Raw genomic sequence first — 115,343 nt, 5'->3', positions numbered from 1 at the left:
AAAAATAATGATAGATCCAGGTATAGGATTTGGTAAAACTTTTGAACAAAATTTAGAGGTATTAAGAAGACTAGGTGAATTAAATGATTTAGGATATCCTATATTGTTAGGAACTTCTAGAAAGTCTGTAATAGGAAATGTTCTAAATGTAGAACCTAAAGAAAGAGTAGAAGGAACTATCGCTACTACGGTTTTAGGAATTAGAGATGGCGTTGATGTTGTAAGGGTACATGATATAAAAGAAAATATCAGAGCTGCTAAAATGGCTGATGCAATATATAGAGGATAGAGGTAAATTATGGACAAAATATTAATGCAAAACCTTGGTTTTTACGGATACCATGGACTTTTAAAAGAAGAAGGTGTGTTAGGACAAAAGTTCTTTTTAGATATAGAATTAAATGTTGATACTAAAGAAGCTGGACGAACTGATGATATGACAAAGTCAGTTAGTTATGCAGATGTTTACGATGTTGTTAAAAATATAGTTGAAACTAAGAGGTTTAATTTATTAGAGGCATTAGCTGAAAGTATAGCAAAAGAAGTACTTAATAAATTTGAGTTAGTAAAAGGCATAATGGTAAGAGTTAAAAAACCAGAAGCTCCAGTAAATGGAATATATGACTATTTTGGAGTTGAAATAAGGAGAGCTAAAGATGAATAAAGTTTATTTAGGTCTTGGAACAAATATGGGAGATAGAATAGAATATCTTTACAGTGCTTGTGAAATTTTGAATAAAAATGAAAGCATAAGTATAACTAAAAAGTCCAAAATATATGAAACAAAGGCCTGGGGATATACTGACCAAGCGGATTTTTTAAATATGTGTATAGAAATTGAAACTGATCTAAATACATATGATTTATTAAGTGTATGCCAAGAAGTGGAAAAAACTTTAAATAGAGAAAGAATAATCAGGTGGGGACCAAGGACTATAGATGTTGATATATTATTTTTTAATGATATAATAATAAACGACGAAAATTTATCTATACCTCACCCAAGGATAAGTGAAAGAGCCTTTGTTCTTGTGCCTCTTATGGATTTAAACTCTAAACTAGAAATAAAAGGAACAACTATAGAGAATTATTTAAATTCTTTAACTTGTGAGGAAAGAGAACAAGTAAAGGAGTATATAAATGATGAAAAAGAACATATTTAACGATACTTTAAAGTTTGAAATAAATGTATCTGAAGATAAAAAACTAATAATAAAAGAAAATACTCTTGTAATGGCAGGTCCATGTGCTATAGAAAGTTATGAGCAATTATTAGAGACAGCGAAGTTTGTAAAAAGTCAAGGTGCAAATATATTAAGAGGTGGAGCGTACAAACCAAGAACATCTCCTAATTCATTTCAAGGCTTAAAAGAAGAAGGCCTAGAAATATTAAAAGCTGTAAAAAAAGAAACAGGATTACCTGTTATAACAGAACTTATGGATGCGAGAGAACTAGACAAGTTATATGAAGTTGCAGATATTATTCAAATAGGATCAAGGAATATGCAAAACTTTACATTATTAACTGAGGTCGGTAAACAAGATAAGCCTGTAATGTTAAAAAGAGGAATATCTGCTAGTATAAGTGAATGGATAGGAGCTGCAGAATATATAGCAGTAGGAGGAAATCAAAATATTATAATGTGTGAAAGAGGTATAAGAACATACAATGATTACACTAGAAATACACTTGATTTAGCTGCTGTACCTATAATACAAAAAGAAACAGGATTACCGGTTATAGTAGATCCATCTCATGCTACTGGTGTTAGATATTTAGTAAAGCCTATGTCTATTGCAGCACTAGCCGCTGGTGCAGATGGTATAATGGTAGAAGTTCATCCAGATCCTGTGAATGCATTATCTGATGGAATGCAATCACTTCATTTTAATGAATTTGAAGATTTAATGAAATCTATAAATATAAAATAAAAAAGAGGTTATTAACCTCTTTTTTTATTTTTAATTTTAATAAGAGTTAATCTAAATTAAATTTTATTATTTGATGAAACTTATAATTAATTTGATTTTTATATAAAAATTAAATTAATTATAAAATTGCTTATAAATTAAATAATTATGAAGTTTAAATTTATTATTATGAATAAATAAAAAAATTATTAAAATATAAAAAAAGAGGGTAATTATAATTAAAATCGGTAAAATTAATAAAAATAAATAAATATCAAGTATTAAAATTTTCCATTTTTATACTTGATATTTAAAAATCTTATATAAAAAAATAATAATTATATAGAAAAGTATTAATTGTTAAAAAATTTGTAAATAATTATATAGAGACAATAAATTAATAAAAAATAATAAAAATTTTAATTTTAAGAAGGATATTAACAAAAAAAGTCGAATTCTGTATAATGACTATTTGACAAATCTTGAATATAATGTAAAATAGAAATGTTAGAAAAAATTACACCAGAAGGTGATAATATGAATGATATAAAAGAAATAATAGATGAAATAAAAAGTAGATGTGACATAGTTAGCACAATATCCCAGTATATAGATGTCAAACAATCTGGGGCGAATTATAAAGGATTATGTCCTTTTCATGGTGAAAAAACACCCTCATTTTACATAAACACCTCTAAACAGATATATAAATGCTTTGGATGTGGAGAAGGTGGAGATGTAATAAATTTTGTCATGAAAATGGAAAATTTAGAGTTTATGGATGCTGTAAAGTTGTTAGCAAAAAGGTATGGAATAGAAATCAATACTAATATGGATAATGAATCTAGAATTAGAATGGAAAAAATAAAAAGATTTCAAGATATACATGTAGAAGCTGCTAGATTTTATTTGGCTAATTTGTTAACTAGTAAAAATTATGGATATGAGTATCTTAGAAAAAGAGGATTAGATGATAAAATCATAAAAAAGTTTGGATTAGGATATTCACTAGATTCATGGAACGCTCTTATGGAACACTTAACTTCAAAAGGTCATACTAAGGAAGAGTTAATAGAGTGCGGGTTAATAAATCATAAACTTGAAAGTAATAAATTTTATGACAAATTTAGAAATAGAGTAATGTTTCCTATATTTGATTATAGGGGTAATGTAATAGGCTTTGGTGGAAGAGTTTTAGATGATTCTATGCCAAAGTATTTAAATTCTCCAGATACTTTAATATTTAATAAGAGACAAAATTTATATGGACTAAATTTTGCTAGAAAAGAAATTAAAGATAGAACTATAGTTTTAGTAGAAGGATACATGGACTTAATATCTATTTATCAATATGGAATAAAAAATGTAGTAGCTACACTAGGAACAGCCCTGACAGAACAACAGGGGATGTTAATTAAACGATATGCGGATACTGCTATTATATCTTATGATTCAGATGAAGCAGGTATAAAAGCAACACTAAGAGCTATAGAAATTCTAAGTAAATTAGGTATTAGTGTTAAAATTTTAAATTTAAAAGATAGCAAGGATCCAGATGAATTTATTAGAAAATATGGATTAAATGAATTTAAAAAAGCTATGGACACTTCTACCCATCAAATAAAATATAAAATAGACAACCTTAAACGCAGTTTTGATATTCATAAAGATGAAGATAGAGTAAAGTTTGCTAAAGAAGCATCTAAAATAATAAAAGAATTAAAAAGTGCTGTTGAGATTGATTATTATACAAAATATTTATCAAATCAAATCGACATAAGTGTAGAATCTATAAAAAGAGAAGTATATGGAAAAAATTACAATAAACTAAATAACAGTTATAAAAAATTTGATAAAAACAAAAAAGAAGAAAAAGTAATTGAAAAACCAAAAACAATTACTAATGGAGAAAAAGTAGTTGAAGAAAATCTTATAAAAATTATATTAGAAGATAAGAAATTAAGAGATTTAATCTTATTAAAAGTTGATGAGAATGATTTTATATTAGAAGAAAGTAAAGAAATTTTAAATTACATAATTAAAAATAAAGAATTGGACAAAATAACTATTGACAAAATAGAAAGTTTAAACATATGCGAAGAATACCTGAAAGATTTAAAAAGTATATCTTTAGACAGTATGAACTTAGATGATGTCAAAAGTATTGATGAAATAATAAAAAATGTAAAGAAAAATACACTTCATGAAAAAATGAATAGATTATTGGAAGAACAAAAGACACTTGAAAATAACAAAAATATTAATGACGCGAAAGAGGTAGATGGTAAGATTATGGAAATTGCTTTAAAAATCGTGGAAATAAGAAGAATGTTACAAAGGTTATAAAGAAGGGAGGTCTAAGTGTGGAAAAGAAAAATAATAAAAAAGAATTAAAAAGAGTTACGGCTAAGAGTTTAATAGAAAAAGGAAAAAAACAAGGATCTCTTACTCTTGGAGAAATAATGGAAGCTTTCTCTGAAACAGAATTAGATAAAGACCAAATAGAAAATTTATATGAAACTTTAGGTAATTTAGGTATCGAAGTAACTGAAACTAAAACAGAAAAAGTTGAAATAGATTTTTCTGCAGATGACGATTTAGATTTAGACTCTTTAGAAGAGGGTGTAGAAGATGAATTATCTAAAGAAGATGCACCTATGGAATTGGAAGCTATAGATTTATCACTTCCAAAAGGAATAAGTATAGATGACCCGGTTAGAATGTATTTAAAAGAAATAGGTAAAATTCCACTACTTAAACCGCATGAAGAAGTAGAATTAGCTAGAAGAATGAATGAAGGCGATGAATTAGCTAAACAAAGATTAGTAGAAGCAAACTTAAGACTTGTTGTAAGTATAGCTAAAAGATATGTAGGAAGAGGGATGCTTTTCTTAGATTTAATTCAAGAAGGTAACTTAGGTCTTATAAAAGCTGTTGAGAAGTTTGATTATGAAAAAGGATTTAAGTTTAGTACTTATGCTACATGGTGGATAAGACAAGCTATAACTCGTGCTATAGCAGACCAGGCTAGAACTATAAGAATACCAGTACACATGGTAGAAACTATAAATAAACTAATTAGAGTTTCTAGACAACTACTTCAAGAGCTAGGAAGAGATCCTAAGCCTGAAGAGATCGCTAAAGAAATGGAAATGACAGAAGATAAAGTAAGAGAAATAATGAAAATTGCTCAAGATCCTGTATCATTAGAAACTCCAATAGGAGAAGAAGAGGATAGCCATTTAGGTGACTTTATACCAGATGACGATGCACCAGCTCCAGCAGAAGCCGCAGCATATTCTTTATTGAAAGAACAAATAGAAGATGTTTTAGGTTCTTTAAATGAAAGAGAGCAAAAAGTATTAAAATTAAGATTTGGACTTGAAGATGGAAGAGCGAGAACTCTTGAAGAAGTAGGTAAAGAGTTTGATGTAACTAGAGAAAGAATAAGACAAATAGAAGCTAAGGCTTTAAGAAAATTAAGACATCCAAGTAGATCTAAAAAGCTTAGAGATTACTTGGATTAATGATAAATAAAAAATTCGCCTTTATATAAGGCGAATTTTTTATAATTTTAAATATAGAATTATAGTAAAATTGAAAATTACGAATGTAAATTCTTATAAATGAGTAATAATATATGTGTGTATTTTAGCAATACACCATAAGTGAAAGGATGAAAAAGTTGAAATTAACAGATAGATTATTAAAGATAGCATCATTAGTAACAAAAGGAAAAAAAGTTGCGGATATAGGTACAGATCATGGATATATACCTGTATATTTGTTAAACAAAGGTGATATAGATTATGCTATACTTGCTGATGTAAATAAAGGACCTTTAGAAAATGCAAAAAAAGAAATAAGACATAATGGATTAATGGATAAGGTTGATTTAAGATTAGGATCAGGTATAGAAGTATTAGAAAAAAATGAAGTAGATGAAATTATAATTGCTGGAATGGGTGGTATTTTAATAAGTGAGTTATTAGAGGCTAAAAAAGAAGTAGCACATAGTCTAGATAAATTAATATTACAACCAATGCAAGCTCAGAATGAACTAAGAAAATATTTATTAAATAATGGATATGAAATACTAGATGAAGTGTTAGTGAAGGAAGATTTTAGATTGTATGAAATAATAATAGCTAAATATACATCTAAGAACACTCAAGTTGAAGACGAAATATTTTATGAAGTTGGTAAAAAGCTAATCGAAAATAAAGACCCTTTATTAAATGAATTTATAGACAAAAAAATATTTATGTATAATTCAATAATCAAAAAAATAGAGGATAAAACAGGCGAAAATATAAATAAGAAAATCAAAGAAAGTAAAATATCAATAGAAAAACTAGAAAAGTTAAAATAATATAATAAAGGGGATGTTATTATGAATTTAAAAAGTTTTATAAAAAAGGTAGAAGAAAAATATCCTTTAGGCTTAGCTTATGATTGGGATAATGTAGGTCTTTTGGTAGGTGACTTTGATATGGATATCAAGAAGGTTTTAGTAGTTCTTGAAGCGAATGAAAAAGTTATAGATGAAGCTATATCAAAAGATGTAGACCTTATAGTAACTCACCACCCATTTATATTTAAAAAAATGAACAAAATAAATACATCAGATTTGAAAGGTAAATTAATTCACAAACTTATAAAAAATGACATAGCATTATATTCAATGCATACTAATTTTGATATAGCATTTGATGGGTTGAATGATTATTTTATGGAAATTATTGGATTAGAAGATTCTAAAGTGCTAGATATAACAAATAGTGAAGTTTTATATAAATTAGCAGTCTATGTACCAATTGACCATGTAGAAAAGATAAAGGAAAGCTTAGCTAAGTCTGGTGCGGGTCATATAGGAAATTACAGCAATTGTAGTTTTAGTACACAAGGAATAGGAAACTTTAAGCCTTTAGAAGGTACTAATCCATATATAGGTAAAATAGGAGAAGTAGAATGTGTAGAAGAAATTAAAATTGAAACAATAGTACCGCAGAGGGTATTAGGGGGAGTTATTAATTCTATGCTAAACGCTCATCCATATGAAGAAGTAGCGTATGATATATATAAGCTTGAAAACAAAGGAAATGCGTTTGGGTTAGGTAGGATTAGCAAATTAGATAATTCTATTAATTTAGAAGAACTGTGTAATCAAATAAAGAAAAAATTAAATATGTCACATATAAGAGTTGTTGGAGATTTAAATTCTTCAATAAAAAAGATTGCTGTAGTAACTGGTTCTGGAGCAGATATGATTAAAAAAGCTCAAAGAAGTGGAGCTGATGTTATAATAACGGGTGATGTGAAATATCATGATGCTCAAGACGCATTAGATATTGGTATGAATGTTATAGACTGTGGTCATTTTGATACAGAGGATATATTTAAAGATGTTATGGAAAGATTTTTATGTAATATAGATGAAATTGAAGTTATAAAAAGTGAAATTTATTTAAATCCATTTACAACTATTTAGATTTTATGAACGATATTTAAATTTTGGCATATAATCTTAATATAAAATTATTGACAATATTAAAAATTTACAATATTATAAAATTAATGAAAAATAAATCCTTTGATGAGGGATAGTAGCTAAATGTAGGTTCAAAATAGAGAGCTGAGGGTGGTGGAATCTTAGCAAGAAAAAGTTTAGTGAATGGGCCTTTGAGGAGCAAATCGAAATTTTTTAAAGTAGACTTTGCCGTGTATCGCACGTTATAGCGAAGAGGGTATGATAGTACCTGAAAATGAGTGATGTATAGCTATTTTGTTATACATAATTTAGGTGGCAACGCGGATAATCTCCGTCCTATTTATATAGGACGGAGTTTTTTTATTTCTAAATTTATTTTAAAGGTGGTGATAGCTATGGTATGAAGTTTAGAATCAGAGAAAGAATCGTTAGAAGATTGGCGTTTAAAAAATAAAAATATCTGGAGGAATTACAATGAAAACAAATACAAGAAAAATGGTTTTAAATTCAATACTTTTAGCTATGGGACTAATTTTACACCAAATTACACCAGCGCTAGGACTACCAATACAACCTGATATAGCATTAACGATGTTATTTACTATAATGATTTTAAATAAAGAGGATTATAAAAGTTGCTTATTTGCAGGTATAATTACAGGAATTTTTACAGCGTTAACAACAAAATTTCCAGCAGGCCAAATACCTAATATAGCAGATAAAATTATAACAGTTAATATAATGTATATATTTATGTTACTTATGCATAAACTTTCTTTTATAAAAAAACAAAATGCAAAGAAACAAAACATTATTGTTATAAGTGCTATGTTGCCAGTAGGAACATTAATAAGCGGATGTACATTTTTAAGTGTAGCTAAAATTTTAGTTGGTCTTCCTGGAACATTTATAACACTATTTATGGTAGCAGTTGCACCAGCTATAGTTATAAATCTTATATTTGGAATATTTCTATTTAAGACAGTAAGCATTTCTATGGCAAGGATAGGATATAAAAGTGTTAATAGTAAGTACTAAAATAATCTATTAAATATAGGGTTAATATGCTGTAAATATCGAGATACTAATATTATAAAGTTTAATATACTAAAAATTTACAAAGGAGCAGTAAATGAGTGATAGAAAAGAAATATTGCTAAATGGAAAAATAGAAAAAATATATTATAAATATTTATTTAATAGTGTATTAGGTATGTTATCAGTATCATTTTGTATATTAGTAGATACTATGTTTATAGGCAGAGGTATAGGCAGTGAAGGGCTTGCAGCTCTTAATATATGTATTCCCATATTTAATATATTTAATGGACTAGGATTGCTATTTGGGATGGGAGGAGCTACAGCACTTAGTATCAGTATTGGGAAAGGTGAGCTTGATGAATCACAAAGGGTTTTTACTCAAACGCTAGTAATCTCACTTTTTACAGGCATAATAATTTCTATAGCAGGTGTATTTAATAAAGACCAAATAGGATATTTATTAGGTGCTGATGAAAAAACTATAATACTAGTTAAAGAATATTTAAGTGGAGTTCTTTTTCTAAGTTTTAGTTATATACTATCTCATACAATATCTTCATTTGTGAGAAATGATCACAATCCAAAATTAGCTATGATAGCTACATCCATTGGCGGGATATTAAATATAATACTAGACTATTTATTTATATTTACACTTGGGATGGGAATGAAGGGAGCTGCATTAGCAACATCAATAGCATCTTTAGTAAATGTATCAATACTATGCACTCATTTTATTTCTAAAAAGTGCAACTTAAAATTTACTAAGTTTAATTTTAGTCTCAAAAGAGTCACAAGAGTTTTAGCTAATGGGGCTCCTAGTTTTATAATTGAATTATCATCTGGTATAGTTATATTTATATTTAACTTATCTCTATTAAAAATGATAGGTGAAATTGGGGTAAGTGCATATAGTATAATAGCTAATGTAGCATTGGTTGTTGCTGCTATATTCACAGGGATTGCTCAAGCTATACAACCAATAATAAGTATAAATTTTGGTGCAGATAAATATGATAGAGTTGAAAAAGTTAAAAAAATGGCTTTAATAACAGCTTTTATAGTTGGATCTATATTTTATATAACAGGAATTGTATTTCCGAAAACCATTGTAAGAATATTTACTAAAGAAAGTGGTGAAATAGTCTTTATAACTATAAATGCAATAAGATACTATTTTATAGCATTTTTAATAATGGGACTAAATATAGTAATGGGAGCATATTATCAGTCTAAAGAATATACAGTAGCATCAAATATTATATCTTTGAGTAGAGGTATTATTTTTCTTATAATAGGGGTTTTAATATTGCCTAGAATATTTGGAGTAAATGGGATTTGGCTAACCGCTGTATTTGCAGAAATGATGACGTTTATATTAACCTATGCTTATATTAAAATTAAGAAAATTAAAACATTAAAATACGAATAAAAATCATAGTTAATACTATGATTTTTTGATTGTAGTGAAATTATATGATTTTTAATTAATTTTTATATATAATAAGATATAAATTAAGAATTAATATATAGAGGTAAAATATGAAAAAGAAAAAAAGAATTTCTATAAGGAATCTTGTAGAGTTTATAATGAAATACGGAAGTATAGATAATACTATTTCAAGCAATATAAAGCCTATAGAAGGAACTAGAGCTCATCAGATGATACAAAAATCATATGATGAAAATTACAGCGCAGAAGTTTCTTTAAAATATGAATTTGAACATAATGATATTAAAATACGAGTAGAAGGAAGAGCAGATGGTATTTTAATAGAAAACGATGAAATTATTATTGATGAGATTAAGACAACATTAAAAGATGTAAATAGCTATAATGATAATATAAATAATTTACATTTAGCTCAAGTTAAATGCTATGGATATATATACTGTTTTGAAAATAAACTAGATTCTATAACATTACAGCTAACATACTACAATATAGAAAATGCAAGTATAAATTATATAAGATATAAGTATAGTAAAGATGAGTTAGAAAAAGATTTTTTATATTTAATAGAAGAATATAAGAAATGGATAGATCTAGAAACACATTATATTGAAAATAGAAATAATTCTATTGAAAATATGGATTTTCCTTATGATAATTATAGACAGGGTCAAAGAGAGTTAGCCGTATACGTATATAAAAGCATTATTGAGGGGAAAAAGTGTTTAGCGCAAGCTCCTACTGGTACTGGAAAAACTATATCTACGTTATTTCCTACAATAAAGGCTATGGGCCAAGGTCATACTTCAAAAATTTTTTATATAACTGCTAAAACAATAACTAGAGAAGTGTGTGAAAATACAATTGATATTATGAAGAATAAAGGATTAAATATAAAATACATTACTATAACTGCAAAAGAAAAAGTATGTAAAATGGATGAAGTAAATTGTAATCCTATATATTGTAAATATGCTAATGGATATTTTGATAGGGTTAATAAGGCACTAAAAGAAATTTTAGTTTCAAACAATGATTATAATAGAAGTACTATTGAATATTTAAGTGAAAAATACTGCTTATGTCCTTTTGAACTAAGTTTAGATTTAACACTGTTCTCTGATATTATAATATGTGATTATAATTATGTGTTTGATCCTAAAGTAAGTTTAAAAAGACTTTTTGATAATCGTAAAAATGATTTTACTGTACTTATAGATGAAGCTCATAATTTAGTTGATAGAGCTAGAAATATGTATTCAGCGAAATTAAGAAAACAAGATTTCATAGAATTAAAAAAACAGATTAAAGGAAAAGATAAAAAAACTGAAAATGCTATAAATAAAATAAATTCTTATTTTATAAAAATAAATAAGGATTTAGATATAAAAATAGAAAAAGATTTAGAAAATTATATAGAGTTGGATAAAGAACAGCTAGAACTATATACCTTATTAAGAAGGTTTGTAGAAAAGATTGATGAATATTTAAGTTTTAATAATGATAAAAATGAAAATTTATTAAACTTATATTTTGATGTATATAGTTTTTTAATGATAGGAGAATTTTATGATGAAAATTTTATAACTTTGTTTAGCAAAAAACAAAATGATGTAGAAGTAGAAATTAATTGCATAGATCCTTCAGTAGTAATACAGAGCATAATGAAAAAAATAAAATCTACAATAATATTTTCAGCAACATTAATCCCTAATAAGTATTTTCAACATATGTTAGGTGTGGATCAAGATGATTATTTTATTAGTTTAAAATCTCCTTTTAGTGTTGATAATAGAAAAATAATTTTTGGGACTAATGTAAATACTACATACAATAAAAGAATTCAGACATCTGATGAAGTGATTGAATATATAAAAGAGTGTGTAGAAGTTAAAATTGGAAATTACATGGTATTTTTTCCATCGTATGCATATATGAAATTAGTATTTGATAAAATGTGCTTAAAATATCCTAATATATTCTGTGTAGTGCAGGAAAATAATATGAGTGAAGATGAAAAAGAAATCTTTTTAAAAGGATTTAACAATCCAAGTGAAAAAACTAGAGTTGGATTTTGTGTACTAGGGGGACATTTTTCTGAGGGAATTGATTTAACTAAAGATAAGCTTATAGGAGTAATAATAATAGGTGTAGGAATGCCTCAAATTGGAATAGAGAGAGATTTAATAAAAAAATATTTTGATAAAAATAATAATGATGGCTTTGACTATGCATATACATATCCTGGATTCATAAAGGTGTTACAAGCAGCAGGAAGATGTATAAGGACAAATGAAGATAAAGGTATAATAATGTTATTAGATAGTAGATATAATAATAAAAAATACCAACAGTTGTTTCCAAGAGAATGGTATCCAAACTCTATTGCAAGAAGTAGTGAAGATGTAAAAAAAATCTGTAGATCATTTTGGGACTTATAGTAACTAATATAAAAAGGTTTGTATATATTTATAAATATATACAAACCTTTTTCGATTAAAAAATAAAATGCAAAACTAAGCATATGTTAAAAATATTAATTAGAAGGAGATAGTAGTTTTTTTATATCATAAACTGCGGCTTCAATTAACACTTCTGCTTGATTTTCTGTTATTTTGTGTTGAGTAAGTTCAAGTAGTTTATTTATAGCTAATTCTTTTTTATCTATACCAGCTAATTGAGGATTAGATTGTTCTATCGCCATAACTATTTGTTTAGCTATTTGATAGAAATTAGAAAGTTTTTCATTTCCTATTTTATGTCTTAGAAAATTAACTAAATACCCGCCTCCAATAGTTATAACTAATGTAACTAAACTTAGCAGTAAATTAAATAATGTTGAATCCATGTTATATTATCTCCTTTCTTATAAAATAGCAAAAAATGTAATTTGAAAATAGTATAATTTTTATTTGAATAATACAAATACTATCAATATAGTATATGACAGTTAAGGAGGAAAAGTACCGTGGTAAAATACTTAATTAAGAAAAAAATGAAAAAAGAAGCAGAAGAAAAAGGGAAAAAAGCGCTGATATACACAGGTGCAGTGTTAACAGGTGTTGGAGCATATTTTTCTTATAGAGCTATAAAAAATCGTAGAATTAATCAAGAATTAGAAGAAGAAAGATTTTTAGAAGACAGTGAATATGAAATATATAATTATGAAAATGAAGACGATCAGTTAGAAGAAAAGGTAAAAGAGTTTAATGCCAGAAGAATAAATTTTGATGATTCTAATCATTCATCTAAAGAAGAATTAGAAAGTTATGTTAAGGAGTCAGAGGAAATTAAAGAAAATGAAAAAGATGAAGTAGCATTAGATGAAGATGTTTATAAGGAAAGTGAATATGACAAATATGACTATTATGAAGAAGATTTATCAAAAGAAGAATAAAAATTAGAATAAAAAAGAACTATATTTATATAAATATAGTTCTTTTTTATTCTGATTTTAAAAAATAAAATTGACAATATTATAAAAAATAAAAATCAAAATAAAGTTAGATATACTAAACTTTCGATAAAATAATATTAACTGAAAGTTAGATATACTAAACAAATTATAAATTAATATAAACTTAAAAAAATAAAAAATAAAAAAACATTAGGAATGCAAGGTTTATAGAAAAAATAAAAAAAATAAAAAATAAAAAAAATGGTTGCAAAAAAGTGAAAGTGAAAATATAATATAAAATGTAAGTTTAATAATAGTAAATTTAATAAATAGTTATAATAACCTTTGGTTTTAAAATAGAGACTGATAGGAGGAGATTTAAATTGCAAGAGTGTATGAAGCAAGCTAATGAAAATATAGAATTTAAACAACCAGATGTTCCGTTATTAAATAGTTTAAAAAACTATTCATTAAGAAATCTATCTTGCTTTGATGTTCCAGGACATGTTAAAGATCAAGGGGTAGATATTCTAAATTATTATTTTGGAAATCATATTATGAGTATGGATATAAATTCGTCTCCAATTATGGATAATGTTTCAAATCCAAATGGGATAATAAAACAATCACAAGAATTATTAGCTAAAGCATATAATTGTGATCAAGCTTTTTTTATAACAAATGGAACAACACAAGCAATACATGCAATGATATTAAGTGTAATCGGTCCAAATGAAAAGATACTATTACCAAGAAATATACATAAGTCAGTTATCAATGCACTAATTTTAAGTGGTGGATGTCCTGTGTTTATACAACCAGAATTTGATACTGAATTAGGTATAAGTTTAAACTTAAATTCTGAAAAGGTAGAAGAAGAAATAAATAAACATAAAGATATTAAAGCGGTGTTTTTATTGAACCCCACATATTATGGAGCTTGTTCAGATTTAAGAAAAATTATAAAGATTTGCAAAAGAAAAAATATTATTGTGTTGGTAGATGAAGCACATGGAGCTCATTTCCCTTTCAATGAAGAACTTCCACCATCTGCGATGAGTTTAGGTGCAGATATGTCTGCTGTAAGCATACATAAAACAGGAGGAGCTTTAACTCAAGCATCTGCATTATTATTGAATAAAAAAAATGTAGATATTGGAAAGGTAAGGCGAAGTATAAATATGCTACAATCTACATCTGCATCATATTTACTAATGTCAAGTATCGACGGTGCTAGATATAATCTTGAAACAAATGGTGAGAATCAATTATCAAATGCTATAAGTCTTTCGAGATATGCAAAACATAAATTAAATAAAATTGAAGGAATAAAGGTTATTTCAACAGAGTTGACTAAAAGTAATGGATGCCGATATATAGATGAAACAAAGCTTTGTATCAATACCAAAGGAATAAATTTAACTGGATTTGAAGTTTACGATTTACTATATAAAGAATTTGATGTGCAAGTTGAATTAGGTGACCTATATAATATATTAGCTTTAGTATCTATTGGAACAACAAAATATGATATAGATAAACTAATAAATGCTATAGATACTATTTCTAAAGTATACAAAAAAAATAAGAGTATAAAATCTATAAAATTAAAAGAAATCATACCGAGTGTAGAGCTTAACCCTAGAGATGCTTTTTATAAAGAAAAGGAAACTGTTGAATTAGAATTAAGCTTAAATAGAGTAAGTGGAGAGTCAATAATGGCATATCCCCCAGGAATACCGATAATTGCACCAGGAGAGATAATAACAAAAGATATTATAGATTATATAAAAATACTTAAAGAGCAAAAGGCTCATTTAACAGATATGAATGATAAAAGTCTAGAAACTATACTAGTAATAAAAGACAGATAATTAAATAAGGAGAGTGGTTATTTTGAAGTTTGAGACATTAGGTAGACACATATTAGTAGAGTATTACAACTGTGATGAGGAGATATTAAGAAATCCAAGACTTATAGAAGAGTATATGAATGATTCAGCTTTAAATGCAAAGGCAACTATAGTTGATTCAGTTTTTCATCATTTTAACCCATGGGGAGTTTCTGGGGCAGTAATAATAGCAGAATCTCATTTAACAATACACACATGGCCAGAATATGGTTATGCAGCAGCGGACTTCTTTACTTGTGGAGATATAGATCCATGGAAAAGTTTTGAATTATTAGAAGAACTTTTAAAAGCAGAAAAGAGTGAATCTACAGAAATACCAAGAGGTTTAACTACAAAAATTAAAAAATTTGCAAAAAAAGATTTAGGTAAAATTACTCATAAGCCAGAAGCTATATAAATAAAATATACCTAAATAAATAAAAAATAAATAAAATAAATTTGGAATAATATTTTATCATATTTAACAAAAATAATCAAATTTATATGATGAGATATAAAAAATATAAATAACAAAAATAAAAATAAATAAAAAAAATAAAAAATTTGGAGGAAAAAACTATGGAATTATGGTATACAGAAGAGTGGACAGAAAATGTACGTTTTTCAATAAAAGTAGATAAACATCTTTTTAGTGATAAATCTCAATTTCAACAAGTAGATGTTTTTGAAAGCAAAGAACTTGGAAAGTTTTTAACGCTAGATGGATTAATGATGGTAAACTATAAAGATGAATTTATATATCATGATATGATAGTTCATGTTCCTATGGCTACAAATATGAATATAAAAAATGTACTAGTTATAGGCGGTGGAGATGGAGGAACAGTAAGAGAGCTTACTAGATATCCTAAAATTGAAAAAATAGATATGGTTGAGATAGATAAAATGGTTGTAGATGTATCAAAACAATATATAGATATATGTGCATGTAAGTTAGATGACAATAGAGTGAACTTATACTATGAAGATGGTGTTGAATTTGTTAAGCATAGTGAAGATAAATCATATGATTTAATAATAGTAGACTCTACAGATCCAATAGGTCCAGGGGAAGGTCTTTTCTCTGTAGATTTCTATAAAGATTGTTATAGAATATTAGGAGATGATGGTATACTTGTAAATCAAAATGAAAGTCCATATTTTGATTTTAATGCAAAAGAAATGAAAAGAGCAAATGAAAAGATAACTAATTTATTCCCAATAACAAAAGTTTACCAAGCTCATATACCAACATATCCATCAGGACATTGGTTATTTGGGTTTGCATCTAAAAAGTTTGATCCTATAAAAGACCAAAACAGAGAAAAATGGGAAAGTTTAAATTTAAAAACTAAGTACTATAATAGTGATTTACACTATGGTGCGTTTATGTTACCTCAATATGTAAAGGATATGTTAAATGAAAAATAATAATTTTTTCAACATGAGTAAATTTATGGGAATGGACAGTTCTTATGATACTGCTGATTTAGTAGTATATGGTGTAGGATTTGATGGAACTACTTCAAATAGACCTGGTACAAGATTTGCAAGTAGTGCAATGAGAAATGAGTTTTATGGTCTTGAAACTTATAGTCCAATTCTTGATTTAGATTTAGAAGATTTCAATATATGTGATATTGGAGACTTAGATTTAAGTATTGGAAATACAGATATAGTTTTAGATGAAATATATACTGCAACTAAAGGTATTGTCAATGATAATAAAATACCATTTATGATAGGCGGGGAACATTTAGTTACTTTACCAGCATTTAAAGCTGTTTATGAAAAATATAATGATATATATGTACTTCACTTTGATGCTCATACAGATTTAAGAGAAAGATATAATAATAATAATAATTCTCATGCTACTGTTATAAAAAGAGTATGGGATATTATAGGAGATAATAAAATATTCCAATTTGGTATTAGGTCAGGAACTAAAGAAGAATTTGATTTTGCATTAAATCAAAAACACACATACATGGAAGTTGGAAGTATTACAACATTTAAAAAAATAATAGAATCTCTAGCAGATAAGAATATTTATTTAACGATAGACTTAGATGTATTAGATCCTTCTATTTTTCCAGGTACAGGAACTCCAGAACCTGGTGGAATAACATATAAAGAACTAGAGAATACATTTAAAATACTAAAGCAATACAATATAAATATAGTTGGATGTGATATAGTTGAATTAAGTCCTGATTATGATAATACAAAAGTATCCACTATAACTGCATGTAAGATACTTCGAGAATTAAGTCTAGTTATATGTAATAATAAAAGTTAATAAATAAGAATATTATTATGTAAATATAGTTAAGATAAACACTTCATAAAATTAATATTAATTAATTTTATGAAGTGTTTTTTTAGATTAATTATAAAATATATGCTACTATTATATTAGACATAAGATAGGAGGATTTATATGGAATCTGTATTAAGTTTTTTAGAAAATTTTTTTAAATACTCAGGACTATGGATGACACTTTGCGTAATTTGTACAATTCTATATTTAGATACTAAAAAAGACAAGAATGAAGGAAAAGAAAAATATGTATTATTAAAAATAATCGGATTTTATATTCTTGGGTGGATTAGTATAAAAATAAACATAAAAACTCCTATAGTAATACCTATTGGATTTATAATTTACTATTTATTTATAAGTAAAAGGATTAATAAAAATTATAATATTAAACATAAAGCATGTATACTAGGTGTGATAGTACTATATTTAGGATGTTTGAATAGCTATATATACAAGGCATTAGAATATAGAGATAAAAGTATAATTGTACAAAATTTAAATTTAAAAGATTTACGAAAACAATGGGAAGATGCTATAGAAAAATTAAATATAGACATAGGAAATGAAATTTTAAATAATATGGAAATTACTAGTGACATAAATGGAAATATAAAAAATATGAGTTGGGAAACTTATGATAGTATAAATAAAAATAAGTATGAAGTAGAATACAATAAGAATAAGAAAAGTATGAATAAACTTAACTTTAAAGTAACAAAAGTAGAAGAGAACTTCGAATATAAAAATTCAAATAATATATATTATGATGAACATAAAATTAGTATGTTTGAAATGATAGATAAAATAAATTCAATAAATTTTAATAATATGGTTAGTTCGAACTGTGCTGAATATAAAATTAAATACAACAATAAGCTTAAATCTGAAGAGTATAATGAAAATAATCAAAATTATTATATAAGTAGTTATGATGAAGATAAATGCTTGTATAATTTAGATCTAGGTCAAAAAATCCACTTTCCAATGAAAGGGAATATAATAACATTACTAGATACAAACAACGAAAATAAGGAACAAATAAATATATTTATAGATAGAAATGAGTATGTTGATAATCAAATAGAAAGTATAGAAAAATTAAATTTGTGTGTAGAAAATAATCAAAATAATAGAAAAAGTAATTCGACTTTACATATAGAAAAAGATAATTATTTACTAACTCAAATAGTAAATGCATTAGATTATTATACTTGGGAAGAAGTAAATAAAGAGGAGTTAAAAGATAAGAATGATTCAAAAAATAGCATAACTATAAGCTCTGAATCAGACGTAAGTTTAAAAATTTATGAAAATTATCAATTTGTATATTATAAATATAATAATGATGAAATAATCTATAAATGCAATAAAGATATATATAGTGATATAAAGTCAATATTAAAAAAATAATTGAAAAAGAAGCTACGTATAATATTAGTTAGCTTCTTTTTCAATGGAAAAATTTATAGATTATATATAAGCAAGGCTATTAAAATTTTATAGAGTATTAAACAAAAAAGCCATGAAGGATATAAAACCTTCATGGCTTAATTAAATAATATACTATATACTTAAAGTATAACAGTTTTCAATAAAAATGCAACAAATATTTATTTTAATGACCAGTTAAATCACTTTCATTAAATTTAGCCTTAAGTCCAGCTGTAGCCTTGTTTATAGGTTCTTTAAGGAATACAGTAAATACAATTGGTATAATCATAAATACAACTAATAGAAGTATATCTTTTATTAGATTAGGTTGATATATACCGGCAATAGCTTCACGTGATGCAGATATCGCATAAGTGAAAGGTAAAAATGGATTAACAATTTGGAAGAATTTTGGAGTAACCTGTATAGGGAATGTACCTCCAGATGCAGCTACTTGTATAACTAGTAATACAACTCCAATTGCTTTTCCAACATTTCCAAACATAGAAACAAATGAGTATACTATGGCCGTAAATACTATACTTGTAAATAAAGATAAAACTATAAATAGCATAGGATGTAGTACTTCAACACCTAATAATAACATATCACCTGTACTAAGTATAAATGCCTGCACTAAGGCGATAGTTAAGAACGTAAGTCCTCTACCAAAATAAATTTCATATGCCTTATAATCATTTCCATGTACATCAGTAGAAAGTAATGACATAAGTAGTAATACACCAACCCATAAAGATAAAACACTATAGAATGGAGTCATTGATGTACCATAGTTTGGCATAGGATATAATTTTTTACTAACTATATCTACTGGTTGCTTTAAGAAATTAGAATGTTTTATAGCATCATTTTTTAATAAAGAAACCAGTTCATTTATATCATCACCATTATTTATTTTGTGCATAGCGTCAACTAATTCGTCAACAACTGATTTTGCAGCAGGTAATTTTTTTTGTATATATTTTAAGTTATCTTGAGCGCTTTTAGATAAAGTTACTGTAGAACTTAAAATATCATTTACTGCGGGAAGTTTTTGCTCAGCTTTTTCAAGTATAGCAATAACATCATTTGCAATTTTGAAACTATTATTAAATAAATTATTTATAGGTAAAGCTATTTGAGAGTCAAAATTATTTAATAATCCACTAGATATTTTGTTAATATCTGTAGTAATTTGTAAAAGCTTATTTAACATATCTAATGATGGTGTTTGGCCATTTGTAATTTGACCTTTAATACTATTTAAAGTATCCATAGAAATATTCAATTTTCCAATTACAGATTCTAATTGATCAATTGGTCCTTGTAAAGGATTATTTGGAGCAATATTATTTAAATTTTTTAAAAATTCTAATACAGTGTTAGCATTATTTGATAATGCAGACAATTTAGCTGAGAGACTATCTATAAGTTCAGGCGTATTTTCAGCACCTTTGTTTATAGCATCTATTATATTAGAAACACTTGAAGATACATTATAAGACAATTGAGATAAAATTTGTAAGTCATTTTTTATAACGGGTGTAATTTTATCTAAAGTTCCCTTACTATCTTGTAAAAATATTTTTAAATCTGATGCTAGTTTTTTAGAATTAGTTATTGTATCTTGTATTAAAGGAACATCCTTTTGTAAAGACTTAACAACATCTTCAACTTTATAAGCTACATCAGAAGCTAATGCTACTGTATTTTCTATATCTTTGAATTTAGATTGAACTTCAACTAAATCATTTTCTAAATTAGCCAATTTAGGTAATTGATTTTCTATTTCTATTCCTAATTCATTAAATACTTCAAATACAACTTCACTTACTGTTTTAACAACAGTTTGATTAACTTCATTTTGAATAGTTGAAGCACCTTTATCTGTTATTTTAGGAGCGATAGCATTAATTTTATCGTTTACAGTGTAAATGATTTTACCTTTTTTTACATCATTACTAATTAAAGATGTTAAATCTTTAGAAAAGTTTTCGGGGATTTCTATTGCAGCATAATATGTACCTTTATTAACTCCATCTAATGCAGTTTGTTCATCTACAAATTTCCATCCTAGATTTTTGTTATCTTTAAGCTTTTCGATAAGCTGATCTCCAATATTTATTTTATTACCTCTAAGCTCAGTACCCTTATCTTTATTTACGACAGCAACAGATATATTACCGGTGTTACCATATGGATCCCATGATGCTTTGATATTAAACCATGCATAAAATGATGGTAAAATAGCAAGACCTCCAATAATAACTAATAATACTTTATTTGATAATATATCTTTCAAATCTCTTTTGTATATTTTGAATATATTTTCCAAGTCTATCCACCTCCGTGATCTCACAAAAGAAATAAAAAAGTTCGAATTTAAACTATTTTATATTATATTTGTTTTTCATCAATTAGTAAAGTGAAAATATTGTAACTTCACTATACTTTATTTATAATAAGTAAAATATAAAAATATTATATGAGTTTAAATTGATATTTATATCAATGTATAAAAATATAAATATAGAATATTATAGCAAAAATTATTATACATAGTATATGGATATATAAAAAAACTACCTCAAAATATATTAAAATTATATTTTTGGTAGTTTTTAATTAAATTATAAAATTTATATTAATTATAATATATTAGATATTATTCCAGTGTGATCATTTAATATATTTAACCCTATCAAAATAAGAAGAACACCACCTAATATTTGAGCATAAGTTTTGAATATACTTCCGATTTTCTTTCCTATTAAAACTCCTAGAAAACACATAGAAAAAGTTATAATTGCTATAGATATGCATATAGGAATAATATTAACATTTAAAAATGCAAAACTTACTCCAATAGCTAAGGCGTCAATACTAGTTGCAATTGATAAAATTAAAAGTTCCTTATTATTTAAATTAAAAGAATTATTTTCTGATTTATCATCCTTAGAATCAAAAATCATTTTTAATCCAATAAAGCTTAAAAGGATAAAAGCAATCCAATGGTCAAATGATTTTATATATGATTCAAATTGTATACCAAGGCACCAACCAATTAAAGGCATAACACCTTGAAAGAAACCAAAAAATATTGCTATTTTACAAGATATTGAGTAATTAATTTTTTTTAAGATCATACCTTTTGTAACGGAAACTGCAAAAGCGTCCATAGAAAGTGCGAAAGCTGTAAGTAATACACTCACTAAATTCATTAAAAATCCTCCTTAGATTAAATAGCTAGCTAATCCTATTTTATTTAGTAGAAATAAAAATATTACTATTAATTTATATAAGAATGATTATAAAAATATATTTAGTAAAAAATATCTATTAGATACAAATAGAATAAATTAAAGTTTTAAAGAAATAATATAAAAGTATAGTTTAAAAAAGCTACATAAAGAATTAAATTAAGTTGGAGGTAAGGACATGAAAAGATTTGTATGTACAGTATGTGGATATATACATGAAGGTGAACAACCACCTTCAAAATGTCCAGTATGTGGAGTAGGACCAGAAAAGTTTGATGAAATGAAAGGCGAATTAACTTGGGCAGATGAACATAGAATAGGAATAGCTCAAGGCCTAGATGAAGAATTAGTAGAAGGCTTAAGAGCAAACTTTGTAGGTGAGTGTACAGAGGTTGGAATGTATTTAGCGATGGCTCGTCAAGCAGATAGAGAAGGATATCCAGAAGTAGCAGAAGCATATATAAGAATTGCTTATGAAGAGGCAGAGCATGCAGCAAAATTTGCTGAATTATTAGGTGAGGTAGTTGCACCTTGCACAAAAACAAACTTAAAGGCGAGAGTAGAAGCAGAGTATGGTGCAGCAGAAGGAAAACTTAAGTTAGGGAAAAAAGCAAAAGAGTTAGGTATAGATGCAGTACATGATACAGTACATGAAATGTGCAAAGATGAAGCAAGACATGGAAAAGCATTTTTAGGATTACTAAACAGATATTTTGAAAAATAAAATATGGAACATTACCAAATAATATATACGCACTAAATATAATAGAACTAATTGGTTAGATAAAAAATAGTATAGTAAAAACTATACTATTTTTTATTTATAATTTAATTAAGATTTAGATATAAAATAAGATTTTATACTTATATAAAATATAAAAGCATCTTTGAAAGTTTTTATATCTAAGCCTAATATTTCTTTGATTTTTTCTAATCTATATATAAGAGTATTGCGATGTAAGAATAAATAGGATGAAGTTTTAGAAATATTTAAGTCATTTTCTATAAAACTTATTCCTGTATGCAATAAATTTTTATCCATAGTTTTTATACTTTGAAAATCGATTAAGCTACAAAATGATTTTTCACTACTTATTAAAGTTATAGCCTTATGTATAGCTAAATCATTTAAATTTATAAATTTATGTACACTTGAGCTGTTATTCAAAAATGGAATAACATCTTTAAAAATAGAAATACGTGTATTAAATATCTCAATAGAATTTATTTTACCTATATAAGTAATTAATGTATTTGTATAAGTTTCAGACTCGATTATTCCAGGTGTTGAAAAGTTAATATCTAATTCGTTAGAAGAATTAAGTAATGCAAATTTTTCATATTCAAATATTTCTATATCATCATATAAATTATCTAGCACTCTTTTTAGATTTTCAAAATCTAAATTTTGCTGATATATAATATAAAAATAACCATTAGGATTATCAAAGATAAATTTCTCTTGTATATCAATAACATATATATCATTATTAAAATTTACAAGTTTTTGATTTGATTTTAGTTTTTGATTTGAGTATTTAAATATATTTATTTTTTTATTTGTTTCATTTTCAAAGAATTCTATCAAATTTTGCATGATATCCCCCTAAGCTTTTAATTTCATTGTAATCGAAGTATTAAAAAAGTAAGATGAATAATCATCTTACTTTTTAATATAACACTAAGTAGTGTTTATTTATACAATATTTAAAAAGAAATTTAATTATCTTATAGCCTCTTGCGTTTCCTTATCGAATACGTGTATTCTGTGCTTATCCATAGCCAACTTTAATTTATCACCAATATTCATTCTATATCTACCATCAAATCTAGCTGTTATGTTGCTCTTTCCAGACTTTAGATAAGCGTATATCTCAGCACCCATAAGTTCACCAAGTTCAACTGTTGCTTCAAATGCACTATCTAAACTATTTTCAACGAAAACATCTTCTATATGTATATCCTCCGGTCTTATACCTAAAACAACCTCTTTACCAATATATCCTTTAGATATTAAAGCGCCACATTCCCCCTTGTTTAAAGCTATATTCATAACCTCATTTTTTGCGTGAATTTCTCCATTTTCTTCAACTAAAGTAGCTTCAATAAAGTTCATTTGAGGAGCGCCTATAAATCCAGCAACAAACATGTTATTAGGCATATCATATACATCTTGAGGTGTAGCTATTTGTTGAACTATACCATCTTTCATTACAACTATTCTATCAGCCATAGTCATAGCTTCAACTTGATCATGTGTTACGTATATAAAAGTAGTTCCAAGAGATTTATGCAATTTAGTTATTTCTGTTCTCATGGCAGTTCTAAGCTTAGCATCTAAGTTAGATAATGGTTCATCCATTAAGAAAACTTTAGGATTTCTAACTATAGCACGTCCAAGAGCAACCCTTTGTCTTTGTCCACCTGATAAAGCTTTTGGTTTTCTATCTAGTAATGGCTCTAAATCTAATATTTTTGCAGCTACTTTAACTTTTTTATCAATTTCATCTTTTGGAAGCTTTCTAAGTTTTAAAGCAAATGCCATGTTATCGTATACAGATAAATGTGGATATAGTGCATAGTTTTGGAAAACCATAGCTATATCTCTATCCTTAGGGTCAACTTCATTTACTACTTTATCACCTATATATAGTTCTCCAGAACTAATTTCTTCAAGTCCAGCTATCATTCTTAAAGTTGTTGACTTTCCGCATCCTGATGGACCAACCAAAACTACGAACTCTTTATCTTGTATATCTATATTTACATCTTTTACTGCATTAAATCCGTTTGAATATGATTTGCATATATTTTTTAAAATTACCTCTGCCATTTTATTTCTCCCCTTATTTTATAAATTTATTTTAATAAAAACTATATAAACTGTACTTTTTATAAATTTGATATTGTTTAATGTTTTATATCAAATATTAAGTTAATAATATCAGAAAAATGTTTTCCTGAAAATGTTTAAACTAACTGAAACTTTTTAGATAAATTATACAACTTAAATATAAATATTAAAGAATAACTATACTAATTTAAAATTTATAAAAATATAAAAATTGTTTATACAAAAAAACGTCGGGTATATACATAGTATCTTAAATAAAAAATAAGTTTCAAATAACTATAGATAACAACAGGAGGAGTAAAAATATGAAAAAGTTTGTATGTAAACCATGTGGATGGGTATATGAAGGAGAAACAGTTCCAGAAATATGTCCAATATGTAAAAAAGGTTCAGATGCATTTGAAGAAGTAAAAGGAGAAATGAATTGGGCAGATGAACATAGTATAGGAGTAGCACAAGGGGTAGAGGAAGATATACTAGAGGGATTAAGAGCAAACTTTGTAGGCGAATGTACAGAGGTAGGAATGTATTTAGCGATGTCTCGTCAAGCAGATAGAGAAGGATATCCAGAAGTAGCAGAAGCATATAAAAGAATAGCATTTGAAGAAGCAGAACATGCAGCAAAATTTGCGGAGTTATTAGGAGAAGTAGTAGTAGCAGATACAAAAGCTAATTTAAAGGCTAGAGTAGAAGCTGAGTACGGAGCAACAGAAGGAAAATTAAAAATAGCTAAGAAAGCTAAGGCGTTAGGATTAGATGCAATACATGATACAGTACATGAAATGTGTAAAGATGAAGCAAGACATGGTAAAGCATTTTTAGGGTTATTAGAAAGATACTTTGGTAAAAATTAGTATAAAAGGATAGCAAATAAACTATTGATATATATTATATTTTAATTAATATCATTTAAAATAAAATTTATAAAAAATATATTAATTTTATGTTTTAACATCAAATAGCAGGGTATTTATTATAGTGTAACAATAAATGATGAATTGAAAATAAAAATTAATTAAATATAAATAAAACAGGAGGAGTTAAATTATGAAAAAATTTGTTTGTACAGTATGTGGATATATACATGAAGGAGATATGGCACCAGAAGTTTGTCCAGTATGTAAAGTAGGAGCTGAAAAGTTCAATGAAATGAGTGGAGAAATGGTTTGGGCAGATGAACATAGAATAGGAGTAGCACAAGGAATAGATGAAGAAATAGTAGAAGGATTAAGAGCAAACTTTGTAGGAGAATGTACAGAAGTAGGGATGTATTTAGCGATGTCTCGTCAAGCCGATAGAGAAGGATATCCAGAAGTAGCAGAAGCTTATCAAAGAATAGCATTTGAAGAAGCAGAACATGCAGCAAAATTTGCAGAGTTATTAGGAGAAGTGGTAGTAGCAGATACAAAGGCTAATTTAAAGGCTAGAGTAGAAGCTGAGTATGGAGCAACAGAAGGAAAATTAAAAATAGCTAAGAGAGCTAAAGAATTAGGATTAGATGCAATACATGATACAGTACATGAAATGTGTAAAGATGAAGCAAGACATGGTAAAGCATTTTTAGGATTATTAGAAAGACACTTTGGTAAAAACTAATATAAATTATAAAAAACTATCTAGTTAAGCTAGATAGTTTTTTATATATAAAAAAACTATGACTATTTTATAATTATGGATAAGTAGCGTAACCTTAATCTTAGTTAAATCGACATATTTATCTTAAATGACAGAGCATGTTTTGAGCAACAGATGAGGTTGTTAATAATGTAAGATAGGTGGAATTTTTATTTTAATTATATTAAGAATCTTATAATTTACAGAAAATAAAATTAAATATAAAAAAACGTTGAAAATGTTTTCAACGTGTGATATATTAAATTTAATGAGATGATATGACTTTAAGTCATATATTTTTTAAACAATTGCGCAAACGATTGCGCAATGGGAGGTAGAAATGAATAAAAAGTGGTGGAAAGAAGCTGTTGCTTATCAAATATATCCTCGTAGCTTCATGGATTACAACAATGATGGTATAGGAGACCTAAAAGGGGTAATATCAAAATTAGATTATTTAAAAGACTTAGGTATTAATGTAATTTGGATTTGTCCTATGTATAAATCACCTAATGATGATAATGGTTATGATATAAGTGATTATCAAGATATAATGGAAGATTTCGGAGATATGAATGACTTTGATGCATTACTTTATGAGGTTCATAAAAGAGATATGAAGCTTATAATTGATTTAGTTGTAAATCATACAAGTGATGAACATCCATGGTTTATAGAATCTAAAAGCTCTAAAGATAGCCCTAAAAGAGATTGGTATATATGGAGAGAAGGCAAAAATGATGTAGAGCCTAATAACTGGGAGAGCATATTTAAAGGGCCAGCATGGGAGTATGATGAAAATACAAATGAATATTTTTTACACTTATTTAGTAAAAAACAGCCAGATCTAAATTGGAAAAATAAAAACATGAGAAGCGCTATATATGAGATGATAAATTGGTGGTTAGATAAAGGTATAGATGGATTTAGAGTAGATGCTATAAGTCATATAAACAAAGAAGATGGTTTACTAGATTTAGATAATCCAGATAATTTAAGATACGTTCCATCTTTTAGTAAACATATGAATGTAGGGGGGATTCATAAATACTTAAAAGAATTAAAAGAAAATACATTTGATAAATATGACATAATGACAGTAGGCGAAGCAAATGGAGTAAAAGCAGAAGAAGCAGATCTATGGGTAGGAGAAGAGAATGGAAAGTTTAATATGCTATTTCAATTTGAACATTTAGACTTATGGAACTCTGATAATGGAAAATCATTTAGTATAAAAAACCTAAAACAGATTTGGAATAAATGGCAAACTAATCTATCTAACAATGGCTGGAATGCTTTGTATATAGAAAATCATGATGTTACAAGAATAGTTTCATCTTGGGGAAATGATAAAAATTATTTAAATGAAAGTTCAAAAGCATTAGGGTTAGTTTACTTTATGCATAAAGGTACTCCATTTATATACCAAGGTCAAGAGATTGGTATGACTGATGTTAGGTATGATACAATAGATGACTATGATGATGTCAGAACTAAAAATCAATATATTGATCTATTAGAGTCAGGCATTAATAAAGAAGATGCACTAAAGTTAGTTGCATCAAGTTCTAGGGATAATACAAGAACACCTATGCAGTGGAATGACAGTTTGAATGCTGGTTTTAGTAAAGGTAATACATGGATAAAAGTAAATCCAAATTATATAGATATAAACGTAGAAAAACAGTTAAATGATGAAAATTCTATACTTAATTTTTATAAAAAAATGATAAAAATAAGAAAAGAAAGTAAGTGTCTAATATATGGGGACTATAAATTAATATTAGAAAATGATGATCAAATTTTTGCGTATAAGAGAATATTAGAAAATGAAAAATTTATAGTGATTTGCAATTTAAGCGATAGAGATGCGTTATATGAATATGAGAATGAGTTTTTAGAGTATAGAAATTTATTCATTTCAAACTATGATGTTAAAGAACATGAAAATCTAAATAAAGTAATTTTAAGGCCTTGGGAAGCTAGGCTTTATAAACTTAAATAAAAAATTGTGCTAGTTATTTAACTAGCACAATTAAAATAAGATTTATATCGATAAATATTTAGAAAAGAGGGAGATATTATGGGTACATTAGTAGAAAAGAAAAAATTAATATCATTTGATTTTTGGCAAAAGTTTGGAAAAGCTTTGCTTGTTGTTATAGCAGTTATGCCAGCTGCGGGTTTAATGGTATCAATCGGAAAACTAATAGGAATGTCATCTGATGCTCAATTTATAATAACTATAGCTAGAGTTGTAGAGGATATCGGATGGGGGATAATAGGAAATCTACATGTCTTATTTGCAGTTGCAATAGGCGGATCTTGGGCTAAAGACCGATCAGGTGGATCATTTGCAGCGCTAATAGCTTTTATATTAATAAATCGTATAACAGGAGCTATATTTGGTGTAAATGGAGATATGTTATTAGATCCAAGCGCAACTGTAACATCTTTAACAGGTACTCAACTTGTAGTTAAAGATTATTTTACTTCGATACTAGGGGCGTCAGCACTTAATATGGGGGTATTCGTAGGGATAATATCAGGATTTTTAGGAGCTGTTTTATATAATAAATTCTATAACTATGATAAATTACCACAAGCCTTAGCATTTTTTAATGGAAAGCGTTTTGTACCGTTTGTTGTTATAAGTGGTTCTGTAGTTTCAGCTATAGTTTTATCTGTAGTTTGGCCATTTGTTCAAGGGGCTTTAAATTCGTTTGGTATGTGGATTGCTACATCTAGAGATACAGCACCTGTGTTAGCACCATTTGTATATGGAACACTTGAAAGGTTATTATTACCTTTTGGACTTCATCATATGATAACTGTACCAATGAACTATACCGAATTAGGAAGTGTATATCAAATAGCAACAGGGGCAGCAGCGGGGACAGTGGTAGCAGGGCAAGATCCATTATGGTTAGCTTGGATAGCAGATTTAATTAACTTTAAGGGTGCTGGAGACATGGCATCTTACAATGAACTATTAAACACTATAACACCAGCACGTTTTAAAGCAGGTCAAGTTATTTTATCAACTGCATCTCTTGCAGGAATATCGATGGCTATGTACAAAAATGTTGATGGTGATAAGTTAAAAAGTTATAAACCAATATTCTTATCTGCATTACTTGCATGTTTCTTAACTGGTGTGACAGAACCAATAGAATTTATGTTTATGTTTATATCACCTATATTATATGTAGCATATGCAATACTTACAGGGTTAGCATTTGCACTTGCAGATGTAATAAACTTAAGAGTTCATGCATTTGGTTTTATAGAGTTTTTAACTCGTACACCAATGTTAATAAAAGCAGGATTAACAGCGGATTTAATAAACTTTATTTTATCTTGTGTTGTATTCTTTATATTGAACTTTGTAACTTTCAATTTCCTAATAAAGAAATTTGATATAGCAACGCCAGGTCGTAAAGGAAATTATATTGATGATTCAGCAAATTCATCTAATGATAAAAAAATAGTAGGTGATGAATTATCAGAAAAGATTATATGTTTATTAGGTGGAGCAGGTAATATAGAAGATGTAGATGCATGTATGACTCGTTTAAGAGTTACAGTAAAAAATAGGTCATTAGTAGCAAATGAAACTGAATGGAAACAAGCAGGGGCATTGGGGCTTATATTAAAAGATAAAGGGGTTCAAGCTGTGTATGGACCTAAGGCAGATGTACTAAAATCGAATATACTTGATATGTTAGGAGCATAAAAATTGAAATTATTAACACTTAATTGTCATTCTTGGCAAGAGGAAGATCAGTTAGAAAAAATTAAATATATAGCAAGTGTTATAAAAGAAAAACAGTATGATATAATAGCACTTCAAGAAGTGAGTCAATTGATAAAATCAAAAGTAGCTTATGATCACATAAAAGAAGATAATTTTGCATTATTAATAAATCAAGAGTTAAAAAAAATAGGAGTAAATGATTACAAATTTATATGGGATATTTCTCATGTTGGATATGATATTTATGAAGAAGGTCTTTGTATAATGACAAAACTTCCTATAAAAGAATTTAAAAGTTTCTTTGTATCTAAATCACAAGATACTAATTATTGGAAAACTAGAAAGATTGTAAAATTAAAATCATCGTATAATGATAAAGATATAAACATTTATTCATGCCACTTAGGATGGTATTTTGATGAGGAGGAGCCTTTTACACATCAATTTGATACATTAGCTAAGGATATTAATCCAAACGAGTATTCACTTATTATGGGGGATTTTAATAATAGTGCAACAATTATAGATGAAGGATATGGATATATACTTAAAAATGGTTTTTATGATACTTATAATTTGGCTTTAAAAAAAGATAGTGGAATAACTGTAAAGGGAAAAATATCAGGTTGGGATAAAAATAAAGAGGATTTAAGGTTAGATATAATTTTTTCAAATAAAAAAATAGAAGTATTAAGTTCTAATGTTATATTTAACAGTAAAAATAAAAATATTGTTTCAGATCATTTTGGTGTAGAGGTTGAATTAAAAATATAAGAAAAATAGCTAAATATAAGGTCTAGATAAAACCTTTATATTTAGCTATTTTTTATATTAATTATTCTTTAGATGCCTAGAAAGATATCCTCCTTTAAACTGAGTTAAATCATAAGATACTATAAATGCACCAGGTTCTTCATTTTGCACAATGGAAATAACTTCTGACTCTCTGATTCTATGAGCTAGTATCTCTAATCTATATCTTTCTTCTCCATTTATTCCATGACCTATAAAGGTCGTAACGCCAAATTTATTTTCACGTAATTTATTCACTAAATATTGGTTTTTACTCATTAAACTAATATGGATGGTCCTATATCCTATTGCGAGTTTAGATTCTACTATACCACCAATATAAACTCCAATTGCGTATCCTATTACATAAGCTATTATATTAGATATATTGGTTAAGTCTGAAAAAACTATACCTAAACTAAAAATATAAATAATTGCTTCTAACAAAGCAGCTATAGATGCTTTATTTCTTTCACCTTTAACAACTAAAGTTGTACGCAATGTTAAAAGTGGAACATAAATAAGTTGAAGTACAAAAATTGCCAATGCCTTTAATAACATTAACATGACCTCCTATTACACAATATACCTCATCATATGAAAAAATTATAATCATAATGATTATAAATATGATTCAAATAGTTTGAAATGTAGACATAAAATCAAAAATAGTGTAATATAAACAAATAAAATATCGAATAATAAAGGAAAGATAGAGGTGATAATATGCCGAATACAACAGAGAAAGTTGCACAAGATATGGCTAATAACTTTTCACAAGAAGTATCAAAATTAAGTAATATGAATTTAGATACTATGGCAGACAAATTTATAGAGTGGGCAACGGTAAGTGGAGTTAAGTTACTTATAGGATTGATAATAATATCTATAGGCCTAAAAATAATAAAAAAACTAATAAAGCACTTTATAATTATTTTAGAAAAAAGAGATGTAGATGTCACACTAAGAAGATTTTTACAATCTTTAATATCAGGAGCATTAAAAGGATTACTTTTTATATTTATCCTTGGATATTGGGGATTTGATTTAGCTGGTATGGCAGCTGTTTTTGCGTCAGCAGGGGTAGCAATAGGTTTAGCACTTCAAGGAAGTTTGTCTAACTTTGCAGGTGGATTTATCATATTATTACTTAGACCTTTCAAAGTAGGAGACTATATAGAGACAGGTATATATGGAGGGACTGTTGAGCAAATTGGATTATTTTATACTCAATTAGTAACTATTGATAATAAGCTTATATTAATTCCAAATGGAACACTATCAAATGGAAGTTTAATAAATTATTCAGCTAAAGCACAAAGAAGAGTAGACTTAACATTTAGTGTAGGATATGAAAATGATTTATCCCGTGTAAAAAATGTATTAACGAATATAATAAATCGTCATGTTTTAATACTTAAAGAGCCGGATCCATTTATTGGTGTAAGTGCTCATGGTCCAAGTTCTGTAGATTTTGTAGTTAGAGTATGGTGTAACTCTGAAGACTACTGGGCGATACATTTTGATTTATTAGAACAAGTTAAATTAAAATTTGATGAGGAAAAAATTACGATTCCTTATCCACAAATGGATTTACATTTAAAAAAGAGTGATTTAAAATTAGAATAAGAAATAAAAAGCTAAAATGGCGATTAAGCTATTTTAGCTTTTTTTATGAAAATTTTAATTATGTATAAAAATTTATCATATATGGAGTTAAAAGTAATAAACATATATAAGAAAGAGAATTATATATCTACTATTGGAGGTAATTTTATGGAGAATGATAAAATTGACATTTTAATAGAGAGGACTCAAAAAATTAAGATGGGCGGAGGAGAGAAAAAAATAGACAAGCAGCATAGCTTAAATAAATTAACAGCACGAGAAAGAATTGACTTGCTATTTGACGAAAGCTCTTTCGTTGAGATAGATCGATTTATAAAACATAGATGCACAAACTTTAATATGGAAAAGCAAGAAATTGTAAGTGATGGGGTTGTAACAGGATATGGAAAGGTAGATGGAAGGCTCGTGTATGTTTATGCGCAAGACTTTACTGTTGTAGGCGGATCATTAGGAGAAATGCATGCTAAAAAAATATCAAAAATAATGGACTTAGCAGTAGATGTAGGTGCTCCAATTGTAGGTTTAAATGATTCTGGAGGAGCTAGGATACAAGAAGGCGTAGATGCATTAGCTGGATATGGAGATGTATTTTTTAGAAATGTTAAAGCTTCAGGGGTTGTACCTCAGATATGTGCAATAATGGGGCCATGTGCAGGGGGAGCAGTATACTCTCCAGCTCTTATGGACTATATATATATGGTAGAAGGTAGTAGCCAAATGTTTATAACAGGCCCTCAAGTTATCAAAACAGTTACAGGCGAAGAAATAAGCGCTGAAAATTTAGGAGGTGCTTATACACATAATTCTGTTTCTGGCGTATCTCACTTTATTTGTAAAGATGATGAAGAATGTATAGAAAATATAAAGAAAATTTTAAGTTATTTACCATCAAATAATATGGAAAAGACACCAATAATGGAAACAGAGGATGAGGTAAATAGATTAACAAATTCAATAGAAAGTATAATACCTCAAGATATTAATAAATCTTACGATATGAAAGAAATTATTTGTGAAGTGTTAGACGATAATGAGTTTTATGAAGTTAATGAATTATTTGCAAAAAATATTCTTGTTGGATACGGAAGGATAAATGGAGAAACTGTAGGAATTGTAGCTAATCAGCCTAAATTTATGGCAGGGTGCTTAGACATAAATGCATCTGATAAATCTTCAAGATTTATTAGGACATGTGATGCATTTAATATTCCTATTATTACATTTGTAGATGTACCAGGTTTTTTACCAGGGACAAGTCAAGAACATGATGGAATTATAAGACATGGAGCTAAAATGCTTTATGCTTATAGTGAAGCAACTGTACCTAAAATAACTATAATAGTTAGAAAGTCATATGGTGGAGCGTACTTAGCTATGGGATCTAAACACCAAGGGGCTGACATTGTTTTAGCACTTCCTACCGCTCAAATAGCTGTAATGGGACCAGATGGAGCTGCGAATATAATATTTAAAAAAGAAATTTCACAAGCTGAAGATAAAAACGAAGTTAGAAATCAAAAAATAGAAGAATATAAAAATGAATTTGCGACACCATACAAAGCTGCTGAAAGAGGATATATAGATGATATTATAGAGCCTAGATATACAAGAATTAGGATAGCAGATGCATTGGATATGTTGAGTTATAAGAGAAAACAAACAATACCTAAAAAGCATGGAAATATACCTTTATAGGATGTGGTATTTATGAATATAAATGAAATAATAAATGGAGTAAAATTTGATATAGCCTCTTTATCATTTGGAGAAAAAATGATTGGTAGCATTTTTTTAGCAGTTGTATCAATGCTAATTGTTTTTTGTATATTAGCTTGTATAAGTGCCATTATTAGTTTAATGTACAACGTATTTTATAAAAAAAGGTCTAACAAAGAAAATTTAGGAATTGAACAAAAATTTGAGTTAAAAAATGATAAATGTAAAGATGAAACATCGATACATTTATTTGAGGAAAATAATGAAAATCAAAACGAAGTAATAGCAGCTATAATGGCATGTATAAATCAATTTAAAGAAAATGATGATAGTGAAATAATAGTTAGAAAAATAATTAGAAGTAATAATAACTATAGTAGTTGGAATAATGGAATTGGGGGATTTAGTAATGATAAAAACTTATAATGTTACTGTTAATGGTATTTATTATGAAGTAGAAGTGGAAGAAGTTACAAAATCAGATAAAGTTAAAAATATAGATTCTACGGAAAAAAAGAATACAATAAATGAACAGGTTAAAAGTAAAATAAATAAGCCTGATGCTACAATAAAATCAAATAATAAAGTTGTAGATATAAATAATAACTCAAAAGAAAATATATTTTCTCCAATGCCAGGGGTTGTAAATAAAATAAATGTTTCTAAAAATCAAAGTGTATCAAGAGGAGATGTATTACTTATATTGGAAGCGATGAAAATGGAAAATGAAATTGTATCTCCTGTTGATGGAGTTATAAAAGATATACACATATCTGAAAAATCTACTGTAAGTAGCGGAGAATTATTAATAAGTATAGAATAAATAAAAAAATATCCGATTATGCATAAATTGTAAGAAAAATGTAATAATTTTGTAAGATAAATAATGTATACTTGAATTATAAAAAATATTAAGGAGACATTTGTATGGATTATGTTCAAGGCTTATATTATGTTGCAAAAGATTATTGGTTTCTTACAATGTTAGTTGGTTTAGTTACATGCTTTATAGAAAGCTTTTTACCAATATTACCTTTAATAGCAATAGTAGGAGCTAATGCGCTTTTACTTGGATTGTTTGGAGGCTTAGTGTTATCTTGGATAGGATCAGGATTAGGAACTTTATTATTATTTATTATAGTTAGTAAATTTAGTGATAATAAGTTTTTTAATAAATTGAGAAATGAAAAAACGGAAAAGGCTATAAAGTGGATGGATAGACAAGGATTTAAATTATTATTCTTTGCGTACTCTTGTCCTTTTATACCAAGTTTTTTAGTTACTGTAACATCAGCATTTTGCAAAAGAGAATTAATAAACTTTGCTCCTGCTATGTTAGCAGGAAAGTTTGTAATGTTTTTAGTTGTTAGCTACCCAGCAAGTGATATAAAAGGATTTATTAGTAGTCCAACAAAAATAGGATTATTTTTACTACTAGTATTTTTATCTTGGAAAATAGGTAGTAAAGTAAATGCAAGTTTACAAGAAAACCATAAAGATGATGAAAAGCATTATAATGACTTAGTTGAATAAAAATTGTTTTATTCATATAGTCAACGATTTAGTATGGTGATTTAAAGGGAAATATCTCTAATTATAATTGAGATATTTCCCTTTTATAATATAAAATAAAATCTATATCCTAGTAAAAATATAACAAGAAAGTTTAAAAACTTACATAAAAATTTTTCTGTTTTAGAATTTGTTTTAATAGGAAGCAATGAAAAATTTATAGAAATTGGATAAAATATTTCTATACCCTCTTTTGTGAGAAAATCAAGACATAAATGAGATACATATCCTAAAAAAAATCCTGAACATAGGCATATGAAAACAATATTATTACTACTAGAAATTATTAATAGTTTACATATATATATTAAAATAGATAAAAATAATAAACTATGAGTAAATCCTCTATGCTTAAATTTTGAACCTATTTTTTTATACAAAATAGGATACCTTTTACTAATATAAGAACCTCTCATATCTATATCCGGAAATAAAGAACCTAGATATGAAAAATATATATAAATAGATATAAGTATCAACTTATAAATAATGTCATATTCTTTTAAAAAAGTATTATTTAAAAATGGAATAGATAAAAGTGCAAAGACATAGCCACCTTTTACGTGTGTTTCCTTTACCATGAATCCTCCTTGGATGTTAGAATATTAAATGTCAAAATAAATTAAAAATTTAATTTATTTTTATTATATATTAAAAAAAATGTTTTTACAAAAATAATTTATTTATATTTTTAATTAAAATATAAATAGCCTTCGCTTTATTTGAAGGCTTATTTATACTATTTTAGCGTATTTTTATAATTTTTTTTAGCTTTATTCCAATTAATAACATTAAACCAATTATCTATATAACCACTACGATTATTTTTATATTTTAGATAATATGCGTGTTCCCATACATCAAGCCCAATTATAGGTTTTAAATTTAAAGCTATCGTATTATCTTGATTTGAAGTAGTAGTTATTGATAGTTTTCCAGACTCATCAGAAACTAGCCAAGCCCAACCAGATCCAAAAACACTTAAGCTGGCTTTTTTAAATGAATCTTTGAAGTTATCAAAAGAACCAAAATCTCTAATTATTGCTTTTTCTAGTTCCTCATCTAAATAAGTTTTATCTGGCGTCATAATATCAAAAAAGAATTCATGATTGTAAACTCCACCACCATTATTTTTTATAGATTTAGATATTTCAGAAGGTAAACAATCTAGACATGCAAGAAGATCATAAATATTAGAACTATAAAGATCTGGATAGTCTTTTATAGCATCATTAAATTTATCTAGATATGTTTTGTAGTGTTTATCGTGATGAAGTTTCATAGTTTCCTTATCAATGAAAGGCTCTAGTGTATCATAGCCATATGGCAATGGCTTTAAATCAAGAGGTTTAAACTTAGGAGATAAAGCGGATGAAGTACTTGTATTAAATAAAATTAAGAAACTAAAAATAAAAACTACTAAAAAATTTTTTAGCATAAAATCACCTCGTAATTATTATGCTTATTAAAGGATAAAAAATTTATTAAATTTAAATATAATTTTATATAAAACTTGACATATAAAGCAGAGTATTATATTATTTTGATAAACGTTTAAAAAATAATAACTATTATATACCAGGGGAACCTTTTATATTTTATATAAAGGGTTCTTTGTCTGTAATTAAATTTAAAGCCTAAATTTTATAATTTAAATTGTAAAATTTAGGCTTTAAATTTACAATTAGGTATAAATAAGGAGGTATTAATTTGAATAAAGAGCTAGAAAATATAAGTTTAAGTGAAAAAAATATATATAGAAATTTTATAGTTTTCACATCTATACTATGTGTGGTAATTTTATTTGCAATAGAGCAAATATTAATGGTGGATTATTTGACTAAGACTGTAAGTAAAATTATTTTATTTACCATGAGTCAGATTGTATTTATAAAAATAATTAGAAAGACAAGTTTAAAAGAAGGGCTTAATTTAAAGCTAGTAGATAAAGAAACGATAGGCGTAGGAATACTTTTAGGGGGATTATCTGCAGTTATATTAGTAGGAACTTTTATGTTTTTTAAAAAAATAATAAATATGGATGTTATATTTTTAGAATTAGCTACAAAATCAAAAATAACATCTACAAATTATTTAATCGTAACTACATATTTTACATTTGTAAATTCTTTTTTAGAGGAATTTTTTTTTAGAGGATTTATATTTACTAATTTAAATAAAATGGGATATAAAAAAGGAGGATATATTTTTTCATCATTATTGTTTGCATTGTATCATATAGGTATATTTAAAAACTGGTTTAGTATTGAATTAATGCTATTATGTATACTAGGGTTATTTATAACAGGAATTGTATTTAATTATGTTGACACTAAGTCGGATAATTTTTTAAATTCATGGGCAATACATATTTTAGCTGATTTGACGATAGTTATAATAGGATATATGTATTTATTTAAGTAAAATAAAATTTTAAAAGTAGGAAAAATTTATAAAGTTTAAATTTATATAAAAAGCATACCCTAAGCTTATAAAAAGAAAGGGTGGTAAAAGTGAAAAAAACGAAAAAATATAAAGAATATAAAAATGACTCTATCCAAAATTTAGTTAATCATGCTCAAGGCGACCAAGATTTAAATAATCAGTATGAAAATGAGCAAGAAGTGAACAAAAAGTTAGGAAAAAATAAAAGAGAAATAACAATAAGAAATAATATGTATTAGATAAAAAGAAGTAGTTATTATAATATTTAATAGCTACTTCTTTTTATAAATTTATACTCCTATATGTATAGACTTCTATAATATGTAAAAAATAGTAAATAGAAGAATAGTAGGAGGAATAATAAACTTATGTGCGGACACGTTTCAATATATTATAAAAATAGGAATAAAAATTTAGAGATAGAGAAATTAGTAGAAAATATTAATCACAGAGGGCCTAACCATACTGGTATATATAAAAAAGACAATATAGAATTTGCATTTAAAAGATTGAGTATATTAGACTTAGAAAATGGAAGTCAACCATTTGAAAAAAATAATAATACTATTATTTTTAATGGTGAAATATATAATCATAATATTTTAAGAAGTAATTTAATTGAGAAGGGATATGAATTTAAAACAAACTGTGATACTGAAGTTTTGTTAACTTCTTATATTGAGAATAAAGAAAAGTGTGTAGAAAATTTAAGGGGAATGTTTTCGTTTATAATTTATGATGAAAAAAGAAATTTACTATTTGGTGCTAGAGATCATTTTGGCATAAAACCTTTATACTATGTGGATAACTCTGATTTTATAGCTTTTTCTTCTGAGTATAAAGCAATAGTAAATTTGTTAGATGAGATAAATTTAAATGAAAAAAGTCTTCAAAACTATCTTTCATTTCAGTATGTTCCATTAGAAAATACAATGATAAAAGATATTAAATTAATTCCACCAGGATATTCATTTACAGTAAAGGATGGAAAACTTGAACTTAAAAAATATTATAAAGTAGACTTTATACCTAAAAAAAACATTACAGCAAATGATGTCAAAGAAGTTGTAGTAGATTCAATAAAGCATCATATGGGTGCACATGTAGAAGTTGGTACATTTTTATCTGGTGGAATAGATTCTACTATAGTAGCAACAATAGCATCTCATGTGAATCCAAATATTAAATCTTTTTCAGTTGGATTTGGAATACAAGGATATGATGAAATAGAGGTTGCTAAAAAAACTGCTAGAGTTTTAGGTATAGAAAATATAGATATTAATGTTACCCAACAAGATTATATAAAGTCATTGCCAGAAGTTTTTTATCATTTAGATGATCCAGTAGCTGATCCATCTCAAGTTGGGATATATTTTTTATCAAAAGAAGCTAAAAAACATGCTACAGTAGTTTTGTCAGGTGAAGGAGCAGATGAACTTTTTGGTGGTTATAATATATATAAAGAGTATAATAGTGTAAAGCCTATATTAAATATGCCTAGAGGTATCAAAAAGGCTCTAAATGGAGTAGCTAGTGTAATGCCAAACATAAGAGGTAAGAGCTATTTATATAGAGCAACAACGCCATTAGAAGATAGATACATTGGAAATGCAAAGATATTTGAAAATGATGAAGTGAAAAAAATAGTAAAAAATTACAGTGAAAATAATGAATATCAAAAAATACTTTCTTCTATATATGAAGAAGCTAGAATTAATAATTATGATTATGTAACTACAATGCAGCATGTGGATGTTAATACATGGTTAGAAGGGGATATACTTCAAAAAGCAGACAAAATGTCTATGGCTCAATCTATAGAACTTAGAGTTCCTTTTCTAGATAAAGAAGTACTAGAATTAGCAAAACATTTAAAAATCGATCAAAAAATAAGCAATTCTAATACTAAGGTACTACTTAGAGAAGCATTTAAGGATATAATACCTCTACATATGGTTGAAAAGAAAAAATTAGGTTTTCCAACTCCTATTAGAGTTTGGCTAAAAGAGGATTTAGGTGATATTGTTAGGCAAACTATATATGATGCTGATGTAGATGATGTATTGAACAAAAATTATGCGATAAGTTTATTGGATAATCATATAAAAAATCATCAAGATAATTCTAGGAAAATTTGGTCTATATATGCATTTTGTTTATGGCACCAAATGTTTATAGAAAATAAAATAATTAAATATTAATAATAATCAGGTATAAAGAATAAATATTTATTCTTTATACCTCTTATTTAGTATTTAGTAATGTATAAAATTATATAGTTAAGTTAGATGAATTTTCAATATAGTTTTTATATTCATTTACGTAATCATTTAATATATTTTTTAGAGCTTTTCCAATTTTAGAATAAGATTCGTCATTAAGATTGGCAAGAGAAACTCTTATAGACCAATCAGGACCAGCAAATCCACTTCCGCTAAGTAAAACAATTGAGTAGTTACTAGCTAATTTATATAAAACATCTACAGGAGAATAATGGGCTTTTAAATATTTTACGAAATTATCTCCAAAATTAATTTTACCCCAGTTTTCTATATCAAATTGAGTGTAATAAGCAGCATTATTTTTATCCTCTTTAATGACCACTCCTAGAGAATTATATAATAAGTCATGACGTTTATTGCAAATACTTATATTTAATTTTTTATATGCATTTTCATTATCAATTAATGCAAATGCAGAGAAAAATGCCATTTGAACTTGCTGTGGTGTAGATAAACCTGCTGTATGATTAAGAGCAACTAATCTACTATCGGCAACTATTCTATCCATAAATGATAAAGTTGATGGATTTAAACTCATATCAGAATAACGTTTATTTAAAGACAATTTTAGTTCTTCATCTAAATCATTTATTCTTTTATCAAATACATTGTTTTTGTGTAAAGCCATTGTACCTAATCTCCATCCTGTAACTCCAAAATACTTAGAGTAAGAGTAAACACCTATAGTATTGTATGGTAGCTTAGACATTAATGATGTAAATTCATTTACAAAAGTACCATACACATCATCAGATATTATCATCAAATCTTTATTATAATTTTTAACTACATCAACAAGATTTGTAGCACACTTATCGCTTATTGCGATAGATGCTGGATTATTAGGATTAACCACAAATAGAGCTTTTATAGATGTATCTTTAAGTTTTTCTAATTCTTTTTTTGAATATTGCCAAGTATGATTTCCATATTCATCGATCTCGTCTGCATTTACATTAATAACTTCAAAGCCATATCTAGGAAGATGAGGTATTTCTAAATAAGGAGTAAATATAGGTGTCATTAACGCAATTTTATCACCTTTTCGTAAAAGCTCATTAGCCATTAAAGAATCAAATATATAACACATTGCGGCTGTAGCGCCTTCTACGGCAAATATATCTAATTCTCCTCCTAATTTAGTATTATATTTCATTTCTTGAACTAAATAATTATGAACTATTTTTTCTAAATGAGGTAACATTCTATCTGGAACTGGATAATTATCACCAATTATAGCATCTGCTAATTCATGAACAAAATCATCACCATTAAAATTTAATTCGTTTATACCGTAATTAACTATCTTCTTTAACAATTCAGCACCGGGCATAGTTTTATTTTCACTTACATAATTATAAAATCTATCACATATACCAGTTTTTTGAGGCATACCTGCTAAATTTCCTAAATCCCAGTTTAAACGAGTTTCATTAACCGCAAACTGCCCAAATGTAAAAAATGCTTCTCTAGGTGTAGCAGCAGTCCAGTTAGGGTTTCCACGACCGGCATCGAGTAAAGGCATGTTATTTTTATTTGAATTGTATTTTGCTAAATCTATTAATCTATCCTTAAATTCAAAAGGACTTATTTTTCCATATATCATTTGAATCTCTTTATAACTATATTTTTTCATAAGATAATCTCCTTAAAGGTTAGTAAATAATATGTTTATAATAAAGATTATATAAATAAACGATATAAAAGTAAATAATAAAAATAAGTACAAAAGTCATGAAACGTTAAAAAATAATGTTGAACGTATTGAAAACATAAATAAAATAAAAAATATATAAGTTTAACTTTAAAAAATAAAAATGAATACACTTGGATAACGATAACTTTTTAAAAAATAAAAAAGAGCTTAAATTAGCTCTTTTTATTTAACTCCTAAAATACCAGATAATAGTATTTCTATATTTGCACCCAAAAAATAATTGTTTATATCAATTAGATTTAATGCATTTTTTATACTATCTCCATCATGTTTTACCCCAACTAATAAATCCTCTATACAAGAAACATCAGATTCACCAAAAAAATCACCAAAGAATTTAATATTTTTTATAATTCCCTTTTCAACATTAAGATTGAACTCCACATTTCCGCCAGAGTATTTTAATTGATTAGTTAAACTATATTTAGGAGAGTTTCCAAAATTCCATTCCCAAGAGTTATATTTATTGTTAGCTAATAACCAGATATTATCAACATCATTATTTGTTAAATTATATGTTTTATTATTGCTATTAGTATTTAATACATAATTTATAATTAAATCTTTAAATTCTAAAATAGATATATCTTTTTTCAAGTGCTCTCTTATATTAGTTACTCTTGATTTTACACTTTTTATACCTTTGCCTTCAAATTTTATTGGTTTTACCTTTAAGGCATTTGAAAGGTCTGAAATCTGAGATGAAAACAATAATGTACCGTGATGCATGACTCTATTTTTATAGTTGTACTGTGCATTACCTGAAAATTTTTTACCGTTTATTAATAAATCATTTCTACCAGAAAAAGTAGCATCAATATCTAAAGTTCTTAATAAATTTATTATTGGTTGTGTAAATCTTTTGAAATCACTAAATCCTTTTTTATCATTAGCTATAAATGTAAAGTTAATATTTCCTAAATCATGAAAAACAGCTCCACCTCCAGATTGCCTTCTTACGACAGGAATATTATTTTCTTTTACATATTCAATATTTATTTCTGATAATGTGTTTTGATTTTTTCCTACAATGATTGATGGCTCATTTCTCCATAAAATAAATATATCATCACAGAAGTTTTTTAGAAAATATTCTTCCATAGCAAGGTTAAAGTATGGATTAGTTTTATCGTTATAAATTAATAACATAGTCATCCCCCTAGATTTATATTATTTAATTAATCAAATAGTATCATATGATGTAAAAAAAAGTAAATATATATTATTTTTAGAATTTAACAAAAATTTAAAAAAATGGTTGATAAAATAAATAAGTTAATCTATAATGATTAATAAGTAAAACAAAAGTGAATAAAAAAAGGGTAGAGGCTGCGATATTTATAAGTACTAATAATGAGGTAAGCACAATGATTTATTAGGAAAGGAACTATCGCCGAAGCTTATAACTAATGCTTTAAAGTTATATTGCTGGGTATGCATAAAATATATGCATAACTGTCACAAACTTGTTTTGTGGGGAGCTACATTTAAGGAATTTTTACAATACAGTAGGACTATATAGTACTGCTATATTTAAAATTTGTTGCGCGCATAGATTAATCCAAATTTTAAATAAACTATGTAAATGAAAAAAAGCCTTGAGTGTAAACTCAAGGCTTTTTTATTACCCTCCATATTCACAATAAAAATTAAGGAGGATATGTTTTATGAATAATAGAAAATTTAGATTAATATTAGTAACAGTAATTATGTTAATTTTATCGTCACCATTAGTATTTGCAGGAGAGGTAGATCAAGCTACTATCAATGCTCAAAAGTTTCAATTAGTAACTTTATTGCCGCCAGTTATAGCTATAGTATTAGCTTTTTTAACTAAAAATGTTGTAGTATCTTTATTTTTAGGGATTTTATCAGGTAGCTTTATAATAAATATATCCGGCAGTAATGTATTTTCAGCATTAATACAAGCTTTTTTAGATTTAGTAAATAGAGCTTTAAACTCTCTAGCTGACCCTTGGAATGCAGGTATAATACTTCAAGTTTTAGCAATAGGTGGAGTTATAAATCTTGTTGCAAAGATGGGTGGAGCTAAAGCTATAGCAGAAGCGCTAGCTAAAAGAGCAAAAACAGGAAAAGGAACTCAACTTATAACTTGGTTTTTAGGGCTTTTAGTATTCTTTGATGATTATGCAAATTCATTAATAGTAGGTCCAATAATGAGACCTGTGGCAGATAAAATGAAGATATCAAGAGAGAGATTAGCTTTTATAATAGATGCAACAGCAGCTCCAATAGCCGGACTTGCAATAATATCTACATGGATAGGACTTGAAGTTGGACTTATAAATGATGCTTTCACAGGAATAGGTATAAATGCAGATGCATTTGGTATATTTTTAAATACTATACCATTTAGATTTTACAATATACTAATTTTAGCTTTTATAGTAATAACTGCACTTTTAGCAAAGGATTTTGGGCCAATGAGAGATGCTGAATTAAGAGCAAGATCAGAAAAAGTTAACAATCTAAATGGTGATATTATAGATGATAAAGAAAAGTCAGACTTAGAACCTAAAGAAGGTGTAAAATTAAGTATATGGAATGCAATAATACCTATAGGAACTTTAATAATAACAGCGTTAATTTCTTTTTATTATAGTGGATATAGTTCTATAATTAGCGGTGAGGATCAAACATTAATACAGCTATTTACAAATTCTCCATTTTCATTTGAAGCTATAAAGGAAGCTTTTAGTGCTTCAGATGCATCAGTAGCATTATTCCAATCAGCTTTATTTGCTAGTATAGTTGGTATAGCGATGGCCGTTTCTAAGAAAATATTTACAATATCAGAGGCAATAGAAGCCTGGCTAGATGGAATGAAAGGTCTATTAATGACAGGTGTTATATTAATATTAGCATGGTCTTTAAGTTCAGTAATAAAAGAGTTAGGGACTGCTAAATATTTAGTAACATTGCTATCAGGGTCTTTACCGTATTTCTTATTACCAAGTATTATATTTATATTAGGTGCAGTTATATCATTTGCTACAGGGACAGCTTATGGTACTATGGGTATACTTATGCCGCTTGCAGTACCTTTAGCACATTCTATAAATCCAGAAATGTCATTTATAATAGTTACAACAAGTGCAGTTTTGACAGGTGCTATATTTGGAGATCATTGTTCTCCTATATCAGATACAACAATTTTATCTTCTATGGGGGCAGGATGTAATCATATAGACCATGTTAAAACTCAAATGCCATATGCACTATTTGTGGCTGCTATAACTATATTATTTGGATATATTCCTGCAGGATTAGGATTACCAATATATATAGTATTACCGATAGCATTATTTGCAATATTTATAGGAGTTCAAATATTTGGAAAAAAAGTTGAAGCTGAAGAGATTGTTGAAATTATAGAAGATATAAATTAAAAAGTAATAGAATAATATAATTAAAATTGAAAATAATAGAAATATACAAAATAAGCGTAACAATTTAGTTACGTTTATTTTTAGTAACATAAAAAATTAAATATAAATAATATTATTATGTGATTAATTCTATAGAAGGGGTTATATTATGGCTTATATAAATTTTAAAGAAGAAAAAGCGGTGTTAGAAGAACAGTTAGAAAAAAGAAAGAAGAATAACGAGAAGTTATATATTGATATAGTTAAGCAGAAAGTTGACTTAACTGGATATGTTCCAGATTCAACTTATAGTTATAATAAAATTGAAAATGAACTTATTGGTAAAAAAGGATTATATGATGAAGATAATTTTATGAATGTTGAGAGTTTAGATATAATTTGTTCTAAATTTATAGGTTGTAGTTTTAGAAATGTTAAGTTTAAAGAATGTAGATTTATAGGATGCACATTTGAAGAGTGTATTTTTAATGGTGGAGGAGTAGTATTTGAAAATTGTAGATTTGTGAAAGAAGAGAGTGAGAAACTTCCTGCATTAAATAAAAAAGACAATTTAAGTTGTATTTTTTATAAGTGTGAAATTTATTCTAAGTTCTTAAATTGTGATAATTCATATTTGATTTTTGAAAAATGTAAAATAAGAAATACATCAATAGAGCTAACGGCAATGAATAATGTAATAGTGATGCATAGTGAGTTGAGTGTTATAGATATTGTTGATAGTGATTTATCTGGATTTAAGACATATGAATGTTATATAGAAGATATTCAGTTTGATGATAAATATAAAACCAAATTTGATGAAAAAACATTTTTTGATAAAATTGAACCGAGGGTAAAAGATAAGGAAGAATATGAAGGAATCTATATGACATATGAAAGCCTTGCAAATAAGTTTAAAGAGAATACTTTAAACAATAATTTTGGAGAGTATTATTACTTAGGAAAATGTACAGAGAGAAAATGTTTGAATATCATGCCTAAAATAGGTTCCTATTTATATTGGCTTTTATGTGGTTATGGAGAAAGACCATGGTTTTGTGTTTTGTCATCACTAGGAATAATTTTTATATTTTCGATAATATATTTAATAACTGGTATGGATTTAGATGGAGAAATAGTTAGATATACATTAAGTAACATAAATACATGGAGTATATGGAAGTTTTTTAAAGATTTAAATGAATCAATAAATTTAAGTGTAGGCATGTTTGCTGGTGTAGGTTGTAATAATTCAAAGCCGACAGAGCTTTCTTATACAGTAGCAAATATGGAAATGCTTGTTGGTGTTGTAATGATGGGATTAGGTATAGGGACATTAACAAGAAAAGTAGTTAGATGATATAAAAGTTATAAAAATATATTGCATATTATATAAGATATAATTATACTTAAATAGTAGTAAATGTTTTCGCGGATGTGGCGGAATTGGCAGACGCACCAGACTTAGGATCTGGCGCCTATGGCGTGGGGGTTCGACTCCCTTCATCCGCACCAATGAAAAAGGAGTATTATCATAAATTTATGATAATACTCCTTTTTCATTGGTTTTTAGTATTAGGATATAGCAATAAAAAAGAATGTAGATTATCTACATTCTTTTTTTATATTAAGCTGCTTGAGTAGAATCTTCTTTAGTTCCTCTTATCTCATCCGCAGTTTTTATACTGTAGTTTTTGAACATTGCATGTCCTAATAAACCAGCAGCAACACTTACTACTATACAACCAGCAGCAGCTATTAAAGCAGGTGTTCCGTTTTGTCCAACTGCAACTGCAAAACCAGCTATAGGAGTTGCTAAACCAGGTTGACTGATAGTTATTGGAGATACAAAATAACTTACTAAAGCAACTACTAATCCAGATAATGCACCACCTATAAAGTTAGTAACGAATACTGGAATTGGGTTAGCAGATATTATATCTGATTGTGTTAAAGGTTCTATAGCAACAGATATCGTATCTTTCTTTGAACCAAATTTCATCTTTGAGAAGAATACAAAGTTCATGAAAGAAGAACCGAATACTGCTAAAGCACCGATAGCCATTGGAGTACCAGTTAATGATATTATAGCTGTTAAGGCCATTGAAGATAATGGAGCTGTAGCAACAACTGTTATTATTCCACCTAATATTATACCCATAATTATTTGAGAAGTTAATCCAGAACCACTAGATGCTTGTATTAAAACTTGTCCTATTTGCTTTAATGTTCCGTTTACTACTGGATCCATACCCATAGCGATTGCTCTTGAAAGTGGAGCAGCAACTAATATTATAACTATTAAGTCAAGTCCAGCAGGAACTTTTTCCTCTAAGAACTTAACAACAAATGATATTAAATATCCAGCAACGAATCCTGGTAATATACCGAATCCTGAAACTGATAAACCAACTAAAACAGCGTATACAGGAGATACTCCTAAAGCTAAAGGAACTAATATCCCAGCAGCTACACCACCTAAAGAACCGTTAGCTCCACCAACTTGAGCTAAGAAATCTATACCCATTTGCTGTCCAAATAATGAAGCATGGAAAGCTTCAACTAAGAAACTTGCGCAAGCTGCACTTGCTAATGCACCCATCGCCTTCATACCTTGAGGCGCTTTGTAACTGAATAATGTGAATAATGCCAGTACTACTAATAATAAGCCAGTACCCATAAGAATTTGTGCCATAATTTCTTTTCCTCCTAAAAATGTAAATAGACTACTACCTTTTGGTAGTGTTTTCCTTGTTTGCATTTTTCAAACAATTGATTAGATTAATTACAATTATAGAACAAACTTCGACAAAAGTAAACACTTTTATTGATAAAAATTTATTTTTTTTAAGAAAAAGTTTTCTGAGACTTAAAAAAAACAGGAAAATCAATTCATTTTTTGCTTTAAAATTACTTTATAAAGCAGTTATACAGCCGATTGTTAGAATACTAATATTAAGAAAGGTATTTTGAACTTGTTTTGAAATTTTATATTAAAATATGATTAAAAAAAACATAATAAAAACGATATCATATCAAAATTTGATAAAAAAACACAAAAATATTTTATAAAATATGTTTAATTATAAATTGAAAAATAATAGATTAGAAATTACTTTATATATAGTTAAGTAAAACTCGTTTTTGTTTTTCTATAATAAAAAATATGATATAATCTACGAGAATATATAAATTCGAAAATCTAAATAAATAATTTTTATTTAGGACTGGTTCGAGAACTCCCAGTATAAAAAACTAGGGATTTATATAGTGGCAGTATATAGTCGTATCCTTAGATATGACTTTTTTAGTGGAATTAAAGTCATATAGTTCTCCTTAACCACAAATTAAGGAGGAGATGAAATGCAAAAGAATACAAATGTAAGAATAGTCACACTTTTAGGATTTGGAGTAGCTTTAAACGTAATAGGAGCCTTTATAGCTTTTAATTTAAGACTACCAATATATCTAGATTCTATAGGTACAGTTATGGTAGCAATTTTACTTGGGCCCAAATATGCAGTATTAACAGGTCTTACAGGTAGCGTGGTAAGTGGTGTAACATTTGATATTTATTCTATATACTTCGCACCTGTTCAGATTACAACAGGATTAATCGCAGGCGCAGTGTATAAAAAGGGTCTCTTAGAAGGAAGAAAAACACCCATAGGTGTGTTTATATATGCACTTCCCACAGCTATTGTTGGATCAGTAATATCAGCATTTTTATTTGGAGGTATTACATCTTCAGGATCATCTTATATAGTACAAATATTAAAAGCAATTGGAATATCCGATGTTGTTAGTGTATTTTTAACTCAAATATTTACTGATTATATGGATGAACTAGTGGCTTTAACTATGGTAAGATTAGCATTAAAAACTTTGCCTAAAAATATTATGTTATCAATAACTGCAAAATAGATAGGAGATATATATTATGGAAAGATACAGCAAAATAACAAATAAAAATCAACGTGAAATAGTTTTATTAAAAGGTTTCCCTTGCGTATGGGGAAAATGTAGTTTTTGTGATTATATATTAGATAACTCTACATCTAAGGAGGAAATAAATAAAATTAACTTTGAAGTTTTAGAGAATATATCAGGTAAGTATAAGGTATTAGAAGTTATTAATTCAGGCAGCTGTTTTGAACTTCCTGAAGAAACATTGGAAAAAATAAAGGAAATAATAATAGAAAAAAAGATAGAAAAGCTATTTTTAGAAAGTCATTGGTGTTATAAAAATAAAGTAAAGAAAATGAGAGAGTTTTTTGGAATTCCTATAATATTTAAAATAGGTGTTGAGAGTTTTGATTATAAGTTTAGAAATGAGTTTTTGAATAAAAATGCTAAATTTAAAACTATTGAAGAACTAAAAGAGTACTTTGATTCTCCTTGTATGATGGTTGGTATAAAAGGACAAACCAAAGAAATGATAGACGAGGATATGGAGATAGTTATTAATAATTTTAACCATGCAACTATAAATGTTTTTGTAAATAATAGCTCTAAATTGAAAAGAGATGATGAATTAGTTAAGTGGTTTATAGATAAATATAGTTATTTAGATCAAAATCCTAAGATTGAAGTATTATATAATAATACTGATTTTGGTGTAGGAGAATAAAAAGCTGGCCTAACGTATTTTTATATACACTAGGCCAGTTTTTTGTATAAATTATTATACTAACATAAATAAAATATTTGATATTTTATTTATAGTTTTGATAGTTATAAAACCAAGTAATCCTTATACAAATAGAGTGATTTTGTGCAAAAATCAATATTGTGATACAATAAGTAAAATAGACATTAAATTTTTATGGAGGAAATAAATGAAAGGTAATGAAAGATTAAAAAAGTTTATCGAACTTCAAGAGAAAGAAATGGAGTTTGAAAATATATCAAAAGAAATAGGTATAATGCCTAAGACCCTTAGAGCATTTTTAAATAAAAATGGATATAAATTAGAAAATGGAAAGTATAAGTTAAAAGAAGATAGTGAGGCAAGTCAAATAGCATTTAAAGAAATAAAAAAAGAAGAAAGTAAAAAGAAAAAGTCTGAGCCAGAGATTAAAAAAAGTAGATCATCAAAGATAGATGGAGAAAATAAAGAAAATAAAAAAAATGTTCTTACAAAAACAACTACAAAGTTAAAAGAAAATAAAAAAATAACTACAAAGCCCAAAAAAGATAGAAAAATTAATATAACAACTGAAGATCTAGATAAACTATGTGAAGTATATGATTGGTACTTACAAGTCAAAGACTATAAAAGCTTAAAACCTAAAAAAATAGTATCAAAAAAAGATATAAATATAGAAAAAAAAGAATTAAAAGAGCTTAAGTCTGCAAGTATAAGAGTTGAAAAAAGTATATGGGAAGAATTTGAAAGATTATGCAGTAACTCTCAATTTACAAAACAAGAGATAATCACTCAGGCGCTTAAAGATTTTATGAGCGAATATAAACATTTATTATAAAAAATAATTTAAAATGAAAAATATAATGAATTTCTTGCAAAATGAGAATATAATTATATTAATATTTAAATATGAGGAGTTAAGAAATAATGAGAATTTCAAAAAAGTCATATTTATTAGTAGTCTTGTTAAGTAGTATTATAGGGTTGAGTGGGTGTGAAAAAGAAGTAAGTAAAAAAGAAGAACTCAAAAACACTATATCAAGTATAAAAATAAATCAAGAAAATGCAAGAGCAATTAAAATAGAGAATACAGAGATTACTAATGTATCTAATTTAGATGAAAATAGTACAATAACTAAAATAGAAAATAAAGCAAATTTTTATGTAAGTAATATATGGATGGGATATGAAGAAATTGATAAAAATGGTAATGTTATATCTAACTCTCAGACATTTTTAGATTTAACATTATTACCTGGAGATTTATCAACTGTATCATTTCCACATAAAGAGTATGCAAATAGTGTAAAGGTAGTATCTTATGGTTATGAAACAGAAGGAACTTCTGTAATTGTAAATTTAAAAAAAGATTCTGCTAAAATAAAAGAAAATGTAAGTAAAGTAGAAAATAGTAAACCCTATGAAGTACTAGCATTATCTGAAATTTATAAAGAAAATGAAACAGAAGATGCAAGTACATATATGATAAAAATAAAAAATTCATCAGAAAAAGATTTAGGAAATATCTCTTTAAAAATAGGGGAATTAAAAAGAGATGGAGAATATATAACAGTAAATCATTTACCTGCATATAATGTTTTAAAACCAGAAGAAGAAATAGAAATGGAAGTAGCTGTTTCAAGTAATGCAGACAAATTAAAGATATTAGGGTATAGCTATGATGATGTAAAAGAAAAAGCTACTATAGATATTGATCTTAAATCTCATAGAGTTAAAATAAATAAATAATTATTACTTAGGAGGATTTTGGATGTATAAATCATATATTTATGATGAATAATAAATATTAATTAAGGGGTGGTAAAAATGAATGAAAATAACTTAAACCAAGGGAATTTAGATTTTGAAAAAATGAATGCAACACTAGCAGACCCAGAGTTTGCAAATTGGTATTATAATGAAATGTTAAACAAATTAGATTCTAATTTAACTATGGATGAATTCATAAACATAATTAATAGCTACAATCAAAATAAATTACAATAGTTTGAAAAGCATTATTTAATGAAAGAAGGATTTCATATGAAATGGAAAAGCAAAAAACGAGAAAAAAGCTATGTAGGAATGTATAAAAATTATACGGATCCTACAGACATAGTTAGTTGTTATTTTTCAGCTTTAAATCAAATGAAAGGGTGTTCTTATACTGGGCAATGTAATGACATTGATATGTATAGTGACTTATCTAGTTTAGAATATAAGGCAAATATAACTTATGAAAATCAATAGTAAAAGTAGTTAGCTCGATGTATTTACTAATTATAATTAGATAATACATCGAGCTTTTTATGTTGTATAATAAAAATAAAAAAAGAAAAGGGGGATGAGAGTGAAAATATTAATAGTAGAAGACAATAGAAGTCTTTTAGAGAGTATTAGTAATGAAATGAGTAAACATTTTGAAATAGAAAGTTGTGAGGACGGAGACAATGCTTTATATTTAATAAATCAAAATATATACGATTTATTAATACTGGACTGGATGCTACCTAATATTTCAGGAATTGAAATATTAAAACATATAAGGGAAAATGATATAAATACACCAGTGTTAATATTAACAGCTAAAGAAAGTTTAGATGATAAAGTAAGTGCTTTTGAAATAGGTGCAAATGATTACTTAACAAAGCCTTTTTATATGGAAGAATTAATTGCAAGAAGTTATGCAATACTTAGAACAAACGGAAAAATAAAAAGTAAAAATGGAATTATATTTAAGGACTTATATATAGATACAAACAAAAAAGCTGCATTTATTAATAATGAAGAAATATCTCTTCAAAATAAACAATTTAATTTATTAGAATACTTTTTAATAAATAAAGGGTGTATTTTACTTAAAGAACAAATATATGATAGAATTTGGGGAATTGACTCGGATGCAACTATAGAAATTGTTGAAGTTTATGTAAGTAATTTAAGGAAAAAATTAAGTAAATATGGGTATGATAAGTATATAAAAACAAAACGTAGAGTAGGGTATATTTTTGATGATAAATAAAAATGTGTTTAGTAAAACCAAGTCTAGTTTAATTAAAATAAACATAGCTGTAGTTATAAGCTTTTTTGTTATATTTTCCATATTTATATATTCGTATTTTAAGGGTCTTACATATAATAGTGTTGACAAAAATTTAAAAGATGAGTTAGAAAATATTACTGTACAATTAACGAGCAGTGCAATGTTTTCTCCTATAGTTTTAAATGACCCAAGTAACATGGTATATGTTTATGAAGGTGACCAAGTAAAGTATTATACTAGAAATGGATATTTTGAAGACATGTTACCAAAGGTTAGAGAAAATAAAAAAAATAGTTTTTTTACATATACTGAAAATGGATACACCTTCAGGGAGTTAAGTTTAGAAATAGGTAAATATAAAATACAAATAATAAGAAATATAGATGCACAAATAAATTCATTTAAGCAATTAATATATGTCTTTGTTATTGGTATAATAATGGCAATTATTATAACTTATTTTGTTGCACTTTATTTAACTAAAAAAGCACTAATACCTATAGAGAATTCATGGAATAATCAAGCTAAATTTGTACAGGATGCATCTCATGAGCTTAGAACTCCTATAGCAATAGTTTCATCTAAATTAGAAAGTATGCTAAGAAGTCCAAATAGCACAATAAGCGATGAAGTTGAATTGATTGCTGATGCTATGAAAGAAACTAGAAGAATAAAAAAGATGATAAATGATTTATTATGCCTTACTAAAGAAGATTCAATAGCAACTTTAAATAAAGAGGAAGTAAATATTGAACAATTAATAAAAGAAATAAGTGATGATTATTTAGATATAGCTGAAATACAAAGTAAGGAATTTTCTATAAATTTAAATGTAGAGAATAAAATAGTTATTACAGATAAAAATAAACTAAGGCAATTAATTTTAATATTTATAGATAATGCATTTAAATACACTAATAAAAATGATAGTATAGTTATAAATTTGATGGAAGAAGGAAGTGATATTGTAATAAGTATTGAAGATAGTGGTATAGGAATCAAATGTAATGAAATACCTCATATATTTGATAGATTTTTTAGAAGCGAAAGTGTTAGAAATAAAGATATTGATGGTTCTGGCATTGGATTGTCTATTGCAAAGATGCTATCTACAAGTTTGGGAATAGATATTAATGTGAAATCAAAGATAAATGAGTTTACGAAATTTAATTTAACAATTCGTAACAAATAATGTTTAGATTTACTGGCTAGGGGTATACATATAAACAGATATTAATAAATAAAGTATTATAATATAATAAAAGAAGTAATAACTATATTATATCATAATACATAGTATAGATTATAGAATATTTAGGAGGGCAAAATATATGGCTAAAGTTATAAATACTTCACAATTCAGAGGGGACGTAGAAAATGGAGAAGGATTAGTTGTTGTTGATTTCTATGCAACATGGTGTGGTCCTTGTAAAATGTTGGCGCCAGTGTTTGAATCATTAGGAGAAGAAATGAAAAATGAAGCAAGGTTTGTAAAGATTGATATAGACCAAAGTTTAGAAATAGCTCAACAATTCAATATATCAACAGTACCAACAATGATGATATTTAAAGATGGAAAACCAGTTGAATCATTAGTAGGATTTATGCCAAAAGAAAAAATAAAGGATAAGGTTAAAGCATATTTATAAAAATAGGTGATTAAAATGAGATATGATATAGCAATAGTTGGTAGTGGACCAGCAGGACTATCAGCTGCAATAAATGGAAAAATAAGAAATAAAAATGTTATAGTGTTTGGAAATGAAAATTTAAGCAATAAACTAATAAAAGCACCATCAATTGATAACTATTTAGGTTTCTTCGAGATTAGTGGAGATGAATTAAAAAATAAATTTAAAGAGCATATAGACAGTATGGGTATAGATATAAGTCAAAAAAAAATAAATAATGTCTATGCAATGGGTGATTATTTTGCACTAATGTCAGGAGATGAAATGTATGAAGCAACAACAGTCATACTAGCAACGGGAGTAGAATATGGAAAGCCTATAAAAGGAGAAGAAGAATTCTTAGGAAGAGGCGTAGGATATTGTGCAACTTGTGATGCTCCTTTATATAGAGACAAAAAAGTCGCTATAATAGGATATAACAAAGAATCAGAGGAAGAAGCAAATTTCTTAAATGAAATAGCATCAAAAACATACTTTATTCCTATGTATAAAAATGAAGGATTAATGCGATCTTCAAATGATTTAGATAGCTCAATTGAAGTTATAAATGATAGGCCAGTTCAAATACACGGAGATAATCTTGTAAATAAGGTTGCATTTAAAGAAAAAGAAATAGATGTAGATGGTGTATTTGTAATAAAAGATAGTGCATCCCCAAAATCATTAGTACCAGGTATAGAAACTGATGGTCCTCACATTAAAGTAGATATTAATATGAAGACTAGTATTGAAGGCTGTTTCGCCGCAGGTGATTGTGTAGGTAAGCCTTACTCTTATATAAAATCAGCTGGTCAAGGGCAAATAGCGGCGTTAAATGCTGTAGCATATTTAGATAAATTAAGAATAGAACAAAAAAAACAACAGCAACAATAAAAACAAAAAGACTCTAGGGTATTCCTAGAGTCTTTTTGTTTTATCTTTAGAAAATTTAATTTCATTTACTATATCATCAAGCTCTTTATTAAGTCTTAAAAACTCATTTTTATCTACATTATAATTTAAAAATAAATCTTCCATTTTAGATGTTATAGAATTTACTTTTTTAGTAACATCTAAAAATAAATTGAAATTACTGCTGTTCATAGCATTATTAAATTTTTTTAAATCTTTAGTTATAAATGACACTACTTCGTATTCATCTGAGAACACACCTTGAGGAATTGGATAAGGTTTAATGCGCTGCAAAAAGTATTGTTTTTTAGCATTTATATTATAAGAATAAGAAATTTCAAATTTATCATTTAATTTGAATTTCATGAAATATAGCAAACCTCTAACTTTAACTATGTCATAAGCTCCCATTTGGCGTAATAAAGTTTCTATAGCATCACCTTGAGCACTATTTACATTCATAAAGCATCACCTTTCTAAAATATTAAAATTTTATAAGTAAATATAATGTAGATACCATTATTGTTAAAATCATAATAGGAAATCCAATTTTAAAATAATCTTTAAATGTAATTGGATAGCCATGCTTTTGTCCTACATTAGCCAAAACTATATTAGCGGAAGCTCCTATTAAAGTACCATTACCTCCTAAACATGCTCCTAGAGATGTTGCCCACCAGAGAGGCATAACATTAATTCCTTGAGTCTCCATTGTTAAAATAAGTGGTATTAATGTTGCTACAAAAGGAATGTTATCCAAGAATGAAGAAACTATAGCTGATAACCAAAGTATTATAAGCATTGTAAATACTGGATGACCAGATGTTGCAGATATTATAAATGTAGCCAGTTGATTTATAATACCGACTTCTTGAAGCCCACCTACAATTACAAATAATCCTGTAAAAAATACTATTGTAGACCATTCAATACTTGCTAAGATGTCATCGATATCTTGTTTACCAATTAAAAGCATTACAGTTGCACCTGTAAGAGCTACGATACTAGATTCTATATGAATTACATTGTGTAAACTAAATCCTAGTAAAATAAAAAACATTACAAATAAGCTTTTTATCAGAAGTGGCCTATCTTTTATAGCTTTATGCTCATCAAGTTTTAATATAGCACCTTTATTTTCATTATCGACTATAAGACTATTTTTATATATATATTTAAAACATATTATTAAAATTACTAATAATGCAACAACTATCGGTCCTAAGTTAATAACAAAATCCATGAAACTAAGGTTTGCAGCACTACCAATCATAATATTAGGAGGATCTCCTATTAAAGTAGATGTTCCTCCAATGTTAGATGCTAAAATCTGAGTTATCAAAAATGGAATAGGATTGATATCTAAAATTTGAGTTATAACTATAGTCATAGGTCCTATTAATAGCACTGTAGTAACGTTATCTAAGACTGCAGATAAAATTGCAGTTATAACTACAAAGCTAATCATTATTTTCCAAGGATCGCCTTTAGCTTTTTTAGCAGTATATATAGCTATATACTCAAACAATCCTGAATTTTTTACCACCGAAACAAAAATCATCATACCTATTAATACACCTATTGTATTAAAATCAACATGATGTAAGCTTACTTCTAAAGGAAGTATATTAAATAATATCATAAGAAGTGCACCGCCTAAAGCTGCAACACAGCGGTTAATTTTTTCTGAAATAATAGCTATCATAACTAGTAAAAATATTAAAATAGCTAATATTTGCTTAGTCCCCATTAAAATCTCCCCCCCTATTTAATTTGTTCAATAAATAAATAATAGTACTTTTTCGTATTATTTGCAATTAAAGTAAAGTAAAAAGTTAGAAAAATTACTAATTAAAATTTAAATAATTGAAATAAAGTATGATTAAAAAATAAACTTATTATGCAAAATTTCAAAAAAAAATATAGTGAAAATAAAAAAATAACATTGATAGATAACGATTTTAAATATGTCTAAATAGAATGGAAAAATAAAAAAATGAAATATTGAAAAAAAATTATTCATTTTTACTATTGAAAAAGATTTAAATAAGCTTTATAATGAAAAATAAGTTAATATAATTTTCAATATACTAATTAATCAATTATTTGAAAAAATAAATAAAAATTTTTCGTTAGAATTTTAATTAAAAATGGAGGAGGAATTAAACATGGAAATATTATTAAAAATGATAGACAGTATAAATACTTTTTTATGGTCGTATATATTAATAGCGATGTTAATAACATTAGGATTGTATTTTACATTTAAAACAAAATTTGTACAATTTAGATATTTTAAAGAGATGTTTAGACTTTTAGGAGATGGAGCATCAAAGGATAATAAAACAGAAGGAAAAGTTTCCTCATTCCAAGCGTTCTGTATAAGTACAGCATCAAGAGTTGGAACTGGGAATATAGCTGGAATAGCCATAGCTATAGTAAGCGGAGGGCCAGGTGCAATTTTTTGGATGTGGTTAATAGCGATTATAGGGTCGGCATCAAGTTTTGTGGAAAGTACTTTAGCACAAATATTTAAAGTAAAAGATACAGATGGGTATAGAGGTGGACCTGCATACTATATGGAGCAAGGTTTAAATAAAAGATGGATGGGGATTACTTTTGCAGTTTTAATAACAATATGTTTTGGATTTGTATTTAATGCAGTGCAAGCAAATACAGTAGCAGCAGCATTTAATAGTGCATTTGGGATAGATAAACTAACTATAGGGTTAATAGTATCAATTTTAACAGCTTTTGTCATATTTGGTGGTGTTCATAGAATAGCAAAGGTTTCTGAGGTAATAGTTCCAATTCTTGCAGGATTATATATATTAGTTGCAATATTTATAATGATATCTAACATAACTCAATTACCAGGAGTATTTAAGTTAATATTCGAAAGTGCATTTGGAGTTAGAGAAGTTACAATGGGTACTATGGGAGGAATGATGTTAACTGGTATTAAAAGAGGTTTATTCTCGAATGAAGCTGGTATGGGTTCAGCTCCTAATGCAGCTGCAACAGCAGATACATCTCATCCTGTAAAACAAGGTCTAATTCAGTCATTAGGTGTATTTACAGATACTATAGTTATATGTAGTTGTACTGCGTTTATAGTTCTTTTATACCCTACGTATATGGAAACTGGGTTAACAGGAATAGAACTAACTCAAGCGGCTTTAACAGCTCATATAGGTCCTGTAGGAAATATATTTATAGCAGTTTGTATATTCTTATTTGCATTTAGTTCTATAGTAGGTAACTATTATTATGGTCAATCAAATATGGAGTTTATAAAATTAAATAAAATAATATTAAATATATTTAGAGTATTAGTGGTATGCATGGTATTATTTGGGTCGTTAACTAAAGTTCAAATTGTTTGGGATTTAGCAGATGTATTTATGGGGCTTATGGCTATAATAAACTTAATAGCAATATCATTATTAGGTAAATATGCATTTATAGCACTGGAAGACTATACATTACAAAAGAAAAATGGTATAAAAGACCCAGTATTTGATGCAAGTAAAATACCTGGTCTAGAAAATGTTGAATGTTGGAATGGAAAAGAAGATAATACAAAAATAGGATAGAATAATTATGTTTGAAGGCTCTCATTTAATGGGAGTCTTCAAATGTTTCTAGGTAGTTACAGAACTTCTTGAACTCATTAATATCTTTTATAGATTGAAGATTTCTTAAGTCAATAATTATATTGCTCGGTATATGTAAGATAAATTCCATGTCAAATAGCTCGCACTCATGAAATCCAATTTTATAGTCATATTTGTAAGGTTTAAATTTATTAAAATTTTTTTCAAAATATTTTATTTTTGCATAGCATAATCTATGAATATTAAATAAAAGAGCCAAGGTAGAATGTTTTATAGCAAATTTATTAGTGAAATATTTTATTGTATGGTATTTATCATGGTGAAATTCCCAAATTAAATCATCATTTAGAGTAAGTGAATATTTTTTTATTAAATTGTATTTTTCTTGAGTTAAACCATATATATTTTTAGAATTCATAAAAGCCTCCTATATGTACAATAGTTCATAGATGTTATTATATATTTGAATATATAATATAAAATGTATAAAATTTAAAATTGTTATAACTACTTGTTTATATATAAATAAAAACAATGTATTTTATTTAAGACATATCAGAGATAAAAATTATTAGCAAGTAAAATTTATGAAAATTTGAAGATTGGTAAGTAGAAGCATTAAAGTGAATTATGATAATATAGATAAATAATGAATTATAAAATATAAACATGATTATAATTACATAGAATAATGATTTTTAAGGAGAGTATAGATGAATGTAAAACCTTTAGAGATACTATATAAGTACTATGGATACACAAGTTTTAGAAATGGACAAGAACAAATTATAAATTCGATAGTTAGTAAAAATGATGTATTAGCAATAATGCCAACAGGTGGAGGAAAATCTATTTGTTATCAAATTCCAGCACTTTGCTTGGATGGAATAACCATAGTCATTTCTCCATTAATATCGTTAATGAAAGACCAAGTTGATACATTAAAAACTATGGGAATAGAAGCAGAACTTATAAACAGTTCGCTTTCAAATAACGAGTATAGTCAAATATTAGATAATATAGATAATGATAAATACAAACTACTATATGTAGCACCTGAAAGACTTGATAATTTAGAGTTTATAAATTTAATAAAAAATAAAAATATAGCTCAGGTAGCAATAGATGAAGCCCACTGTATATCAAGTTGGGGGCATGATTTTAGAAAAAGTTATAAAAGAATACCAAGTTTTATAAAAAGCTTGGATAAAAGGCCTATAGTAACTGCATTTACAGCAACTGCAAGTGATGAAGTCAGATATGATATTATAAATATATTAAGTTTAGAAGATCCTGCAATTTATATAACAGGATTTGATAGAGAAAATTTATCTATTAATATAGTTAAATCATCATCTAAAAATAGATATTTATTGGATTATGTAGAAAATCATAAGGGTGAAAGTGGAATTATATATGCAGCGACTAGAAAAGAAGTTGATAGTATATATGAGGGTTTACTAAAAAGAAATTACTCTATATCTAAGTATCATGCAGGATTAAATGATGAGACTAGAAAAGAAAATCAAGAAAAGTTTATAAATGATGATATAAAAATAATTGTTGCGACAAATGCTTTTGGTATGGGGATAGATAAACCAAATATAAGGTGGGTAATACACTACAATATGCCTCAAAGTGTGGAAAATTACTATCAAGAAATAGGAAGAGCTGGTAGAGATGGTGATCCTAGTGAATGTGTATTATTATTTACTCCGGGTGATATACATACACAAAAGTATTTAGTTGAAGTAGGAATAGAAAATCCTGAAAGGAAAAAAATTCAATACAAAAAACTTCAACAAATGGTAGATTTAGTTTATAGCAATGGATGCTACAGAAAAAGTATATTAAATTATTTTGGAGAAGATAAAAAAGAAGATTGTAATAACTGTAGTAATTGTTTAAATGAAGGTGAAATAGTAGATAAAACATTAGATGCTCAAAAAGTAATATCTTGTATAGCAAGAATGAAAAGAGGATTTGGTGCAACTATGATTATAGATGTACTTAGGGGCTCTAAAAATAAAAAAGTAATAGAACAAGGATTTAATACTCTTACTACATACGGAATTATGAAAGAATATTCAACTGAGGATTTAAAAACATTTATAAATACATTAGTAGCTCATGGATTCTTAGAAGTTGTAGAAAATTTAGGTGCAAGAGGAAGCTATCCCACTATAAGATTAAATGAACAGTCTATGAAGGTAATAAAGAAAAAAATTAAAGTTGAATTTAAAGAATCTAAAGTTACAAAATCTAGATATGTTGAAAATGAATTGTATGAAAGATTAGTAGAACTTAGAAGTGAGATAGCAAGACAAAGTAATATAGCTCCATATATGGTATTTGGAGATGCGACACTTAAAAATATGGCTAGCACATATTCAACTAGTAAGGATGAAATGCTTAGCATATCTGGTGTTGGAGAAATTAAATATGATAGATATGGTCATCAATTTGAAAAAGTTATACAATTTTATATAGAAGAAAAAAATATAAATAAGAAGGAGTTATTAAAACAAAAGGCAAGCAGTGATGTTGATACTAAAATTAAAAATGATGAGTTTTTTGAAGTTAATACAGATTTAAAGTTATATGAAAAGTTAAAAAACTTGAGGGCAAGTATATCTAAACTTGAAGGCGTATTACCATACATGATATTGAGTGCAAATACTCTTAAAGAAATAAGTGGTAGGTATCCATTAGATGAAGAACAATTAAAGGATATTGGTGGAATTGGTACAGTTAAAATAGATAAGTATGGAGATGATATTATAAATATAGTAAGAGAATATATCGAAGAAAATAATATAGTATCAAAATGGGAGTATAAAAAAAGACTTAAATTAATACTTGATGGAGATAATAGAAAAAATGATGAAATTGTACTTGATTTATTAAATCAAGGCATGCAAATCAAGAATGTATGTGAAGAAATTGAAATATCAACATCAACTGCACTAGGATATGTTTGTGATTATTTAAAGCAAAGCAATATAATTAAATTTAATATAGATACTAAAAAATTCTATACTAAAGATGAAAAAGAAATGATATTAGATGCAATTGATAAATTTGGAGATGATAAAATAAGTGCAATAAAAAAAGTATTACCTGATTATATAAAATACGAAAGTATAAGAGCTATAATTTTAGAACGATATTTATAATATATATATATTTTAAGTATATAAATAAAGGTAATAAAATATAAATGTAGAAATTAAATAAAAACATTTATATGGGGGGGTTAGTTGGAGAGATGGTATAAAATTAATGTATGGCTAAGTGTTTTAGGAATACTAATTTTTGTATCTAGTTTAATATTTTTGAAACAAATGCCATTATTTTTATTACCAGCAATGTTTGGACTAGGAATGGCATTTAAGGGTGGTAAAAATATTTATAAAAATGAAGGGCCTCCTAAGACACAAAAATCAAAAAAAACTGATTATAATAAAAAGAAAAAGAAGAAGTGAGAAAAAATGCTAAAAAGTCATATGATTTTTTAGCATTTTTGCGCAACAGACGAAGTCGTTGGCGACATGAACGAAGCTGATTTTTTATTTATAGTACAATCATTGAAAAATTAATGATTAAATTTTATATGATAAAAGGTAATTTATTTTTATCATAAATATTTAAAGTTTTAACTCTATAAATTGTTTAAAATGTTTGATTTTTTACCATAAATATAATATATATTGAAAATATTAAAGAAATATGATAAAGTTTTAGTACCAGGTAATAAAATCAGGAAATGAAAATTACCATATACGGAGGAAAATATAATGAGCAATATAAAAATAGTGTGTGATAGTTTATCTGATATACCATCAGAATATATAGAAAAATACAATATATCAATAGTTCCATTAAGTGTAATATTTGATGGAAAAGAATATATCGATGGAGTAGATATAAATAAAGATGAATTTTATAAAATGCTTAGAGATAATACTAAGCTTCCTAAGACGTCACAGGTAACATATATAAAGTTTAAAGAAGAATTTGAAAGGCATATAGAACAAGGCTATGAAGTTTTATATATAGGAGGATCATCTAATGCTTCAGGAACATATCAAAGTGCAGTAATGGCCCAAAATGATATTGAAGGCGGTGTAGTAACATTTGATACATTATCTTTATCATTAGGATGTGGGTGTATGGTAGTATCAGCAGCAAAATTAGCACAAGAAGGAAAGTCCATAGACGAAATAGTAAAGCATTTAGAAGATATCAAAAAAAAATCATCTGTTTTATTTACAGTTGAAACGCTAGAATATCTTCAAAAAGGCGGCAGAATATCTCTAGCAAAAGCTACTATAGGAAATATGTTAAATATAAAGCCTATATTATGTATAGATGGCGGTTTAGTAAAACCTATATCTCAAGTTAGAGGAAAAAAACAAGTAATAGGTAAAATAATAGAAATCTTAAAAGAACAGCACGGTGAGGATTTTAGCAATAAGTGCGTCATAATTGGATGTGGAGATAACAAATTAGATTTAGACGTATTTAAGAAACGATTAATTGAAGAATTTGAGAATATAGATTGCTTAGAAGTAAATATGGGAAGTTGTATTTGTGCTCATTCAGGTCCAGGAGTATTAGGTATTGGATGCGTAGATAAGTAAATAAAAACTGCTTTATATGAGTTTCATATAAAGCAGTTTTTATTTTTATTTATTTATAAAATTAAACTTAATTTTAGAATTTAAAGTTAAATGTTTTTCATAAATAAATAAAAATTGTCCGTGTTATTAGAAAATTATAAATATTAGAACTTTGTATAAAAAAGTTAAAAAAATAAGTTGAGAAACATAAAATAAATATATACACAATATATAATAAAACATAAATAGGAAAAGGCTTTTTAAAAGAAGGTTGTAGTTTTATACATAAATATTTGGTGAAAAAATGTATAAAATATGTAAATTTCATATGTTATAATGAGTTTATCGTTAGGTGATAGGGGGGAGATTTTATGGATATTAATAGAGTTCTCAATTTTTCCTCTAATGCAGGAAGAGCAATGCTACAAAGCGGTGGAGAAACGTATAGAGTTGAAGAAACTATATCAAGCATATGTCAAGCATTTAATGTTGATGATGTAGATGTTTTTGCAACACCGACAGCAGTAATGGTTTCTGTATCTATTGAAGGGAAAATTCACTCTATAGTGAAAAGAATAAAATCAAGAGGGATAAATTTAAATAGGGTCCACAATATAAATTCTTTATCTAGAAAGATTAGTGTGGAAAAATTATCCATTGAGGAATGTGAGAGAGAATTAGAAATAATATGTATTGATGATAGCTACGATACAGAAAAAATATTAGTCGCATCAGGAATTGCTTCATCAGCTTTTACAATGTTATTTGGTGGAGAAATCAATTCTATTATAGTTTCTTTTTTAGTGGGAATCATAACCAAATTAATTTTTATGAGTTTAAGCAAGTCATCACTAAATGAATTTTTTATAAATAGCATATGTGGTGCAATTATAGCTATTTTTTCTATAATACTTTTAAAGATAGGGATAATCAGAGAGATTGATAAATTAATAGCTGGATGTATAATGTTGTTGGTACCAGGACTTGCACTAACTAATTCTATAAGAGATATAATAGAAGGTCAACTAATATCCGGTCTTACTAAAGCTGCAGAGGCATTTTTAGTGGCAGTATCTATTGCTGTTGGTACAGGAGCAGTAATACATTTATATTTAACAATGGGGGGGATTTAATATGATACTAGAAGCAATAGCATCAGCACTATCTGCAATAAGCTTTGGTATTATTTTTAATATAAAAGGAAGACGACTTTTAGCAGCTGGATTTGGAGGAGGATTAAGTTGGTTTGCTTATAAACTTTGTTTAGCCAATGAAGTTTCTCAGGTATCTTCATTTTTTATAGCTGCAATATGTTTTAGTATATATTGTGAAATTTGTGCTAGAGTGTATAAAACTCCAGCAACAACATTATCTGTATGCTGTTTAATACCTTTAGTTCCAGGTTATGGTGTATATAATACAATGTATGAATTTATAAAAGGAGATTATATAAAAGCTATAGATTATGGTATAAATACATTATCCTTAGCGGGTGCTTTAGCACTAGGCGTTATTTTTGTATCTACTTTATTTAGAAATTTTAATTTGCACAAGACACTAGATAATTTGTTAAAGTCTCCAAAAAGGATAAAAAACACAAAACAAACGTTAGAAGAAAGTTTTGAGTAAATTTAAAATCCCCATTATTAAAAATAATGGGGATTTGCTTAATTTTTAAATTAAGCTCTTAATATATATTTCAAACTTAAACTGTGTAGTAATTTTGCAGTGGTTTTATACAAAATCTTTTTAATTATATAATTTAAGTGATATAAAGTCAACTCAAATTGTATAATTAAAAATTTAACGATAAAAAAGATAAAATATTATATTACATTGTTGAGATGGTAAAAACACTATGCTATACTCAAAGTGTAAAAGTTAATAGAATATAAGCTAGGGGAGCTAGAATTGGCTAGCTGAGAGAAAAGCCTCAACTTAATACCCTACTAAACCTGATCAAGGTAATGCTTGCGAAGGGAAGCTTTTAAGTATACTAAAATTTTTGAGTATACATTTTTTATATTATGTAAATTAAGTGCTTTCCTAGAAATAGGATAAGCACTTTTTTATTGAAACAATAATACAATTTTTATTTAGAAGGGGGTAATATGAAAGTAAATGGGAAAAATCTATCACTTGGAGATAATAAAAATATTTTAAGTCTTTTAGAGTATTTCAATTTAAATGAAGAACAAGTGGTAGTTGAGGTGAATTTTGAAATAATAGAGTCTGAGAAATATAAAAATTATATTTTAACAGAGGAAGATATTATAGAAGTAATAAGCTTTGTAGGGGGGGGTTAAAATTAAAATTTTTTTAAATGAAATTCATACAGAAATAGATGAGAAATTAACTTTATATGAAGTTAGGGATAAGTACAAAAAAGAAAGCGACATTGTAATATTAAATGGCTACCCTGTTGAAAAAAATTATAAGTTACAAGAAAGTGATAAAGTTAGTTTAATTAAAAGGGGTGAAAATTTAAATTTAGATAAAATAGAAAAACTTTTAGCTGCAAGGCATACTCCCAATATACATGAGAAGCTAAAAAAAGGAAGTGTTGCTATATTAGGATTAGGCGGATTAGGATCAAACATAGCAATTTCTTTAGCGAGGATTGGAGTAGGGGAGCTAATTATAGCCGATTATGATATTGTTGAGCCATCTAATTTAAATAGGCAACAGTATTTTATAGATGATATAGGCAGTTATAAAACAAGTGCCATTAAAAATAATTTAAATAATATAAATCCTTTTATAAATATAAAAAAAATTAATGAAAAAATTACTAAAGAAAATATGAATTTATTTAAAGATGCAGACATTATTGTAGAAGCTTTTGATAATCCAAAATCAAAAGCTGAAATAAGTAATTATATATTAACAAATATGAAAGAAAAATTTTTAATTGCATCATCTGGAATGGCAGGATATTATGATTCAAATATGATACAAACAAAAAAACTTAGAGAAAATTTTTACATATGTGGAGACTTAGTAAGTGAAGCAAAAATTGGAGATGGTCTAATGGCACCTAGAGTCGCTATATGTGCAAATCATATGGCAAACTTAGTGATTAAAATATTAGTTGATAAATATTAATTATAGCAAATTTAGGGGGATAATATGGATAGATTAGTTTTAGGAGATCATAAATTTAATAGTAGACTTCTTATAGGAACAGGAAAATATGGATCAAATGAAATATTACCTAAGGTAATAAATGAGAGTAATAGTGAAATAATAACAATGGCTCTTAGAAGAGTTGATCTAGATAATAAAGAAGAAAATATATTAACACATATACCAAAAGAGATGACAATACTACCGAATACATCAGGAGCAACAAATCATCAAGAAGCTGTTAGGATTGCAAGAATTGCACGTAAAATGGGATGTGGAAATTTTGTAAAGATAGAAATTATTTCAGATACAAAATATTTATTACCAGATAATGATGAGACAATCAAAGCAACTGAAATTCTGGCTAAAGAAGGTTTTGTAGTCCTTCCGTATATGAGCCCAGATCTTTATGCTGGAAAAAGGCTTATAGATGCTGGAGCAGCAGCTGTAATGCCTTTAGGATCTCCTATAGGATCAAATAGAGGGATTAGGATGAAAGAAATGATAAAGATTATGATTGAAGAATTAGATATACCTATAATTGTAGATGCAGGTATTGGAAAGCCATCTCAAGCAATGGAAGCAATGGAGCTGGGAGCTGCAGCAGTATTAGTAAATACCGCAATTGCATCAAGCAATGATCCAGTAAAAATGGCAAAAGCATTTAGATTAGCAGTAGAAGGTGGAAGAGAAGCATATCTTGCTAAGTGTGGAATAGTATCTGATTATGCAAATGCATCATCACCTCTAACTGGTTTTTTATCACAGTTAAGCACAGTAAAGTAAATATAAACTTTTAGGGGAGTGGGGATCATGAGTTTTTATGATGTTTTAAATTCGTATAAAGATTTTGATATATATGGATATATGGATAATGTAACCGATGAAAATATATTGAATTCGTTGCAAAAAGATTATTTAGATGAATATGATTTGCTTAATTTACTTTCGAAAAAGGCAGTAAAGTATTTAGAATTAATGGCACAAAAATCTAATAAAATAACTAATCAATATTTTGGAAAAACAATATGTTTATACACGCCGATGTATATAGCAAATTATTGTATTAATAAATGTGTATATTGCGGATACAACTTAGACAGTGGTATAAAAAGAAAGAAATTAACAATAGAAGAAATAAAAAATGAGGGTGCGTTTATATCAAAGGAAGGTTTTAAACATCTATTAATACTTACAGGAGAAAGCAATATACATTCAGACGTAAAATATATAGGAGAAGCAGTGGAAACACTAAAATCTAAATTTTCATCTATAGGTATAGAAGTGTATCCTATGGATGAAAAAGAATATGAATATCTTGTATATAAAGGTGTTGATTCTCTAACTGTATATCAAGAAGTTTATGATGAAGATATATACAAAGAAGTACATATAAAAGGTCCAAAATCAAATTATAAATATAGATTAGATGCTCCTGAGAGAGGTGCAAAGGCAGGTATGAGAAGTTTATCTATTGGAGCGCTATTAGGTCTTAATGATTTTAGAAAAGAAACATTTTTTACTTTATTGCATGGGAAATACTTAAGAAATAAATATCCGCATATAGAAATATCATATTCAGTACCAAGAATTAGACCATTTAAAGGATGTTATGATGGTATAAAAGATGTAAATGATGTAGAATTAGTACAAGCTATTTTATGTATGAGACTATTTGATAATCATGGGGGGATAAATTTATCAACAAGAGAATCCTTAGATCTTAGAAAAAACTTAATTCCTTTAGGAATAACTAAGCTAAGTGCTGGAGTATCAACGGATGTAGGTGGTCATTCTCAAGGCAGTAAAGATACATCACAGTTTAAAATAAGCGATGAAAGTAATGTAGGACAAGTTAAAGATATGTTACATTCTATAGGTTATCAGCATATATTTAAAGATTGGGAGCGATTTTAGTGTACCTTATAACTAATAGAAGCTTATGTGATGAAGATAAGTACTTTGAATCAATAAAAAATTCAGTTTATAATGGAATTGAAAATATAATAATAAGAGAAAAAGATTTAAATAATGAACAGCTTAAAAATATATATTATAAAATAAAATATAGTCTTAAAAATATAAATAAAAAATATAATTTGATTATAAATTCAAATGTTGATGTATTTGAAGAAGTAGATGCAGATGGTATTCATTTACCATTTATTCTATTTAAAAAAAATCTGCAAAATAACTATGTATTTAAAGATAATAAAATATTGGGAATATCAACTCATAGTATAGAAGAAATAGAGTATTTAGAAGAGTTAAAAAAAGTAAATAATTTAAAAATTGATTATATAACTATATCTCATATATATGAAACTGATTGTAAAAAAGGTATGAATCCTAAGGGAATAGATATATTAATAAGTGCTAAAAAAATAAGCAGTTCAAATATTGTAGCATTAGGAGGGATAACACCTAAAAATTCATTGAATACATTGAAATATTGTGATGATATAGCTATAATGTCACAGATTATGAAGTCTGATAATGTAGTAGAAACTATAAAAGAATATTTTAAATTTCAAGAAAAAGACGTTTTATAAACGTCTTTTATTTTTTTAGCTTAATAAAATTATGATACTTTAGAACCTGTGGATAATTACTGTAAATAAGTAATGTCAGATATTGTAGCTAGCGTAAAAATCCATTTTTGAGCAACGGAATAAGTCGATGGCGACATGAGCGAAGAGAATTTTTTATAAATATTGAATGTGTACTAGTAGGATTAATGTTATCTAGAAAGTAAGTCGTGAATTTAAAATTTAGAAACTATATTGGTTAGTTGCCTTTTACTTAGGGAATAAATATAGTATATGTTTTTAAAATAGGAGTTGATAAAATGAAAAAGCTTGCAACTTTTGCTGGTGGATGTTTTTGGTGTATGGTAAAACCATTTAATGAATATGAAGGTGTGGAAAAAGTTGTATCTGGATATACAGGAGGTCATACTAAAAATCCCACATATGAACAAGTTTGTTCAGGAAATACAGGTCACATAGAAGCAATTCAGATTGTTTATGATGAGACTATAATTGGATATGATGAACTTTTAGATATATTTTGGAATCAGATTGATCCAACAGATATAAAGGGTCAGTTTAATGATAGAGGAGAAAGATATAAAACAGTAATATTTTATCATGATGAGATACAACGAAAAATGGCAGAAAAATCAAAAGAAGATTTAGAAAAAAGTGAAATTTATACAGATCCAATTGTAACCATGATTATTGAAGCACAACAGTTCTACGAAGCTGAAGAATACCATCAAAATTATTACAAAAAAAATAGGGCAAGCTATGAGGCATACTATAAAGGTAGTGGAAGATTTGATTTTGTAAAAAAGAATTGGGCTAAAAAGAATTTAACTGACTTACAATATCAAGTAACTCAAAATAATATGACCGAGAGACCTTTTGAAAATGAATACTATGATAATTTTAAAGAAGGAATATATGTAGATGTTGTAAGCGGAGAAGTGTTATTTTCATCTAAGGATAAGTTTGATTCAGGATGTGGATGGCCTAGTTTTTCAAAAGCTATTAATAATGAATGTGTAGTTGGAAGATATGACTATTCTAATGGAATGAAAAGGGTAGAGGTTAGAAGCCAAGAAGGAGATAGTCATTTAGGTCATGTCTTTGATGATGGCCCTAAAAAATTAGGTGGTATTAGATTTTGTATAAACTCATCTGCGCTAAATTTTATACCTAGAGAAAAAATGAAAGAGCTTGGCTATGGCCAATATATATACTTATTTGAATAAGAAATTTTTATAAGCTATATTTTATTGAATATGAAATGTATATGAAGTATTTTTGAAGTATATTTACTTAATGTATAATACAGTGATAAACTAAGTAATAAATAAAAATACAGGAGAAATAAAATGAGTTTAAAAGAATTTGAGTTTATAGACGAATCTATAGATATGTTACAGTCTATGGCTCCAACATTAGAATTAATATCAGATGAGCTTAGAAAAAATTTTGAATATATACTACAAGATAAAAATCAGGAATATATAAATATTTCTGCAAGAGTAAAATCAGAAACAAGTTTACAAGAAAAAATTATAAGAAATAGATATTTAAAAAAATATAATGAAGCAACTAATCTTATTCATAATTTATCTGATTTAATAGGTATAAGAATTGAGTGCAGATTTATAGAAGATGAAAATAAAATATATAGAGTCTTAAGACGATACTTTAATAAGACAGATGACAAAGTATATTATTATAATAAAAATAATAAAGATATAAAGCTTAAATTTAATGAAAAACAGCCTATGAAACAAAAAAATGGATTTGAAATTTATAGAATAGATGGATGCATTGAATATATGGATAAACAAATTAAGTTTGAGCTTCAGATAAAATCTCTAGTAAATATTTTTTGGAGTGAAATAGAACATAAAATTATTTATAAAAATAACACATATTTAATAGGGGATAGCTTTTTAAAAGATATGATGTCATCTATTAAGAATAACTTAACCATGATAGATAATCAGTTATTAAGTTTATATAAAAACTTCCAAACAGGAAAGACTAGCAATGAGGATGAAAGAACAAAAGCACTACAAAAGTTTTTAGCTAAAATAACTTATGATACTTTTTCAGCAAAAATGAAAGATAGTATAGGGTTTGTTGTTGACTTTAAAAAACCATGTGAAACTATAATTAGCTATTCATTTAATAAGAAACAAAAAAGCCAAGATGCATTTGGAGATCTTATGATAGAGGAATTAGGGAGATTAAATCATATTGCTAAAAAGGATATTGATTTTACAAAGCCAATAGTATTTGAAGAAGAAGTTATTTTTAAAGATGTATTTTGTAAGAGATTAGGTGAGTATATAGAGTCTAAGTTAAATGCAGAATTTGCATGGAATCTATTCTTTAGAATTCTATTTGAAATAGAACCTTACAATAATAAGCAAGACTTTGAAAATTTTGTCTTATTTATAAAGGATATAGTTTTATCTAAAGATAATAAATCAATAATAGTAAGCAAGTTTGGAACAAAATCTAAAACTATTGTACGAGATATATACGAGAGTATAGCAAATGGATTTACAAATGTAGATAGTGTAGAAATTTTATATGATTATAACTTAGAAAAAATAAATTCATTGACAACAGAATTTGTAACTTATATAAGCCAAGAAATAAATAATTATGAAGAATATTTAGAGAGTAAAGATGAGATAAAGATTGAATTTGAGAAAAAAGTTATTCAAATATTTGAATAAATAAACTTACTTAGCAAAAAAAATATAGTTAAATCATATTATATTAATGAAGTATTTATTTGGGGGTAAAGGGTATGCATTTTTTAAAGTATGATTCATGGGCGGTTGTTGCAAAAGATTATTCATCAGGTAGCAAATCGTATAAAATAATAGAACTTTTAAAAAATCATGAATGTAATGTTGTTGGAATTAACTATGAAAATAATATACAAACTAACGACATATTTATTTATGAAAGTTTAAAGGATGTTCCTCATAATATTGATGTAGTTATAATAGTGGATGAAACTATAGAAACATATGTTATATTAGAAGAAATGGAGCTTTTAGATATAAATAATATTTGGTTTGAAAAAGATAGTTATAATGATGCAATAATAAAAAAAGCAAAAAGTTTAAATATAAATGTAATATATGGAGTAAGTTTATGCAAGGAATTTAATATATATTAATCTTTGATTTAATTAATATATAATATGGTAAGTATAAAAATAATATATGTTATAATTTAGTTAAATAGTATTTAAGGAGGATAGAGATGTTAATATTAACAATAGATAATGTACCAGGGAAAAAAATCAATAAAGTTTTAGGTTTAGCAAAAGGTAGTACTATAAGAGCTAAACATATAGGCAAAGATATTGGGGCTGGATTTAAACAATTAGTTGGTGGAGAACTAACAGGATATGATGAAATGATGACAGAAGCTAGAAAAATAGCTATAAATAGAATGGTTGAAGATGCACAAAGTCAAGGTGCAAATGCAATAATAGGATTTAGGCTAACATCAGCTGCGGTTATGCAAGGTGCAGCGGAAATGCTTGCTTATGGGACTGCTGTAGTTGTAGAAGGTGATGAAAATTAGCGCAGGGTTAATTATAGCTATTATCTTAGGAGTATTAGTTCCAGGGTTATTAGCTTTAGGAAGTATAGTGCTTCTTGTAGTTAAAATAATTGAAAGAAAAAAAGAAAAGAAAAAAGAAGATTGGGATAAATATAAAAACTACTAATAAAAACAGTGTATCTAGAAAAAATACTAGATACACTGTTTTTTGATAATTACGAATTATTTTATATGAAAAAAAATAAATGTATCGTATAATACTAATATATATTGAAAAAAGTATTATAAAGTTTGGAGGTACTGATGGAAAATATAATAGTAGTAAGAGGAGCTGGTGACTTAGCTAGTGGTGTTATACACAAATTAAGCAATTGTGGATTTGATGTAGTAGCATTAGAAGTTGAAAAACCTTTAGCGATAAGAAGAAAAGTTTCATTTTGTGAAGCTATATATGAAAGTGAAGTTGAAATAGATAATGTTATTTGTAAGTTATGTGAAAATTTAGATGACATATATTCTGTGTTGAATGAAGATAAGGTAGCTTTAGTAGTGGATCCGAATGGAGATTATATAAAGCAAATAAAGCCCAAAGTAGTTATAGATGCAATACTAGCAAAAAAAAATCTAGGAACTAATAAAAATATGGCTCCTTTAACAATAGGACTAGGCCCAGGATTTTTTGCAGGGAAAGATGTGGATATAGTTATTGAAACAATTAGAGGACATAATTTAGGTAAAATAATAAAAGAAGGATATGCATTAAAAAATACAGGAACACCAGGTAATATAAATGGAATTGGAAAAGAGAGAGTAGGTTATTCAAGTGCGAGTGGAATAATTAATACCATAGCAGAAATTGGGGATAAGGTAGAAAAGGGTCAAATTCTTGCGCAAATAGTAGATGAAAATCAGAAAATCCATGAAGTAAAAGCTAGTATTTCGGGAGTATTAAGAGGAATTATAAGAAATAAGTCTAATATAGTAAGTAGGCTTAAAATTTTAGATATAGATCCAAGAATAGATGAAGTAAAAAATTGTTATACGATATCAGATAAGGCAAGATGTATAGCAGGTAGTGTATTAGAAACTGTAGTAAAGTATATAAACACAGGAAATATATAAAAAAGTAATTAATTTAAGTTGGAGGTTGCAGATGCACAGTGAAATATTAGATAAAATAAACAATGAAGTTAAAAATGGAAATAAAGTTGCTTTTGCAATGCTTACAGAGGTTAAAGGTTCAAGTCCTGGAAAAGCAGGAGCAACACTTGCATATTTTAAAGATGGAAGTATAATTGGAACTGTTGGTGGAGGAATATTAGAGTATGAGATCATAAATAAATGCAAAGAGTGTTTAGAAAATGAAAATGATAGTCTATTCAAACATTCATTAAATGAAAAGTCGGAAGATACACCTATGCAGTGTGGTGGTAGTGTTACTGGATATATAAAAGTATTTAAGCCTAAGCCTAAGTTGCTGATAGTTGGAGCTGGGCATGTTGGAATTAACTTATACAATGTATCAAGAACTTTGGATTTTTATACTATAATAGTTGATGATAGAGAAGAGTTTGCAAATGAAGAGAGATTTAAATTTGCAAATGAGATATATTCTGGAGATATAAAAAATATTTTAAGTAAGCTAAATATAGATAACAATACATATGTAATAATAGCAACTAGAGGATATGAGAAAGATTTAGAAGCTTTAAGAGAGATTATAAAAAATGATCCTCCATATATAGGTATGATTGGAAGCAATAAAAAATGGGAAAAAATAAAAGATGATTTAGCTAAAGAAAACATAAGTTCAGCTAAATTAAATAAAGTATACGCACCAGTAGGGCTTAATATATGTTCAAATGAAGTGAATGAGATAGCTTTTGGTATAATAGCAGAGCTATTATTAGTTAAAAATAATGGAGATTTATCTCATAGAAAAGACAAAAAATTAAAAAGATAGATGAAGTTAAAAAAGGAGATTGATTATGTTTACAGTTGCAATAATAACACTTAGCGATAAAGGATATGAAGGTCAAAGAGAAGACTTAACTGGTCCTAAAATAAAAGAATATATTGAAGGAACTAATAGATATAAGGTGGTAAGTTATAGATTATTAAAAGATGACAGTAAAATGTTGCAAGAAGAGCTTAGAAAAATCTGTGATAATGAAATAGCAGATTTAATATTAACTAATGGAGGAACAGGTTTTTCTAAAAGAGATATAACACCAGAAGCTACTAAATTAATTATAGAAAAAGAAATACCAGGAATTAGCGAATATATGAGAATGAAATCTAGTGAAATAACTAAAAAAGCTATTTTAAGTAGAGGGATTAGTGGAATTAGAAAAAATTCTTTAATAATAAATTTACCAGGGAGTCCTAAAGGGGCAATTGAAAACCTAAGCTTTGTAATAGATGCATTAGATCATGGAATAGAAATTTTAAAAGGACAAGCTACGGAATGTGCCACGAATAGTCAAAAATAGTATATAATAACTATATATAAAATAGGCAAGTAAAGAGGGTAGCTAGTTATGAATGATAGATTTGGAAGAAATATAAATTATGCACGTATTTCATTAACTGATAAATGTAATTTAAGATGTGTCTATTGTATGCCGTTAGATGCACAATTTAAACAAAAGGGTATAAATGAATCATTAACTACGGATGATTATAAGTTTATTATAAAAGGTCTTGTTGAATTAGGTATAAATAAGATTAGATTTACAGGTGGAGAACCTTTACTGCATCCAGATATCGTTGAAATTATAAGATATACTTATGAAGACTGTGGAATTGACAATATAGGGATAACTACTAATGCAATAGGTCTTTGTGATATTGCATATGAGCTTTATAAAAATGGGCTAAAGACTGTAAATATAAGTGTTGATTCATTAAAAGAATATAGATATAAAAGCGTTACCAGAGGTGGAGATTTAAAAGAGGTAATAAAGGCTCTAAATAAATGTTTAAGTGTAGGGCTTAAAGTAAAAATTAATTGTGTAGTTATAAAAGATTTTAATGAAGATGAAATATTAGATTTTATAATGATGACAAGTATATATCCAATAGATGTTAGATTTATTGAGTTAATGCCGTTAGGTGAAGGAAATAAGTTATATAAACATGGTTATTTCAATATACTTGAAATGATAGAAAATATAGATGAGATGTATAAGGTTAATAATGAAGAAAATAGTGCAGCGCAATATTATAAATATAAAGGCGCAAAAGGTAGGGTTGGAGTAATAACACCAATGAGTTGTTCGTTTTGTAGTACATGTAATAGGATTAGGGTTACATCAAATGGTACTATAAAATTATGCTTACATTCTAAGGAAGAGTTAGATATAAAACCTTATCTTAATAAACCTATGATATTTAGAGAAATAATGAAGGATAATATAGTAGATAAGCCACAAAATCATCATCTAAATGAAAATCAACAAAGTGATACAAGTAGAAATATGTATCAGATAGGAGGCTAAAATGCTAACTCATATAAATGAAAAAGGTTATGCTAAGATGGTAGATATAAGCAAAAAAGATGATACGAGTAGAACAGCTACAGCAGTAGCAACTATTAGTATGAATGAAGAAGTCATAGAAAAGGTAAAAAATGGTCAAGTAAAAAAAGGCGATGTATTATCTGTAGCCCAGGTAGCTGGAATTATGGGAGCTAAAAATACCTCTCTTAATATACCTATGTGTCATCAAATAAACTTAGTAGGTTGCGACTTAGAATTTAAAATAGATGATAAAAATAAGAAAATAAAAATATTTGCAACATGCAAATCTTTAGGCAAAACAGGTGTAGAAATGGAAGCATTAAATGCTTGTTCAATAGCTGCACTTACAATATATGATATGTGTAAAGCTATTGATAAAAGAATTATTATTGAAAATATTCATCTACTAGAAAAAACTGGTGGAAAATCAGGTGAGTTTAAATTTTAGTTAGGGAGATAAAAAATGGCGAAAGTAGTATCAATTAATATAAGTGAAAAAAAAGGGACTGTAAAGATACCTGTAGATAAAGCTGAAATAAAACTAAATTATGGAATTGTTAATGATGCACATGCTGGAAATTGGCATCGTCAGATTTCGATGTTAGCAAATGAAAGTATAGATAAGATGAGACAAAAAGGATTTGATCATTTGAAATTTGGAGATTTTGCAGAGAATATAACAACAGAAGGTATAGAAGTATATTTATTACCCGTAGGATCTAGATTGAAAATTGGAGAATGTGAAGTTGAAGTTACTCAAATTGGAAAAAAATGTCATAAGGGGTGCGGAATAAAAAAAACTACAGGTGAATGTGTAATGCCTAGAGAGGGTATTTTTGTAAAAGTAATAAAAGAAGGATATATTAAAGTAAATGATAATATTGAAGTATTAAAATAAAAGTATGGTAAAATCCATACTTTTATTTATTTCTAAAATCTTTTATTTTATCAATCATTTTATTTTTTATATCGTTAGATAAATGAGTTGACTTTAATTTAGAATTTTTTATGTGGTCATATATAGGATCTAAAAATTCTACCTCTACTGGATGAGAGTGTATTTTTCCTATTGGCTCAAATCCTTCATATATATCTCTTGAATTTTTTATAACTAAAGGAACAATAGGACAATTTGCTTTATAAGCTATTTTAAGTGCACCATTTCTAAAGTCTGAGACTATTGCATTAGGGTCTTTTATCCAAGTTAAATCACCCTCAGGGAAAACAGCCATGCTATGACCTGAAAGTATATTTTTAGATGCTTCTAATATACTTTTTATGCCCTCTCTGTTATTAGATCTATTTATATATATACACTTTATAATATTTGCCCAATCTTTTATTATAGGCATGTTTTTCCATATAGGTTCATCTGCTATTAAACATCCTATAGGCCTATCAACACTAGCCATAAGTATAAAGCTGTCTAGCATACTTGCATGATTCATAACAAATAAAACTGGTTCTTTAGGAATTTTATCTTTTCCCAAGACTGTTAATTTTATATTTATAAAATCAAGAGATTTCTTTGCTTGATTATTAAGAACAGAAAATTTTTCTATAGATGAAAATTTTTCTGGAGATTTTTTAAACTTAATAAGTTTAGGCATAGCCAAAGAAAAACCTATAAATTGATAAGTTGCAAACTTTATATAATTTAACAATAATGTTCATCTCCTCAAAATAAGATTACCTTCAAATAATGATTTTATCATAAAATGATTAGCTTTACAAAAAAATAAGCATTAAATATTAATATTTAGTCATAAAAAATATATCAGTTAGAATATAAATCAATATAAAGGTACATTATGAATTTAAATAAAAAATATTTACTTAAATAAAAATTAGAAATACTTTATATAAATTATATTTAGGAGGGAAACATGGTAAAGCAACTAAATAGAGGGCCTGAAGAAAAATTATTTAGAATAAGAATACTATCTCATAAAGGTGATAAAGTACATATAAAGCTACCTATAGCATTTGTGAAAAAACTTATTCAAAATAATGCATTAGATATATTTAACAATGAAGATGATATAATTGATAGTGAAAAGTTATTAACATTAATTGTTAATGCATTTAACTATAATTTAAATGGAGAAATTGCACGTTTAGAAAGAAGTAATGGAGATATTATAAAAATAATAATAGATTAATAATTTTAAGTAGTTCATACAATAAATTATATTAAAAAGAGTATTAAAAAATTTAATACTCTTTTTAGTTTAGTGTTTATTTTATTTTTAATACTTGTTTTGCTATATTAGAAGCGTGATCAGAAACTCTTTCTAGATTTGAAAGTAAATCTAAATATAATACTCCTGAATCTAAAGAGCATGAATTCTCACTTAATCTGTCCATATGTGATTTCCTAAATAATTTTTCTAAGTAATTTACTTCTTTTTCAGAATCTAATACCTTACGAGCTAAATCTAAATCACCTTTATCCAATGCTATTAATGAATTTTTAAAATTAGCTAAGGCTTTTTCATATATATCTGTTATCTCATCAACTGCATTTTTTGAGAATTTTAAATTTCCATCTATAAGATTTTGAGCTATTTCTGCTATATTTTCTGCATGATCAGAAACCCTTTCAATGTCATTTACTGTGTGGAACAATAAATCTGTTTTTACTCTTTCATCATCATTTAGAGGAGATTTTGATAATTTTAAAAGATAATTTAATAAATCTTTTTGAAGTTTATTAACTATATTTTCAGTTTCAAATGTATTCTTTACTAATTGAGCATCTTTATTTATAAGTCCTTTTAAAGAATAATCTAACGCAGTTGCTGCTTTATTACCCATTCTAAGTACTTCTTTAACAGTATTGCCAAGAGCTATAGATGGAGTTTCTAACATTCTTTCATCTAAGAATTTAGTATTACTTGTACTTTCTTTTTCGGTTGATTTTTCTGGTACTAAAAGCATAGCAATTTTTACTATAAATTTAGAGAATGGTAAAAGTATTATAACATTTATTAAATTGAATAATGTATGAGCATTAGCTATTTGTCTAGCAGCATCATTTGGATCTATTTTAGTAACTATAGCTTGTATAGGAATATTTAAAATAAGCATAAATATAATAGTTCCTATAACGTTGAAAGTTAAATGCATTATAGCTGCTCTTTTAGCATTTCTACTTGCTCCTATACTAGATAATAAAGAAGTAACGCATGTACCTATATTGTCCCCATAAAGTATAGGAAGTGCGGATGTTAAAGGTAACAAACCTTCAGAAGCTAAGGCAATTAGCATACCCATAGAAGCACTTGAACTTTGAACTATACCTGTTATTAAAAAACCAGCAAGTATTCCTAAAATAGGATGAGCTCCAAAGTATAGTAAAGCATCTCTAAACTGAGGTAAATCAGCTAAAGGCTTTACAGCATCTTTCATAAATTCCATACCAGTAAATAGTATACCAAAACCAATTAAAATCTCTGCTAGATGCTTATTTTTTTCTTTTGATGAAAATAAAAAAATGATAATACCTACTCCAAGAGCAACAGGGGCAAGACCTTCTAAGTTAAAAGATACAAGCTGAGCAGTTACTGTAGTACCTATATTAGCACCCATTATAACTCCTATTGCTTGAGGTAAACTCATTATTCCTGCATTTACAAATCCAACAACCATAACAGTAGTAGCACTAGAACTTTGGATAATACCAGTAACTACAACACCGACTAAAACTCCCATAAGAACATTACTTGTAAGAAGTTCTATAATTTTTTTTAATTTATCTCCCGCGGATTTTTGAAGACCTTCTCCCATAAGATTCATTCCATAAAGGAAAAGTCCAAGACCTCCGATAAGGCTTATTGCTATGTTCAACTTTGTGTCCTCCTTAAATGTAATTAAAATTATTCTTTTTATTAGTTTGTCCATAAAATTCAAAATAAAACTTATTTGATTTAGATTTGGACATACGTACTAATATAAAAATGGCAAACTTTTATTTAGGAAATTTGGTAATTAATAAGAAAATAAACAAAAACTTATTACCCCTATATATAAATATAAACAAAAATGTAAAAAAAGTATATAAATGTAAAAAAAATATAACAAAAGATAAATTAACGTATATAATAGAAGTAAGGATAACCTTGAACATTTAGGATTTAAAATATATATTGTAAAGAAATAAAGATTTAAAGAGGAGATTGTTTTATGGTAGATAAAAAGATAGCAGTAGCACTTTGTGCTACTACAATAGGATTTGCAATGGCATCAACAGATTCATTTGCAAATGAAAGTCAAGGTATTATAACAGTAAGTGCTTTAAACATAAGGAGTGGCCCGAGTACAAGTTACTCTGTAGTAACAAAGGCGTATAAAGGGGATAAAGTAGAAATATTAGAAAGCTCTAATGGATGGCATAAAGTGAAATTGTCAAATGGAAGTATAGGATGGGGAAGTGGATCTTATATAAGCGTAGATGGAAATTCGGGATCAGTAACTCCTGAAACACCATCAACAGGTAAAAAGGCTACAATAACAACAAGTTCATTAAACATAAGAAGTGGACCAAGTACAAGTTATTCTGTAGTAACAAAGGCGTATAAAGGGGATAAAGTAGAGATATTAGAAAGCTATAATGGATGGTATAAAGTGAAATTATCAAATGGACAAGTAGGATGGGGAAGTGGTTCTTATATAAGTTTAGATGGAGATTCGGGACAAACAGATCAGGAAATACCTGTTAATCCAGATACACCATCAACAGGAAAAGAAGGAGTAATAACAACAAGTTCATTAAATATAAGAAGCGGACCAAGTACAAGTTATTCTATAATAACAAAAGCATCAAAAGGGGATAAAGTAGAAATATTAGAAAGTTCTAATGGATGGTATAAAGTAAAATTATCAAATGGAAAAATAGGATGGGGAAGTGGTTCTTATATAAGTTTAGGCGGTAACTCAGGATCTACAAATCCAGAAATTCCAGAAACTCCTTCAATAGGTAAAAAAGGAATAATAACAACGAGTTCACTAAATATAAGAAGTGGACCAAGTACGAGTTATTCTATAATAACAAAAGCATCAAAAGGTGAAGCTGTAGATGTTTTAGAGAGTTCAAATGGATGGTACAAGATAAAACTATCAAATGGAAAAATAGGATGGGGAAGCAGCTTATATATCAGTCTAAATGGTAACTCGTCTGGGAATACAAATGATGGAAACAATTCAGATAATGGGTCATCTGAAAATAATGGGAATGGAAGTGAGTCAATTCCACAAGATAAAGTACAAGCTATTGTTGATATTGCTAAAGATCAAATAGGAAAACCTTACGTATGGGGAGCAGAAGGTCCTGATACTTTTGATTGTTCTGGATTAACATATTATGTATATGGAAAAGTAGGAATAAAGTTACCTAGAGTATCTAGAGATCAATATGGTGTTGGAACATATGTAAGTAGATCTAATTTACAGCCTGGAGATTTATTATTCTCAAGTACAGATGGAAGTGGAAATATAACACACGTTGGTATATATATTGGTAATGGAGAAATGATACACTCACCTAAACCAGGTGCAAATGTTCAAACAACTAATATAAATAGTTCTTATTGGCAAAATGCTCATATAGGTGCTAAAAGGGTTATATAATAAAAAGGTTATCTAAAATAATATTATTTTAGGTAACCTTTTTTTATAAATCTCTTTGCTTGAAAATGAAAATTCTGAAAAAATAAACTATAAATTTAGGTATTAACTTAAGTTTCAAAATTAATTTATATTAAGAATGCAAATAACAATAATGAAGCTAATACAAAGCAAGTTATACTTTGACATTTATTATTACAATTTTTATTATAACAAGATTTTTTAGAACATGTATCATTACACATACACTTACATTTGCTATACTTACAATTATTTTTGCAATAGTTCTTTCTTTTTTTATAACATTTATATTTTAAATTTTTACTAGTAGAAGAATTATAATAAGGTATTTTAGAACTAGAGCTACAGTGGAATGAATTACAATTATTTTTTTCAGAATAAATAGGGTATGTTTTTAGATCATAATAATTATTATTTTGATTATTTTTAATAATTTTATAATTGCAATAACATGGATAGTGATTGCAATTACTACAGATACTTATAGAATTTTGATAAAACTTACTTCCAGCCATGAGAATCCCCCTTTAAATTGATTTTTAATAAATAATATGACAAAAATGATTAAAAAGTTACAATTCATAGCACATAATATATAAACTTAAAAAACTATTTAAAAATATTATAAAAAATGATATACTTGATTTAGTCAACTAAAACTAGAGAGAGTAATATTAATGCTTTTGAAATATTTTTAATATAGAAACAAATAACTTTTGGATTTACAGAGTCTATAATATATAATAGAATAAATAAATAAGTTAATAGAGGTGAGACATTTGGAGTTTGAGTTGGTTAACAGGTATAAAACCGAAATAAATAAAGATTTTAGAAAGTATGCGGAATCAGTATTAAAAGAATATGATTTTACAATAGCTAATTTAAAATATTTATTTATAATAGAAAGAAATCAAGGTATAAATTTAAATGAAATAGCGACTGAGCTTAACATAGATAAAGCAATGGTTACAAGAGGTATAAAAAAACTTGTTGATTTAGGTTATGTAAATAAAGATCAAGATGAAAATGATACAAGAGCATACAAACTTTCAGTAAGTGAAAAGGGAGATAAGATATTAAATTCTCTTAGAGGTATATTTAAAGAATGGTTTGATAAAGTAACTCATGATTTCTCGGAAGAAGAAAGAACAATCTATATAAAATTAATGAAAAAAGTATATGAAAATAGAGTATATAAATCATAAAAAAATAGTTTTAGAAATAGCATTAAAATCTTTTAGTGCTATTTTTTTTTGTTTTAAAAATAAAAAAAAATAAAAAGAATTTAAAGTTTAATAATTAAAAAATAAAATCATTAACCAAGGATAGTATTAAAGGTTCAAAAGATCCATATAGGAAAATGTTATTTATAATATATTTCGATTATAAATGCATATAAATAGAATAATCATAAAAAAAAATTATTATTATTATAAAAAAATATGATAATTTAATAACAATAAAAATAGTTGACGTAGTCAAAAGTTAGGAATATAATTAGTTCTATCGAAAAAATTTAACATAAATTTAATAATTCAAGAGGTGAGTACAAATGGAAAATACAGTAGAAGCAATTGCAACTAACAACTTATTATTAATATTTGCAGCTATTGCTATAACAGGTATAGTATTAGGTAAAGTTAGTGAAATTATAAAAATCCCAGACGTTATATTATATTTAATTGCAGGAATAATAATTGGACCAGCAGTTCTTAACTTAATAAGTATAGAGTCTTTTCCTATAGAAAATAATTTAATACTTACATTTGGTTCAGCGTTCATATTATATGAGGGTGGTAGAGAGATAAATTTAAAAGTTTTAAATAAAGTAAAAATAAGTGTTGGTATGTTGGCAACAATAGGAGTTATAATATCAGCTGGAGTAGTTGGAGTGTTTGCTGGAAAAATTTTCGGATTACCTATAATGACAGCATTACTTTTAGGCGCTGTTATAGCATCAACAGATCCAGCAGCTTTAATACCAGTATTCAAACAAGTAACTATAAAAGATAAAATAAAGCAGACTGTAGTTAGTGAATCAGCATTCAATGATGCAGTAGGAGCTATATTAGTGTCAACATTACTAGGTGTTGTGACAAGTGGACAATTATCAATAGCAAAAAGCTTAGAAGAATTAGTTATATCAACTGTTGTAGGAATAAGTGTTGGTGTGGCTATGGGGTATATATTCTCAGTATTAATATCTGATAAGAAGTGGGGAATATTTCATTCATATGCTCCAATAATGTCTATATTAAAAGTAGCATTAGCCTATGAAGTAGCTGTACTTCTACATGGGAGTGGGTATATGGCAGTGTTTATAGCTGGATTAATAGCTGGAAATAAAAAAATATTTGGCCTTTGGGTTCCGGAATACGATTTCTATTCAGAACATTGCTTTAGAGAGAGTGTTGGATCATTATGTCGTATGGCAATATTTGTAGTACTAGGAACACAAGTCAATTTAGCAGCACTTTCGCAATATTGGGCTCCAGCATTAGCTGTTGTACTAGTATTAATGTTTGTTGCTAGGCCATTAGTAGTTTTAGTATCTACATCATTTGACAAAAATGCAAAATGGACTCTTAAAGATAAATTATTCATGATGTGGGTTAGAGAAACAGGTGTTATACCAGCGGCATTATCTGGAATAATAGTTTCAATGAAAATACCAGGGTATGAAATCATATCGTCAGTTGTATTTATGACTATATTAGTAACACTAATTGTACAAGCAAGTACTACTAAGCTAGTGGCTAAAAAACTTGGAGTATTAGAAGAAGAACAAGAAGAAAAAATAAAATCAGTTGCTTAAATTTTTTAAACCCAGAGGAATTTTATCCTCTGGGTTTATTTTACTTGAAATGTTTCACAGCTATCATTTTCTTGATTTATTTGAACGTTACTAGCACCACAGCCACCACTAAAATTGTATTTACAGTTAATAGCAGAGCAAGAGACATTTTGAGTTCCTGTTAAAGATGTTTGGTCATTAGAATTTGACAAATTGAATGAATGAGCATCTCTAAAGCTATCGCAATAAGTTTCAGGTGTTATGTAAGCATCAAATCCTTCAATTTTAATATGGGAAGCATAGCAATTCCCAGATTTATTAAAAGCACATGTGTTATCTGCGCAATTTAGATTACTTTGCATAAATTACCTCCTAAAAATAACTATATTAGTAGTATGACAATTTTTTTTAGTATTTAATCATTAAAAATAAATTTTGATATTTACTATCTAGGATAAGATATTAATAAAAAATATAATTGAAGGCATGGTGAAAATATCCAATAAAAATGCAGCAACTAAAGGAACCACTAAAAATGCCTTTTCAGAATAACCGTAAGAACTACTTACTGAATGCATATTAGCTAATGCGTTAGGTGTGGCACCCAAACAGTGGCCGATTATTCCACTTACCATAATAGCTGCATCTAAATTTTTACCTAAAGCTTTAAATACTATAAATACAGAGAATAAAACTATAAATATAGCTTGGGAAATTACTATTAAAATAATAGGGCCAAACAAACTAGAAAGTTTAAATAAATCTATGCTCATAAGAGCCATAGTTAAAAATAAACCTAATGAAATTTCACTCAATAAATCTATTATATTAAAATCAAAATCTAAAAATTTTATTTTATCATTTACATTTCTTAAAAGCACTGAAATTACCATACATCCTGTTATACTTGGAATTAATATAGTTGTTGCATTAAAAATAATTTTAGATATAAATTCTCCCAAGCTTATACAAATTAAAATAACTAAAATTTGCTCTAAAAATAATGAAACATCTAGTTTATATGAGTTAGAAGAAGTTATAGAGAAATTTTTAAAAGTATTATTTTTTAATAATTTTAAATTTGAAGTATATAAACTAGAAGATAAGTTATTTTTTTCTATAAGATATTTTGCTACGGGTCCTCCTAATAAACCTGCAAAGATAAGTCCAAAAGTAGCAGCGGCTATTCCGACGCTAACGGCATTATCTATGCCTAGTCCTTCAATTGTAGAACCAAATGCAGCAGCAGATCCATGACCACCTACCATAGATATTGTTCCACACATAAGACCTAAAAGTGGGTTTATATGAGTTAATTTTGATAAAAAAAGTGACAAGATATTTTGAGAAAATGCTAAAACTCCACAAAGTATCCAATAAATAATTAGCTCTTTACCACCTTTTTTTGCCAGAGAAAGACTTATGCTAAGTCCTATTGTAGTAAAGAAAAAACATATTAAATAACCCATTATATTGGTGTTCATAGTTATAGTACAAATTTTAAAATATCTTAAAAATAAATTTAAAATACAAAATAAAAGACCTCCAACTACAGGAGCTGGTATACAAAACTTATTAAATAAATTTATTCTATTTTTTATAAATTTTCCGATAAAAAAGAGTGAAATAGAAAGTATAAGTGTAGATACAATATTTAAATCTATTAATATCAAAAGTATCCCTCCAAAGTATTTATAATTAATAAAATATATTAATAATTAGGACAAAATATTAAAAAAAGAGATAATTAAAATATGAATATTTTAATTATCTCTTTTTTGTAATATAAAAATTATATGGATTTTAGAATTTTTATAAAATCATTTACACTAGAATGTATATATTGTCCTTTGTAATAGTCTAATTTTATAGACTCAAAATCTTCAATTGACTTAACCACTGTTGGTCTTTCTTCGAAGATACCTTTAATATTGAAATTTTTATCAAGTATACATACTGTTGGACCTTTAAAGTTTTCCTTATCTATATTTAATATAGAAGATAAGTATTTTTTTCCTCTAGCCATAGTTATAATAGAAATGTTAAAGTTTGAATTTATATCACAGAACTTTTTTAGTATACTTATATTGATTTGAAAATCAGGACACCAAATTTCACCAGATACTAAAAAATTGACTTCAAAATCAATACTTTTTAAAAATTCAATTGTATTTTCCTCTAAGCTTATTCTAGAATGGTTTTTGGGAATTCTAGCTCTTTCACTTTTAGATCCTTGTCCAACTGCACTTTCAAAATTAATACCTACATCAAATAATTCTTCTAGGCTCATTTTAGTCATAAAGTTACCTCCTAAAAAATTTTATATAAATATACTAACATTAATTAAATATATTATCTATAAGTATAATAAAAATTAAAGTTATACAATAAATTTACAAATTAATGAAAGTATGATATTATTTAGATAATCATATAGGCGATGGAGTTCGCCTTTAAATGCGAAAAGCTAATGACTCCTACTCTTTTAAGGGTAGGAGTCTATTTTTTTGTAAAAAAATTAAAATTAAAAATTATAGGAGGAGTATATGATAACAATATTAATTAGCTTGGTTGTTATAGGAATTTTATCTAATTGTAGTGGAAAAATAGTAGAAAAAATAAAATTACCATCATTAATAGGTATGATGATTGTAGGTATGATAATAGGTCCAGCTATCTTAAATTTAGTGCCTAAACAAACTTTAGATATATCACCAATTATAAAAGATATAGCGCTTGTAACAGTTTTATTTATAGGAGGATTAGGCATAAATATTTCTCAAATTAAGCAAATAGGTAGGCCTGCGGTGTTACTTAGTGTGATCCCGGCAACATTGGAAGGATTTACAATATCATTTTTAGCAATTATATTTTTAAATTTTACATTTGTGCAAGGTGCAATTTTAGGATTTATAATAGCGGCGGTTTCACCTGCTGTTTTAATACCAGCAATGGTATCTTTGATAGAAAGGAAGTTAGGGCAAGATAAAGCTATACCGCAAATGTTACTGGTAGGCGCTAGCTGTGATGATACAATTGCTATAACATTATTTACTACTTTTTTAAGCATATACATACAAAGCGAATCAGGTAACAATATATCTATATTGATTCAATTATTCTTAATACCAATAACAATAATTAGTAGCTTGATAGGAGGATTTTTAGTATTTAAAATAAGTAAGAAGTTCATAGGATCAACTAGTAATAGTTATTTAAAAACAATAATAGCATTTATATTTTGCTTAATAATGAGAAGTATCGAAAAAAATTTAGACGTTGAAATATTTAATTCTTTATTAGCAGTAATGGTGTATGGATTCTTTATTCGAAATTATTTAAGTGATAGCTCTAAAATGATTTTAGAAAATATGAATTATGTTTGGAAAACGGGGAAATTATATTTATTTACTTTTGTTGGAATGGCAATAAATCCAACACTAGTAGGTAAATATTTTATTGTAGGATTAATATTACTTACAATTTCATTAAGTATACGTTCTTTAGGTGTATTAATTGCGCTTAATGGAACTAATTTAAGTAGAAAAGAAAAGTTGTTTTGTATAATAGCATATCTTCCAAAGGCAACAGTACAATCAGCAAAAGCATCTATTCCTTTGCAAATGGGGGTTGCAGGTGGCGAAATAATGCAGGCTATTGCAATATTAAGTGTGTTAGTAACAGCACCTATAGGAGCAATAGGTATAGAACTTACATCAGAGAAAATTCTTAAAAAAGAAGAAAATTTTGAAAAAATAGCTAAAGATATAAATATAATTGAAAAAAATATCCAAACTATATAATATATCTATAAATATAAAAAATAGAAAGGGTATAAATATATGGAATTAAAAAAACAATGGTTAGATTCTGTAAATAATAGAGTGTCAAGACGTACGTATTTAGAAAAAGACTTAAATGATACTGATATATTGTCTATTACAAATTTAATAGATGAAATAAATAAAGAAAGTAAATTAAATATACAGTTTATTAAAAATGGAAAATTATGTATAAGTGGATTTAAAGCTTCTTATGGAATGATAAGTGGTGTTAATTCATTTGTAGCATTAGTAGCTAATAAAGATATAAAAAATTATAAACAAAAAATTGGATATTATGGAGAAATGATTACTCTACAAGCTACTTCATTGGGACTTGGAACTTGTTGGGTTGGGGGAACCTATGATAAAAACTTATGTAAAAAGCATATAAAGTTCAGTGATAATGAAGATTTAATAGGTATAATTGCAATTGGATATGTTCCAAAAGAATTATCTATAAAAGAAAAAGTAGTAAAAAACTTAAATAAAAAAAATAAAGATCTAAAAGATCTGTTTATTAATAATCAAAAAGAATTATATTCTTGGATGGAAAGCGGAGCAGAGTTTGCATTAAAAGCTCCGACGGCATTAAATAAAAAAGAAATATCATTTGAAGTTAATGATGGAAAAGTAAAAGCCATAATAAACAGTAAAAATCATGGATATGAAGATATTGATTTAGGAATCTGTATGTTACATTTTGAACTAGGTGCAAACAAAGAAGGGCATTTGGGAAATTGGTATAATGAAAATGGAAGTTATATTTTTTACTAATAGAAAATGAGAAAAAAATATATTATTTATAATGCAATTATGGCAATTCTTTCATTAGTAATTGCCATAATTTTGGTTTTAGAGCTAACTTTAGACTTAAGTTATGAGGCACAGTTTATATTAAATAGTATAGATTTAATAATATGGATTATATTTGTAGCAGATTATGTGATAAGGCTTTACAAGAGTAAAAATAAAACTAAATTTGTAAAAAGAAACCTTATAGATTTAATTTCTATAATACCTGTATACTCTATATTTAGAGTTTTTAAAGCGATTAGAATATTTACTATAGGACGGATAGCACGTTTATCTGAATTAAGTAAAGTAATAAGAATTTTAGCAATAACAAGAAGGTCAAATAAAAACTTATCTGAGTTTATGAAGACTAATAATTTTAATTATACTGTTGGAATTGCCATAGTTATTATATTTGCTGGCTCTGTAACTATGTCATACGTAGAAAACATTAGTTTAGGAGATGCATTATGGTGGAGCATTGTAACTGTAACTACAGTTGGGTATGGAGATATTTCACCTGTTACACCACTAGGACGAATTGTTGCATCTATTTTAATGATAATGGGAATAGGATTTTTAGGATCATTGACATCAACTTTATCAACATATTTTATAAAAAAGGAAAAACTAAAATATCAAGAAATGCTAAAGGAAAATGAAGAATTACAAGAACAAAATGAGAAGGAGGACATTATAGAAATTTTAGATGGTGAACAACCTATAGACAATGACGATGATAAAAAAGATAATGATATAAATATAGAAATACAAGAAAATATTAATCAAAATAAAGCAGAATATAAAAATAGCGTAGTAAAAGATATAATTAATAGGCTAGAAAGATTTGATCAAATAACAGAAGAAGAGCTTAAAACTATGCTTAAGGTATTAATATCTTTAAAAGAGAAATAAAATATCGAAAAAATCTATAGTTAGAGATGTATATATAGAAAAAAACATTAAGAACGTATTGAGAAAAATGTTAAAATTTAGGAAGGGATAAAATAATTTAAGGGGGATGTTTATGATAAATTTACCAGATAAATTTGAGAGTTTTAATGAAGCAAGAAGGAATGGATTTATAAAAGCAAAAGAATTAAAAGAAAGCGGTAAAAAAATGGTTGGGACATTTTGCACATATACTCCAGCAGAAATCCCTATGGCAGCGGGTGCTGTCACAGTTGGTGTTTGTGGTGTAAGTGAAGAACCTATTCCAGATGCAGAAAAAGTTCTACCAAGAAACCTTTGCCCATTAATTAAATCAAGTTATGGACATGCTATAACAGATACCTGTCCTTATTTTTACTTCTCAGATATGCTAATAGGAGAAACGACTTGCGATGGAAAGAAAAAAATGTATGAAGAGTTAGCCAAGGTAAAGCCTACTCATGTAATGCATTTACCTAATATGCAAAGAGGAGAATATACATATAAACTTTGGAAAGAAGAAATAAAAATACTAAAAGAAGAAACTGAAAAATTATTAGGTGTGACTATAACTGATGAGGATATTAAATTAGCTATAAAAGATAAAAATGAAGAAAGAAAGCTATTAAAAGAATATTATGAGTTAGCTAAATTAAAACCATCAGCTTTAACAGGAACGGAATTGCATCAAGTACTATATCAATCAGGATTTAAATTTGATAGAGATGAGCTTAAATTAGAACTAAGAAGCTTAATAGATTTAATGAAAAAAAGATATGAAGATGGAAATTGTCCTGTGGATAAAGATAAACCTAGAATATTAATTACAGGATCACCAATAGCAGGTATAAACGAAAAGATTATAAAGACTATAGAAGATAGCGGAGCTTCGATAGTCGCATATGAACTTTGCGGTGCTATAAGAAATAATGATGAGCTTGTTGATGAAAATAATGAAGATGTATATGATGCATTAGCTAAAAAATATTTAAATATAGGATGCTCTTGCATGATGCATAATGATAATAGAGAAAAGATGTTAGATAGATTAGTAGATGAATATGAAGTTGATGGTGTTATAGATGTAGTACTTCAAGCTTGCCATACGTTTAATGTTGAAAGTTATAGAATAAAGGAATTTATAACTAATGAAAAAAATATACCATATATGACTATAGAAACTGATTACTCTAAGTCTGATACAGAACAGTTAAGAACTAGATTTGAAGCGTTTATAGAGATGATAGAAGATGGAGTATGCGTAAAATAGGAGGAGTAATGTATAGTATAGGAATAGACTCAGGATCAGTGGCTACAAAAGGGGTACTATTTAATGGAGAGAAAATAGTTAAAAAAGTGGTTTTACCAACAGGATGGAGTCCTAAAACTTCTTCTAAACAGGTACTTGAATTGTTGTTAGAAGAAGTAACAAAGGATGATATAAAAAAAATAGTAGGAACAGGGTATGGAAGAGTTAGTATGGACTTTGTAGATAAAAAGGTAACTGAAATTACATGCCATACTAAAGGAATACATTTTTTAAATAAGAATATTAAGACTATTTTGGATGTCGGGGGACAAGACAGTAAGGTTATAAATTTAGACAATGAAGGTAGTATTACTAATTTTATGATGAACGATAAATGTGCAGCAGGAACAGGGCGATTTCTAGAAATAACATCAAACTTATTAGGCAGTGATATACAAGACATAGATTCCTTAGCTAAGGATAAAAATCCAATAAGTATATCTTCTATGTGTACGGTATTTGCAGAAAGTGAAATTGTTAGTTTATTAGCTCAAAATGTAAAAAAAGAAAATATAGCCGCTGGGATATTACAATCTATAGCAAATAAATCAGTAGCAATGTTAAATCGTGGTGATATAGTTGATGAAATTGCATTTACAGGTGGCCTTGCACAAAGTAATGTTCTTGTAGGTATGATAGAAAAAATACTTGGAAAAAAAATATTTATAGCAGAGGACACTCAAATAATTGGGGCATTAGGAGCTGCAGTAATAGGATTTAAATAGAAATAAAAGATCCCTATACAAGAGTATATATTGTATAGGGATCTTTTATTTCTATTTAAATAAATTAATGTATTAAGGGGTATATAATACAAAAACTTTTGATAGCTTTAATCTAAAACTGATTTATAAAAATCTAAACTAACTTTTTCTAAAGATGTTTTATTTGGGTCAAAATTTATATCTCTTAGGTAATTATAGAATTTTAAATCATAGACATAATTACTATGCTCATATGTGCTACCATAATATCTGTACTCTAAATATTTTGCAAATCCTGAGATTAAATTTTCTAAACACCAATCTTCAAATGGATAAGATGTAGTATAAAGATCGTTGTACATATGTACAAAGTCTTCTTTTTTTTGAAGTTGATTAGATAAAATCAAGAAATCTTTATTATAAGACAATGTTTTAAATAAAGGCCTAGAATATTTATAAAATGGTAAACTTACAACATCAAGTATTGATGAATTTGAGCTTATTGTAGAAATCATGAAATTATCATATTCAAAAGAGTGAGTTTCAACTGGATTAAAACTATAGTACATAATTGACTTATAGTTTTTGTCTAATGTTACTCCTGACATTTTTTCTACAAATTTTAATACATTTACATCATTAATGGAAAGTTTTTTATTTAATTCATGAGCTTTTTTTGCATAAAAGCTGTCTTTTTTATTTATGTAATCTTCAAAGTATTCATTATAAAAATATTTTAAAAACTTGTCCAAATCTTTTTTTAAAAAACTAGGTAAATTTAAACTATCATCTGAATTTATCTTAGTTATAATATCTTCAACTGAGCAATTATCATCTAAACTAATAATTATGTTTATATAGTCCCAAGAATCTCTAGATAAAAATAAGTTATTTAAAGCTTTTTTCATTTCGACATCCATGGATTCATATGATTTAACCAACCATTTATAATGCTTATAGTCATTCTTAGAAGAATTTTTATAAAAGGATTCACTGAATTTATCCGGATTAGATACATTTACATTATACATTTCATATGCTGTTTGTATTAGTGAAATTTTTAATGTAAGTCCTTTGACCACTATATCAGGACTATTATTTTCAGAGATAGCGTCAGTGCTTGAGCAACCACTAAAAATAAGCATAGATAATGCGATTAATAAAATAAAAATTTTTTTTTTGCCCAAGTTAAGACCTCCTCAATAATTATATTAATAAAATAATAATCATAAACATTTTATTAAATTAGTATATATAATAAGTTAACTTAAAAAATTAAAATCCCTTTTAAAATCATTCAACAGTAAATGCTTATAAATTTTAGGAAAAATAATAGAAAAATGACAAAAAAAATATTTTAAAAGGCTACAATAATATAAAAAGTTATAATTAAGTCTATAAATATTTTGTATTTTGGAGAATTAAGTATATAATTAAAGCTAAAAATATTAAAAAATAAATCTAATAAATAATAAGGTGCAAAAATGAATTTAAAAGAAAAGATAAATACTTTCCCTAGAACTCCTGGTGTGTATATTATGAAAGATAAAAATGGAGAGCCTATATATATAGGTAAATCTAAAAAATTACAAAATAGAATAAAAAGTTACTTTATTAATTCGAAATCACACTCTAGGAAAACTCAAAGAATGGTAAAAGGTATATATGATATCGAAATAATAAATACTGATACAGAATTAGATGCATTGCTGTTAGAATGTAAAATGATAAAAGAAATAAAACCAATGTATAATAAGTTAATGAAAAATCATGAAAATTATTTATACTTAAAAATAAATAATTCTATAAAATATCCATACTTAGAGGTGGTAAATGAGGTAAATGACAATAATTTATACTTTGGACCATATGCCATAGGAAATAAGCTATACGATATTAAAAATATAATAAATGAATCGTATAAATTGCGCGGATGTAAAAGAATGAATAAATGTATTAAATACGATTTAAGTCAATGTTTAGGTCCATGTAGAAATGCAATAGAGGAATATGATTATCAAAAAAAAATAAATGAAATTATAAATGATTTAAAAGGTAATTCTAAAAATATTTTAATAAGCTTAGAAAATTCTATGCAAAGTGAGATTAATTTATTAAATTTTGAAAATGCATCCAGATTAAAGCAAAATATAGATATGATAAATACTTTATTTAATAAACAAAATATAATAAATGAGACTATATATAAAGAAAATACATTAGCTTGGATGAAAGTAAATTCTGAAGATTATAAGGTTTATTTTATAAGAAATGGTAAATTAGTAGACTGTGAAGTGATACAGATTAAGCAATTTGAAAAAATAAACAAAAAAGAATATTTTTTTAATAAACTTAATTTATTTAATGAAAAAACAATTATGAACAAAGATATAATAAATCAAAAGTATGATTTAGATTTTATCATTATAATAAATTCTTATATAAAGCATAGTAATGAAGTAATGTATATTTTACTTTAATATAATATATTAATACAAAAATAATTAAAATGTAAATAAATAAATTCTAGAAGGTAAAACTAATATCAATAAATCGATAGGAGGTATTAGTGTGGACTTGAAAAATGACGGGATGATAGGGAATTTACCTAAAAACATAAATAAAGAAATTCCAACTCCAAATATAGATGCATGTAGAATATGCAAATTAGTAAAAGATTCAGGTGATGTAATCGGGTATCAATTGACAAATGGGAAAATAGTAAGTAAAGAAGATGCAATTATAATGGCAGAATCTAGTAAAATTGAAGGTGTAGCAGTAGCAACAAATAAAGGAAATGAATATTTAAGAAGTTTACCAGATGAAACGGAAAATAATAACTTAAGTAATTTACCTATTATAACTCAATAAATGAGATAAAATTTATAATAAATGGAAGTGAATAAATATTAATAATAAAGAAGAATTTGAAATACTTAAAAATATATTAGAAAAGAAACAGATAAACTATAATGAGTTTAATCAACTTATAGGCAATTATTTTGTAAAAGATTATGAAGAACTAGATGATAATTATTATTTAATAGAAATAATGAGTAATTTAGTACCAGGTAAGGATTATTACACTGATTATATAGAAATTATAAAATAAATTTATATTTTTACTTAATAGAGTTAGATTTAATAATCTAAAGTAACTAGATTAAAAACCGTACATATATAATGTATGGTTTTTTTATTTTTATAAAGGTAGAAGTTGATAAGTAGTACTCAGACTAATAGAAAATTATTACAAAAATTGATATAATTATATTGAATATGATATAGATAGGATTAAATAGAAATATATAATTTATAATATTAAAACATTTTAGGTATTAATATGTAAATATTTTATTTTTTATAAAAATTTTAATTGAAAGAAAGGGGGAGAATAAAGTGAATTTTGTAGGCAATAGGTATGAATTATTAAACGTTGAAGATCATATAGAATTAAATAAAATGTATGAAGCTAGAGATGCATATACAAATGACAAAGTATTGATAAAGATAATAGAACATAATGGAAATATATGTGATAATTTCATATCAAATTTAATTGATGAAAGTACGATGTTACAACAAATTAATTCACCTTACATATTAAATATTATAGACGTAGGAATTCATTGTACAGAATTAACAACACTTTATTATATGGTAAGTGAGTACTCAGATGGAATTATTCTAGAAAAGGTTATAAGAGGAAATTATCTTCATCTCGAGGCTATAGTTAATATAGCAACACAAGTTGTCAAAGCCTTAGAAAGTATAAATGAACAAGGTATGTATCATGGTGATTTAAATCCATCTAATATATTAGTTGATGAATTTTATAATGTAAAAGTATGTAATTTTGGATTGACTAAAGCTAATAATGGGATAAACCCAAGGGCTTGTGGACAAATAAAGTATTTATCTCCTCATCAATTATGTATAGATTATACCGATTCAGAAAGTGATCTTTTTGCATTAGGACTTATGCTTTTTGAATCTATTTTTAAAAAGCTTCCTTTTGAAGAGTGTGAAAATGACGAAGAAATGTTACGTAAGATAGATAAAGGTGTTAATTGGAGAAAGTATAAGGCCATAAATGGAAATCATGAACTTATAAATATTATCAAAAGACTTTTAAGTAGAAGTAAAAAATATGAAAATACTAAAGATATAATAATTGATTTAAGCTTGGTAATGTATGAAAAAGCTGATATAGAAGATGAAATAATAGAAGATAAAATAAGTTTAGAAAATATGTCAATAGCAGTTACAAATATGGCGTATAAAAGAAATAGACTTATGATAGCTTGCGCTATGCTAGGATTAATAATTACAATGATAATTAGTATGATATAAAAAATGTCTCAAAGAAACTTGAGACATTTTTTTTATTAAAATTTAAAATGTGTAAAAGAAAAGGAATTTAGTATACTAAAGTATAATTTTATATATAACGTAAGTACTTTATAGATTTAAAAGTTGTTTAAGTTTTTAAGCAACTTTTTTATTTAAAGATAAAATACTCAACTTTTTTATTGAGGGTATTTAAAGTAGGTGATATTTTATGAATTATGAAATTATTGAAACATATATAGATGATTTAAGGCAAAAAGATGAATATAATATTACATTAAGTTATATTAAAGAAATTCAAAATAAAGTAAATATATTTATTGAAAATTTAAATGAAAGAAATTTTTATGATTATTCAAAAAGTTATTTCTTGTTGTTTTTGACAAATCAGTACAAACAAAATAAAAAACAAATCATAAATAATTTGAAAAAAGCAATAAAGTTTTTAGAAAAAAGTCATACTGAAGATGAAATTTACGAAGCTATTTTATATGGGTATCTATCAAATTATTATATAAAATATGAAAGCAAGATGGAAAGTGACAAGATGTTTAAAATAGCTCGAGAAAAATTAATAAAACAACAAAACAAGGAAGAATTAATACAGTTTTATATAAGACATATTAATATTTTAATGATAAGTAGATATGATATAAGTAAAATTAATTTACTTATAGAAGAACTTCATTTACTTATAAAAAGTAATGCAAGTAAAAATGTAGCTAAGTACTACTTAGATTTAGGAGTGATATATTTAAATGCATTACAAAATACAATAGTTGCAATATTTTACTTATCACATGCATTTGATTTGGCCCAAAAAACATGTCAAATTGAATTAGAAATAAAAGCACGTATATTTTTAGCAGCTAGTTATTATTCTCTAGGAAATGAATTAGAGTCTATTAAGTATATAGAAGTTATATTAAAAAATGAAAAATATCAAAATATAAATCCAGTATATAAAGCGATAATTACAAATAATTTAATAACGTATTTTATAAAAAATGAAGATTTAAAAAGTGCGAAAAACTATTTAATAAAATTTGATGACAATATAAATAGTGTTAATAAAGATCTTAATGAGCAAGTAAAAATGATAGGATATATTTGCAAAGCTAAGTATTATAGTATGTCAAATGAAAATATAGATAAAGGTGTTAAGTATATAAATAAAAGTAAAAGCTTATATGAAAAAAATAAATATAAATCATTATTTCAAGACATCGATATATTAATTGATAAAATAGAAGGAAACTTATACTATAAAGTAGGAAAATATGATTTAGCATGCAACCTACATAAAAGAGGATTTAACAAAAGTATAAAAAGAAGTAAAAACAGATCAGTTATAGAATTTCATAAACTACTATCGAAAGACTATGAAAAATTACAAGATTATCAAAAATCTATAAGGCATTTAAAGCTATATATGGAATTGAAAGAAGACTGGCTAGTACAACAAAGTCAAAAATACACAGAAATCTTATTAAAAGAAAATGATATATTAAATAAAAAGAATAAGATTTCACAGCTAACAGAGCTAAAAAATGAATTAATAGATAAAAGAAATACAGATATGCTTAGCGGTTTATTAAATAGAAGATTTCTAAATGAATACCTAGAATGTGAAGATGCTAAATTAGGCATAGAAACTTCGAATTTGTATGCATTTATGATAGATATAGATTTTTTTAAAAAATATAATGATAAGTATGGTCATATAAAAGGTGATGAAGTAATAGATAAAATTGGAAAAATAATCAAAAATATTTGTGTAAAAGATGATAACATAGCTATAAGGTATGGAGGGGAAGAATTTTTAATACTATTAAGAAACATAGATTATGAAGATAGTATTAAAGCTGCTAAATTATTGTTACAGCAAGTTAATGAATTAAATATAAAACATGAGGATTCTCCTTTTAATACAACGGTGAGTATAAGTATAGGAATAGCATCTAATAATTACTGTAATGATTATTATAATCTTATAGATAATGCAGATAAGGCATTGTATATATCTAAAAGTGAAGGAGGAAATCAATATAGATATTTTAATTAATAGATAAGCCTTGATTTATTAAGGGGGAAGAAATGGATTTTAATATAGAAAAAGTTATATATGAAATAGAATTAAGAAGAACCTGTTTATCAAATATAGATAATTTAACTCAATTTATAGAAAAAATTGAAGAGAAGAAATTAAAAGACAATTTAAATATTTTAAAGTTTTATTATATAAAAGCAATAGAGCAAGAATTAAAATCTAACTTAGATGGAAGTATTGAATATATAAATAAATCTTTAGATATATCTAATAAAATAAATAATAACTTATGGGAAGGGAAATGTTATTGTAAACTAGCATGTATTTATTTAAATAAAGGAGAATACAAAATCTCTAGGCGCTACTTTATTAAAGGAGCAAAACTTTTAGAAAAAGAAGATAAAAAAGAGCTAACCTTAGCGTATATTCAGAGGTTAATTGTATTAAGATGGAAACAATGCCATAAGCAGAATTTAAAAAAATACATAGAAAAAATTAGATTTCTAATGAAATTTTGTAATGATAAGGAATGTGGATACTATTACCTCTCTATTGGAACAACACTTGCATATTTTTTGCAAGATGAAATTAAAGCTATGAAGTACTTTATTAAAGGTATGAGGATTGGTGAAAAGTACGATATATTAGAAATTACAGGATTAGTTTTATATTATTTTGCGAGTATTTACTTAGAATGTATGCATAATCCAAATGAAGCTATAAGAAGTTTAGAAGAATTAGTCTATAGTTCAAAATATGATAATCTTAATAAGGAATTGAAATGTTCTTCTATAGTTGCATTAATAGAATCATATCTTGAAATGGATAAATTACATCAAGCGTATTATTGTATAGAGGCTATAGATCAGTATATTAAGAATATAGATAATGAATTAGATGAAAGTACAAATATAATGCTAATATATCTAAAATCTAAGTGTTTTTGTAAAAGTAATAAAAATTTGAATAAGGGTATTAGTCTTGCGTTAGAGGCTTTAGAGAAATATGAAACATTTAAGTATAGTTTTAAATACACACATTTTGATTGCAATATAAATATACTAATAGGCGATTTTTATTTTAAATTAGGAGTATATGATAATAGTATAAAATATTATAAAAGGTCTCTAGATCATAGTTCCAAATGGGGAAAATTCTATGAAAAAAAGGCATATTCTTGCTTAGGCAAAGTATATGAAATAAAAGAAGATTATAAAAATTCTTTGAAATGCTATAGAATATGTGAATCTATATTTGACTATATTCAAAAGAAGCAAAGTTTTATAAAGTACGAAAAAATGCAAAAAGAATTTGAAAAAATCTATAATGAAGAAAAAATAAAAAATTTAAACATATATAATAAATCAATAAAGGAGGAGTCCTATAAAGATCCTTTGACAAAAGTTTTTAATAGAACATATTTAGATGAGTATATATCAGAAATTTGCAATACTGAAAGTATGTTTGCAATAATGATAGATATAGATTATTTTAAAACTTATAATGATAATTATGGACATTTAAAAGGTGATGAAGTACTTATAAATGTAGCACAAATAATAAAAAGTAGCTGTAATGAATTAACAGATATAGTAATAAGATATGGCGGAGAAGAATTTTTAGTATTGTCATGTAATGAAGAAAAGGATTATTTTGAAAATCTACCTCTAAAAATAAAAAATAATATAAATAGCTTAAATATATTACATGAGTATTCTTTAATTAGTGATATAATTACAGCCAGTATTGGTGTAGCAAATATAAATTTATACAATAGTTGTGACTGTATAAATTTAATAAAAAAAGCAGATAAAGCTTTATATATAGCTAAAGAACAAGGGAGAAATAGAATAATTCAATATGATAATAAAAAGACTCTTAACATATAGTAATCACTATGTGTTAAGAGTTTTTTAGTATGTACAAATAAAATATAAATGATTAAGTATTGAACTAATAAACATTAAATGTTATAAAAATAACATAAAAGATATCCTTTTAATTATAAATATATAAAAAAATATGTTTTATTGAATTAATGTGTTGCACTAAATAATTTAATGTGATATTCTATAAAAAGTAAAATTAATAATAAAATAAAAATAGATAAATAGATTTAAATAAATTGAAGATTTTAGACATTATACATTATATAGGAGGAAAGCTATGAAAAAAATATGTGTTATAGGTAGTTTAAACATGGACTTAGTAGTTAAGGTAGATGATATGCCTAAGGCCGGGCAAACATTAATAGGAAGTAATTTTAAAGAGGTACCTGGTGGAAAAGGTGCAAATCAAGCAGTTGCAATGGCAAGGCTAGAAGGACATGTATCTATGATAGGTAAAGTTGGAGATGATGGATTTGGACAAACTTTAATAAATGCACTTGAAAATGATAAAGTATGTACAGATTACATAAAAGTCGAATCATGCCCAACAGGAGTAGCACTTATAACAGTAGATAAGAATGCTGAAAACTGTATAGTAGTAGCTCCAGGAGCAAACTTTAAATTAACACCAAATGATATAGATGAAAATATAGAAGCAATAAAAAATAGTGATATAGTAGTTGTTCAATTAGAAACGCCACTTGATACTATAAAGTATGCACTAAAAAAAGCAAAAGAACTTGGAAAATATACAATATTAAACCCAGCGCCAGCAGTAGTTTTAGAAGATGAGTTAATAGAAAATGTTGATTTATTAACACCAAATGAAACAGAGCTTGAAATAATAAGTGGTATAGAGATAAATTGTGAAGATGATATACAATTAGCTGCTAAAAAAATGATACAAAAAGGTGTAAAAGAACTTATAGTAACATTAGGTTCAAAAGGAAGCTTATATATAAATAAAGAAAAAAGTGTGTTTAAAAAAGCATACAAAGTAGAAGCAATAGATACAACAGCAGCAGGAGATAGTTATACAGGAGCATTATCAGTAGCATTTGCAAATAATAAAAATATAGAAGAAGCTATGGACTTTGCATCAAAAGTAGGAGCACTTTCAGTAATGAAAGAAGGAGCACAAAGTTCATTACCTACATTAAGAGATGTAGAAAACTTCAGGGGGTAGTTAAATGAAAGTACCTATTTTAAAAATGACAAATATAGTTAAAGAGTTCCCAGGAGTAAAAGCTTTAGATGGTGTAAACATAGAACTATATGAAGGAACTGTAATGGCTCTTATGGGAGAAAATGGAGCTGGTAAATCTACACTTATGAAAATATTAAGTGGTGTTTATAAAAAAGATGGTGGAAAAATCTTTTATAAAGGAATAGAAGAAGATATAACAGGACCAAAAGATGCTACTGAAAAAGGTATAGCAATAATACATCAAGAACTTAACTTATTACCTGATTTAAGTATTGGTGAAAATATATTTTTAGGTAGAGAACCAAAACAAGGATTTAGAATAGATTTTACTAAACTTCATGAAGAATCGGACAAATTATTAAAGAAGTTAAATGTAAATACAAGTTCAAAAGAATTAGTTAAAAGTTTAAGTATAGGTCAACAACAAATGATAGAAATAGCAAAAGCTCTATCATTAGATGCGAAAATAATAATAATGGATGAGCCAACAGATGCTTTAACGGACAAAGAAACGGAAAGCTTATTTAAAGTAATAAATGAATTAAAAGAAGAAGGTAAGTCTATAGTTTATATATCACATAGACTAAAAGAAATATTTGAAATATGTGACTCTATAACTGTACTTAGAGATGGGAAATATGTTGGGAAAGAAAAAATAGAAAATTTAGATGAAGATAAAATGATAGAAATGATGGTAGGTAGAAAGCTTACAGACCAATTCCCAAGATTAGATGTAAAAATGGGAGAAAATATTTTAAAAGTAGAAAATCTAAATAATGAATATGTAAAAGATATAAACTTTGAGGTAAAAGCTGGAGAGATTTTAGGTATATCAGGGCTTATGGGATCAGGAAGAACGGAACTTGCTAAAACAATATATGGACATATAAGAAAAACTAGTGGAAGTATAATTGTAAAAGGAAAAAAAGTAGAAGCAAAAAGCTGTAAAGATGGATTAAAGCATAGAATTGCATACGTTAGTGAAGATAGAAAAGGTGATGGACTAATACTTGATTTATCAGTAAAGGAAAATATGACAATATCATCACTAGATAGAATATCGTCTTTATTTAAAATAAATAAAAAACAAGAAGATGAAAGAGTTAAAAGTTATATAGAAAGAATAAGAATAAAAACTCCAAGTCAAGATCAATTAATAAGAAACTTAAGTGGTGGAAATCAACAAAAAATAGCAATAGCAAAAGCACTTATGACACACCCTGACGTACTTATACTTGATGAACCTACAAGAGGAGTAGATGTTGGAGCTAAAAAAGAAATATATGACTTAATAAATGAATTTAAATCACAAGGAAAAGCAGTAATAATGATATCTTCAGAAATGCCAGAAATATTAGGTTTAAGTGATAGAATTTTAGTTTTAAGCCATGGAATGATAACAGGTGAATTTGATATAAAAGATGCAACACAAGAGGCTATATTAAAATGTGCAGTAGAAACTAAGGAGGCAATATAATTATGCAATCAAACTGTATACAAGATACAAAAATCAGAAATCTAGACATAAAGGAATTATTAGTAAAATATAAAAGTTTAGTAGGACTAGTATTATTAGTAGCAGTAGTATCAATACTAAGCCCATCATTTTTAAGTAGTAAGAATATATTTAATATATTAAGACAAACATCAATAAATGCAATAATAGCAGCTGGTATGACATTTGTAATATTAACAGGTGGAATAGACCTTTCAGTAGGTTCAATACTTGCAATAAGTGGTGCAGTATGTGCAAGTTTATTAGCATCAGGACAAAGTATAGCAATTGGAGTTTTAGCTTCTATTATAATAGGAGCAGGCGTAGGTTTCTTAAATGGATTTATAATATCTAAAGGAAAGCTACAACCATTTATAGCAACGCTTGCTACAATGACAGTTTTAAGAGGCTTAACATTAGTATTTACAGATGGAAAGCCAATAACACTTGGAAGCTCTGATCTTGCAATAGACTTTGGAAAAATAGGTGGAGGCGAAATATTATCTATACCAACACCTGCAATAATAATGATATTAGTATTTACTGTATGTGCATATATACTAAAAAATACTAAGATGGGAAGATACACATATGCATTAGGATCAAATGAAGAAGCAACAAAGCTATCAGGACTTAGCACTGATAAAATAAAAATATGGGTATACACAATAAGTGGAGTACTATCTGCTATAGCAGGTATAATAATAACTTCAAGATTATACTCAGCACAACCTACAGCAGGAACAGGATATGAACTAGATGCAATAGCAGCAGTTGTACTTGGAGGAACTAGCTTAACTGGTGGTAAGGGTAAGATAGGTGGAACAATAATAGGTGCATTAATAATAGGTGTATTAAGTAATGCTCTTAATATATTAGACGTATCATCATATTATCAAATGATGGTAAAAGGTGTGGTTATATTAATAGCTGTACTGCTTGACAGAAAAAGTAACTAGGAGGAAATAAAAATGAAAAAATTTCTTTCTATTATAATAACAATAATATTATCATCATCATTACTTGTAGGATGTACTCCTAAAGATAATGATGCAAAAAAAATAGGACTTATAGTATCAACACTAAACAATCCATTTTTCGTAGATTTAAAAACAGGAGTTGAAAACAAAGCAAAAGAATTAGGATATGAAGTAGTAGTACTTGATTCTCAAAATGACCCAGCAAAAGAAGTATCAAATATGGAAGATATAAGTGTTAAAAATGTAGATATAGTACTTTTAAATCCAGTTGATTCAGATTCAGCAATAGCATCAGTAATGATAGCAAATAACAATGATTTACCAGTAATAACAGTAGATAGAGCTGCAAATGGCGGAAAAGTTTTATCACACGTTGCATCAGATAATATAGCAGGTGGTAAAATGGCAGCAGACTTTTTAATGGATAAGTTAAACAGAAAAGGAAATATAGTAGAACTTGAAGGGATAGCAGGTTCTTCAGCTACTAGAGATAGAGGAGCTGGATTTGAAGAGGGTATTAAAAAAAGTGAATTTAACTTAGTAGCAAAGCAAAGTGCAGACTTTGATAGAACTAAGGGACTTTCAGTAATGGAAAATATAATACAATCAAAAGATAATATAGATGCAGTGTTTGCTCAAAATGATGAAATGGCTTTAGGGGCTCAAAAAGCATTAGAAGCTGCAAATATGAAAAATGTATTAGTTGTTGGATTTGATGCGACAGAAGATGCTGTTGAATCAGTTAAAAAAGGAAAAATGGCAGCGACTGTAGCACAACAACCAATATTAATAGGTGAAACAGCTGTAGACGCAGTTCACAATGTATTAATTGGAAAAGATATAGATAATTATATACCAGTAGAATTAAAGTTAATAACTAAGTAAATTTTAAGCATTTGATAAAAAGGTATCCATACATTTGGATACTTTTTTTATGTAAATTTAATTAAAATTAGATTTACATAAATTTACATAAATTTACATAAAGGTCAAAATTAAAATAAAAATATGAGGGAGGAAATCAATTGAAAAAAATAGTCAACAAAAGAGCTACACAAGTAGCGGCTTTAAGTATTTTATCCTCATTACCTATCTTATCTAAAGTAGATATAGTAAATGTTAATAACAATATAGAATTAGAATTTGAATCTATAGCGGATAAATATGACGCAAATGATATAATAGTCGAAAATGGTGTATCTATTAAAAAAGGTGAAAATCTAGATTTATCTCAATATTCTGGCTGGGAAATGTCAAATAATGAAACTGTAGATATAGATGAAAATGGAATCGTATATCCTATAAAAGAAGGAACTGTATTTTTAAGCAATAAACATAGATAATAAAATACATATATTAGAGATTTATGTATCTGGTGACAAGACAATAATGTATGCTAATCAAAGATCAAATTCTGTAAATAGAGATTTTTACAAAGTATTTATAGACCCAGGTCACATGGGGGAAGTGATAATGAAGCCAGTGCATTTGGGAAATTTGAAGATGAATTAAGTCTACAAATAGCTAAAAGTGTAGAGTTGAAATTAAAACAAAAAGGTATTCAAGTAAAAATGAGTAGAACTTCTGATGTATTTATACCTTTAGGTGAGAGAGCTCATATGGCAAATTCTTATGGAGCAGATGCTTTTATTTCTATACATCTAAATTCTTCAAGTAACGAATCGGCAAATGGGATTGAAACATATCATCATACACAAAAAACAAGCCATAGACCTTATTCTACGGGGATACATAATAATGCAATAAAGTCCACTCAGGGAAGAGACAGGGGAGTTAAGTCAGCCAACTTTGTAGTTTTAAGAGAAACTAATATGGTATTTTCTTTATTTGAAACAGGATTTATATCAAATGCTCAAGAAAATAATAAATTATCAGATCCGGTATATCAAGATAAGTTAGCAGTATCAATAGCTAATGGGATAGAAAGTTACTTAAAGGAAAATGTAAAGCTAAAACCAGGCAGTCAAATACCAGAAGAAAAGCCTCCTATAAATAGTAATGTAAAGTATGGTGTAAACAGCATTGAATCTTAATGTAAGAAATGGATATGGTACTAGTTATTCAGTTATAGGCTCATTATCAAAAGGAAGCAAAGTTGAGATAGTAGAATCTAAAGATGGATGGTATAAAATTAAGTATGGAAACGGATATGTATATGTATCAGGAGAATATATAAAGGGATAAATAAAAGGCTACTTAGAAAGTAGCCTTTTATTTATATTTAATTTTTTTTGAAATGAGTAGTGTAACTTGTATCATGGTAAATAGAAGAGAAGATCTTTTTCTATAAGCTAAGTACTTAGGATCCCATGTTGTAGCATACTTTTCTTTAAAGGATCTAAGACCTTGAAATGAATAAAAATGTTGACCGTGATTATAAACTTGAGACGCTATTTTTTCACTTAAAAAAGAATATTTTGAAGTTCCAACATTAGATAAAGGAGCCATGCCTATATTAAAAAACTTAAATTTATTTTTATTTCCATAATTTATTAGATTTACAAACATAAAATCCATAACACCTCTGCAGGCATTTTTAGAAAATCTCATTAAGTCTATAGAAAAGCTATCATTGTCATACATTGGCATTATATTAGAAAATCCCATTATATTATAATTAGCATCTTGAACTACGCATATCGGTGATTTAGAAAGGTAATATTCATCAAAAAATCCTAGTGAGAATCCTTTCTCATCTTTGCCATCTAGCCAATTATCTGATACAGATTTTAGTTCGTTTAAAAAACTAGAGGTAAATGGTGGGTTGATGACTTCAAATGTGTAGCCTTCTTTTTCTACTTTATTAATAGAGGTTCTTATACCTTTCATTTTTTTACCCGTTAGGTTAAATGAATTAATGGAAATTTTAGCTTCTTCTCCTAGTTTTAGAAAATCATATCCAAATTCATGTAAAAATGATAATGTACTTTTATCTACTTGATAAAAAATAGGAGTGTATCCATATTTACTATAATAATCATAAAATTCTTCAATAGCAGATTGAATGCTATCTTTATTTCCTATAGGTCTCCCTAGAACAACTAGTTTATCTGAATATATACTAAACTGAAATAGGACATCGTTAGTAGCATTAAAATAAAGCATTTTGTCTTTTAAATATATTAAATGAGTAAGTGGGCCTCCTTCATATATAGATAAAAAATTGTCTAGCTCATTTTCACACTTATCAAGTGTTATATGAGGCGGAATGCTATTTTTATTTTTTTTATAAATTATAACTAAAAAAGCTAATGCAATAATAAAACCTATAAAACTGCTTATTATTAAATGTTTATAGTTTGTATAAACTAAATTTTCTAAAAATCTAGGTAGGATTAATTGGCTAGAGGGTGTATTTACGTATCCTATAAACGCATAAATTATAAATATGAAAAATAATATGACAAAATCTTGTAAAATTCTACCCCATGTCATAATAAATTTTTCTTTATAGAAGCTTTTTTTACTAAGGAACAGTATAAATCCTACAATTGCTAAATATAAAGCTTCTTCGTAATCGAGCCCTTTTATAAATGTAAATATAGAACCACAAATGAGTAATAATAAAGTAAGCTTATATACATCTTTAGATTTATAATGAACTATTCTTGAGAGTGAAATAAGTAAAAAACCAATTATTACAGAAATTATATGAGAAAGATTAATTATATAATAATTAGCGATGTCGCTTATAAGTTTCAATCTATAAACAACAGAAGGTAAAGCGGCTGAAATTAGTAACACGATGCCTGTTGAAAAGATTAGAAACATTAGCATAAAATTTGCTGTAGATGATAGGATAAGAGATGGGACATCGTTAAATTTTGAATTTAAACTTTTCCAATTATCATAGAGATAAATTATTAGTCCTAATATTAAAGGAATTATATAATAACTTAATCTATAAAGAATCAAAGTAACTACACCTAATTCTTTGTTAATTCCTAATAATTCTAAATTTAATAAAAATGTTAAATCAAAACTTCCAAAACCACCAGGAATCATACTCACAATACCTATAGATACTGAAAGTATAAAAATGGGAAAATAATCTTTAAAGCTAATAGAGATATTGATTAATCTAGCAATAAAATACAAAAGTAATGTTGCTAAAATCCATTCTAAGCAGGATATAAGAGCTATTTTAATAAATTTAGATATGTTTTGTGAATTACTATATTTAAAGTGCTTAAAAGTTAAAAAAATACATAATCCTATAATGTAAAATGATATTAATAACACTGTTAAATTTGGAATCGAAAATTTATTAGTGTTATTAATAAATAAAAATTTAAAATTAAATATTAAGTGAAATAAGCAAAGTAACGATAAGCCTGAGATATTTAAAAATAAAATCTGACTAATATGAGTTAAAAAAGTTTTTTTATCTGAGTAATAATTTTTATAAAAATGTAGTTTAAGTCCTATTGAGGAGGATCCAGCAAAACCTATCATGTTAGATATAGAAGCGCAAATCCATGAATATTTTAGTATATATTTATTTGTAATGCTATTTTTTAATATTGGTTTTAATGTGAAATCATATAAGCACATAGATGAAAAAGCTAAAAGACCTAATGATATAATTATGATATATTTTAACAAAGAAATATTAGAAAGATAGTAAAAAATAGAATTACTATTTACATCAAAAATGAATCTTTTTAGTTCAATAAATAAAAAAAACACTATAAAAAATGTAAATAAAATTTTAAAACTTTTTTTAACCTCTCTTTAAGCTGTAGAGCCATTTTCATAGAACCTCCTTATGCAATAAAAATTTCAAAAATGTAACTATTTTGTAATAAATATGAAAAAAATAGTTTACAAATTGGTAACAAATGTATAATATATAAATATAGCAAGTTACAAAATGGTAACAAGCGATTACAAAATAGTAACAAAATTTATTAAAATTTAGAAAATGAGGTGCTTTTATGATAAAGAAAACTATGGTACTAGGTGCTTTACTAAGTACAGTTATATTTACACTAGGAGCAACAGAAACATTCGCAGATAGTACAGCAGTAGCAACTACTAATTTAAATGTAAGAAGTGGACCATCTACTAAATATAAAGTTGTAGGGTCGTTAAGTAGAAATAAATCAGTAACAGTATTAAGTAGTAGTCAAGGATGGAGTAAAGTTAGACTTCCTAACAACAAAGAAGGTTGGGCAAGTAGTAAATATATAAAGATGGACCAATCAAACAATAATTCAAGTAATACTAATAATAGTAGTAACAATGCATCAGCAAGTCAAGGCAAAAAGAAAATGACTGTTGTAGCAACGGCATATACAGGATACAGTACAACATCAACAGGACAAAAACCTGTTTGGGGAACAATAGCCGTAGACCCTAGGGTAATACCTTATGGAACTAAGGTTTATATACCTCAATTTGATCAAGTATTTGTAGCTAATAACTGTGGAGGGGCTATAAAGGGAAATAAAATAGACATATTTATGAACACTAAAAAAGAATGTTCTAACTGGGGTAGAAGAACAATAGATATAGAAATACTAGGAAAATAACAATTAAGTAAAATAATATAATATTTAAATAAAGATGAAATTTAAGTTAATAAACTTTTAATATAGATTAATAAAGTTAAAGTGTTAATGCAATATAAATAGAGTTAAATTGTATTAATAGAAAAATAAAACTACTTATAGAATAGTAAGTTTAAATATAATTTATTTGTAAAGTAAGAAATTTTATTCAGTAGTTATTGATAAAAATAGATAAAACATTAGTAAGTTCATTTTGTAACAAAATGAAACATATAATTTAAAATAGATTTAACAATTAGGAGGGCTATATGCCCTCTTTTTAAGTATTAACAAATCTAAAAAAAATATACAAAATATTATACAAATAAGTTATTTGTTACCTATAAATTATTATGATATTATATATAAATATGTATTTAAAAAAATTAAGTCTAAACTTTGATAAAAGCTCATTTGAAAATATTATAAAAGAAGGAAAGGTATGTTTATGGATTTTAAAAAACTAGCAATTAGTGAAAATATAGTAAATGTATTAAATAAGAAAGGCATTAAAACACCAACACCAGTACAAATAGAAAGTATACCAATTATAACTAGAGGGAGTGATCTTATATCACAAGCTCAAACAGGAACAGGAAAAACTCTAGCGTTTTTATTACCTATATTTGAAAAAATAGATACATCTAAAAACGAAATACAATCACTAATTATAACTCCAACAAGAGAATTAGCTATTCAGATAACACAGGAAGCTGAAAAATTACAAGAAGGTAAAAATATAGGGATTTTATCTGCATATGGAGGAAAGGATATTTCTTCTCAGATTAAGAAATTAAAAAAAGATATACATTTAGTTATAGCAACTCCAGGTAGACTTATAGATCATTTGATGAGAAAAAGTATAGATTTATCTAAGGTAAATACGATAGTATTGGATGAAGCAGATGAGATGCTTTTTATGGGATTTAAGAATGATATAGAATCTATAATGAAGTTTATGCCTAAAAAAAGACAGATATTATGCTTTTCAGCAACCATGGACTCTGCAGTTAAAAAGTTAGCTTATAGATATATGAAAGACCCATCAGTAGTTTCTATTAAAAGTACAGAAGTTACATTAGAAAATATAACACAGGAAGTTGTTGAAACTACAGATAGAAATAAACAAGATGATTTATGTAAAGTACTAGAAGAAGATAATGCATTTATGGCTATAATTTTTTGTAGGACAAAAGCTAGAGTGGACAAGTTAGATGAAAATCTTCACCAAAGAGGGTTTAATTGTGTAAAGATTCATAGTGATATACAACAATCAAAGAGAGAAAGAATAATGAAGTCATTTAGAAACGCAGAGATTCAATATTTAATAGCAACTGATGTTGCAGCGCGTGGAATTGATGTTACAGGGGTAACTCATGTATATAATTATGATATACCTGAGACGGTAGAGTCATATATTCATAGAATCGGAAGATGCGGAAGATCGGGAGAAAATGGTTATACATGTTTATTTGTAGATCCTAAAAATGAAAAAATGTTAACTGAAATTGAAAATAATATAAAATTAACTATAAAAAGAAGAACAATATAGGTTTTAATTGTATATAATATAGTTATCATTTAAAATTTATTCAACAAATGTAAATAAAAAAAGAGTATTAAAAATATGCTCTTGAAGGAGGAATATCTACTTAGATGGACAGGTTTTTGTGTACTTTGCTATTTTTAGCAATGGGTATTTGTATGATTTCTTTTGATATATTTTACAAATCACATGAAATGATATTTGTTATATTATCTGTTATAGGAATTGTATTTAGTGCCATAATGTTATTACTTAATAACAAGAAGTATCTAAGCAGTAAATTCAAAAAATAAAACTTAATAAAATCAATTAAGGCCATGTTAAATAACATGGCCTTTTTTATATATATAAAAATTATGATTACATTATAATATATACTCTTGAAATAGTAATTCACTTTGATTTTAAAAATAAAAAATAAAATAATTTAGAAAATTATTACTGATATATTATATATACAAAAAGGAAAAAACTAAATATGTACTTGTTAATCAAAAAACTTATAAAACCAAGAAGGTGAATGAAATTGAAACATGGAGCAAAAAAACTACTTGTATTAACACTTATTATTGCATTTTTAACTCCAAACCTTACATACGCTAAGGCGCAAAAAGGCGTAGATAAGTTTTCTAAGTCATCTATACTTATAGATCAAGATACTGGGAGAGTACTTTATGAAAAAACCCCGGATGCAAAAAGACCACTAGCTAGTCTAAGTAAAATGATGACATTTCTACTTGCAATAGAAGCTATAGAAAAAGGTGAAGTAAAAGAAAATGATATAATAACTATAGATAAAAGTATAGCAAGTGTAAGGGGTTCAAGTTATCATTTAAAAGAAGGTGAAAAAGTTCCACTAATAGAGCTTATGAAAGGCCTTATGATTGTATCTGGAAATGATGCGGCTGTCGCAATATCGAGACATATAGGCAAGGATGAAAAAACATTTGTCCAAAAGATGAATGCTAAGTGTAAAGAAATTGGAATGGTGAATACATCTTTTGTAAATCCTAATGGGCTTCCTATATATGATTTACAAAATCCTTCTAAGCCACCTAAAGAAAATATATCCACAGCAAGAGATATTGCTAAATTAGGTAAGTATATGTTTGATAATTATGAAAAACAAGTTGTAGCTATAACTAATATGCAGACATACTCTAACCCTCAAAGAGGCTTTTGCAAAAATAATACAAATTCAGCATTAATGGGTATACTACCCGAAGTAGATGGTATAAAAACTGGATATACAGGTAATGCAGGATATTGTCTATCATTTTCTATGTTGGTAAAAGAAGATGAAAATAATGAAAAACAACATAGACTTATAGGTGTAACCCTAGGAGCTAATCATAAGAATAAGAGACTTTCAGCAGCTTTAGGTATGTTAAAATATGGAAAAGAAAACTTTAGTACGAAAAAAGTAATGGAACAAGATAGATTAATAGGTAAGAAGTATATTAAAGGTATAGAAGAATTAGAAGTTAAGCTAATAGCAGATAAAGAGTTATATGCTATATTAGGTAAAGACGAAAGTCTAAATTCTCAAATAACATTTAAGGAGATAAATTATCCAGTAAAAAAAGGAGATGTACTTGGAGTCATAAAATATTACACTAATACAGGTGAAATTTTAGGAAGTGTTAATATAGTAAGTGCAAATGATGTTGATAGTGCATCTTTTAAAACTAAAATAAAAATGATATTTGCTGATTAGCATTAAGAAATTTGTATATAATTTAGATAAAAAAGGACAAAAATAAAACAAAGAAAAAATGTTGTAATTTTAAAAAGCCTATGATATACTACTAGAGGTGAAAATAATAAAACTATAAATCACACACGACAATGGGATCCTAAGAAGGTGCCTAAGAGGTTTTTTTGGGAGTTGATCATGTCGGAGGTATAAAACCAAGGAGGAAAAACAATGTCAGTAATATCAATGAAACAATTATTAGAAGCTGGTGTTCACTTCGGACATCAAACAAGAAGATGGAACCCTAAGATGAGCCAATATATATTCACAGAAAGAAATGGAATATATATAATAGACTTACAAAAAACAGTTAAGAAAGCTGAAGAAGCTTATAAAGCTATGAAAGAAGTAGCTGAAACTGGAAAGCCAGTTTTATTCGTAGGAACTAAGAAACAAGCTCAAGAAGCTATAAAAGAAGAAGCTGAAAGATGTGGAATGTTCTACGTTAACGAAAGATGGTTAGGTGGAATGTTAACAAACCACAAAACTATACAAACAAGAATAAACAAATTAAGAGAATTAGAAAAAATGGAAAACGAAGGTGTATTCAACGTTTTACCTAAAAAAGAAGTTATAAAATTAAGAGCTGAAAAAGAAAAATTAGAAAAATACTTAAATGGTATGAAGGATATGCCTGAATTACCAGGAGCTATGTTCGTAGTTGACCCAAGAAAAGAAAACATAGCTATACAAGAAGCTCATAGATTAGGAATCCCAGTATTTGGTATAGTTGATACTAACTGTGATCCAGAAGAATTAGACTTTGCTATACCAGGAAATGACGATGCTATAAGAGCTGTTAAATTAATAACTGCTGCTATGGCTAACGCTATAATAGAAGGTAGACAAGGTGCTGAAGAAGAAGTAGAAGCTGACGAAGAACAACAAGCTTAATCTTTAAAAGATAAACTAAAATAACAACTGAATGGTAAGGGTCTAAGCCCTTACCATTAATAGTATATAGGAGGTAACCTAAATGGCTATAACTGCACAAATGGTTAAAGAGTTAAGAGAATCAACAGGCGCTGGAATGATGGACTGTAAAAAAGCTTTACAAGAAGCTGAAGGAAACATGGAAAGAGCTATAGATTTATTAAGAGAAAAAGGATTATCTAAAGCTGCTAAAAAAGCTGATAGAATAGCTGCAGAAGGATTAGTTGCTATAGAAATAAATGCTGATAACACAGTTGCTGCTGTAGTTGAAGTAAACTCAGAAACTGACTTCGTTGCTAAGAACGAAGATTTCAAAGCATTCGTTAA

114 protein-coding genes, 1 tRNA gene, 1 pseudogene, 4 riboswitches and 1 other annotated feature (2 of these 121 cut by a window edge) are annotated in these 115,343 nt (G+C 26.7%); of the genes and pseudogenes, 94 read left to right on the top strand and 22 right to left on the bottom strand.

The features are described from left to right. The 11 genes from folP to NWE74_RS06710 all read left to right on the top strand — a co-directional run. Nucleotides 1-289 carry the 3' end of a dihydropteroate synthase gene (gene folP, locus NWE74_RS06760; protein ID WP_258242461.1) on the top strand. Its footprint begins 503 nt before the window's first position, so only the last 289 of its 792 coding nucleotides appear in the window; its start codon lies beyond the left edge, outside the window; its stop codon occupies nt 287-289. Nucleotides 290-298: 9 nt separating this feature from the next. Then, nucleotides 299-664: a dihydroneopterin aldolase gene (gene folB / locus NWE74_RS06755; RefSeq protein ID WP_258242460.1), complete on the top strand. Its 366-nt coding sequence runs from the start codon at nt 299-301 to the stop codon at nt 662-664. Continuing rightward, nucleotides 657-1,163 carry a 2-amino-4-hydroxy-6-hydroxymethyldihydropteridine diphosphokinase gene (gene folK / locus NWE74_RS06750; RefSeq protein WP_258242459.1) on the top strand — a complete coding sequence of 169 codons (507 nt, stop codon included), beginning with the start codon at nt 657-659 and terminating at the stop codon, nt 1,161-1,163. The genes folB and folK overlap by 8 nt, the downstream gene beginning before the upstream one ends. Beyond that, nucleotides 1,144-1,932 (top strand): 3-deoxy-7-phosphoheptulonate synthase, encoded by a 789-nt coding sequence (aroF, locus tag NWE74_RS06745; protein ID WP_258244429.1) that lies wholly within the window; start codon nt 1,144-1,146, stop codon nt 1,930-1,932. Before folK ends, aroF begins: the two co-directional genes overlap by 20 nt. 516 nt (nt 1,933-2,448) lie before the next feature. Further along, nucleotides 2,449-4,257: a DNA primase gene (gene dnaG, locus NWE74_RS06740; protein ID WP_258242458.1), complete on the top strand. Its 1,809-nt coding sequence runs from the start codon at nt 2,449-2,451 to the stop codon at nt 4,255-4,257. 17 nt (nt 4,258-4,274) lie between these two features. Continuing rightward, nucleotides 4,275-5,438 (top strand): RNA polymerase sigma factor RpoD, encoded by a 1,164-nt coding sequence (gene rpoD / locus NWE74_RS06735; protein ID WP_092724445.1) that lies wholly within the window; start codon nt 4,275-4,277, stop codon nt 5,436-5,438. Between the two features lie 158 nt (nt 5,439-5,596). Next, a complete protein-coding gene (locus tag NWE74_RS06730) occupies nt 5,597-6,283 on the top strand; it encodes a tRNA (adenine(22)-N(1))-methyltransferase (RefSeq protein WP_258242457.1) in 687 nt (228 codons plus the stop codon). Between the two features lie 21 nt (nt 6,284-6,304). Further along, nucleotides 6,305-7,402, top strand: coding sequence for a Nif3-like dinuclear metal center hexameric protein (locus NWE74_RS06725; RefSeq protein ID WP_258242456.1), 1,098 nt, complete (start codon nt 6,305-6,307; stop codon nt 7,400-7,402). Nucleotides 7,403-7,495: 93 nt separating this feature from the next. Continuing rightward, nucleotides 7,496-7,744, top strand: a binding site (T-box leader). 132 nt (nt 7,745-7,876) lie between these two features. Then, nucleotides 7,877-8,440 carry a tryptophan transporter gene (locus NWE74_RS06720; protein WP_258242455.1) on the top strand — a complete coding sequence of 188 codons (564 nt, stop codon included), beginning with the start codon at nt 7,877-7,879 and terminating at the stop codon, nt 8,438-8,440. A gap of 94 nt (nt 8,441-8,534) precedes the next feature. Further along, the gene (locus NWE74_RS06715) at nt 8,535-9,875 is read left to right on the top strand and encodes an MATE family efflux transporter (protein WP_258242454.1); all 1,341 of its coding nucleotides are present in this window, start codon (nt 8,535-8,537) and stop codon (nt 9,873-9,875) included. A gap of 110 nt (nt 9,876-9,985) precedes the next feature. Continuing rightward, nucleotides 9,986-12,337, top strand: coding sequence for an ATP-dependent DNA helicase (locus NWE74_RS06710; protein ID WP_258242453.1), 2,352 nt, complete (start codon nt 9,986-9,988; stop codon nt 12,335-12,337). 95 nt (nt 12,338-12,432) lie between these two features. Here the strand turns inward: NWE74_RS06710 and NWE74_RS06705 are convergent, their stop codons facing one another. After that, complete coding sequence (locus NWE74_RS06705) at nt 12,433-12,744, bottom strand: phage holin family protein (RefSeq protein ID WP_258242452.1); 312 nt, start codon at nt 12,742-12,744, stop codon at nt 12,433-12,435. A gap of 120 nt (nt 12,745-12,864) precedes the next feature. Here NWE74_RS06705 and NWE74_RS06700 point away from each other — a divergent pair, with 120 nt between their 5' ends. The 6 genes from NWE74_RS06700 to NWE74_RS06675 all read left to right on the top strand — a co-directional run bounded on the left by NWE74_RS06700 (nt 12,865) and on the right by NWE74_RS06675 (nt 18,921). Then, complete coding sequence (locus NWE74_RS06700) at nt 12,865-13,293, top strand: hypothetical protein (protein ID WP_258242451.1); 429 nt, start codon at nt 12,865-12,867, stop codon at nt 13,291-13,293. Between the two features lie 383 nt (nt 13,294-13,676). Beyond that, entirely contained in the window at nt 13,677-15,167 is a 1,491-nt protein-coding gene (locus tag NWE74_RS06695; protein WP_258242450.1) for an aminotransferase class I/II-fold pyridoxal phosphate-dependent enzyme, read from the top strand. 22 nt (nt 15,168-15,189) lie between these two features. Continuing rightward, entirely contained in the window at nt 15,190-15,603 is a 414-nt protein-coding gene (speD, locus tag NWE74_RS06690; RefSeq protein WP_258242449.1) for an adenosylmethionine decarboxylase, read from the top strand. A gap of 161 nt (nt 15,604-15,764) precedes the next feature. Further along, complete coding sequence (speE, locus tag NWE74_RS06685; protein WP_258242448.1) at nt 15,765-16,616, top strand: polyamine aminopropyltransferase; 852 nt, start codon at nt 15,765-15,767, stop codon at nt 16,614-16,616. Beyond that, nucleotides 16,606-17,487: an agmatinase gene (gene speB, locus NWE74_RS06680; protein ID WP_258242447.1), complete on the top strand. Its 882-nt coding sequence runs from the start codon at nt 16,606-16,608 to the stop codon at nt 17,485-17,487. Before speE ends, speB begins: the two co-directional genes overlap by 11 nt. A gap of 141 nt (nt 17,488-17,628) precedes the next feature. After that, nucleotides 17,629-18,921 carry a hypothetical protein gene (locus NWE74_RS06675; RefSeq protein WP_258242446.1) on the top strand — a complete coding sequence of 431 codons (1,293 nt, stop codon included), beginning with the start codon at nt 17,629-17,631 and terminating at the stop codon, nt 18,919-18,921. 205 nt (nt 18,922-19,126) lie between these two features. On the opposite strand, the gene NWE74_RS06670 is transcribed toward NWE74_RS06675, so the two are convergent. Beyond that, complete coding sequence (locus tag NWE74_RS06670) at nt 19,127-21,277, bottom strand: YhgE/Pip domain-containing protein (protein WP_258242445.1); 2,151 nt, start codon at nt 21,275-21,277, stop codon at nt 19,127-19,129. Nucleotides 21,278-21,590: 313 nt separating this feature from the next. Then, nucleotides 21,591-22,163 carry a manganese efflux pump MntP family protein gene (locus NWE74_RS06665; protein ID WP_258242444.1) on the bottom strand — a complete coding sequence of 191 codons (573 nt, stop codon included), beginning with the start codon at nt 22,161-22,163 and terminating at the stop codon, nt 21,591-21,593. Between the two features lie 217 nt (nt 22,164-22,380). On the opposite strand from NWE74_RS06665, the gene NWE74_RS06660 reads away from it, so the two are divergent. Then, nucleotides 22,381-22,926 carry an NADH peroxidase gene (locus NWE74_RS06660; RefSeq protein ID WP_258242443.1) on the top strand — a complete coding sequence of 182 codons (546 nt, stop codon included), beginning with the start codon at nt 22,381-22,383 and terminating at the stop codon, nt 22,924-22,926. A 108-nt stretch (nt 22,927-23,034) separates the two neighbouring features. On the opposite strand, the gene NWE74_RS06655 is transcribed toward NWE74_RS06660, so the two are convergent. Beyond that, entirely contained in the window at nt 23,035-23,799 is a 765-nt protein-coding gene (locus tag NWE74_RS06655; RefSeq protein ID WP_258242442.1) for a PucR family transcriptional regulator, read from the bottom strand. A 126-nt stretch (nt 23,800-23,925) separates the two neighbouring features. Next, nucleotides 23,926-25,035, bottom strand: coding sequence for an ABC transporter ATP-binding protein (locus NWE74_RS06650; RefSeq protein ID WP_258242441.1), 1,110 nt, complete (start codon nt 25,033-25,035; stop codon nt 23,926-23,928). Between the two features lie 326 nt (nt 25,036-25,361). Between NWE74_RS06650 and NWE74_RS06645 the strand changes: the two genes are divergently transcribed. The 5 genes from NWE74_RS06645 (at nt 25,362) to NWE74_RS06625 (ending at nt 31,201) form a co-directional block, all read left to right on the top strand. Further along, a complete protein-coding gene (locus tag NWE74_RS06645) occupies nt 25,362-25,910 on the top strand; it encodes a ferritin family protein (RefSeq protein ID WP_258242440.1) in 549 nt (182 codons plus the stop codon). Between the two features lie 193 nt (nt 25,911-26,103). Further along, nucleotides 26,104-26,652: an NADH peroxidase gene (locus tag NWE74_RS06640; protein WP_258242439.1), complete on the top strand. Its 549-nt coding sequence runs from the start codon at nt 26,104-26,106 to the stop codon at nt 26,650-26,652. 358 nt (nt 26,653-27,010) lie between these two features. After that, nucleotides 27,011-28,675, top strand: a complete 1,665-nt coding sequence (locus tag NWE74_RS06635; RefSeq protein ID WP_258242438.1) for a glycoside hydrolase family 13 protein — start codon at nt 27,011-27,013, stop codon at nt 28,673-28,675. 78 nt (nt 28,676-28,753) lie between these two features. Then, a complete protein-coding gene (locus NWE74_RS06630; RefSeq protein ID WP_258242437.1) occupies nt 28,754-30,406 on the top strand; it encodes a PTS transporter subunit IIBC in 1,653 nt (550 codons plus the stop codon). Between the two features lie 3 nt (nt 30,407-30,409). Then, nucleotides 30,410-31,201 (top strand): endonuclease/exonuclease/phosphatase family protein, encoded by a 792-nt coding sequence (locus NWE74_RS06625; protein WP_258242436.1) that lies wholly within the window; start codon nt 30,410-30,412, stop codon nt 31,199-31,201. A gap of 57 nt (nt 31,202-31,258) precedes the next feature. On the opposite strand, the gene NWE74_RS06620 is transcribed toward NWE74_RS06625, so the two are convergent. Next, a complete protein-coding gene (locus NWE74_RS06620) occupies nt 31,259-31,780 on the bottom strand; it encodes a DUF2179 domain-containing protein (RefSeq protein ID WP_258242435.1) in 522 nt (173 codons plus the stop codon). Nucleotides 31,781-31,945: 165 nt separating this feature from the next. Between NWE74_RS06620 and NWE74_RS06615 the strand changes: the two genes are divergently transcribed. The 5 genes from NWE74_RS06615 to NWE74_RS06595 all read left to right on the top strand — a co-directional run bounded on the left by NWE74_RS06615 (nt 31,946) and on the right by NWE74_RS06595 (nt 36,097). Continuing rightward, nucleotides 31,946-32,848, top strand: a complete 903-nt coding sequence (locus NWE74_RS06615) for a mechanosensitive ion channel family protein (protein WP_330666318.1) — start codon at nt 31,946-31,948, stop codon at nt 32,846-32,848. Between the two features lie 147 nt (nt 32,849-32,995). Further along, nucleotides 32,996-34,543: an acyl-CoA carboxylase subunit beta gene (locus NWE74_RS06610; protein WP_258242434.1), complete on the top strand. Its 1,548-nt coding sequence runs from the start codon at nt 32,996-32,998 to the stop codon at nt 34,541-34,543. A 12-nt stretch (nt 34,544-34,555) separates the two neighbouring features. Further along, nucleotides 34,556-34,990 (top strand): OadG family protein, encoded by a 435-nt coding sequence (locus NWE74_RS06605; RefSeq protein ID WP_258242433.1) that lies wholly within the window; start codon nt 34,556-34,558, stop codon nt 34,988-34,990. Continuing rightward, nucleotides 34,974-35,387: a biotin/lipoyl-containing protein gene (locus tag NWE74_RS06600; protein WP_258242432.1), complete on the top strand. Its 414-nt coding sequence runs from the start codon at nt 34,974-34,976 to the stop codon at nt 35,385-35,387. The genes NWE74_RS06605 and NWE74_RS06600 overlap by 17 nt, the downstream gene beginning before the upstream one ends. Before the next feature lie 104 nt (nt 35,388-35,491). After that, complete coding sequence (locus NWE74_RS06595; RefSeq protein ID WP_258242431.1) at nt 35,492-36,097, top strand: TVP38/TMEM64 family protein; 606 nt, start codon at nt 35,492-35,494, stop codon at nt 36,095-36,097. An 83-nt stretch (nt 36,098-36,180) separates the two neighbouring features. Here the strand turns inward: NWE74_RS06595 and NWE74_RS06590 are convergent, their stop codons facing one another. Beyond that, nucleotides 36,181-36,717 (bottom strand): metal-dependent hydrolase, encoded by a 537-nt coding sequence (locus NWE74_RS06590; protein ID WP_258242430.1) that lies wholly within the window; start codon nt 36,715-36,717, stop codon nt 36,181-36,183. 158 nt (nt 36,718-36,875) lie between these two features. Further along, complete coding sequence (locus tag NWE74_RS06585; RefSeq protein ID WP_258242429.1) at nt 36,876-37,574, bottom strand: superoxide dismutase; 699 nt, start codon at nt 37,572-37,574, stop codon at nt 36,876-36,878. A gap of 272 nt (nt 37,575-37,846) precedes the next feature. Here NWE74_RS06585 and NWE74_RS06580 point away from each other — a divergent pair, with 272 nt between their 5' ends. The 3 genes from NWE74_RS06580 to asnB all read left to right on the top strand — a co-directional run bounded on the left by NWE74_RS06580 (nt 37,847) and on the right by asnB (nt 40,782). Then, nucleotides 37,847-38,560, top strand: a complete 714-nt coding sequence (locus NWE74_RS06580; RefSeq protein ID WP_258242428.1) for a CPBP family intramembrane glutamic endopeptidase — start codon at nt 37,847-37,849, stop codon at nt 38,558-38,560. A gap of 89 nt (nt 38,561-38,649) precedes the next feature. Next, nucleotides 38,650-38,820, top strand: a complete 171-nt coding sequence (locus NWE74_RS06575) for a hypothetical protein (RefSeq protein ID WP_258242427.1) — start codon at nt 38,650-38,652, stop codon at nt 38,818-38,820. Nucleotides 38,821-38,949: 129 nt separating this feature from the next. Further along, a complete protein-coding gene (gene asnB / locus NWE74_RS06570) occupies nt 38,950-40,782 on the top strand; it encodes an asparagine synthase (glutamine-hydrolyzing) (RefSeq protein WP_258242426.1) in 1,833 nt (610 codons plus the stop codon). Nucleotides 40,783-40,852: 70 nt separating this feature from the next. Here the strand turns inward: asnB and aspD are convergent, their stop codons facing one another. Both aspD and NWE74_RS06560 read right to left on the bottom strand, forming a co-directional pair. After that, nucleotides 40,853-42,499 carry an aspartate 4-decarboxylase gene (gene aspD / locus NWE74_RS06565; protein WP_258242425.1) on the bottom strand — a complete coding sequence of 549 codons (1,647 nt, stop codon included), beginning with the start codon at nt 42,497-42,499 and terminating at the stop codon, nt 40,853-40,855. 243 nt (nt 42,500-42,742) lie between these two features. After that, on the bottom strand, nt 42,743-43,729 hold the full coding sequence (locus NWE74_RS06560) for a lipoate--protein ligase (RefSeq protein ID WP_258242424.1): 987 nt from the start codon (nt 43,727-43,729) through the stop codon (nt 42,743-42,745). 166 nt (nt 43,730-43,895) lie between these two features. Then, nucleotides 43,896-44,072: riboswitch (Lysine riboswitch) on the top strand. 175 nt (nt 44,073-44,247) lie between these two features. Here NWE74_RS06560 and NWE74_RS06555 point away from each other — a divergent pair. From NWE74_RS06555 to NWE74_RS06545, 3 genes are all read left to right on the top strand, one after another. Next, entirely contained in the window at nt 44,248-45,990 is a 1,743-nt protein-coding gene (locus NWE74_RS06555; protein ID WP_258242423.1) for a Na+/H+ antiporter NhaC family protein, read from the top strand. A gap of 148 nt (nt 45,991-46,138) precedes the next feature. Then, nucleotides 46,139-47,329: a pentapeptide repeat-containing protein gene (locus tag NWE74_RS06550; RefSeq protein WP_258242422.1), complete on the top strand. Its 1,191-nt coding sequence runs from the start codon at nt 46,139-46,141 to the stop codon at nt 47,327-47,329. Between the two features lie 71 nt (nt 47,330-47,400). Beyond that, nucleotides 47,401-47,484 (top strand) — tRNA-Leu (locus NWE74_RS06545). Between the two features lie 112 nt (nt 47,485-47,596). On the opposite strand, the gene NWE74_RS06540 is transcribed toward NWE74_RS06545, so the two are convergent. After that, on the bottom strand, nt 47,597-48,664 hold the full coding sequence (locus NWE74_RS06540) for a PTS sugar transporter subunit IIC (RefSeq protein WP_258242421.1): 1,068 nt from the start codon (nt 48,662-48,664) through the stop codon (nt 47,597-47,599). 526 nt (nt 48,665-49,190) lie between these two features. After that, a riboswitch (PreQ1 riboswitch) is annotated at nt 49,191-49,234 on the top strand. Between the two features lie 98 nt (nt 49,235-49,332). Here NWE74_RS06540 and NWE74_RS06535 point away from each other — a divergent pair. The 10 genes from NWE74_RS06535 (at nt 49,333) to NWE74_RS06490 (ending at nt 56,224) form a co-directional block, all read left to right on the top strand. Continuing rightward, nucleotides 49,333-49,893, top strand: a complete 561-nt coding sequence (locus NWE74_RS06535; RefSeq protein WP_258242420.1) for an ECF transporter S component — start codon at nt 49,333-49,335, stop codon at nt 49,891-49,893. A 16-nt stretch (nt 49,894-49,909) separates the two neighbouring features. Then, complete coding sequence (locus NWE74_RS06530) at nt 49,910-50,599, top strand: radical SAM protein (RefSeq protein ID WP_258242419.1); 690 nt, start codon at nt 49,910-49,912, stop codon at nt 50,597-50,599. A 208-nt stretch (nt 50,600-50,807) separates the two neighbouring features. Next, complete coding sequence (locus NWE74_RS06525; protein ID WP_258242418.1) at nt 50,808-51,455, top strand: DNA-binding protein; 648 nt, start codon at nt 50,808-50,810, stop codon at nt 51,453-51,455. 89 nt (nt 51,456-51,544) lie between these two features. Then, nucleotides 51,545-52,366, top strand: a complete 822-nt coding sequence (locus tag NWE74_RS06520; RefSeq protein ID WP_258242417.1) for a hypothetical protein — start codon at nt 51,545-51,547, stop codon at nt 52,364-52,366. 78 nt (nt 52,367-52,444) lie between these two features. Next, nucleotides 52,445-52,624, top strand: a complete 180-nt coding sequence (locus tag NWE74_RS06515) for a hypothetical protein (protein ID WP_092724370.1) — start codon at nt 52,445-52,447, stop codon at nt 52,622-52,624. Nucleotides 52,625-52,660: 36 nt separating this feature from the next. Continuing rightward, entirely contained in the window at nt 52,661-52,867 is a 207-nt protein-coding gene (locus NWE74_RS06510) for a hypothetical protein (protein WP_258242416.1), read from the top strand. 100 nt (nt 52,868-52,967) lie between these two features. Further along, nucleotides 52,968-53,639 (top strand): response regulator transcription factor, encoded by a 672-nt coding sequence (locus tag NWE74_RS06505; RefSeq protein WP_258242415.1) that lies wholly within the window; start codon nt 52,968-52,970, stop codon nt 53,637-53,639. Further along, entirely contained in the window at nt 53,629-54,852 is a 1,224-nt protein-coding gene (locus NWE74_RS06500; RefSeq protein ID WP_258242414.1) for a sensor histidine kinase, read from the top strand. Before NWE74_RS06505 ends, NWE74_RS06500 begins: the two co-directional genes overlap by 11 nt. Nucleotides 54,853-54,991: 139 nt before the next feature. Continuing rightward, nucleotides 54,992-55,309: a thioredoxin gene (gene trxA, locus NWE74_RS06495; RefSeq protein WP_258242413.1), complete on the top strand. Its 318-nt coding sequence runs from the start codon at nt 54,992-54,994 to the stop codon at nt 55,307-55,309. A gap of 15 nt (nt 55,310-55,324) precedes the next feature. Next, nucleotides 55,325-56,224, top strand: coding sequence for an NAD(P)/FAD-dependent oxidoreductase (locus NWE74_RS06490; protein WP_258242412.1), 900 nt, complete (start codon nt 55,325-55,327; stop codon nt 56,222-56,224). A gap of 24 nt (nt 56,225-56,248) precedes the next feature. On the opposite strand, the gene NWE74_RS06485 is transcribed toward NWE74_RS06490, so the two are convergent. Together NWE74_RS06485 and NWE74_RS06480 are read right to left on the bottom strand one after the other, a co-directional pair. Continuing rightward, nucleotides 56,249-56,704, bottom strand: a complete 456-nt coding sequence (locus tag NWE74_RS06485; protein ID WP_258242411.1) for a hypothetical protein — start codon at nt 56,702-56,704, stop codon at nt 56,249-56,251. Nucleotides 56,705-56,726: 22 nt separating this feature from the next. Beyond that, complete coding sequence (locus NWE74_RS06480; RefSeq protein ID WP_258242410.1) at nt 56,727-57,992, bottom strand: ArsB/NhaD family transporter; 1,266 nt, start codon at nt 57,990-57,992, stop codon at nt 56,727-56,729. A gap of 418 nt (nt 57,993-58,410) precedes the next feature. On the opposite strand from NWE74_RS06480, the gene NWE74_RS06475 reads away from it, so the two are divergent. Then, entirely contained in the window at nt 58,411-59,838 is a 1,428-nt protein-coding gene (locus NWE74_RS06475) for an alanine/glycine:cation symporter family protein (protein WP_258242409.1), read from the top strand. A 25-nt stretch (nt 59,839-59,863) separates the two neighbouring features. Here the strand turns inward: NWE74_RS06475 and NWE74_RS06470 are convergent, their stop codons facing one another. Next, on the bottom strand, nt 59,864-60,277 hold the full coding sequence (locus NWE74_RS06470) for a hypothetical protein (RefSeq protein ID WP_258242408.1): 414 nt from the start codon (nt 60,275-60,277) through the stop codon (nt 59,864-59,866). Nucleotides 60,278-60,572: 295 nt separating this feature from the next. Between NWE74_RS06470 and recQ the strand changes: the two genes are divergently transcribed. The 21 genes from recQ (at nt 60,573) to NWE74_RS06365 (ending at nt 78,136) form a co-directional block, all read left to right on the top strand. After that, on the top strand, nt 60,573-63,035 hold the full coding sequence (recQ, locus tag NWE74_RS06465) for a DNA helicase RecQ (RefSeq protein WP_258242407.1): 2,463 nt from the start codon (nt 60,573-60,575) through the stop codon (nt 63,033-63,035). A gap of 84 nt (nt 63,036-63,119) precedes the next feature. Continuing rightward, nucleotides 63,120-63,344 carry a hypothetical protein gene (locus tag NWE74_RS06460; RefSeq protein ID WP_258242406.1) on the top strand — a complete coding sequence of 75 codons (225 nt, stop codon included), beginning with the start codon at nt 63,120-63,122 and terminating at the stop codon, nt 63,342-63,344. A gap of 312 nt (nt 63,345-63,656) precedes the next feature. Then, nucleotides 63,657-64,502: a DegV family protein gene (locus tag NWE74_RS06455; RefSeq protein ID WP_258242405.1), complete on the top strand. Its 846-nt coding sequence runs from the start codon at nt 63,657-63,659 to the stop codon at nt 64,500-64,502. Nucleotides 64,503-64,852: 350 nt separating this feature from the next. Beyond that, nucleotides 64,853-65,614: a threonine/serine ThrE exporter family protein gene (locus NWE74_RS06450; protein WP_258242404.1), complete on the top strand. Its 762-nt coding sequence runs from the start codon at nt 64,853-64,855 to the stop codon at nt 65,612-65,614. 1 nt (nt 65,615) lies between these two features. Further along, nucleotides 65,616-66,110 carry a threonine/serine exporter family protein gene (locus tag NWE74_RS06445; protein ID WP_258242403.1) on the top strand — a complete coding sequence of 165 codons (495 nt, stop codon included), beginning with the start codon at nt 65,616-65,618 and terminating at the stop codon, nt 66,108-66,110. 259 nt (nt 66,111-66,369) lie between these two features. Further along, nucleotides 66,370-66,480: riboswitch (TPP riboswitch) on the top strand. A gap of 112 nt (nt 66,481-66,592) precedes the next feature. Next, complete coding sequence (thiS, locus tag NWE74_RS06440) at nt 66,593-66,787, top strand: sulfur carrier protein ThiS (RefSeq protein ID WP_258242402.1); 195 nt, start codon at nt 66,593-66,595, stop codon at nt 66,785-66,787. 1 nt (nt 66,788) lies between these two features. After that, nucleotides 66,789-67,586, top strand: a complete 798-nt coding sequence (gene thiF, locus NWE74_RS06435) for a sulfur carrier protein ThiS adenylyltransferase ThiF (protein ID WP_258244427.1) — start codon at nt 66,789-66,791, stop codon at nt 67,584-67,586. Nucleotides 67,587-67,610: 24 nt separating this feature from the next. Then, the gene (locus NWE74_RS06430) at nt 67,611-68,393 is read left to right on the top strand and encodes a thiazole synthase (RefSeq protein WP_258242401.1); all 783 of its coding nucleotides are present in this window, start codon (nt 67,611-67,613) and stop codon (nt 68,391-68,393) included. Nucleotides 68,394-68,420: 27 nt separating this feature from the next. Further along, on the top strand, nt 68,421-69,524 hold the full coding sequence (thiH, locus tag NWE74_RS06425; protein WP_258242400.1) for a 2-iminoacetate synthase ThiH: 1,104 nt from the start codon (nt 68,421-68,423) through the stop codon (nt 69,522-69,524). Beyond that, on the top strand, nt 69,524-70,159 hold the full coding sequence (locus NWE74_RS06420; protein WP_258242399.1) for a thiamine phosphate synthase: 636 nt from the start codon (nt 69,524-69,526) through the stop codon (nt 70,157-70,159). Before thiH ends, NWE74_RS06420 begins: the two co-directional genes overlap by 1 nt. Nucleotides 70,160-70,440: 281 nt before the next feature. Continuing rightward, nucleotides 70,441-71,382 (top strand): peptide-methionine (S)-S-oxide reductase MsrA, encoded by a 942-nt coding sequence (gene msrA / locus NWE74_RS06415; RefSeq protein WP_334304165.1) that lies wholly within the window; start codon nt 70,441-70,443, stop codon nt 71,380-71,382. Nucleotides 71,383-71,505: 123 nt separating this feature from the next. Next, the gene (locus NWE74_RS06410) at nt 71,506-72,873 is read left to right on the top strand and encodes a GTP pyrophosphokinase (RefSeq protein ID WP_258242397.1); all 1,368 of its coding nucleotides are present in this window, start codon (nt 71,506-71,508) and stop codon (nt 72,871-72,873) included. 74 nt (nt 72,874-72,947) lie between these two features. Then, entirely contained in the window at nt 72,948-73,325 is a 378-nt protein-coding gene (locus NWE74_RS06405; RefSeq protein WP_258242396.1) for a CoA-binding protein, read from the top strand. Between the two features lie 86 nt (nt 73,326-73,411). Continuing rightward, a complete protein-coding gene (locus NWE74_RS06400) occupies nt 73,412-73,738 on the top strand; it encodes a YbjQ family protein (RefSeq protein ID WP_258242395.1) in 327 nt (108 codons plus the stop codon). Beyond that, nucleotides 73,728-73,883 carry a hypothetical protein gene (locus tag NWE74_RS06395; RefSeq protein WP_258242394.1) on the top strand — a complete coding sequence of 52 codons (156 nt, stop codon included), beginning with the start codon at nt 73,728-73,730 and terminating at the stop codon, nt 73,881-73,883. The genes NWE74_RS06400 and NWE74_RS06395 overlap by 11 nt, the downstream gene beginning before the upstream one ends. Nucleotides 73,884-74,020: 137 nt before the next feature. Then, complete coding sequence (gene yqeB, locus NWE74_RS06390; RefSeq protein ID WP_258242393.1) at nt 74,021-74,839, top strand: selenium-dependent molybdenum cofactor biosynthesis protein YqeB; 819 nt, start codon at nt 74,021-74,023, stop codon at nt 74,837-74,839. A gap of 31 nt (nt 74,840-74,870) precedes the next feature. Then, entirely contained in the window at nt 74,871-75,680 is an 810-nt protein-coding gene (locus NWE74_RS06385; protein WP_258242392.1) for an XdhC family protein, read from the top strand. A gap of 25 nt (nt 75,681-75,705) precedes the next feature. Continuing rightward, on the top strand, nt 75,706-76,209 hold the full coding sequence (locus NWE74_RS06380) for a MogA/MoaB family molybdenum cofactor biosynthesis protein (RefSeq protein WP_258242391.1): 504 nt from the start codon (nt 75,706-75,708) through the stop codon (nt 76,207-76,209). A gap of 48 nt (nt 76,210-76,257) precedes the next feature. Continuing rightward, nucleotides 76,258-77,217 (top strand): GTP 3',8-cyclase MoaA, encoded by a 960-nt coding sequence (gene moaA / locus NWE74_RS06375; RefSeq protein ID WP_258242390.1) that lies wholly within the window; start codon nt 76,258-76,260, stop codon nt 77,215-77,217. 1 nt (nt 77,218) lies between these two features. Then, on the top strand, nt 77,219-77,686 hold the full coding sequence (gene moaC / locus NWE74_RS06370) for a cyclic pyranopterin monophosphate synthase MoaC (RefSeq protein WP_258242389.1): 468 nt from the start codon (nt 77,219-77,221) through the stop codon (nt 77,684-77,686). Nucleotides 77,687-77,701: 15 nt separating this feature from the next. Beyond that, nucleotides 77,702-78,136: an MOSC domain-containing protein gene (locus NWE74_RS06365; RefSeq protein ID WP_258242388.1), complete on the top strand. Its 435-nt coding sequence runs from the start codon at nt 77,702-77,704 to the stop codon at nt 78,134-78,136. A gap of 22 nt (nt 78,137-78,158) precedes the next feature. Here the strand turns inward: NWE74_RS06365 and NWE74_RS06360 are convergent, their stop codons facing one another. Next, a complete protein-coding gene (locus tag NWE74_RS06360; RefSeq protein ID WP_258242387.1) occupies nt 78,159-78,902 on the bottom strand; it encodes a lysophospholipid acyltransferase family protein in 744 nt (247 codons plus the stop codon). Nucleotides 78,903-79,124: 222 nt separating this feature from the next. Here NWE74_RS06360 and NWE74_RS06355 point away from each other — a divergent pair, with 222 nt between their 5' ends. Next, nucleotides 79,125-79,400: a hypothetical protein gene (locus NWE74_RS06355; RefSeq protein WP_258242386.1), complete on the top strand. Its 276-nt coding sequence runs from the start codon at nt 79,125-79,127 to the stop codon at nt 79,398-79,400. A 76-nt stretch (nt 79,401-79,476) separates the two neighbouring features. On the opposite strand, the gene NWE74_RS06350 is transcribed toward NWE74_RS06355, so the two are convergent. Beyond that, nucleotides 79,477-81,087, bottom strand: a complete 1,611-nt coding sequence (locus tag NWE74_RS06350; RefSeq protein ID WP_258242385.1) for a Na/Pi cotransporter family protein — start codon at nt 81,085-81,087, stop codon at nt 79,477-79,479. A 336-nt stretch (nt 81,088-81,423) separates the two neighbouring features. Between NWE74_RS06350 and NWE74_RS06345 the strand changes: the two genes are divergently transcribed. Next, the gene (locus tag NWE74_RS06345; protein ID WP_258242384.1) at nt 81,424-82,866 is read left to right on the top strand and encodes an SH3 domain-containing protein; all 1,443 of its coding nucleotides are present in this window, start codon (nt 81,424-81,426) and stop codon (nt 82,864-82,866) included. 125 nt (nt 82,867-82,991) lie between these two features. On the opposite strand, the gene NWE74_RS06340 is transcribed toward NWE74_RS06345, so the two are convergent. After that, nucleotides 82,992-83,399: a hypothetical protein gene (locus NWE74_RS06340; protein ID WP_258242383.1), complete on the bottom strand. Its 408-nt coding sequence runs from the start codon at nt 83,397-83,399 to the stop codon at nt 82,992-82,994. 264 nt (nt 83,400-83,663) lie between these two features. Between NWE74_RS06340 and NWE74_RS06335 the strand changes: the two genes are divergently transcribed. Continuing rightward, complete coding sequence (locus NWE74_RS06335) at nt 83,664-84,089, top strand: MarR family winged helix-turn-helix transcriptional regulator (protein WP_258242382.1); 426 nt, start codon at nt 83,664-83,666, stop codon at nt 84,087-84,089. 347 nt (nt 84,090-84,436) lie between these two features. After that, nucleotides 84,437-85,699, top strand: coding sequence for a cation:proton antiporter (locus tag NWE74_RS06330; RefSeq protein ID WP_258242381.1), 1,263 nt, complete (start codon nt 84,437-84,439; stop codon nt 85,697-85,699). 35 nt (nt 85,700-85,734) lie between these two features. On the opposite strand, the gene NWE74_RS06325 is transcribed toward NWE74_RS06330, so the two are convergent. The 3 genes from NWE74_RS06325 to NWE74_RS06315 all read right to left on the bottom strand — a co-directional run bounded on the left by NWE74_RS06325 (nt 85,735) and on the right by NWE74_RS06315 (nt 87,977). Beyond that, entirely contained in the window at nt 85,735-86,040 is a 306-nt protein-coding gene (locus NWE74_RS06325; protein ID WP_258242380.1) for a DUF1540 domain-containing protein, read from the bottom strand. A gap of 87 nt (nt 86,041-86,127) precedes the next feature. Beyond that, nucleotides 86,128-87,351, bottom strand: coding sequence for a sodium/glutamate symporter (locus tag NWE74_RS06320; protein ID WP_258242379.1), 1,224 nt, complete (start codon nt 87,349-87,351; stop codon nt 86,128-86,130). A gap of 119 nt (nt 87,352-87,470) precedes the next feature. Then, complete coding sequence (locus tag NWE74_RS06315) at nt 87,471-87,977, bottom strand: thioredoxin family protein (protein ID WP_258242378.1); 507 nt, start codon at nt 87,975-87,977, stop codon at nt 87,471-87,473. 128 nt (nt 87,978-88,105) lie between these two features. Further along, nucleotides 88,106-88,165: riboswitch (Fluoride riboswitch) on the top strand. A gap of 59 nt (nt 88,166-88,224) precedes the next feature. Here NWE74_RS06315 and NWE74_RS06310 point away from each other — a divergent pair. The 5 genes from NWE74_RS06310 to NWE74_RS06290 all read left to right on the top strand — a co-directional run bounded on the left by NWE74_RS06310 (nt 88,225) and on the right by NWE74_RS06290 (nt 93,258). Beyond that, on the top strand, nt 88,225-89,481 hold the full coding sequence (locus NWE74_RS06310) for a cation:proton antiporter (protein ID WP_258242377.1): 1,257 nt from the start codon (nt 88,225-88,227) through the stop codon (nt 89,479-89,481). Nucleotides 89,482-89,520: 39 nt separating this feature from the next. Continuing rightward, nucleotides 89,521-90,276 carry a nitroreductase family protein gene (locus NWE74_RS06305; RefSeq protein ID WP_258242376.1) on the top strand — a complete coding sequence of 252 codons (756 nt, stop codon included), beginning with the start codon at nt 89,521-89,523 and terminating at the stop codon, nt 90,274-90,276. Nucleotides 90,277-90,282: 6 nt separating this feature from the next. Beyond that, on the top strand, nt 90,283-91,209 hold the full coding sequence (locus tag NWE74_RS06300) for a potassium channel family protein (protein ID WP_258242375.1): 927 nt from the start codon (nt 90,283-90,285) through the stop codon (nt 91,207-91,209). Between the two features lie 112 nt (nt 91,210-91,321). Further along, nucleotides 91,322-92,494: a double-cubane-cluster-containing anaerobic reductase gene (locus tag NWE74_RS06295; RefSeq protein ID WP_309137275.1), complete on the top strand. Its 1,173-nt coding sequence runs from the start codon at nt 91,322-91,324 to the stop codon at nt 92,492-92,494. An 8-nt stretch (nt 92,495-92,502) separates the two neighbouring features. After that, a complete protein-coding gene (locus NWE74_RS06290) occupies nt 92,503-93,258 on the top strand; it encodes an acyl-CoA dehydratase activase (RefSeq protein WP_258242373.1) in 756 nt (251 codons plus the stop codon). 107 nt (nt 93,259-93,365) lie between these two features. Here the strand turns inward: NWE74_RS06290 and NWE74_RS06285 are convergent, their stop codons facing one another. Further along, complete coding sequence (locus tag NWE74_RS06285; protein WP_258242372.1) at nt 93,366-94,424, bottom strand: YgdI/YgdR family lipoprotein; 1,059 nt, start codon at nt 94,422-94,424, stop codon at nt 93,366-93,368. A gap of 297 nt (nt 94,425-94,721) precedes the next feature. On the opposite strand from NWE74_RS06285, the gene NWE74_RS06280 reads away from it, so the two are divergent. The 12 genes from NWE74_RS06280 (at nt 94,722) to NWE74_RS06225 (ending at nt 107,413) form a co-directional block, all read left to right on the top strand. Then, complete coding sequence (locus NWE74_RS06280) at nt 94,722-95,717, top strand: GIY-YIG nuclease family protein (RefSeq protein ID WP_258242371.1); 996 nt, start codon at nt 94,722-94,724, stop codon at nt 95,715-95,717. 91 nt (nt 95,718-95,808) lie between these two features. Further along, nucleotides 95,809-96,108 (top strand): DUF3892 domain-containing protein, encoded by a 300-nt coding sequence (locus NWE74_RS06275; protein ID WP_258242370.1) that lies wholly within the window; start codon nt 95,809-95,811, stop codon nt 96,106-96,108. Nucleotides 96,109-96,636: 528 nt separating this feature from the next. Continuing rightward, a complete protein-coding gene (locus NWE74_RS06270; RefSeq protein ID WP_258242369.1) occupies nt 96,637-97,590 on the top strand; it encodes a protein kinase domain-containing protein in 954 nt (317 codons plus the stop codon). A gap of 208 nt (nt 97,591-97,798) precedes the next feature. Next, a complete protein-coding gene (locus tag NWE74_RS06265; protein WP_258242368.1) occupies nt 97,799-99,652 on the top strand; it encodes a GGDEF domain-containing protein in 1,854 nt (617 codons plus the stop codon). Between the two features lie 32 nt (nt 99,653-99,684). Then, nucleotides 99,685-101,526 carry a GGDEF domain-containing protein gene (locus tag NWE74_RS06260; RefSeq protein ID WP_258242367.1) on the top strand — a complete coding sequence of 614 codons (1,842 nt, stop codon included), beginning with the start codon at nt 99,685-99,687 and terminating at the stop codon, nt 101,524-101,526. Nucleotides 101,527-101,803: 277 nt separating this feature from the next. Next, nucleotides 101,804-102,712 (top strand): ribokinase, encoded by a 909-nt coding sequence (rbsK, locus tag NWE74_RS06255; RefSeq protein ID WP_258242366.1) that lies wholly within the window; start codon nt 101,804-101,806, stop codon nt 102,710-102,712. 4 nt (nt 102,713-102,716) lie between these two features. Continuing rightward, the gene (gene rbsA / locus NWE74_RS06250) at nt 102,717-104,210 is read left to right on the top strand and encodes a ribose ABC transporter ATP-binding protein RbsA (protein WP_258242365.1); all 1,494 of its coding nucleotides are present in this window, start codon (nt 102,717-102,719) and stop codon (nt 104,208-104,210) included. Between the two features lie 2 nt (nt 104,211-104,212). Next, on the top strand, nt 104,213-105,187 hold the full coding sequence (gene rbsC, locus NWE74_RS06245) for a ribose ABC transporter permease (protein ID WP_258242364.1): 975 nt from the start codon (nt 104,213-104,215) through the stop codon (nt 105,185-105,187). Between the two features lie 12 nt (nt 105,188-105,199). Then, a complete protein-coding gene (rbsB, locus tag NWE74_RS06240) occupies nt 105,200-106,093 on the top strand; it encodes a ribose ABC transporter substrate-binding protein RbsB (protein ID WP_258242363.1) in 894 nt (297 codons plus the stop codon). A gap of 140 nt (nt 106,094-106,233) precedes the next feature. Further along, a complete protein-coding gene (locus NWE74_RS06235; RefSeq protein ID WP_258242362.1) occupies nt 106,234-106,551 on the top strand; it encodes a hypothetical protein in 318 nt (105 codons plus the stop codon). A 96-nt stretch (nt 106,552-106,647) separates the two neighbouring features. Beyond that, on the top strand, nt 106,648-107,262 hold the full coding sequence (locus tag NWE74_RS06230) for an N-acetylmuramoyl-L-alanine amidase family protein (RefSeq protein WP_258244426.1): 615 nt from the start codon (nt 106,648-106,650) through the stop codon (nt 107,260-107,262). Further along, nucleotides 107,252-107,413, top strand: a complete 162-nt coding sequence (locus NWE74_RS06225) for an SH3 domain-containing protein (RefSeq protein ID WP_309137274.1) — start codon at nt 107,252-107,254, stop codon at nt 107,411-107,413. Before NWE74_RS06230 ends, NWE74_RS06225 begins: the two co-directional genes overlap by 11 nt. A gap of 27 nt (nt 107,414-107,440) precedes the next feature. Here the strand turns inward: NWE74_RS06225 and mprF are convergent, their stop codons facing one another. Continuing rightward, nucleotides 107,441-109,918, bottom strand: a complete 2,478-nt coding sequence (mprF, locus tag NWE74_RS06220; protein WP_258242361.1) for a bifunctional lysylphosphatidylglycerol flippase/synthetase MprF — start codon at nt 109,916-109,918, stop codon at nt 107,441-107,443. Between the two features lie 248 nt (nt 109,919-110,166). On the opposite strand from mprF, the gene NWE74_RS06215 reads away from it, so the two are divergent. The 7 genes and pseudogenes from NWE74_RS06215 to tsf form a co-directional block, all read left to right on the top strand. Next, nucleotides 110,167-110,763: a 3D domain-containing protein gene (locus NWE74_RS06215; RefSeq protein WP_258242360.1), complete on the top strand. Its 597-nt coding sequence runs from the start codon at nt 110,167-110,169 to the stop codon at nt 110,761-110,763. Between the two features lie 460 nt (nt 110,764-111,223). Beyond that, nucleotides 111,224-112,219, top strand: a pseudogene (locus NWE74_RS06210) (DEAD/DEAH box helicase); the annotation flags it as partial. Further along, complete coding sequence (locus tag NWE74_RS19295) at nt 112,216-112,266, top strand: hypothetical protein (protein WP_420330206.1); 51 nt, start codon at nt 112,216-112,218, stop codon at nt 112,264-112,266. The pseudogene NWE74_RS06210 and the gene NWE74_RS19295, both read left to right, overlap by 4 nt. A gap of 171 nt (nt 112,267-112,437) precedes the next feature. Next, entirely contained in the window at nt 112,438-112,620 is a 183-nt protein-coding gene (locus NWE74_RS06205; protein ID WP_258242358.1) for a hypothetical protein, read from the top strand. A 233-nt stretch (nt 112,621-112,853) separates the two neighbouring features. Beyond that, nucleotides 112,854-114,044, top strand: a complete 1,191-nt coding sequence (locus NWE74_RS06200; RefSeq protein WP_330666316.1) for a D-alanyl-D-alanine carboxypeptidase family protein — start codon at nt 112,854-112,856, stop codon at nt 114,042-114,044. Nucleotides 114,045-114,254: 210 nt separating this feature from the next. Then, nucleotides 114,255-114,977 carry a 30S ribosomal protein S2 gene (rpsB, locus tag NWE74_RS06195; protein WP_092724254.1) on the top strand — a complete coding sequence of 241 codons (723 nt, stop codon included), beginning with the start codon at nt 114,255-114,257 and terminating at the stop codon, nt 114,975-114,977. A gap of 82 nt (nt 114,978-115,059) precedes the next feature. Continuing rightward, nucleotides 115,060-115,343, top strand: partial view of a translation elongation factor Ts gene (tsf, locus tag NWE74_RS06190; RefSeq protein WP_258242356.1) — the start only. Its footprint extends 625 nt past the window's final position; 284 of the gene's 909 nt are visible here — the first part of the coding sequence; the start codon lies at nt 115,060-115,062; the stop codon falls past the right edge of the window.

This window comes from Romboutsia lituseburensis, assembly GCF_024723825.1.
GTDB classification, from domain to species: Bacteria; Bacillota; Clostridia; order Peptostreptococcales; family Peptostreptococcaceae; genus Romboutsia_F; species Romboutsia_F lituseburensis_A.
Note: the sequence above shows the minus strand (reverse complement) of the source record. Positions and strands in the feature narration are given on the sequence as shown.

What these genes read in the sequence shown, in the direction of transcription:
- folB (WP_258242460.1), top strand. Translation starts at nt 299, where the DNA reads ATGGACAAAATATTAATGCAAAACCTTGGTTTTTACGGATACCATGGA.
- folK (WP_258242459.1), top strand. Translation starts at nt 657, where the DNA reads ATGAATAAAGTTTATTTAGGTCTTGGAACAAATATGGGAGATAGAATA.
- aroF (WP_258244429.1), top strand. Translation starts at nt 1,144, where the DNA reads ATGAAAAAGAACATATTTAACGATACTTTAAAGTTTGAAATAAATGTA.
- dnaG (WP_258242458.1), top strand. Translation starts at nt 2,449, where the DNA reads ATGAATGATATAAAAGAAATAATAGATGAAATAAAAAGTAGATGTGAC.
- NWE74_RS06725 (WP_258242456.1), top strand. Translation starts at nt 6,305, where the DNA reads ATGAATTTAAAAAGTTTTATAAAAAAGGTAGAAGAAAAATATCCTTTA.
- NWE74_RS06720 (WP_258242455.1), top strand. Translation starts at nt 7,877, where the DNA reads ATGAAAACAAATACAAGAAAAATGGTTTTAAATTCAATACTTTTAGCT.
- NWE74_RS06715 (WP_258242454.1), top strand. Translation starts at nt 8,535, where the DNA reads ATGAGTGATAGAAAAGAAATATTGCTAAATGGAAAAATAGAAAAAATA.
- NWE74_RS06710 (WP_258242453.1), top strand. Translation starts at nt 9,986, where the DNA reads ATGAAAAAGAAAAAAAGAATTTCTATAAGGAATCTTGTAGAGTTTATA.
- NWE74_RS06705 (WP_258242452.1), bottom strand. Translation starts at nt 12,744, where the DNA reads ATGGATTCAACATTATTTAATTTACTGCTAAGTTTAGTTACATTAGTT.
- speE (WP_258242448.1), top strand. Translation starts at nt 15,765, where the DNA reads ATGGAATTATGGTATACAGAAGAGTGGACAGAAAATGTACGTTTTTCA.
- speB (WP_258242447.1), top strand. Translation starts at nt 16,606, where the DNA reads ATGAAAAATAATAATTTTTTCAACATGAGTAAATTTATGGGAATGGAC.
- NWE74_RS06675 (WP_258242446.1), top strand. Translation starts at nt 17,629, where the DNA reads ATGGAATCTGTATTAAGTTTTTTAGAAAATTTTTTTAAATACTCAGGA.
- NWE74_RS06665 (WP_258242444.1), bottom strand. Translation starts at nt 22,163, where the DNA reads ATGAATTTAGTGAGTGTATTACTTACAGCTTTCGCACTTTCTATGGAC.
- NWE74_RS06660 (WP_258242443.1), top strand. Translation starts at nt 22,381, where the DNA reads ATGAAAAGATTTGTATGTACAGTATGTGGATATATACATGAAGGTGAA.
- NWE74_RS06655 (WP_258242442.1), bottom strand. Translation starts at nt 23,799, where the DNA reads ATGCAAAATTTGATAGAATTCTTTGAAAATGAAACAAATAAAAAAATA.
- NWE74_RS06650 (WP_258242441.1), bottom strand. Translation starts at nt 25,035, where the DNA reads ATGGCAGAGGTAATTTTAAAAAATATATGCAAATCATATTCAAACGGA.
- NWE74_RS06645 (WP_258242440.1), top strand. Translation starts at nt 25,362, where the DNA reads ATGAAAAAGTTTGTATGTAAACCATGTGGATGGGTATATGAAGGAGAA.
- NWE74_RS06640 (WP_258242439.1), top strand. Translation starts at nt 26,104, where the DNA reads ATGAAAAAATTTGTTTGTACAGTATGTGGATATATACATGAAGGAGAT.
- NWE74_RS06635 (WP_258242438.1), top strand. Translation starts at nt 27,011, where the DNA reads ATGAATAAAAAGTGGTGGAAAGAAGCTGTTGCTTATCAAATATATCCT.
- NWE74_RS06630 (WP_258242437.1), top strand. Translation starts at nt 28,754, where the DNA reads ATGGGTACATTAGTAGAAAAGAAAAAATTAATATCATTTGATTTTTGG.
- NWE74_RS06620 (WP_258242435.1), bottom strand. Translation starts at nt 31,780, where the DNA reads ATGTTATTAAAGGCATTGGCAATTTTTGTACTTCAACTTATTTATGTT.
- NWE74_RS06615 (WP_330666318.1), top strand. Translation starts at nt 31,946, where the DNA reads ATGCCGAATACAACAGAGAAAGTTGCACAAGATATGGCTAATAACTTT.
- NWE74_RS06610 (WP_258242434.1), top strand. Translation starts at nt 32,996, where the DNA reads ATGGAGAATGATAAAATTGACATTTTAATAGAGAGGACTCAAAAAATT.
- NWE74_RS06605 (WP_258242433.1), top strand. Translation starts at nt 34,556, where the DNA reads ATGAATATAAATGAAATAATAAATGGAGTAAAATTTGATATAGCCTCT.
- NWE74_RS06600 (WP_258242432.1), top strand. Translation starts at nt 34,974, where the DNA reads ATGATAAAAACTTATAATGTTACTGTTAATGGTATTTATTATGAAGTA.
- NWE74_RS06595 (WP_258242431.1), top strand. Translation starts at nt 35,492, where the DNA reads ATGGATTATGTTCAAGGCTTATATTATGTTGCAAAAGATTATTGGTTT.
- NWE74_RS06590 (WP_258242430.1), bottom strand. Translation starts at nt 36,717, where the DNA reads ATGGTAAAGGAAACACACGTAAAAGGTGGCTATGTCTTTGCACTTTTA.
- NWE74_RS06585 (WP_258242429.1), bottom strand. Translation starts at nt 37,574, where the DNA reads ATGCTAAAAAATTTTTTAGTAGTTTTTATTTTTAGTTTCTTAATTTTA.
- asnB (WP_258242426.1), top strand. Translation starts at nt 38,950, where the DNA reads ATGTGCGGACACGTTTCAATATATTATAAAAATAGGAATAAAAATTTA.
- aspD (WP_258242425.1), bottom strand. Translation starts at nt 42,499, where the DNA reads ATGAAAAAATATAGTTATAAAGAGATTCAAATGATATATGGAAAAATA.
- NWE74_RS06560 (WP_258242424.1), bottom strand. Translation starts at nt 43,729, where the DNA reads ATGTTATTAATTTATAACGATAAAACTAATCCATACTTTAACCTTGCT.
- NWE74_RS06555 (WP_258242423.1), top strand. Translation starts at nt 44,248, where the DNA reads ATGAATAATAGAAAATTTAGATTAATATTAGTAACAGTAATTATGTTA.
- NWE74_RS06550 (WP_258242422.1), top strand. Translation starts at nt 46,139, where the DNA reads ATGGCTTATATAAATTTTAAAGAAGAAAAAGCGGTGTTAGAAGAACAG.
- NWE74_RS06540 (WP_258242421.1), bottom strand. Translation starts at nt 48,664, where the DNA reads ATGGCACAAATTCTTATGGGTACTGGCTTATTATTAGTAGTACTGGCA.
- NWE74_RS06535 (WP_258242420.1), top strand. Translation starts at nt 49,333, where the DNA reads ATGCAAAAGAATACAAATGTAAGAATAGTCACACTTTTAGGATTTGGA.
- NWE74_RS06530 (WP_258242419.1), top strand. Translation starts at nt 49,910, where the DNA reads ATGGAAAGATACAGCAAAATAACAAATAAAAATCAACGTGAAATAGTT.
- NWE74_RS06525 (WP_258242418.1), top strand. Translation starts at nt 50,808, where the DNA reads ATGAAAGGTAATGAAAGATTAAAAAAGTTTATCGAACTTCAAGAGAAA.
- NWE74_RS06520 (WP_258242417.1), top strand. Translation starts at nt 51,545, where the DNA reads ATGAGAATTTCAAAAAAGTCATATTTATTAGTAGTCTTGTTAAGTAGT.
- NWE74_RS06515 (WP_092724370.1), top strand. Translation starts at nt 52,445, where the DNA reads ATGAATGAAAATAACTTAAACCAAGGGAATTTAGATTTTGAAAAAATG.
- NWE74_RS06510 (WP_258242416.1), top strand. Translation starts at nt 52,661, where the DNA reads ATGAAATGGAAAAGCAAAAAACGAGAAAAAAGCTATGTAGGAATGTAT.
- NWE74_RS06500 (WP_258242414.1), top strand. Translation starts at nt 53,629, where the DNA reads ATGATAAATAAAAATGTGTTTAGTAAAACCAAGTCTAGTTTAATTAAA.
- trxA (WP_258242413.1), top strand. Translation starts at nt 54,992, where the DNA reads ATGGCTAAAGTTATAAATACTTCACAATTCAGAGGGGACGTAGAAAAT.
- NWE74_RS06490 (WP_258242412.1), top strand. Translation starts at nt 55,325, where the DNA reads ATGAGATATGATATAGCAATAGTTGGTAGTGGACCAGCAGGACTATCA.
- NWE74_RS06485 (WP_258242411.1), bottom strand. Translation starts at nt 56,704, where the DNA reads ATGAATGTAAATAGTGCTCAAGGTGATGCTATAGAAACTTTATTACGC.
- NWE74_RS06480 (WP_258242410.1), bottom strand. Translation starts at nt 57,992, where the DNA reads ATGGGGACTAAGCAAATATTAGCTATTTTAATATTTTTACTAGTTATG.
- NWE74_RS06475 (WP_258242409.1), top strand. Translation starts at nt 58,411, where the DNA reads ATGGAAATATTATTAAAAATGATAGACAGTATAAATACTTTTTTATGG.
- NWE74_RS06470 (WP_258242408.1), bottom strand. Translation starts at nt 60,277, where the DNA reads ATGAATTCTAAAAATATATATGGTTTAACTCAAGAAAAATACAATTTA.
- recQ (WP_258242407.1), top strand. Translation starts at nt 60,573, where the DNA reads ATGAATGTAAAACCTTTAGAGATACTATATAAGTACTATGGATACACA.
- NWE74_RS06455 (WP_258242405.1), top strand. Translation starts at nt 63,657, where the DNA reads ATGAGCAATATAAAAATAGTGTGTGATAGTTTATCTGATATACCATCA.
- NWE74_RS06450 (WP_258242404.1), top strand. Translation starts at nt 64,853, where the DNA reads ATGGATATTAATAGAGTTCTCAATTTTTCCTCTAATGCAGGAAGAGCA.
- NWE74_RS06445 (WP_258242403.1), top strand. Translation starts at nt 65,616, where the DNA reads ATGATACTAGAAGCAATAGCATCAGCACTATCTGCAATAAGCTTTGGT.
- thiS (WP_258242402.1), top strand. Translation starts at nt 66,593, where the DNA reads ATGAAAGTAAATGGGAAAAATCTATCACTTGGAGATAATAAAAATATT.
- NWE74_RS06430 (WP_258242401.1), top strand. Translation starts at nt 67,611, where the DNA reads ATGGATAGATTAGTTTTAGGAGATCATAAATTTAATAGTAGACTTCTT.
- thiH (WP_258242400.1), top strand. Translation starts at nt 68,421, where the DNA reads ATGAGTTTTTATGATGTTTTAAATTCGTATAAAGATTTTGATATATAT.
- NWE74_RS06410 (WP_258242397.1), top strand. Translation starts at nt 71,506, where the DNA reads ATGAGTTTAAAAGAATTTGAGTTTATAGACGAATCTATAGATATGTTA.
- NWE74_RS06405 (WP_258242396.1), top strand. Translation starts at nt 72,948, where the DNA reads ATGCATTTTTTAAAGTATGATTCATGGGCGGTTGTTGCAAAAGATTAT.
- NWE74_RS06400 (WP_258242395.1), top strand. Translation starts at nt 73,412, where the DNA reads ATGTTAATATTAACAATAGATAATGTACCAGGGAAAAAAATCAATAAA.
- NWE74_RS06395 (WP_258242394.1), top strand. Translation starts at nt 73,728, where the DNA reads ATGAAAATTAGCGCAGGGTTAATTATAGCTATTATCTTAGGAGTATTA.
- yqeB (WP_258242393.1), top strand. Translation starts at nt 74,021, where the DNA reads ATGGAAAATATAATAGTAGTAAGAGGAGCTGGTGACTTAGCTAGTGGT.
- NWE74_RS06385 (WP_258242392.1), top strand. Translation starts at nt 74,871, where the DNA reads ATGCACAGTGAAATATTAGATAAAATAAACAATGAAGTTAAAAATGGA.
- NWE74_RS06380 (WP_258242391.1), top strand. Translation starts at nt 75,706, where the DNA reads ATGTTTACAGTTGCAATAATAACACTTAGCGATAAAGGATATGAAGGT.
- moaA (WP_258242390.1), top strand. Translation starts at nt 76,258, where the DNA reads ATGAATGATAGATTTGGAAGAAATATAAATTATGCACGTATTTCATTA.
- moaC (WP_258242389.1), top strand. Translation starts at nt 77,219, where the DNA reads ATGCTAACTCATATAAATGAAAAAGGTTATGCTAAGATGGTAGATATA.
- NWE74_RS06365 (WP_258242388.1), top strand. Translation starts at nt 77,702, where the DNA reads ATGGCGAAAGTAGTATCAATTAATATAAGTGAAAAAAAAGGGACTGTA.
- NWE74_RS06355 (WP_258242386.1), top strand. Translation starts at nt 79,125, where the DNA reads ATGGTAAAGCAACTAAATAGAGGGCCTGAAGAAAAATTATTTAGAATA.
- NWE74_RS06345 (WP_258242384.1), top strand. Translation starts at nt 81,424, where the DNA reads ATGGTAGATAAAAAGATAGCAGTAGCACTTTGTGCTACTACAATAGGA.
- NWE74_RS06340 (WP_258242383.1), bottom strand. Translation starts at nt 83,399, where the DNA reads ATGGCTGGAAGTAAGTTTTATCAAAATTCTATAAGTATCTGTAGTAAT.
- NWE74_RS06330 (WP_258242381.1), top strand. Translation starts at nt 84,437, where the DNA reads ATGGAAAATACAGTAGAAGCAATTGCAACTAACAACTTATTATTAATA.
- NWE74_RS06325 (WP_258242380.1), bottom strand. Translation starts at nt 86,040, where the DNA reads ATGCAAAGTAATCTAAATTGCGCAGATAACACATGTGCTTTTAATAAA.
- NWE74_RS06315 (WP_258242378.1), bottom strand. Translation starts at nt 87,977, where the DNA reads ATGACTAAAATGAGCCTAGAAGAATTATTTGATGTAGGTATTAATTTT.
- NWE74_RS06310 (WP_258242377.1), top strand. Translation starts at nt 88,225, where the DNA reads ATGATAACAATATTAATTAGCTTGGTTGTTATAGGAATTTTATCTAAT.
- NWE74_RS06305 (WP_258242376.1), top strand. Translation starts at nt 89,521, where the DNA reads ATGGAATTAAAAAAACAATGGTTAGATTCTGTAAATAATAGAGTGTCA.
- NWE74_RS06300 (WP_258242375.1), top strand. Translation starts at nt 90,283, where the DNA reads ATGAGAAAAAAATATATTATTTATAATGCAATTATGGCAATTCTTTCA.
- NWE74_RS06295 (WP_309137275.1), top strand. Translation starts at nt 91,322, where the DNA reads ATGATAAATTTACCAGATAAATTTGAGAGTTTTAATGAAGCAAGAAGG.
- NWE74_RS06290 (WP_258242373.1), top strand. Translation starts at nt 92,503, where the DNA reads ATGTATAGTATAGGAATAGACTCAGGATCAGTGGCTACAAAAGGGGTA.
- NWE74_RS06280 (WP_258242371.1), top strand. Translation starts at nt 94,722, where the DNA reads ATGAATTTAAAAGAAAAGATAAATACTTTCCCTAGAACTCCTGGTGTG.
- NWE74_RS06265 (WP_258242368.1), top strand. Translation starts at nt 97,799, where the DNA reads ATGAATTATGAAATTATTGAAACATATATAGATGATTTAAGGCAAAAA.
- NWE74_RS06260 (WP_258242367.1), top strand. Translation starts at nt 99,685, where the DNA reads ATGGATTTTAATATAGAAAAAGTTATATATGAAATAGAATTAAGAAGA.
- rbsK (WP_258242366.1), top strand. Translation starts at nt 101,804, where the DNA reads ATGAAAAAAATATGTGTTATAGGTAGTTTAAACATGGACTTAGTAGTT.
- rbsA (WP_258242365.1), top strand. Translation starts at nt 102,717, where the DNA reads ATGAAAGTACCTATTTTAAAAATGACAAATATAGTTAAAGAGTTCCCA.
- rbsC (WP_258242364.1), top strand. Translation starts at nt 104,213, where the DNA reads ATGCAATCAAACTGTATACAAGATACAAAAATCAGAAATCTAGACATA.
- rbsB (WP_258242363.1), top strand. Translation starts at nt 105,200, where the DNA reads ATGAAAAAATTTCTTTCTATTATAATAACAATAATATTATCATCATCA.
- NWE74_RS06215 (WP_258242360.1), top strand. Translation starts at nt 110,167, where the DNA reads ATGATAAAGAAAACTATGGTACTAGGTGCTTTACTAAGTACAGTTATA.
- NWE74_RS06205 (WP_258242358.1), top strand. Translation starts at nt 112,438, where the DNA reads ATGGACAGGTTTTTGTGTACTTTGCTATTTTTAGCAATGGGTATTTGT.
- rpsB (WP_092724254.1), top strand. Translation starts at nt 114,255, where the DNA reads ATGTCAGTAATATCAATGAAACAATTATTAGAAGCTGGTGTTCACTTC.